Source organism: Candidatus Pelagibacter sp. PS_17, assembly GCF_059417945.1.
The window spans coordinates 519,043-634,385 of record NZ_CM182073.1 but is presented as its reverse complement, the minus strand read 5'-3'; the positions used below and the strand labels follow the sequence as shown (position 1 = coordinate 634,385).

Annotated in this window: 93 protein-coding genes and 6 tRNA genes (2 of these 99 only partly in view); 23 read left to right on the top strand and 76 right to left on the bottom strand. The window is 30.8% G+C overall.

The genetic code is table 11. The features are described 5' to 3' along the window. The 5 genes from recJ to AC5SML_RS03280 all read right to left on the bottom strand — a co-directional run. Nucleotides 1-1,618: the 5' portion of a single-stranded-DNA-specific exonuclease RecJ gene (gene recJ / locus AC5SML_RS03300; protein ID WP_494617614.1), read on the bottom strand. 77 nt of this gene lie to the left of the window's left edge; the window shows 1,618 of its 1,695 coding nt (coding positions 1-1,618); it begins with the start codon at nucleotides 1,616-1,618; its stop codon lies beyond the left edge, outside the window. After that, complete coding sequence (glpX, locus tag AC5SML_RS03295) at nucleotides 1,615-2,562, bottom strand: class II fructose-bisphosphatase (RefSeq protein ID WP_494617612.1); 948 nt, start codon at nucleotides 2,560-2,562, stop codon at nucleotides 1,615-1,617. The genes recJ and glpX overlap by 4 nt, the downstream gene beginning before the upstream one ends. Further along, on the bottom strand, nucleotides 2,562-3,554 hold the full coding sequence (locus AC5SML_RS03290; protein ID WP_494617611.1) for a putative transporter: 993 nt from the start codon (nucleotides 3,552-3,554) through the stop codon (nucleotides 2,562-2,564). The genes glpX and AC5SML_RS03290 overlap by 1 nt, the downstream gene beginning before the upstream one ends. Nucleotides 3,555-3,556: 2 nt before the next feature. Then, entirely contained in the window at nucleotides 3,557-3,838 is a 282-nt protein-coding gene (locus tag AC5SML_RS03285; RefSeq protein WP_271626373.1) for an ETC complex I subunit, read from the bottom strand. 4 nt (nucleotides 3,839-3,842) lie between these two features. After that, nucleotides 3,843-3,919, bottom strand: a tRNA-Pro gene (locus tag AC5SML_RS03280). 93 nt (nucleotides 3,920-4,012) lie between these two features. On the opposite strand from AC5SML_RS03280, the gene AC5SML_RS03275 reads away from it, so the two are divergent. From AC5SML_RS03275 to AC5SML_RS03265, 3 genes are read left to right on the top strand one after another with little or no spacing between them, the layout of a single operon-like run. Further along, nucleotides 4,013-4,525 (top strand): zinc-ribbon domain-containing protein, encoded by a 513-nt coding sequence (locus AC5SML_RS03275; protein ID WP_494617610.1) that lies wholly within the window; start codon nucleotides 4,013-4,015, stop codon nucleotides 4,523-4,525. 4 nt (nucleotides 4,526-4,529) lie between these two features. Next, nucleotides 4,530-5,702, top strand: coding sequence for a Na+/H+ antiporter NhaA (gene nhaA, locus AC5SML_RS03270; protein ID WP_494617608.1), 1,173 nt, complete (start codon nucleotides 4,530-4,532; stop codon nucleotides 5,700-5,702). A 45-nt stretch (nucleotides 5,703-5,747) separates the two neighbouring features. Continuing rightward, nucleotides 5,748-6,260, top strand: a complete 513-nt coding sequence (locus AC5SML_RS03265) for a glutathione peroxidase (RefSeq protein ID WP_006996916.1) — start codon at nucleotides 5,748-5,750, stop codon at nucleotides 6,258-6,260. On the opposite strand, the gene AC5SML_RS03260 is transcribed toward AC5SML_RS03265, so the two are convergent. Genes AC5SML_RS03260 through rarD form a run of 9 tightly spaced genes read right to left on the bottom strand, consistent with a single transcriptional unit; the run spans nucleotide 6,249 to nucleotide 14,629 of the window. Continuing rightward, nucleotides 6,249-7,028 (bottom strand): MBL fold metallo-hydrolase, encoded by a 780-nt coding sequence (locus AC5SML_RS03260; protein ID WP_494617606.1) that lies wholly within the window; start codon nucleotides 7,026-7,028, stop codon nucleotides 6,249-6,251. The two genes, AC5SML_RS03265 and AC5SML_RS03260, sit on opposite strands and share 12 nt — an antisense overlap. Beyond that, nucleotides 7,028-7,792 (bottom strand): TatD family hydrolase, encoded by a 765-nt coding sequence (locus tag AC5SML_RS03255; RefSeq protein ID WP_494617604.1) that lies wholly within the window; start codon nucleotides 7,790-7,792, stop codon nucleotides 7,028-7,030. The genes AC5SML_RS03260 and AC5SML_RS03255 overlap by 1 nt, the downstream gene beginning before the upstream one ends. Continuing rightward, nucleotides 7,785-9,326 carry a methionine--tRNA ligase gene (metG, locus tag AC5SML_RS03250; protein ID WP_494617602.1) on the bottom strand — a complete coding sequence of 514 codons (1,542 nt, stop codon included), beginning with the start codon at nucleotides 9,324-9,326 and terminating at the stop codon, nucleotides 7,785-7,787. Before metG ends, AC5SML_RS03255 begins: the two co-directional genes overlap by 8 nt. Continuing rightward, nucleotides 9,327-10,259, bottom strand: coding sequence for a DNA polymerase III delta subunit-related protein (locus AC5SML_RS03245; protein WP_494617601.1), 933 nt, complete (start codon nucleotides 10,257-10,259; stop codon nucleotides 9,327-9,329). It lies immediately after the preceding gene. Between the two features lie 4 nt (nucleotides 10,260-10,263). Then, nucleotides 10,264-10,875, bottom strand: a complete 612-nt coding sequence (tmk, locus tag AC5SML_RS03240; RefSeq protein ID WP_018414120.1) for a dTMP kinase — start codon at nucleotides 10,873-10,875, stop codon at nucleotides 10,264-10,266. Then, complete coding sequence (locus tag AC5SML_RS03235) at nucleotides 10,868-12,019, bottom strand: D-alanyl-D-alanine carboxypeptidase family protein (protein ID WP_494617599.1); 1,152 nt, start codon at nucleotides 12,017-12,019, stop codon at nucleotides 10,868-10,870. The genes tmk and AC5SML_RS03235 overlap by 8 nt, the downstream gene beginning before the upstream one ends. Beyond that, nucleotides 12,012-12,770 carry a hypothetical protein gene (locus tag AC5SML_RS03230; protein WP_271565029.1) on the bottom strand — a complete coding sequence of 253 codons (759 nt, stop codon included), beginning with the start codon at nucleotides 12,768-12,770 and terminating at the stop codon, nucleotides 12,012-12,014. The genes AC5SML_RS03235 and AC5SML_RS03230 overlap by 8 nt, the downstream gene beginning before the upstream one ends. Then, a complete protein-coding gene (locus tag AC5SML_RS03225) occupies nucleotides 12,760-13,761 on the bottom strand; it encodes a lytic murein transglycosylase (RefSeq protein ID WP_020169415.1) in 1,002 nt (333 codons plus the stop codon). Before AC5SML_RS03225 ends, AC5SML_RS03230 begins: the two co-directional genes overlap by 11 nt. Then, the gene (gene rarD, locus AC5SML_RS03220) at nucleotides 13,748-14,629 is read right to left on the bottom strand and encodes an EamA family transporter RarD (RefSeq protein WP_011282093.1); all 882 of its coding nucleotides are present in this window, start codon (nucleotides 14,627-14,629) and stop codon (nucleotides 13,748-13,750) included. The genes AC5SML_RS03225 and rarD overlap by 14 nt, the downstream gene beginning before the upstream one ends. Before the next feature lie 92 nt (nucleotides 14,630-14,721). Here rarD and AC5SML_RS03215 point away from each other — a divergent pair. After that, a tRNA-Ser gene (locus AC5SML_RS03215) sits at nucleotides 14,722-14,811 on the top strand. Here AC5SML_RS03215 and AC5SML_RS03210 read toward each other — a convergent pair. Next, nucleotides 14,812-15,078, bottom strand: coding sequence for a succinate dehydrogenase assembly factor 2 (locus AC5SML_RS03210; RefSeq protein WP_271481469.1), 267 nt, complete (start codon nucleotides 15,076-15,078; stop codon nucleotides 14,812-14,814). A 24-nt stretch (nucleotides 15,079-15,102) separates the two neighbouring features. On the opposite strand from AC5SML_RS03210, the gene AC5SML_RS03205 reads away from it, so the two are divergent. Then, nucleotides 15,103-17,154, top strand: a complete 2,052-nt coding sequence (locus AC5SML_RS03205) for an ATP-dependent DNA helicase RecG (protein WP_494617597.1) — start codon at nucleotides 15,103-15,105, stop codon at nucleotides 17,152-17,154. Here the strand turns inward: AC5SML_RS03205 and AC5SML_RS03200 are convergent. Next, nucleotides 17,151-17,765: a DUF502 domain-containing protein gene (locus AC5SML_RS03200; RefSeq protein ID WP_494617595.1), complete on the bottom strand. Its 615-nt coding sequence runs from the start codon at nucleotides 17,763-17,765 to the stop codon at nucleotides 17,151-17,153. The genes AC5SML_RS03205 and AC5SML_RS03200 overlap by 4 nt on opposite strands. Before the next feature lie 123 nt (nucleotides 17,766-17,888). Between AC5SML_RS03200 and AC5SML_RS03195 the strand changes: the two genes are divergently transcribed. Then, on the top strand, nucleotides 17,889-18,716 hold the full coding sequence (locus tag AC5SML_RS03195) for a M48 family metallopeptidase (RefSeq protein ID WP_271615816.1): 828 nt from the start codon (nucleotides 17,889-17,891) through the stop codon (nucleotides 18,714-18,716). A gap of 20 nt (nucleotides 18,717-18,736) precedes the next feature. Here the strand turns inward: AC5SML_RS03195 and AC5SML_RS03190 are convergent. From AC5SML_RS03190 to ssb, 6 genes are all read right to left on the bottom strand, one after another. Then, nucleotides 18,737-18,812, bottom strand: a tRNA-Lys gene (locus AC5SML_RS03190). Between the two features lie 200 nt (nucleotides 18,813-19,012). Beyond that, nucleotides 19,013-20,125, bottom strand: a complete 1,113-nt coding sequence (tgt, locus tag AC5SML_RS03185; protein ID WP_006996930.1) for a tRNA guanosine(34) transglycosylase Tgt — start codon at nucleotides 20,123-20,125, stop codon at nucleotides 19,013-19,015. Between the two features lie 18 nt (nucleotides 20,126-20,143). Further along, nucleotides 20,144-20,698 carry a peptidylprolyl isomerase gene (locus AC5SML_RS03180; RefSeq protein WP_011282086.1) on the bottom strand — a complete coding sequence of 185 codons (555 nt, stop codon included), beginning with the start codon at nucleotides 20,696-20,698 and terminating at the stop codon, nucleotides 20,144-20,146. Continuing rightward, nucleotides 20,691-21,185: a pantetheine-phosphate adenylyltransferase gene (gene coaD, locus AC5SML_RS03175; RefSeq protein ID WP_011282085.1), complete on the bottom strand. Its 495-nt coding sequence runs from the start codon at nucleotides 21,183-21,185 to the stop codon at nucleotides 20,691-20,693. Before coaD ends, AC5SML_RS03180 begins: the two co-directional genes overlap by 8 nt. Next, a complete protein-coding gene (gene gyrA, locus AC5SML_RS03170) occupies nucleotides 21,185-23,734 on the bottom strand; it encodes a DNA gyrase subunit A (RefSeq protein ID WP_011282084.1) in 2,550 nt (849 codons plus the stop codon). The genes coaD and gyrA overlap by 1 nt, the downstream gene beginning before the upstream one ends. Nucleotides 23,735-23,739: 5 nt before the next feature. Next, complete coding sequence (gene ssb / locus AC5SML_RS03165; RefSeq protein ID WP_006996934.1) at nucleotides 23,740-24,198, bottom strand: single-stranded DNA-binding protein; 459 nt, start codon at nucleotides 24,196-24,198, stop codon at nucleotides 23,740-23,742. An 89-nt stretch (nucleotides 24,199-24,287) separates the two neighbouring features. On the opposite strand from ssb, the gene uvrA reads away from it, so the two are divergent. Both uvrA and AC5SML_RS03155 read left to right on the top strand, forming a co-directional pair. Beyond that, a complete protein-coding gene (uvrA, locus tag AC5SML_RS03160) occupies nucleotides 24,288-27,167 on the top strand; it encodes an excinuclease ABC subunit UvrA (RefSeq protein ID WP_011282082.1) in 2,880 nt (959 codons plus the stop codon). Nucleotides 27,168-27,194: 27 nt separating this feature from the next. Further along, the gene (locus tag AC5SML_RS03155; protein WP_006996936.1) at nucleotides 27,195-27,788 is read left to right on the top strand and encodes a urate hydroxylase PuuD; all 594 of its coding nucleotides are present in this window, start codon (nucleotides 27,195-27,197) and stop codon (nucleotides 27,786-27,788) included. Nucleotides 27,789-27,790: 2 nt separating this feature from the next. Here the strand turns inward: AC5SML_RS03155 and secF are convergent, their stop codons facing one another. Genes secF through AC5SML_RS03090 form a run of 13 tightly spaced genes read right to left on the bottom strand, consistent with a single transcriptional unit; the run spans nucleotide 27,791 to nucleotide 38,553 of the window. Further along, nucleotides 27,791-28,678, bottom strand: a complete 888-nt coding sequence (gene secF / locus AC5SML_RS03150; protein WP_006996937.1) for a protein translocase subunit SecF — start codon at nucleotides 28,676-28,678, stop codon at nucleotides 27,791-27,793. Then, nucleotides 28,678-30,231, bottom strand: a complete 1,554-nt coding sequence (secD, locus tag AC5SML_RS03145) for a protein translocase subunit SecD (RefSeq protein ID WP_494617592.1) — start codon at nucleotides 30,229-30,231, stop codon at nucleotides 28,678-28,680. The genes secF and secD overlap by 1 nt, the downstream gene beginning before the upstream one ends. Nucleotides 30,232-30,243: 12 nt before the next feature. Further along, entirely contained in the window at nucleotides 30,244-30,531 is a 288-nt protein-coding gene (gene yajC / locus AC5SML_RS03140) for a preprotein translocase subunit YajC (protein ID WP_420887231.1), read from the bottom strand. A gap of 50 nt (nucleotides 30,532-30,581) precedes the next feature. Further along, entirely contained in the window at nucleotides 30,582-31,841 is a 1,260-nt protein-coding gene (gene serS / locus AC5SML_RS03135; RefSeq protein ID WP_271564865.1) for a serine--tRNA ligase, read from the bottom strand. Further along, nucleotides 31,834-32,598, bottom strand: coding sequence for a twin-arginine translocase subunit TatC (tatC, locus tag AC5SML_RS03130; RefSeq protein WP_006996941.1), 765 nt, complete (start codon nucleotides 32,596-32,598; stop codon nucleotides 31,834-31,836). Before tatC ends, serS begins: the two co-directional genes overlap by 8 nt. Then, nucleotides 32,585-32,806 (bottom strand): Sec-independent protein translocase protein TatB, encoded by a 222-nt coding sequence (gene tatB / locus AC5SML_RS03125; RefSeq protein ID WP_020169402.1) that lies wholly within the window; start codon nucleotides 32,804-32,806, stop codon nucleotides 32,585-32,587. The genes tatC and tatB overlap by 14 nt, the downstream gene beginning before the upstream one ends. A gap of 5 nt (nucleotides 32,807-32,811) precedes the next feature. After that, nucleotides 32,812-33,012, bottom strand: coding sequence for a twin-arginine translocase TatA/TatE family subunit (gene tatA / locus AC5SML_RS03120; RefSeq protein WP_006996943.1), 201 nt, complete (start codon nucleotides 33,010-33,012; stop codon nucleotides 32,812-32,814). A 42-nt stretch (nucleotides 33,013-33,054) separates the two neighbouring features. Beyond that, nucleotides 33,055-33,756 carry an SMC-Scp complex subunit ScpB gene (gene scpB, locus AC5SML_RS03115; RefSeq protein WP_006996944.1) on the bottom strand — a complete coding sequence of 234 codons (702 nt, stop codon included), beginning with the start codon at nucleotides 33,754-33,756 and terminating at the stop codon, nucleotides 33,055-33,057. Then, nucleotides 33,753-34,493: a segregation and condensation protein A gene (locus AC5SML_RS03110; protein ID WP_494617590.1), complete on the bottom strand. Its 741-nt coding sequence runs from the start codon at nucleotides 34,491-34,493 to the stop codon at nucleotides 33,753-33,755. The genes scpB and AC5SML_RS03110 overlap by 4 nt, the downstream gene beginning before the upstream one ends. A gap of 8 nt (nucleotides 34,494-34,501) precedes the next feature. Further along, entirely contained in the window at nucleotides 34,502-35,449 is a 948-nt protein-coding gene (locus AC5SML_RS03105; protein WP_494617588.1) for a glycoside hydrolase family 3 N-terminal domain-containing protein, read from the bottom strand. Next, nucleotides 35,442-35,705, bottom strand: coding sequence for a hypothetical protein (locus tag AC5SML_RS03100; RefSeq protein WP_494617587.1), 264 nt, complete (start codon nucleotides 35,703-35,705; stop codon nucleotides 35,442-35,444). Before AC5SML_RS03100 ends, AC5SML_RS03105 begins: the two co-directional genes overlap by 8 nt. Continuing rightward, entirely contained in the window at nucleotides 35,705-37,438 is a 1,734-nt protein-coding gene (gene argS, locus AC5SML_RS03095) for an arginine--tRNA ligase (RefSeq protein ID WP_494617585.1), read from the bottom strand. Before argS ends, AC5SML_RS03100 begins: the two co-directional genes overlap by 1 nt. After that, nucleotides 37,438-38,553 (bottom strand): deoxyguanosinetriphosphate triphosphohydrolase, encoded by a 1,116-nt coding sequence (locus AC5SML_RS03090; protein ID WP_494617584.1) that lies wholly within the window; start codon nucleotides 38,551-38,553, stop codon nucleotides 37,438-37,440. The genes argS and AC5SML_RS03090 overlap by 1 nt, the downstream gene beginning before the upstream one ends. Before the next feature lie 50 nt (nucleotides 38,554-38,603). Here AC5SML_RS03090 and AC5SML_RS03085 point away from each other — a divergent pair, with 50 nt between their 5' ends. Continuing rightward, nucleotides 38,604-38,921: a HesB/IscA family protein gene (locus AC5SML_RS03085; protein ID WP_006996950.1), complete on the top strand. Its 318-nt coding sequence runs from the start codon at nucleotides 38,604-38,606 to the stop codon at nucleotides 38,919-38,921. Beyond that, a complete protein-coding gene (gene xth / locus AC5SML_RS03080; protein ID WP_271615829.1) occupies nucleotides 38,921-39,697 on the top strand; it encodes an exodeoxyribonuclease III in 777 nt (258 codons plus the stop codon). Before AC5SML_RS03085 ends, xth begins: the two co-directional genes overlap by 1 nt. Here the strand turns inward: xth and AC5SML_RS03075 are convergent. From AC5SML_RS03075 to AC5SML_RS03065, 3 genes are read right to left on the bottom strand one after another with little or no spacing between them, the layout of a single operon-like run. Further along, nucleotides 39,689-40,687: an Ldh family oxidoreductase gene (locus AC5SML_RS03075; protein WP_494617582.1), complete on the bottom strand. Its 999-nt coding sequence runs from the start codon at nucleotides 40,685-40,687 to the stop codon at nucleotides 39,689-39,691. The two genes, xth and AC5SML_RS03075, sit on opposite strands and share 9 nt — an antisense overlap. Before the next feature lie 14 nt (nucleotides 40,688-40,701). Next, nucleotides 40,702-41,100 (bottom strand): hypothetical protein, encoded by a 399-nt coding sequence (locus AC5SML_RS03070; RefSeq protein WP_006996953.1) that lies wholly within the window; start codon nucleotides 41,098-41,100, stop codon nucleotides 40,702-40,704. Further along, nucleotides 41,100-41,462, bottom strand: a complete 363-nt coding sequence (locus AC5SML_RS03065) for a Fur family transcriptional regulator (RefSeq protein ID WP_271481199.1) — start codon at nucleotides 41,460-41,462, stop codon at nucleotides 41,100-41,102. Before AC5SML_RS03065 ends, AC5SML_RS03070 begins: the two co-directional genes overlap by 1 nt. A 112-nt stretch (nucleotides 41,463-41,574) precedes the next feature. Here AC5SML_RS03065 and AC5SML_RS03060 point away from each other — a divergent pair, with 112 nt between their 5' ends. Beyond that, nucleotides 41,575-41,796 (top strand): DUF6552 family protein, encoded by a 222-nt coding sequence (locus AC5SML_RS03060; RefSeq protein ID WP_271615832.1) that lies wholly within the window; start codon nucleotides 41,575-41,577, stop codon nucleotides 41,794-41,796. A gap of 54 nt (nucleotides 41,797-41,850) precedes the next feature. Here AC5SML_RS03060 and AC5SML_RS03055 read toward each other — a convergent pair whose 3' ends face one another. Genes AC5SML_RS03055 through AC5SML_RS03045 form a run of 3 tightly spaced genes read right to left on the bottom strand, consistent with a single transcriptional unit; the run spans nucleotide 41,851 to nucleotide 47,401 of the window. Next, the gene (locus AC5SML_RS03055) at nucleotides 41,851-43,056 is read right to left on the bottom strand and encodes a sugar phosphate nucleotidyltransferase (RefSeq protein ID WP_494617580.1); all 1,206 of its coding nucleotides are present in this window, start codon (nucleotides 43,054-43,056) and stop codon (nucleotides 41,851-41,853) included. Then, nucleotides 43,056-44,774, bottom strand: a complete 1,719-nt coding sequence (gene ilvD / locus AC5SML_RS03050) for a dihydroxy-acid dehydratase (protein ID WP_494617579.1) — start codon at nucleotides 44,772-44,774, stop codon at nucleotides 43,056-43,058. The genes AC5SML_RS03055 and ilvD overlap by 1 nt, the downstream gene beginning before the upstream one ends. After that, the gene (locus AC5SML_RS03045) at nucleotides 44,774-47,401 is read right to left on the bottom strand and encodes a valine--tRNA ligase (protein WP_011282067.1); all 2,628 of its coding nucleotides are present in this window, start codon (nucleotides 47,399-47,401) and stop codon (nucleotides 44,774-44,776) included. Before AC5SML_RS03045 ends, ilvD begins: the two co-directional genes overlap by 1 nt. Nucleotides 47,402-47,529: 128 nt before the next feature. Here AC5SML_RS03045 and AC5SML_RS03040 point away from each other — a divergent pair. Further along, nucleotides 47,530-47,603, top strand: a tRNA-Cys gene (locus AC5SML_RS03040). Between the two features lie 51 nt (nucleotides 47,604-47,654). Further along, nucleotides 47,655-47,730, top strand: a tRNA-Asn gene (locus AC5SML_RS03035). A 19-nt stretch (nucleotides 47,731-47,749) separates the two neighbouring features. On the opposite strand, the gene AC5SML_RS03030 is transcribed toward AC5SML_RS03035, so the two are convergent. From AC5SML_RS03030 to AC5SML_RS02975, 12 genes are all read right to left on the bottom strand, one after another. Next, on the bottom strand, nucleotides 47,750-48,361 hold the full coding sequence (locus AC5SML_RS03030) for a hypothetical protein (RefSeq protein WP_494617577.1): 612 nt from the start codon (nucleotides 48,359-48,361) through the stop codon (nucleotides 47,750-47,752). Between the two features lie 50 nt (nucleotides 48,362-48,411). Continuing rightward, nucleotides 48,412-48,951, bottom strand: coding sequence for a hypothetical protein (locus tag AC5SML_RS03025; RefSeq protein WP_494617576.1), 540 nt, complete (start codon nucleotides 48,949-48,951; stop codon nucleotides 48,412-48,414). A gap of 30 nt (nucleotides 48,952-48,981) precedes the next feature. After that, entirely contained in the window at nucleotides 48,982-49,353 is a 372-nt protein-coding gene (locus AC5SML_RS03020) for a helix-turn-helix domain-containing protein (protein ID WP_006996960.1), read from the bottom strand. A gap of 174 nt (nucleotides 49,354-49,527) precedes the next feature. Next, nucleotides 49,528-50,262 (bottom strand): amino acid ABC transporter ATP-binding protein, encoded by a 735-nt coding sequence (locus AC5SML_RS03015; RefSeq protein ID WP_494574323.1) that lies wholly within the window; start codon nucleotides 50,260-50,262, stop codon nucleotides 49,528-49,530. A 3-nt stretch (nucleotides 50,263-50,265) separates the two neighbouring features. Then, the gene (locus AC5SML_RS03010; protein ID WP_027306937.1) at nucleotides 50,266-51,546 is read right to left on the bottom strand and encodes an amino acid ABC transporter permease; all 1,281 of its coding nucleotides are present in this window, start codon (nucleotides 51,544-51,546) and stop codon (nucleotides 50,266-50,268) included. After that, nucleotides 51,546-52,691, bottom strand: a complete 1,146-nt coding sequence (locus AC5SML_RS03005) for an amino acid ABC transporter permease (RefSeq protein WP_006996964.1) — start codon at nucleotides 52,689-52,691, stop codon at nucleotides 51,546-51,548. The genes AC5SML_RS03010 and AC5SML_RS03005 overlap by 1 nt, the downstream gene beginning before the upstream one ends. A gap of 65 nt (nucleotides 52,692-52,756) precedes the next feature. Continuing rightward, nucleotides 52,757-53,797 carry an amino acid ABC transporter substrate-binding protein gene (locus AC5SML_RS03000; protein ID WP_011282064.1) on the bottom strand — a complete coding sequence of 347 codons (1,041 nt, stop codon included), beginning with the start codon at nucleotides 53,795-53,797 and terminating at the stop codon, nucleotides 52,757-52,759. 170 nt (nucleotides 53,798-53,967) lie between these two features. Next, nucleotides 53,968-54,044: transfer RNA gene (locus AC5SML_RS02995), tRNA-Arg, on the bottom strand. Between the two features lie 31 nt (nucleotides 54,045-54,075). After that, nucleotides 54,076-55,485, bottom strand: a complete 1,410-nt coding sequence (locus AC5SML_RS02990) for a TrkH family potassium uptake protein (RefSeq protein ID WP_027306936.1) — start codon at nucleotides 55,483-55,485, stop codon at nucleotides 54,076-54,078. 4 nt (nucleotides 55,486-55,489) lie between these two features. Continuing rightward, entirely contained in the window at nucleotides 55,490-56,881 is a 1,392-nt protein-coding gene (gene trkA, locus AC5SML_RS02985) for a Trk system potassium transporter TrkA (RefSeq protein ID WP_011282062.1), read from the bottom strand. Then, nucleotides 56,882-58,237, bottom strand: a complete 1,356-nt coding sequence (locus AC5SML_RS02980) for a sigma-54-dependent transcriptional regulator (RefSeq protein WP_494617574.1) — start codon at nucleotides 58,235-58,237, stop codon at nucleotides 56,882-56,884. Then, complete coding sequence (locus AC5SML_RS02975) at nucleotides 58,237-60,018, bottom strand: sensor histidine kinase (RefSeq protein WP_494617572.1); 1,782 nt, start codon at nucleotides 60,016-60,018, stop codon at nucleotides 58,237-58,239. Before AC5SML_RS02975 ends, AC5SML_RS02980 begins: the two co-directional genes overlap by 1 nt. Nucleotides 60,019-60,051: 33 nt before the next feature. Here AC5SML_RS02975 and ispD point away from each other — a divergent pair, with 33 nt between their 5' ends. From ispD to AC5SML_RS02960, 3 genes are read left to right on the top strand one after another with little or no spacing between them, the layout of a single operon-like run. After that, complete coding sequence (gene ispD, locus AC5SML_RS02970; protein ID WP_006996970.1) at nucleotides 60,052-61,167, top strand: 2-C-methyl-D-erythritol 4-phosphate cytidylyltransferase; 1,116 nt, start codon at nucleotides 60,052-60,054, stop codon at nucleotides 61,165-61,167. Continuing rightward, complete coding sequence (locus AC5SML_RS02965; protein WP_020169384.1) at nucleotides 61,160-61,663, top strand: phosphatidylglycerophosphatase A family protein; 504 nt, start codon at nucleotides 61,160-61,162, stop codon at nucleotides 61,661-61,663. Before ispD ends, AC5SML_RS02965 begins: the two co-directional genes overlap by 8 nt. Then, complete coding sequence (locus AC5SML_RS02960; RefSeq protein WP_494617570.1) at nucleotides 61,630-62,121, top strand: CinA family protein; 492 nt, start codon at nucleotides 61,630-61,632, stop codon at nucleotides 62,119-62,121. Before AC5SML_RS02965 ends, AC5SML_RS02960 begins: the two co-directional genes overlap by 34 nt. 17 nt (nucleotides 62,122-62,138) lie before the next feature. On the opposite strand, the gene AC5SML_RS02955 is transcribed toward AC5SML_RS02960, so the two are convergent. The 16 genes from AC5SML_RS02955 to AC5SML_RS02880 all read right to left on the bottom strand — a co-directional run bounded on the left by AC5SML_RS02955 (nucleotide 62,139) and on the right by AC5SML_RS02880 (nucleotide 102,036). Further along, nucleotides 62,139-62,576 carry a type II toxin-antitoxin system RatA family toxin gene (locus AC5SML_RS02955; RefSeq protein ID WP_006996973.1) on the bottom strand — a complete coding sequence of 146 codons (438 nt, stop codon included), beginning with the start codon at nucleotides 62,574-62,576 and terminating at the stop codon, nucleotides 62,139-62,141. Then, complete coding sequence (lipA, locus tag AC5SML_RS02950) at nucleotides 62,576-63,502, bottom strand: lipoyl synthase (protein WP_018414093.1); 927 nt, start codon at nucleotides 63,500-63,502, stop codon at nucleotides 62,576-62,578. Before lipA ends, AC5SML_RS02955 begins: the two co-directional genes overlap by 1 nt. Then, nucleotides 63,492-63,794, bottom strand: a complete 303-nt coding sequence (locus AC5SML_RS02945) for an FtsB family cell division protein (protein WP_006996975.1) — start codon at nucleotides 63,792-63,794, stop codon at nucleotides 63,492-63,494. The genes lipA and AC5SML_RS02945 overlap by 11 nt, the downstream gene beginning before the upstream one ends. Then, nucleotides 63,794-65,050, bottom strand: coding sequence for a phosphopyruvate hydratase (gene eno, locus AC5SML_RS02940; protein ID WP_027306928.1), 1,257 nt, complete (start codon nucleotides 65,048-65,050; stop codon nucleotides 63,794-63,796). Before eno ends, AC5SML_RS02945 begins: the two co-directional genes overlap by 1 nt. After that, a complete protein-coding gene (gene kdsA / locus AC5SML_RS02935) occupies nucleotides 65,051-65,875 on the bottom strand; it encodes a 3-deoxy-8-phosphooctulonate synthase (protein ID WP_011282054.1) in 825 nt (274 codons plus the stop codon). Next, nucleotides 65,872-67,488, bottom strand: coding sequence for a CTP synthase (pyrG, locus tag AC5SML_RS02930; RefSeq protein WP_011282053.1), 1,617 nt, complete (start codon nucleotides 67,486-67,488; stop codon nucleotides 65,872-65,874). The genes kdsA and pyrG overlap by 4 nt, the downstream gene beginning before the upstream one ends. A gap of 87 nt (nucleotides 67,489-67,575) precedes the next feature. After that, on the bottom strand, nucleotides 67,576-68,196 hold the full coding sequence (locus AC5SML_RS02925; protein WP_494617568.1) for a type IV pilin protein: 621 nt from the start codon (nucleotides 68,194-68,196) through the stop codon (nucleotides 67,576-67,578). 78 nt (nucleotides 68,197-68,274) lie between these two features. Continuing rightward, entirely contained in the window at nucleotides 68,275-70,377 is a 2,103-nt protein-coding gene (locus tag AC5SML_RS02920) for a site-2 protease family protein (protein WP_494574314.1), read from the bottom strand. Further along, on the bottom strand, nucleotides 70,374-71,708 hold the full coding sequence (locus AC5SML_RS02915) for an efflux RND transporter periplasmic adaptor subunit (protein ID WP_006996984.1): 1,335 nt from the start codon (nucleotides 71,706-71,708) through the stop codon (nucleotides 70,374-70,376). Before AC5SML_RS02915 ends, AC5SML_RS02920 begins: the two co-directional genes overlap by 4 nt. Continuing rightward, nucleotides 71,705-72,418: an efflux RND transporter periplasmic adaptor subunit gene (locus AC5SML_RS02910; RefSeq protein ID WP_494617566.1), complete on the bottom strand. Its 714-nt coding sequence runs from the start codon at nucleotides 72,416-72,418 to the stop codon at nucleotides 71,705-71,707. Before AC5SML_RS02910 ends, AC5SML_RS02915 begins: the two co-directional genes overlap by 4 nt. 14 nt (nucleotides 72,419-72,432) lie before the next feature. Further along, nucleotides 72,433-89,826, bottom strand: coding sequence for a cadherin-like domain-containing protein (locus tag AC5SML_RS02905; RefSeq protein ID WP_494617564.1), 17,394 nt, complete (start codon nucleotides 89,824-89,826; stop codon nucleotides 72,433-72,435). A gap of 29 nt (nucleotides 89,827-89,855) precedes the next feature. Then, complete coding sequence (locus AC5SML_RS02900) at nucleotides 89,856-98,690, bottom strand: cadherin-like domain-containing protein (protein WP_494617562.1); 8,835 nt, start codon at nucleotides 98,688-98,690, stop codon at nucleotides 89,856-89,858. Nucleotides 98,691-98,746: 56 nt separating this feature from the next. After that, a complete protein-coding gene (locus AC5SML_RS02895) occupies nucleotides 98,747-98,974 on the bottom strand; it encodes a hypothetical protein (RefSeq protein ID WP_011282048.1) in 228 nt (75 codons plus the stop codon). Between the two features lie 14 nt (nucleotides 98,975-98,988). Continuing rightward, nucleotides 98,989-100,812, bottom strand: coding sequence for a TolC family protein (locus tag AC5SML_RS02890; RefSeq protein ID WP_494617560.1), 1,824 nt, complete (start codon nucleotides 100,810-100,812; stop codon nucleotides 98,989-98,991). Nucleotides 100,813-100,990: 178 nt separating this feature from the next. Then, entirely contained in the window at nucleotides 100,991-101,290 is a 300-nt protein-coding gene (gene secG, locus AC5SML_RS02885) for a preprotein translocase subunit SecG (RefSeq protein WP_006996993.1), read from the bottom strand. Between the two features lie 5 nt (nucleotides 101,291-101,295). Continuing rightward, on the bottom strand, nucleotides 101,296-102,036 hold the full coding sequence (locus AC5SML_RS02880) for a triose-phosphate isomerase (protein ID WP_006996994.1): 741 nt from the start codon (nucleotides 102,034-102,036) through the stop codon (nucleotides 101,296-101,298). A 56-nt stretch (nucleotides 102,037-102,092) separates the two neighbouring features. Between AC5SML_RS02880 and AC5SML_RS02875 the strand changes: the two genes are divergently transcribed. From AC5SML_RS02875 to gltX, 7 genes are all read left to right on the top strand, one after another. After that, nucleotides 102,093-103,514 carry a SurA N-terminal domain-containing protein gene (locus AC5SML_RS02875; RefSeq protein ID WP_006996995.1) on the top strand — a complete coding sequence of 474 codons (1,422 nt, stop codon included), beginning with the start codon at nucleotides 102,093-102,095 and terminating at the stop codon, nucleotides 103,512-103,514. Continuing rightward, nucleotides 103,514-104,968, top strand: a complete 1,455-nt coding sequence (gene trpE, locus AC5SML_RS02870; protein WP_494617559.1) for an anthranilate synthase component I — start codon at nucleotides 103,514-103,516, stop codon at nucleotides 104,966-104,968. Before AC5SML_RS02875 ends, trpE begins: the two co-directional genes overlap by 1 nt. Next, the gene (locus AC5SML_RS02865; RefSeq protein ID WP_018414084.1) at nucleotides 104,968-105,543 is read left to right on the top strand and encodes an aminodeoxychorismate/anthranilate synthase component II; all 576 of its coding nucleotides are present in this window, start codon (nucleotides 104,968-104,970) and stop codon (nucleotides 105,541-105,543) included. Before trpE ends, AC5SML_RS02865 begins: the two co-directional genes overlap by 1 nt. Continuing rightward, the gene (gene trpD, locus AC5SML_RS02860) at nucleotides 105,540-106,532 is read left to right on the top strand and encodes an anthranilate phosphoribosyltransferase (protein WP_494617557.1); all 993 of its coding nucleotides are present in this window, start codon (nucleotides 105,540-105,542) and stop codon (nucleotides 106,530-106,532) included. Before AC5SML_RS02865 ends, trpD begins: the two co-directional genes overlap by 4 nt. Further along, nucleotides 106,525-107,316: an indole-3-glycerol phosphate synthase TrpC gene (locus AC5SML_RS02855; protein WP_494617556.1), complete on the top strand. Its 792-nt coding sequence runs from the start codon at nucleotides 106,525-106,527 to the stop codon at nucleotides 107,314-107,316. Before trpD ends, AC5SML_RS02855 begins: the two co-directional genes overlap by 8 nt. Before the next feature lie 88 nt (nucleotides 107,317-107,404). Beyond that, complete coding sequence (lexA, locus tag AC5SML_RS02850) at nucleotides 107,405-108,082, top strand: transcriptional repressor LexA (protein ID WP_006997000.1); 678 nt, start codon at nucleotides 107,405-107,407, stop codon at nucleotides 108,080-108,082. A 22-nt stretch (nucleotides 108,083-108,104) separates the two neighbouring features. Continuing rightward, nucleotides 108,105-109,505 (top strand): glutamate--tRNA ligase, encoded by a 1,401-nt coding sequence (gene gltX / locus AC5SML_RS02845; RefSeq protein ID WP_494617555.1) that lies wholly within the window; start codon nucleotides 108,105-108,107, stop codon nucleotides 109,503-109,505. On the opposite strand, the gene lpxB is transcribed toward gltX, so the two are convergent. The 7 genes in view from lpxB to bamA are tightly spaced (at most 52 nt apart) and all read right to left on the bottom strand, a layout consistent with a single transcriptional unit that may run on beyond the window. Then, nucleotides 109,482-110,618 carry a lipid-A-disaccharide synthase gene (gene lpxB / locus AC5SML_RS02840; RefSeq protein WP_494617553.1) on the bottom strand — a complete coding sequence of 379 codons (1,137 nt, stop codon included), beginning with the start codon at nucleotides 110,616-110,618 and terminating at the stop codon, nucleotides 109,482-109,484. The genes gltX and lpxB overlap by 24 nt on opposite strands. Then, nucleotides 110,615-111,400 carry a UDP-2,3-diacylglucosamine diphosphatase LpxI domain-containing protein gene (lpxI, locus tag AC5SML_RS02835; RefSeq protein ID WP_494599052.1) on the bottom strand — a complete coding sequence of 262 codons (786 nt, stop codon included), beginning with the start codon at nucleotides 111,398-111,400 and terminating at the stop codon, nucleotides 110,615-110,617. Before lpxI ends, lpxB begins: the two co-directional genes overlap by 4 nt. Before the next feature lies 1 nt (nucleotide 111,401). After that, nucleotides 111,402-112,184: an acyl-ACP--UDP-N-acetylglucosamine O-acyltransferase gene (lpxA, locus tag AC5SML_RS02830; protein ID WP_271616120.1), complete on the bottom strand. Its 783-nt coding sequence runs from the start codon at nucleotides 112,182-112,184 to the stop codon at nucleotides 111,402-111,404. Further along, nucleotides 112,181-113,161: a UDP-3-O-(3-hydroxymyristoyl)glucosamine N-acyltransferase gene (gene lpxD, locus AC5SML_RS02825; protein ID WP_494617551.1), complete on the bottom strand. Its 981-nt coding sequence runs from the start codon at nucleotides 113,159-113,161 to the stop codon at nucleotides 112,181-112,183. Before lpxD ends, lpxA begins: the two co-directional genes overlap by 4 nt. Before the next feature lie 52 nt (nucleotides 113,162-113,213). After that, nucleotides 113,214-113,654, bottom strand: coding sequence for a 3-hydroxyacyl-ACP dehydratase FabZ (gene fabZ / locus AC5SML_RS02820; protein ID WP_018414078.1), 441 nt, complete (start codon nucleotides 113,652-113,654; stop codon nucleotides 113,214-113,216). A 6-nt stretch (nucleotides 113,655-113,660) separates the two neighbouring features. After that, on the bottom strand, nucleotides 113,661-114,185 hold the full coding sequence (locus AC5SML_RS02815) for an OmpH family outer membrane protein (RefSeq protein ID WP_494617550.1): 525 nt from the start codon (nucleotides 114,183-114,185) through the stop codon (nucleotides 113,661-113,663). Then, nucleotides 114,185-115,343: the 3' portion of an outer membrane protein assembly factor BamA gene (gene bamA, locus AC5SML_RS02810; RefSeq protein ID WP_494617549.1), read on the bottom strand. Its footprint extends 1,079 nt past the window's final position; the window shows 1,159 of its 2,238 coding nt (coding positions 1,080-2,238); its start codon lies beyond the right edge, outside the window; the stop codon is at nucleotides 114,185-114,187. Before bamA ends, AC5SML_RS02815 begins: the two co-directional genes overlap by 1 nt.

The following is a 115,343-nucleotide window of genomic DNA, read 5'->3' as shown; positions in this document are numbered from 1 at the left end:
CATTGGTACTATTTTTATAACTCATTAAATGTTCACCAAGCTTAGTATTTATAGAATTAAACGATATTGACTTAATTGAAAATCCAGTTTGTGATTTTAGAATTAAGGAAATGTGCTTTTTATTTAATACCATGGGCTTAATTATTTTTAAACCTCTTAATAAAAAAGTTGGCACTGGGTTTCCAGTACCGAAGGGTTCTAATTTCTTAATATTATCATAAAAATCTTCATTAAATGCTAATGATGAAATTTCAGATTCATATGAAAATATATTATTAGTCACAGTATTTGATTTTACAAAATCTTCTAAAATGTAATTTTCAAAAGCCTTTATGCTGTCTTTATTCAATGTAAATCCTGCTGCCATATTATGACCACCACCATTTAAAATTAACTTTTGGTCTAGTGAATTCTTAATTACTCGTCCAATATTGTAGTTATAAACTGATCTTGCAGATCCTTTTAATAATCCATTAGAAGCAGTAATAACAATAGAAGGTTTGTTAAAGTAATCTTTTAATCTTGCTGCTATAATTCCAATTAAACCCTCATTTATATTTGGATTAAAATAAAAAATTATACCTTTATTTTCATTTTCAAATTTTTGAAAATTAATTTCATTTAATATCAAGGTTTCGATTTCTTTTCTTTTATTATTTAATTTAATTAAATTTGTAGATCTTTCTTTAATTACTTTATCGTTATTAGAAGATAATAATTCTGTAGCATATTGTGACTTACCCAACCTACCACCAGCGTTTAATATAGGGCCAATTAAATAGCCTAAATCATTAATATTAATTTTATTTTTTTTTTCATTTAAGTCAAACAAAGTACTTAGTGGTAAATTTTTTGTTATATCAAAATTTTTAAGGGCATTTAATGCAATTAATCTATTAAGTTTTCTTAAAGGCATAACATCACATACTGTAGCCAACAAAACATATATCAAATAATCAGATATATTTATTTTAGTTTTGATTTTTTTAATCAATAAATCTAAAAAAAAATATGTAAGTGTAGTTGCACACAAATAGTCATATTCTTTATAACTATTATCTTTTTTTGGGTTTATAATTGAATTTGCATTTGGAAAAGGCTTATTAATTTCGTGATGATCAATGATTAAAGATTTTATTTCATTCTCATTTAAAAAATCTATTGCTTCATTAGATGTTGAGCCACAATCCACCATAATAATTAATTTAGGCTTTTCTAAGATCAGTTTTTGGAATAGTTTTTTGGTAGCTCCATAACCATCTTTTTCTCTATCAGGTATATAGTAAAAAAATGGATGATTTATATCTTCAAAAAATTTAACAAATAAAGATGTAGCTGCAGAGCCATCAACGTCATAATCACCTAAAATGCATATTTTTTCATTATTATTGATGGAATTTACAACAAGGTTAATAGATTGACTGAAATCTTTATTATTTAAAAAAACATTGTTTAAATCTAAATCTGTATTGATTGTTGCTATTTCATCATTATCAAATTTTCTTGAAATAATTAATCTAGATAAAATTTCACTAAAATCATGTTCTTGTTTTAATTTATCAACAATATTCTGATTAATTTTTTTTTGTTCCCACTTCTTACCTGAAACAGAAATCATTCTTCGATAAGATTTGTTCTTTTTACCGTTTCTTTAAATTTTAAACTTTTGTGTGTAACCAATGTTTCGGTTGTATATTTGTTATTATCAACTTTTACACCAGCTAACATCTCACTTGTAGTAATTCCTGTTGAACAAAATATAGAGTCTCCTTTTATAATTTCAATTAATTCGTATTTTTTATTTAAATCAGTTATTCCCATTTTGTTTGCATCTTTAATATCCTTGTCGTTATCAAATATAAATCTCCCTTGAAAATGGCAGTCAAAAGCATCAAGGGCTGATGCTGCCAACACTCCTTCTGGACCACCGCCAATACCCAAAAATATATCAATATTATATTTTGGATTTGTCACATACAATGCACCAAGAACATCACCATCAGTAATTAATTTAATATTTATATTTAGTTGCTTTAATTCATCAATTATTTTTTTGTGTCTTGGTCTATTCATTACACAAGCTGTCAGTGATGAAATATCTTTGTTTAGAAAGTCCGCAAGATTTGTTACATTTTTCTTCAATGGAAAATCTAGATCGACTAATCCTTTTTCAATTGGTCCGGTTGCAATTTTATCCATATAAGTTTCTGGTGCATTAAAAAGATTTCCCTTTTCAGCAATAGCAATAACAGAAGTTGCTCCAGGTAAATTATTTGCTGCAAAATTTGTACCCTCTAAAGGGTCCACAGCAATATCAAAATAGGGTCCGTTTTTATTTCCAAGTTTTTCACCTGTGTAAAGCATTGGTGCCTCATCAAGTGAACCTTCACCAATAACAACTTCACCATTCATATCAATTTTATTTAATTCTGATCGCATTGCGTCAACAGCTGCTTGATCTGCTGCAATCTTGTCTTTTTTTCCAACCAAATAAGAAGATGCTAGTGCTGCTTTTTCAGAAACTTTTAAAATTTGATCAACATATTTTTTATCAATAGACATTAATCTTTTTGAGCAATTGATTCAGTGGTATTAATTTTAGATTCAAATTCTTTTAATCTTTTATAAACACTGGCTAATTCTATAATTGTAGGCCATGATCTAAAAATATATTGCATAGATCCTTCTACTCTTCCAAAAGCTCTTATAATTTGTTGCATTACCCCTAATGTCACAATGCCAGCAACTATTGCTGGAGCCAAAAAAACATAAGCTGACAGAACATTTGCTTGTAAATAAGTTATACGACCCAGATTAAAGTAAAAATATCTTAAGTAGGATTTATAATGAATTTTTCTTACATCATTAAATAATTCATCAAGGTTCTTTGGTCTTATTGTTATATCATCCTCAGCTATAACTAGTAATTTTCTATAAGAAGCCTCATTCTTTTGAAGATCATACTCAACACCAACTAATCTTAAAATTGAACCTAATACAATTAAGAAAAGAGTTCCACCTACAGTCCATATAAATGCACCTGTAACTAAACCATAATTCCAATCCCCAAAAAATAAAATAGGTATTCCAATACTTAAACCAAATAAAATAGGAGTGAATTCAACAAGCATCATTATTGCTTCTATAAAACTTGTACCAAGTCCTTCCATAATTCTTGAAAATTTTATTGTGTCTTCCTGAACCCTTTGTGAAGCCCCTTCAATAGTTCGGGCCTTATCATAGACACTGTGATACCAGTCGATCATTGCAGTTCTCCATCTAAACAAATAATGTGAGGTAAAGAAAGCAACAACCGTAGCCAAAGCCACATAAATACCTGCTAACGTAATAAATGATAACAAGCTTGCCCAGTACTCTCCAATTGTGATTGAGTTGGGTGCTGCTAAGGCTTTTTGTATCATGTCATAGAACTGACCAAACCATTCATTTATTTTAACATCAATCTGTACCTGAACCCAAAGTGATGAAAGAATAATAAATGAACCAACCCATGACCATAATCGCCATTCTCTTTGAGTGAAAAATTTAAACATTATTATTTTAAAAAATTATCTGCATAAGATTTTTTAACAGTTTTTCTTTTTTGAGGTTCAATGATTTCAAAGTCAATTTTATTTTTTTTTGCGTATTCTATTGCTAATTCTTTAGAAGAAAATTCTAAATTTAATTCTGAAAGAGTATTAGAGTTAGTTTCCCAACCCATTAAAGGATTAATTCCTGTATCTTCAGTTTCAAATTTAATTAACCATTTGTCTGATTTACCTAAACCAGACTGCATTGAATTTTTAGTGGGTATATAAATCTTTGCTTTTTTCATAAAATGGTCGGGGCGGCAGGATTTGAACCTGCGACCCTCTGGTCCCAAACCAGATGCGCTACCAGGCTGCGCTACGCCCCGATTGAGGTACTAATACATTAGATATTGATAATTTCAAAGAATAAAGAGCATCAAAATTAAGGCTTTTTTACAAGAATCAGATATACATCAATTATGATCATCGCTTGCAATAATTGTAATAAAAAATTCGATGTAGACTCAAGTTTAATTCCTGACCTGGGTCGTTTATTACAGTGTGCTAGCTGTGATCATAAATGGTTTTTTAAAAAAGTAGTTCCTGAAAACCCAGTAAGTTCAATTGATGAAGATATTGGTAATGATAATGTTAATATTTTTGAACAAAATAATTCATCGATCAATGATGTAGAAAATGTATCAGATGCGTCTAATGACGAAGTAGAAGTTAACTTAGAAGAAAAAACTAAAGAAAAAATTGAGATAAATAAAGGTGAAAGCACACAAGTAAATACACACCAAAAAAAACAAAAAAATTTTAAAATATTAAATATTTTTGCTGTATCAATTATTTCATTCGTAGCTTTTATAATTATTGTGGACACGTTTAAATATCCTATTGGGAAAATTGTCCCAAATGTCGAATTTATACTTTATAATTTGTATGAAAGTATTAAAGATATCTCATTATTTATTAGAGATTTAATATAAGATTATGATCAAAAATATTTCAAAACCTTTTAAATGGTTTTTTCAATTAGAATCGGCAAGTGGTCTTGTGTTATTAATTGCAGCAATTATTGCTCTGGTAATAAGCAATTCTAGTTTAAGTAATTTATATTTTGATACATTAAATCAATATCTATTTATAGGTATTAATGATTTCGGTTTAAAACTTTCCGTACATCACTGGATTAATGACTTGTTAATGGCAATTTTCTTTTTCTTTGTAACACTAGAAATAAAACGAGAGTTCATTCAAGGTGAGCTTTCTAATTTAAAAAAAGCATTGCTGCCAATTATAGGTGCTGTTGGAGGAATGGTGGTCCCTGCTCTAGTCTATGTTTTTATAAACCTTGGTAATTCTGAAACATTGAATGGTTGGGCAATTCCATCTGCTACAGACATAGCGTTTTCATTGGGAATTTTATCCTTACTTGGTTCAAGAGTTCCAATTTCTTTAAAAGTTTTTTTAACGGCTCTTGCTATAATCGATGATCTTGGTGCAATATTAATCATCGCTTTTTTCTACTCAGGTGACTTAAGCATAAGTTATTTAAGTTTAATCTTAATTTCATATATTTTATTACTTACTTTAAATAAATTTAATGTTAAAAAGTTTATTCCCTATTTAATAATTGGTGCCTTCATGTGGTTCTTCACATATAAGTCTGGAATTCACGCAACAATAGCAGGTGTTCTTTTAGCTTCAACCATACCTCACAGAATTAAAGAAAAAGATTTCTCTTTATTAATTAAATTAGAACATGCAATCAGTCCTTACGTTGCTTTTATGATAATGCCTATATTTGCATTTGCTAATGCTGGCGTGTCTTTGGAGGGACTATCATTAACTTCATTATTAGAACCTGTTCCATTAGGTATTCTTTTAGGGTTATTTGTGGGTAAACAAGTTGGGGTTATGGTTGTTTCTTTCATTGCTGTTAAATTTGGTGTGGCTCAAATGCCAGATAAATCTAGCTGGCTAAGCTTATATGGAGTTTCAATTTTAACAGGGGTTGGTTTTACTATGAGTTTATTTGTTGGAAACTTAGCCTTTGCCGAAAATATTCAGTATATTGATGGAGTAAAAATTGGTGTTCTTGCTGGATCCTTACTGTCTACTGTATTTGGATATTTTATATTATTGTATGCTTCTAAAAAATAAGTAATGGTTTATAAAAATAATTTATTAATTCTATTAATCCTATCTATGTTTACATTTTTTGAAAAAGTTGATGCTAAATACGAAAAGCTATTTTTTGATCATTCGATAAAAAATATAAATAATGAAACTATTGATTTAAATCAATACAAAGGAAAAACTATACTTTTGGTAAATGTTGCTAGTAAGTGTGGATTTACCAAGCAATATACAGGCCTGCAAGAACTTTATGAAAAGTATAAAGACAGAGGCTTCTATGTAATTGGCGTTCCATCAAATCAATTTGGTGGTCAAGAACCAGGCACTAATTCAGAAATTAAAGATTTTTGTGAAACTAATTTTAATATTACTTTTCCAATAACAGACAAAACTGATGTTAAAGGTAATAATGCCCATGACTTATATAAATGGGCAAAAAAAAATTATGGTAATTCAACTGTTCCTAAGTGGAATTTTCATAAAATATTGATTAATAAAGAAGGAAAAATACAGGACACGTTCAATTCTTTTATTACACCAATGTCAGATAAGATAACAAAACAAATAGATTTAATTCTTTAAACTAACAGTCAAACCATCAAAACCAGGAATAATATTTTTGGGTAATTTTTTCTTAAGTTTTACATAATCTAAATCGCTATGCATATTTGTTAATATAGTTTTTTTAGGAGTAAGGATTTTAACTATTTCTAAAACCTGATTTAAATTGAAATGAGCTGAATGATTACGGTACCACAGACAATCAATAATTAGATATTCTAAATTTTTTAATTTTTTGTAATCTTTTTTAAAGAATAGACTAATATCACTTGCATAGGCTAATTTATTGTTAATTAAATAGCAAATACTTTTAATCTTACCATGTTGAACAGGTATTGATTCAATTCTAATTTTTTTATCTTTAATTATAAATTCATGTTTTTTTTTAAGGGTATTAATATTTAAAGTTGATGGATAACCAAAAGATGATTTAAAACAATATTTAAAAGTTGAAAACAAATATTTCTTAGTATTAGGGTCTGCATAGACTGGAATTTGTTTCTTGTTTATCAAAAAAAATGGTCGAAGGTCATTAATACCATGTGTCTGGTCAGCATGAAGATGGGTATAAAAAACTTTACTAATAGATTTAATTTCATTTTTTAGAAGTTGTGATCTCAAATCTGGCGATGTATCTATTAAAATATTTTGATCATTAAATTTAATTAGAGCAGAACACCTTGTTCTAAAATTCTTTTTATTATTTAAATCACAATCTCCAGAATATCCATCTGCTCTAGGTACACCCATTGAGCTACCACTACCTAAAATAACAAATTTAAGAGACATTATAGGTTAAAAAGTTTATTAAAATTTTGAGTAGTTAAATCTGACATTTCTTGATCAGTTTTTTCTTTTAAAATAGATAATTTTTCTAAAGTATATTTAATAAAACTTGGTTCATTTTTTTTCCCTCTCATTGGTATGGGCGCTAAAAAAGGACTATCTGTTTCAACAAGCAGTTTATCTAAGGGAATATTTTTAAAAGTTTCCTGAAGTTCTAAACTATTTTTAAAAGTAATTATTCCGCTTGCTGAAAAAAAGGCATTTAATTCTATTAATTTATTTGCAAAATTTAACGAACCAGTAAAACAGTGCATCAAAATTTTAAGTTTTTCTGATTTATATGATTTTAAAATTTCATAAGTTTCATCCTCTGCATTTCTAGAATGTATGATTATAGGCTTATTAAGCTCAATAGAAGCCTCTATATGAGCTTTAAAGCTATCAATTTGTCTTTCTTTATTACTATGATTATAAAAAAAATCTAAGCCTGTTTCACCAATACCAATAATTCGCACATTTTGATTTACTTGACTTGTTATATAATTTTTATCAATTAAATGACTTTTCTCAGTCTCGTGAGGGTGAATACCAAAAGTTCCGAAAATCATTGGGTCGGTTATAATAATTTTTTTGATCCTATCAAAACTTTCAGGTGTAGTGCATATGGTTAATAATTTTGAGATTCCGACTTCTTTAGATCTTTTTATAACTTCATTTAAATTTTCAAGTAAAGGTTCATGATCTAAATGACAATGAGAATCAATCATTTTTCTTTTCAATTTTTTTAAACATAATATCTATTTTGTTGATTGGTTTTCCAGATATTAGATAGTCATGGTTTGCGATAGATTCAAAATTAATTGCATCAATATTTAAATCAAAAATCTTTAAGGCTTTTTCTATTGAGCTTGGAATTATTGGATAAAGCATAAATGAAATTTTTCTAATCATTTCTAAAGATGTATAGACAATGGTATTTAATCTATCTTTATCATCTTTTTTTTTCCAAGGTTCTTGATCGTTAAAATACTTATTTGCTTCAAATAAAGCACTAACAATGAAATTAATATAATAATTAATATTTTGATTATCAATTTCAGTTCGTATTAGATTTAAATTATCAGTAAATTTATTTAGCATCACTAAATCTTCATCATTAAATTTTATATTATCTGGTACTAATGAAGAGCAATTCTTCTCAGCAAATGCAGTCACTCTTTGACATAAATTACCATAATTATTAGCCAAATCACTATTGATACAATCCTCTAATCTATCTTGTGAAATATTGCCATCATTTCCAAATGAAACTTCTTTAATCAAATAATATCTTAATGGGTCAAGTCCATAAATTTCAATAATATCTAATGGATCAAGAATATTTCCTTTTGATTTTGACATCTTTTCATCACCAGATAAAATCCAGCCATGACCATATACTTTTTTAGGTAAAGGTATTTTTGCAGCCATTAAAAATGCTGGCCAATATACTGAATGAAATCTTAATATATCCTTACCTATTAAATGAACAGATGCAGGCCAAAATTTTTTAAACAGCTCATCATTTGTGTCTGGGTAGTTTAAAGCACTTATATAATTGGTTAGAGCATCAAGCCAAACATAAATTACATGATCTTGACTATTAGGAACTTTGATGCCCCAAGAGAATGCTTTACGACTTATGGATAAGTCTTTTAACCCACCTTTTACAAAACTAATTACTTCATTTTTTCTGGATTTTGGTGAAATAAAGTCTGGATTTTTTTCATAATATTTTAGTAGTTCATCTTGCCACTTAGATAATCTAAAAAAATAAGACTCTTCCTCTATCCATTCAACCGAAGAACCAGATGAAATGGCTATTTTAACGTTTTCTTTCTCAATAATTTCTTCATCACTGTAATAAGCTTCATCAGAAACAGAATACCAACCAGAATATTTTGATAAATAAATATCGTCATTTTTTTCAAGTTCATTCCACAGATGTTGAACTGTTTTTTTGTGTCTTTCTTCAGTAGTTCTAATGAAATCAGTATTAGATAAATTTAATGTTTTTGAAAGATCTCTAAACGTTTGACTAATTTCATCACAAAAAGTTTGAGGATCAATTTTTTTTCTCTCTGCTGCTCGTTGTATTTTTAAACCATGCTCATCCGTACCTGTTAAAAAATGAACATTGAACCCATCTATACGTTTAAATCTTGCAAAAAAATCAGCAACAATACTTGAGTATGCATGACCCATATGGGGTGTCGCTGAAGGATAATAAATTGGTGTAGTTATATAGTAATTTTTATCCATTTATAACAATTTTGATTTAAATTCTAAAAATAAACTTTCTTCGTCTAGATTAAATTTTTCTGTATTATAAATTTTTTTTATAAATTTTTGATAAAAATTAATTAATGTAACCTTTGAATTTGTTATCAGATATTTTTTCAAAAAGAATAGCTCGATTAAATTTATTAATAAAATTTTGACAGGTTTATTTTTCTTATAGTAATTATTTTCTATTATCGAACTTATAAAACTTGAAATAGTGTGATCCTTTAAATTAATAGATTTTTCTTCTGCAAAATTGAACAAACTAATGATTTCACCAGGTGAATTATAAAAACTTAGTAAGTCATAATTAATAAAATCAAGTACATTTTTACCCAGTATTAAACTTGAAATACTTAAGGACTCATTAAATGTAAAATTAATCTTGAAAGTTAAACATCTTGATTTTAGTGTGGGTAGTATATTTTTTTCACTATTATTTATTAAGATAAAAAAAACATTTTCATTTGGTTCTTCAATAATTTTAAGTAATGCGTTGACAGAATTCTTATTTAGATTTTCAACATTATCTATTAAAATAAATCTTGCCATATTATTAAATGTTGATTTATTTGTGTAACTAATCATTTCACGTATTTGACCTACATCAATGCTTTTTTTTTCTGTTAATAAATCTATTAAATAGAAATTTGGATGGGAGTTATTTTGCAAAAGTTTATAAGATTTATTGTCCTTATGGATGCAAAAATTTTCTAAATTATATTTATAATCCTCATTTTCGGATAAAATATAGTTGATTAAATGATAGGCTAATGTTGATTTTCCTAATCCTTTTTTTCCAGACAGTAAAATTTTATTAGGCAATTTTTTGAGCTTATATAGTCCACTTAATTCATGAAAAAAATTTTCCATACCATAAATTTTAGTGTTTTCAGATGGTTTTAAATTCATAAATCTAAATTAAGTCTTTAATTTTATTTAATATTATATTTTCATTAAGATCTATATCTAGATTTGAATTTATTCTAATATATTTTTTAGGATTTTTTTTTAATATCTTTATAAAACCATTTTGTACTTTTTCATAAAATTTACTGTTAAATTTATCATATCTGTTAAGCTTTTTTCTTAGTTTAAGCCTTTTTTTCATATTTGATAAATTTACTGTATTTAAAAAAGTAAAATCAATTTTAATATTTTTTAAAAGATGATTGTTAATATTTTGTATAAACTTGAGGTTTACACCCATACCATAATGTTGGTAGGCAATAGTTGAATCTGAAAATCTATCTATTAATATTATTTTTTTACCAACATTTTTTCTTATAATTTCCATATTTTCACTTCTTGCCGAAAGATAAAGCAGTAAATCAGTTTCTTTATTAAATGTAGATTTATTATTAAGAATAAGATTTCTTATTTTTTCTGAATTTGCACTGCCACCAGGTTCTCTAATTTGAATAAATTTAATTTTTTTACGTGTTAAGTAGTTAGCAACATTTTTAATATGATGAGATTTGCCTGTCCCCTCTATACCTTCAAATACAATTATTGGTTTTTTAGACATCACCCCAAATTAAAAAATTAATTGATTTCATTAACCGTGAAAAAACATTTAATTTCTTAACATCTTCATAAGCAAGTAGATCATATTCTTCGATAAGTTCACCATCAAAGATTAGCTTTAATTTTCCTAAGATATCATCTTTTTTAATAGGTGCTTGAATTGGACCATTATAATTCAATGATACCTTCAATAGTCTTTTTTTTGCTTTAGGAATAGTTTTGTAGATATCATTTTTTATATAAGTTTTAACAGTATCTTTTTTACCCAACCAAACATCAATGTCTTCTATTGGTGTGTTTCCTTTTGTAATTTCAACCAGGTCAAAATTAGTTAAACCCCATGTTAAAAGTTTGGCACTTTCACGAGATCTATCATTTTTAGTATTAAAGCCACTACCTACAGCTATTAGTCGTCTTCCATTTCTTTCAACAGATGATGCTAGTGAGTATTTTTCAACTGCTAAATAACCAGTTTTAATTCCATCTGCCCCAAGGCTTTTATATAATAACGGATTTCTATTACCTTGAGTAATGGGGTCACCCCCTGTTCTATTCCAAGTAAATTCTTTTTCTGCAAAATACTTATATTCTTCAGGAAACTCTTTAATAAGATAATTAGACATAAGCATAATATCTCTTACAGTTGATAGGTTTTCAGTATCATTAATGCCTGATGAATTAGCAAAATTAGTATTATTCATTCCTATTTCTTTAGCTTTAGCCGTCATCATCACTGCAAATTCATCTTCTGTTCCAGCAATACCTTCAGCTAACGCAACACAAGCATCATTACCAGATGCAATAATTATTCCCTTAAGTAAATTTTCCACACTAACTTCATCACCAACCATTATAAACATTGAAGAATAGCCAGCTGATGAAAGTCTCCAGGCATTCTCTGATACTAAAAATTTTTCATCTAAACTTAGATCACCACTTCTAATTAAATCAAACGCAATAATGGCTGTCATAATTTTTGTCATTGATGCAGGATAAATTGATTTATCGGCATCTTTTTCAAATAATATTTCACCAGAAAGATAATCTTGTAATATTGCTGTTCTAGCCTTTACATCAAATGCTGCATTAGCATTAGTTGTTAGTAAGAGGGTCAATAAAATCGTTATAAGTCTTGATTTAATCATTTTTTATAATCTCAATATTTTCAAATTCAAGTATGCTTATATCATTAAATGATTTTTGTAGAGAGTTAATGTTATTAAAAGGACCTGCATATACTCTATATTTTTTTTCATTAATTTTTTTGATTTTGACATTTTTAATCATGGTTTCTTTTACGATTCTATCAACTAGCAATGATGCTGTATCATTGAAATAAAAATCAGCTATTTTTATTTCATAAGAAAATTTTTTACTTAGTTCATTTTTAGTGTTTTTTTGTTTAGTATTAAGATCACTAATATTAATATTGTTAACTGGTGCTTTGTTTGCAACTTTTTTTTCTTCTTCAAACGTCTTTGCTCTTTTTGCAACAAATATTGCATCTTCAAGGACTTCTAAAATCTCTACATAAGGTTCATTTTCATTCAAACCAATTTCATCTGCTATTCTCAATGATAATACTGCATTATTAAATAAAGGATAATCAGCATTACTACCGACAGTGCCTATAATTGATTTGTTATTTAAAATATTAGTAATTTTAACAATTGTATTTTTTTTTAAATTTTTTTGAAAAATAATTAAGCTTCGTTCATCAATTTTTTTGGAAATAACCTTATCATAATAAAACGTATCATTATAAATAAGGCTAAATCCTTTATTTATAAATGGATTTTCCAATGAATTAAGATTTTTATTTTTGGTTGAGGTAATTGGTGTACAGTTATTTAATAAAATTAAACAGCATAGAATTAATAGTTTTTTATAAAGCATTTTCAAACTTTTCTTTTAATGTGCATACTGCAAGACTGAATCTTAAAGATCTATTCCATTGTAGTATTTTTTCATAATTATCAAAAACTATGTAGGCCGGATCTAAGTTTTGTGCATCTGGTATTATATCTTTGTCTGGCGTTATTATTGATGCAATCAAATTTTCATTAATAGAATTAAAACTATCTTCATTAATTATATATTTCTTTAAAAGCTTAAATTTAGTTTTATTGTGAATTTTTTTTGCAGATGTATTTAATATATTGCTAGGTATATTTTCTTTTAATTTTACTTTAATGAAACAAGGTTGGTTTTTTTTCCATCCTATTTTATTTATGTAGTTAGCTGCAGATGCAAATGAATCTTTAGTTGATTTAAGCTCAATAATGTTATTTTTATCATAGTCTATTGCATAGTTGTCTATTGTAGATGGCATAAATTGAAAAAAACCAAAGGCACCTGCCCATGACCCATATAAAATGTTATGGTTTATTTTCCCCTCATCTATTAATTGAAGAATAGTAATTAATTCTTTGGTAAAGAAATCAGATCTACGTTGATCATAACTTAAAGTTGCAAGTGATGATAATATATCCATTTTTCCAACATAAGTTCCAAAATTAGTCTCTATTCCCATTAATGCTAAAAGCAACTCTTTCTCAACAGAAAATTTATTGTCGACAGAATTTATGAAATCTTTATTTAATTCATAAAGTTTAATGCCCGCACTTACTTTTTGTTTAGAAGTTCTTTTGGATATGTAAGTTTTGGTATCTTCATAAAACTCAGGCTGAAAACGGTCATATTTTATTACATCAGGTAAAAACACAACATCAGACATTGCTAAATTGAATGTCTTTTCTGAGATTTTTTTTTCTAAAGCATAAGCTTTGAAATTAACCAACCACTCCTTAAATTCTTTTTCATTGGCATATAGTGTTCCGTGAATAAATGTGAAAAATATAATTATAAAATATTTAATTATGTTCATATAAATCTTTTAAATAAATAATTACAGCAATCCATATTAAAATGAAACTTAATGATTTATCAAAAGAAAAAGCCTCATCATAATAAAAAAAGCCCAATAAAAATTGAAATGTTGGGGTTATGTAGAAAATCATTCCAGTGGGTCCAAGGCCACACAACTCAACACCTCTTACATATAGAAATAGAGGTATAACAGTCATTGGTCCAGCTAACATTAGTATAAACATCAATGAAGGCTCGTTAATACTAAAAAGATTTAAATTATTTTTAAAAAGTAAAAAAAAAGCAAATAACGCAAATGGTAATATAAAAAGACTTTCTATTAAAAGTCCAACATCGGTATCAACATTTACTTTTTTTCTAAGAAGATTATAAAAACCCCAACTTAGAGCTACAATTATTCCAACCCATGGTATTGAATGAAAACTTTTAAATAAAAGAAATGATATAGACAGCAAAACAAGAAGTATGGAAAGACATCTTCTTTTATTAATTTTTTCACCATAAAAGATATATCCCAGGAATACGCTTAAGATTGGCATAATAAAATAACCAAAGCTTGCATCGATAATTTTTTCAGTACCCACTGCATAAATCCAGGTTGCCCAATTTATAAAAATTAGTAAGCTTGAAAAAAATAAATAAATTATATTTCTTTTATTTTTTATAATTTCAAAAAAAATATCCCATTTAGAAAAATAAAAAGTAGTTATTATTAAAGCTACAGATGTCCACACACAACGATGGATCACTACCTCTATAGAGCCTGCAAATGAAATATATTTGAAGTAAATAACACCAATAACACCCCACCAAAAAGAACCTAGTGCAGTTAATCCTATACCTGTATTGAATTTTTGCTTTTCCACAGTAATAAATTTATACCTATTAAATGATTATCTGTTTAATTTATCAATTTTATTGTTGAATTAAAAATTTATAATAATAAAACGTTGCTAACGGAGAGATGGCAGAGCGGTTGAATGCACCGGTCTTGAAAACCGGCAAAGGGGCAACTCTTTCCTGAGTTCGAATCTCAGTCTCTCCGCCACTATTCACTTGCATAATTATAGTTTTGAAACATCTCTGTAACTTTGTTTAATTCAATTTGAATCGTTGGATTTTGACCTTGATTAAATTTATAAAGATTCTCATCATCTAAGTCTAACAAATCACACAAAAGGGTTAGCTCTTGTTCATTAAACTGATCAATATATTTTTTAGTAAATGAACCTAACAATTTATCCATTTCTTTGGTGCCTCTATAGTTAGCTCTATAAGTTATTTTATTTTTTAAATCCTTTATATTAATGGTCATAATATTTAATATATTACAACTAATATGAAAAATAAGAATAATTATGATTATTTATTAGCTGATCTAACCAAATTAAATGGTGTGGGTAAAAAAACCATGGAAATTTTGAAGAAAAAAAAAGTAAATAATATTTTTGACTTGCTGTGGAAACTGCCTAAATCTTATACAGATAGAACACTTGTTAGTAAAATTTGCGATCTTCAAATAGGAGTAATCCAAACTATCAGAATTGTTCCATTAAAATATCAATTTCCAAGAGTTAGAAACTTACCCAATAGAGTTAATTGTATTGATGAAACTGGAAAGATTGATTGTATATTCTTTAATAGTCATGAAGGATATGTAAGAAAAATTTTACCACTAAATGAAGAAGTGACAATTAGTGGGAAGATAGGCAATTATAAAGGCCGATATCAAATAACGAATCCCACATATATTTCACAAGACAGTTCATTAATTGAAAATATTGATAATAAATACTCATTAACAGAAGGTATTACTGAAAAAACCTATAATAAAATTATTAATCAAATTTTAAAAAACTTACCTATTTTACCAGAGTGGCACGATAAAGATATTCTAAAAATTTTTAATAATGAAAGTTGGAATGAATCTATAATAAAATTACATGATCCAAAAAATATTGAAAATTATAAATCTGATTTTTATAAAAGACTTGCTTATGATGAAATATTAGCATCTTTTTTAGTTAATTCGGAAATTCGAAAAAAAATTAAGAAAATTAAAAAAATTTCTAAAAACTTCAGCGAAAAAGCTCATAAAAATATAGTTAATAAATTAAACTTTACACTTACCAATGATCAAAAAATTTCATTGGGTGATATTAATAAGGATCTAAATTCTAAAAGTAAAATGTTTAGACTTTTGCAAGGTGACGTTGGGAGTGGTAAAACTATTGTTGCATTGATTTCTTCGTTGAATGTCATTAATTCAGGGTTCCAAGTTGCATTAATGGCTCCTACTGAAATATTGGCAAGACAGCATTATACTTTAGCAAAAAAACTATTTCCTAAAGATATCAAAATTGAATTACTTTCTAGTAAGAGTGAAAATAGTGAAAAAAAGAGAATTATAAAAAACCTGGAAAACAATGAAATTCAAATGGTATTTGGCACACATGCAATTTTTCAAAAAAAAATTATTTTTGCAAACCTTGGTTATATTATAATTGATGAACAGCACAAATTCGGTGTTAGACAAAGAAAACTTTTATCAGATAAAGGGGGTGATAATTGTGATGTTCTTTTAATGTCAGCGACACCAATTCCGAGAACTCTAACTATGTCAGTTTATGGTGATATGGATGTTTCTATTATTAAAGAAAAACCAAGTAATAGAAAAGAAGTTAAAACTTATAGCAAATTAGAAAGTAAAATAGACGATGTTATCAACTTTGTAAAAAAAGAAATAAAGGAAGGAAACCAAATCTTCTGGGTGTGTCCTTTGATAGAGGAATCAAAAAAATTAGATCACCAATCATCTGTTATGAAATATAAATTTCTTAATGAAATTTTTCCAAATAAAGTTGCACTACTACATGGAAAAATTGAAAATGAAGAGAAGGAAGAAATATTAAATAAATTTCTTAATAAAAAATATTCAATTTTAGTTTCGACAACAATTATAGAAGTCGGTATTGACTTTCCTAATGCTAATGTAATCATAATAGAAAATGCTAACAAATTTGGATTATCTCAGCTACATCAGTTAAGAGGAAGAGTTGGACGTGGAACAAAACAGGCAAGCTGTATATTGATGTTTAAGTCGAATTTAAGTGTGAATGCTAAAAAAAGAATTAATATTTTAAAAAACTCTAATGATGGTTTTGAAATTTCAGAAGAAGATATGAAGTTAAGAGGTTTTGGTGATTTACTTGGTTTTAAACAAAGTGGAATTAAAAATTTTAGGTTAGCAGACCCCATTCAAAATGAAGATTTATTTTTAATGGCAGAGAAACAAATTAAAAAGATAGAATTAGAAAATACCGATATTAAGAAATATAAAGCTTTACTCAAGTTATATGATCAAGCAGATATAATTAATGATATGGTTTAGCTTTTAGGCTTAGAGGTTCCAGCAGAGACTATAAATTTTGATGCTTCTTCAAATGTCATATCTAAATAGATCAAATCGTCTTTTGGTATCATTAATAAAAAACCACTTGTTGGGTTAGGAGTTGTTGGAACAAAAACATTAACTAAATCAATATTTGTTTTGGCTTTAATTTCACCTGAATTTTCTTTCGTAGCAAAACCTACTGCCCAAGATCCTTTTCTTGGATACTCAACTAGTACAACACTTTTTTTATTGCCTTCTTGCTCACGAAACGAATCTGTCATTTGTCCAATGGCAGAGTAGATTGTTCTTAATATTGGCATTCTTTTAAACAAATCATCAATTATTTGTAAAAATTTTTTACCTATAAAGGTTAAAGAAAGACCACCAACAACTGTAATAAAAATAATTGTTAAAATTATTTCAATACCTGGTATCGCATAAGGAAGATAAGTATTAGGATTTAGACCTGATGGTACTAATTTAGTAGAAAAATTAATTAAAAATTTGCTTAAATAAAGGGTAAAACCAATTGGAATTAAAACAATTACACCTGTAAAAAAATAGTTTCTTAATCTTAAAGCAAATGATTTTTTCTTCTTAATAGACATAAAAATTTAATGATAGCTAGAATAAATTACAAAAGATACAGCTATAACAAAAAGCACAACCAAGATTTTATTGTTTAAATTCATAAAAGTATATATTTATATGATTATCAAAATTTTAATAAAATGAATAGAAGAAAATTTTTAAATTATATTGGATGTGGATGTTCGGGCTTAATGCTTGGTGCTTGTTCTACGGCCCCAATAACAGACAGAAGACAATTGAAAATTATACCTGAATCAAAATTAAATGCTCAGGCAGCTCAAATTTTTGAAAAAGTTAAAGAAAAAGAAAAAATGAGTGATGACGCTAAAACACTCAATGAAATTAAAGATATTGGAAAAAGAATGGAAGACGCTATATCTGAGTATTTTTATAGAGCAGGTCAAAATGATCCAACTGTTAATTTTGATTGGGAGTATATTTTAATAGATAATAAAAAAGTAAAAAATGCTTGGTGCATGCCAGGTGGTAAAATAGCTGTGTACACAGGAATACTTGATGTTACAAAAAATACAAACGGTCTTGCCTCAGTAATGGGTCATGAGATTGCACATGCTGTTGCTAAACATTCGGTTGAAAGAGCCAGTAGAAGTGCACTTTTACAAACTGGAACTTCTTTGATCGATATTTTTTCAGGTGGAAAGTTAGGGCAAATCAATCAAGCTACAGGCATGAACACCGTAGGTTTATTATCACAAATAGGAATAATGAATCCTTTCTCAAGGACTCAAGAAAGTGAAGCTGATTACCTGGGAATGATTTTTGCATCTTTATCTGGCTTTGATATAAGGGAAACTAAAAAGTTATGGGAAAGGATGAAGGCAGAAAATAAAGGCAAAGAACCACCTCAATTTATGAGCACCCACCCATCATCCTCAAAAAGAATAAAAGATTTATCAGAATGGGAAAATAGTGTCATTTTAGACTATCCACCGATTACAATTAGCTAATATTTAAAAGATTATTTTAGTGGTGAGCCCTGATGGACTCGAACCATCGACCCATTCCTTAAAAGGGAATTGCTCTACCAACTGAGCTAAGGGCCCACATATAAATTATTAAAGTTGAGATAAATGTTTTTTTTTATTTAATTTTAAAAAAAAACTATTGGTGAAGTCTTCTTTAAAATTTTTAAATTTCTTTACACTTAAAAATTTAAACAATAAAAAAATATCTAACTTAAATAATTTTTATTACCAAAAAACAATTATTTATTCCATAACATCGGAAATTGCAAATATTTAAATTACAACTTATCAATGTATTCATCATGAAATTTATCAAATGTACCTTTTTTAATATTTTCTCTAATAGAAGACATTAATTCTTGATAAAAGTTGATGTTATGTAAGGTTAAAAGTGTAGAACCTAAGATTTCGTTTGTATTGAAGAGATGATTTATATAGTTTTTTGAATACTTGTTAAGATTTAAATTTGAACAATTTGGATCAAGAGGTTCATTATCATTTTTATATTTATTATTTTTGATATTCACACGACCATTCCAAGTAAAAGCTAAACCAGTTCTTCCAGATCTCGTAGGCATTACACAGTCAAACATATCAACACCTCTCTTAACAGCTCCAAGAATATCGGCTGGCGTCCCCACACCCATTAAATATCTTGGTTTATCATCAGGCATAATATTTTTTAAATCATCTAAAACACTAAACATTTCATTTTGACTTTCTCCTACAGCAAGTCCACCAATAGCATATCCATCGAAGCCAATTTTAATTAAGTTATTAAGAGATTTTGTTCTTAGATCTTTGAATAGACCACCCTGGACTATTCCAAATAAAGCTTTATGTGGATTTAATCCAAAAGCTATTTTAGATCTTTCGGCCCAATATATGGATAGTTCCATGGATTTATTAATTACTTTATAGTCAGTAGTTTTCTTAGGACACTCATCCATAATCATAACAATATCAGAGTCTAAACCCTTTTGAACTCTTATGCTTTCTTCTGGACTTAATATAAATTTTTTACCATCTACATGAGAGTTAAATATTGCACCCTTTTCTCTGTCTACTTTGTTTAATTTAGAAAGAGACATAACTTGAAACCCACCAGAATCTGTAAGTATGGGAAGTTTGCAATTCATAAATTTATGTAGACCACCAGCAGAAATAATTCTATCAACACCTGGTCTGATCATTAAGTGATAGGTATTTGATAAAATTATTTCAGATCCTGTTTTAATAACATCGTCAATAAGACAAGCTTTTACAGTTGCCTGTGTTCCAACAGGCATAAAAGCAGGTGTTTGAATATTGCCTCTATGAGTTTCGATTACTCCAACTCTAGCAAATTTATCACTTTCTATGACATTAAATTTGAAATTCTTTAACGCCATGAAATTTGTGAACTAAAATTATTTAAAGCTAATGATTTTATCTGGGTTAGAAACAGAACCGTTATTGTTTTGATCTCCTCTTTTGATTTTATCAACAAGATCCATGCCTTCAATAACTTTACCAAATACCGTATATTGTCTATCTAGAAAAGACGCTTCTTTAAAACATATAAAAAATTGGCTGTTTGCACTATTTGGATCTTGTGATCTAGCCATAGATAGCGTTCCTCTTTCATGAGGTAAATCACTAAATTCCTCTTTAAGATCAGGTAAATCAGAGCCACCCATTCCAGCTCTTCTTAAATCAAATTGATCATTAGAAGAGTTACCAAACTGAACATCACCAGTTTGCGCCATAAAGCCATCAATCACTCTGTGAAATACAACACCATCGTATTTACCATCTTTTGCTAATTGCTTAATTCTTTTGACATGATTAGGTGCCACATCTTCAAAAAGTTCTATTTTAACGTCTCCATCTTTAAGCTTTAAAATCATAATATTCTCCTCTGCGATTGTGTTGTTGGTTAGTATAAAAAATAAAATTAAAAATTTTGTTATAAGTTTATTCATATTTTTCTTTTAAAGATTTTATTGTGCTTTTTGTAGTAAATTTTTTGATATCGCCTTTTAGTCTAACTATTTCTTTAACAAATCTTGATGAAATGATTTGATTTTCAACATCAGACATTAAAAAAATTGTTTCTATATTATTGTTCAATTTTCTATTCATTCCAGCTAGTTGAAATTCATATTCGAAATCAGATACTGCTCTTAAACCTCTTAAAATAATATTAGATTTATATTTTTTGCATAAATCAGTTGTTAATGATGTAAATGAAATAACTTCAATCTTCTTTTTATCGAACTTTAAATCAACAAATAAGGCTTTTTTAATTAATTGTACTCTTTCAAGTGAATTGAAAAGATAATTTTTATTAGCACCATCAGAAGCAGCAATAATAACTTTATCAAATAATTTTAAAGCTTTATTTATAACATCAATATGACCAAAGGTAATTGGGTCAAATGTTCCAGGATATACGGCAACTTTTTTCATTACTCCAAGTTATCATCAATTTTTATTGCTGAAACAACTTTTTCATCACCAGATAATTTGATAATTCTTACACCTTGAGTATTTCTTCCCGCTGTTCTGATTTCTTTAACGGCAACTCTAATCACTCTACCTTTATTTGTTGAAATCATCACATCATCTCCCTCTATAACAGGAAATGACGAACATATACTGCCATTTCTAGGTGAGTTAACAATTCCAATTATGCCCTTACCACCTCTATTGGTAACTCTATATTCATTGTTTAAAGTTTTTTTGCCGTATCCATTTTCTGTAATTGATAAAACAAATCTTCCATCAGATTTAGTATCTTTTTTGATTTTTTCTTTATTTGTTATTGAAAGAGAAACAATCTCATCATTAGGAGATAGTTCTATACCCTTTATACCTTTGGAGGATCTACCCTTAAATATTCTTAGTTTCTTTGATTCAAATCTAATGCATTTACCATTTTTTGTACTTAGCATTACATCTTGATCATCTTTACAAATTTCAACTCCTACGATTTTATCATTGGGATCTAATTTTATTGCAATTTTTCCAGCTGAATTAATGGAAGAAAAGTCTTCTAGACTGTTTTTTCTAACCTTGCCCTTTGCAGTTGCAAAAACAATTTGAAGATTTTTCGTATCACTTTCTTCATCAGGGAATGGCATAATTGAACTGATTGATTGATGATTTTTTAAAGGCAAGATATTAAATAGAGATTTACCTTTTGATGTAGTTGATCCCTCAGGTATCTTCCAAGCTTTAATTTTGTAGACAAGTCCTTCTGTCGAAAAGAAAAGAACAGAAGTGTGTGTGTTAACTGATAAAGTTTGTACTACAGAATCTTCATCTCTCGTTGTGATCCCAGATTTACCCTTGCCACCTCTTTTTTGTTGTTTAACGCTGCTTAATGCTCCTCTTTTAATATATCCCTGAAGTGTAACTGTAATTATAACAGACTCTTTTTGAATAGTTTCTTCAATATCATAGTTTAAAATAGCATCTATAATTTTAGTTCTTCGTGGTACAGCAAATTTTTCTTTAATAGTTTTAAGCTCTTCACTTATCACGTTTAAAAGTTCTTTTTTGGAATTAATTATTTTCTTATATCCCTTAATTAAATCAGCTAATTTTTTAATTTCGACTTCTATTTCATTAATACCAAGGGCTGTAAGTTTTTGAAGTCTAAGTTCTAAAATAGCAATTACTTGTGGGTCAGATAATGAGTATAAATTTTTCTCCTTCTTATCTTCGACAAGTGAAATTAACTTTAAAGATTTATTAATTTTCCACTTAGTGTTTAATAATGATTTTTTAGCATCATCAGGAGTTTTTGAAGACCGTATAATTTTTATAATCTTATCTAAATTCTCAACAGATACAGATAACCCAATCAAAATATGAGCTCTGTCCTCTGCTTTTTTTAAGTCAAATTTAGTTTTCTTAATAACAACATCTTCACGAAACGTTAAAAAATTTGTTAAAAACTCTTTTAAATTACATATTTTAGGTTTGCCATCAACGATTGCTAAAGTATTAAAACCAAAAGAACTCTCTATCGAAGTATTTTTATAAAGTAATCGCTTAATAGTTTCTGGCTCAACACCATTTCTTAAATCAATTGCTACTCTAATCCCCTCTCTATTAGACTCATCCCTAATATCTTTTATTCCTTCAATTTTTTTCTCTCTAACCAGTTGGGCAATTCTTTCATTTAAAACTGATTTATTTACTTGATAAGGTACAGAAGTAATAACTAGTCTTTCTCTACCATTTTTTTGTGCTTCAACACTTATTTCACCTCTAATTTTAAATGATCCACGACCAACATTATATCCTGCTTTAATAATTTCTTTACCAATGATGACACCACCTGTAGGAAAATCAGGACCTGGAATGTGTTTCATTAATTCTTTAATCTTAATATCTTTATTCTCAATTAAGGCTAATGTTCCATCAATGATTTCACCTAAATTATGTGGAGGTATGCTTGTTGCCATTCCAACTGCTATACCACCGGCTCCATTAACCAATAAATTAGGATATTGAGCGGGTAAAACTGATGGTTCTTTTTCTGTTTCATCGTAGTTACTCTTGTATTCGATGGTATCTTTTTCAATATCGTCTATTAAGTATTGTGAAACTTTAGCCAATCTAGTCTCAGTATATCTCATAGCCGCAGCTGGATCTCCATCAATAGATCCAAAGTTACCTTGGCCCTGAACAAGAGGTAAACTCATAGAAAAATCCTGAACCATTCTAACTAGAGCATCATAAACAGACTGATCTCCATGTGGGTGATATTTACCAATAACATCTCCAACTATTCTTGCAGATTTTCTAAATTGTTTTGACCAATCGTAACCACCTTTATACATGGCAAATAATATTCTTCTATGAACTGGTTTAAGTCCGTCCCTAACATCAGGAAGAGCCCTACTCACAATTACACTCATCGCATATGACAAATACGATGAACTCATCTCATCATGCATGGAGATAAGTTTAATATTTTTATCTTTAGGTATTTCTGTGTCTTTCATAGAAACTAAAATGGAATTTCGTCATCCATATCATTTGAAGTTTGTGGACTATCTTCAAAATTATTAGCAGGTGCTTGTGTGTTATCATTTTGGATTCCACCACCTGTATTTCCTCCACCTAACATTGTTAGTGAAGAGTTATATCCTTGAATTACAATTTCTGTAGAATATTTGTCTTGTCCAGATTGTTCATCTTTCCATTTTCTAGTAGCTATTTGTCCTTCAACATAAATTTGAGCTCCTTTTTTTAAATATTGCTGAACAACATTTACTAACCCATCATTGAATACAACTATTCGGTGCCACTCAGTCTTTTCTTTTTTTTCACCTGTTGTCTTGTCTTTCCATGATTGACTAGTTGCTAAACTCAATCTTGCAACGCTTTTGCCGTTTACCATTTGTTTAATTTCAGGGTCTGCGCCTAAACGCCCAATTAATAATACTTTATTTAAACTTCCAGCCATAATATTTTATAAGTGTTTATTTATTTATTTAGTTTTATATCACAATATAAACTCAATATTAATTTTATTAATTTAAAGCAACTAAAATTATGATCAAAAAGATAGTTATCAAGGGTGCAAAGGAGCATAATTTAAAGAATGTTTCTGTAGAAATACCCAAAGATCAATTTGTTGTTATTACTGGACTTTCCGGTTCTGGAAAATCTTCATTAGCATTTGACACTATCTATGCAGAAGGACAAAGAAGATATGTTGAAAGTTTATCTGCTTATGCTCGTCAGTTTTTAGATAAAATGAAAAAACCTAACGTTGACCTTATTGAAGGATTGAGTCCAGCAATAGCTATTGAACAAAAAAATACATCAAAGAACCCAAGATCAACTGTTGCTACAGTTACAGAAATTTATGATTATATGCGAGTGCTCTATGCGAGAGCTGGTGTGCCCTATTCACCCTTTACTGGAAAACCAATAACATCACAAACAATTACACAGATTGTCGATTTAATAAAAAAACTTCCCAAAAAATCTACAATTTATATATATGCGCCAGTGGTCCGTGGCCGTAAAGGTGAATATAGAAAAGATATTTTAAGCTATAAAAGAAGAGGCTTTAGAAAAATTAAAATTGATGAGGTTCTTTATGACATAGATAAAGCACCTGAATTAGATAAAAAACTTAAGCATGATATATCTGTTTTAATTGATAGAATTGTTTTGAACTCAAATCTAGGAAATCGTTTAGCTGAAAGTATTGAAACAGCTGTAAATTTATCAAATGGTCTTGTATTTGTTGAGTACGAAGACGAAACTTTACCTCAAAAATTTAGAAAAATTGAAAAATTAATTTACTCAACAAAATTTGCATGTCCAGAAAGTGGTTTTACAATCGAAGAAATTGAACCAAGACTTTTTTCTTTTAATAGTCCATATGGGGCGTGTGCTGAATGTGAAGGTATTGGTATTAAATTAAATGTAGATCCAAATTTAGTAGTTCCTGATGAAAAAAAAAGTATAGCTGATGGTGCTATAGAACCGTGGGCTAAATCAACCACACTATATTATGCTCAAACATTAGCCTCTATTGCTAAGCACTATGGATTTTCTTTAGATGAAAAATGGAAAAAATTACCCAAAAAATTTAAAGATGTGATTTTATTTGGATCAGACGAAGAAGAAATAAAATTTGTCTATGATGATGGATATGAAAAATATTCTCATAAAAAAACTTTTGAAGGTGTCATAAACAATCTTGAAAGAAGATTTCTTGAATCTGACAGCGAGTGGAAGAGAGAAGCTATAGCAGAATATCAATCGGATTCTGCATGTGAAGGCTGTAATGGTAATAGACTAAAAGAAGAAGCTTTATGTGTTAAAATTGATAATCAAAATATAAGTGATGTTACAAAAAAATCTATTTTAGATGCTGCTAACTGGTTTAAAGGGTTGGAACAAAATCTTGATAAAAGACAATTTAAAATAGCAGAACATATTCTAAAAGAAATTAATGAAAGGTTAACGTTTCTTTTAAATGTTGGACTTGAGTATTTAACTTTATCAAGAGAGTCCGGGACTCTTTCCGGTGGAGAAGCACAAAGAATTAGGCTTGCTTCGCAAATTGGTTCAGGATTGACAGGAGTATTATATGTTCTTGACGAACCTTCTATAGGTTTGCACCAAAAAGATAATGTTAAACTAATTAATGCATTGAAAAGACTAAGAGATCTTGGAAACACAGTAATCGTTGTTGAGCATGACACTGAAACTATGGAAAATGCTGACCACATAATAGATTTAGGACCAGAAGCTGGTACTAACGGTGGTGAGATCATTGCACAAGGAACTTATAACGAGATACTTAAAAATAAGAATAGTATCACTGGTCAATACCTATCTCATAAAAAATATATAGAAATTCCAAGAACTAGAAGACTTGCTAAGAATGGTAGATTTGTAGAAATTAATGGAGCTAGTGGAAATAATTTGAATAACGTTAATCTTAAAATTCCAACAGGAAGCTTTACTTGCGTTACTGGAGTTTCTGGCAGTGGTAAATCTACATTGATATTGCAAACATTATATCATGCATTAAATTTAACCTTAAATAACAAAGCTAGAAAAGTTCCAAAAGCATTTAAAGGTTATAAGGGTGTTGAACTTATAGATAAAATAATTGATATAGATCAATCACCAATTGGGAGAACACCAAGATCAAATCCAGCAACCTATACCGGAGCCTTTGGGCCTATTAGAGATTGGTTTACGGCACTACCTGAGTCAAAAACAAGAGGATATAAACCTGGAAGATTTTCATTTAATGTTAAAGGTGGAAGGTGTGAAGCTTGTGAAGGCGATGGCGTAATTACATACGAGATGCATTTTTTACCTGATGTTTATATACAATGTGATGAATGTAAGGGAACTAGGTATAATAGAGAAACTCTTGAAATAAAGTTTAAGGATAAAAGTATAGCCGATGTATTAAATATGTCTGTGGATGAAGGATGTGAATACTTTGAAAATATTTCAAATATAAAAACAAAACTATTAACATTAAAAAAAGTTGGGCTTGGTTATATAAAGATTGGACAACAGGCTACAACATTATCTGGTGGAGAAGCTCAGCGTATTAAGTTAGCCAAGGAACTATCGAAAAGATCTACAGGAAGAACTATGTATATTTTAGATGAACCAACTACTGGACTTCACCAGCATGATATTAAAAAATTATTAGAAATACTACATACGTTTGTAGCACTAGGAAATACCGTTGTTGTTATTGAGCATAATTTAGATGTAATTAAAACAGCTGATTATATTGTTGATATGGGTCCTGAGGGTGGTGTCAAAGGAGGAAATATTATCGCAGAAGGCAAACCTGAGGATATTATAAAAATAAAAGGTAGCTATACTGGGGAATTCTTAAAACCTATGCTGGAAGAAAAATTTAAAAAGAAGTTAAAGATTTAAAAAATTAGTGTATAAGTGATTCTAATTATGGGTAATTTACTATCATCTCTTCCAAAGACAATTCATGCATCATTAGCTTTAGCTATTATCCTTTTTCTAGGATTATTTTATGGTAATGGTGGTTTTGATTTTGATACAATTTTTTGGAGCTGGTTAACAAGATTTATTCACGTAACGGTCGCTATTATGTGGATTGGACTTCTTTGGTATTTTAACTTTGTTCAAATTCCAAACATGCCTAAAATTCCTGACGAACAAAAACCTGCTATAGGTAAAGTTATTGCGCCAGCAGCTTTGTTTTATTTCAGATGGGCAGCTTTACTAACAGTATTGTCTGGATTAATTTTAGCTTATTTAAATGGTTATTTACATGATGCTATGACTTTAGGTGGTGGTGGAAAAAGTACAGCTATTGGTATTGGAATGTGGCTTGGCTTATACATGGCTTTTAATGTTTGGTTTATAATTTGGCCAAATCAAAAAAGAGCACTAGGTATTGTTGAGTGCGAACCTGATCTTAAAGCAAAATCAGCAAGGACAGCAATGTTGTTTTCAAGAACAAATACTCTTTTATCGTTACCAATGTTACTTTCAATGGTAGCAGCTCAAAATCTTTATTAAATCTATTCCGTTTCTTCTTTTAGGATTGTTTTTTGGGACACTCTAAGTTTCACAAGTATAGGATTAGCTATATAAATTGAAGAATAAGTTCCAAATACTACACCCATTATCATAGCTAGAGAAAAACCTTTTAATATTTCTCCACCAAATAAATAAATAGAAACTAAAGCAAGCAATGTTGTAGCTGATGTAATTATAGTTCTAGAAAGTGTTTCATTGATTGAGATATTTGTAAGTTCATAAATCTTTATATCAGAAAACTTTCTTAAATTTTCTCTAACTCTGTCATAAATGACAACAGTATCGTTCATTGAATAACCAACTATAGTTAAAACGGCGGCAACTATTGATAGATTTATTTCCAAACTAAATAATGAAAAAAGACCAAGTGTTATAATGACATCATGAAATAGGGCTAAAATAGCACCTAAGCTAAATTGCCATTCAAATCTTATCCATATGTAAAATAACATTGCAGCCAGAGATAGAGCGATTGCAATAATACCAGACTTTAATAATTCAGAACTAACTTTTGGACCTACATTTTCAACTCTTCTGAAATTAAAAGAACTCCCCAATGAAGATGTTAAATCTTTTTTAATAACTTCTATAGCATTTGCACTTGTATCTTTTTTCTCTATTTTGATTAAAAAATCGTTTTCATTACCAAATTTTTTAATATTAAAATCTCCTAAATTCATTTTATTAAAAGATTGTCTTAAAGAAGTAACGTTAATATTTTTATCATTAGACCTTAGTTCTATTAAAGTTCCACCTTTAAAATCTACGCCAAAATTAAGTCCTTTAAAAAATAATAATAGAACAGATGCAATAACTAAACTTAAAGAAATTAGATTAAATAGTTTATAAAATTTATTAAAATTAATCATTATATTAGTTTAGTCTTTTCTTTATTTCTAACGACATAAAGGCCAGTAAGCATTCTTGCAATAAAATAAACTGAAAACAGTGTTGTAAAAATTCCTACAGCTAAAGTCACAGAGAAACCTTTAACTGGTCCAGAGCCCATAAAGAATAAGATTACAGCTGCAATTAATGTAGTTATATTTGAGTCTATAATTGCAGTTTTTGATTTCACATAACCTGTATCAAAAGCTATAATATTATTTTTTTCTTTCTTGCATTCTTCTTTAATTCTTTCAAAAATTAATACGTTAGCGTCAACTGCCATACCAACCGTTAAAATGATACCTGCTATTCCAGGAAGTGTTAATGTTGCTTCAAATAAAGTTAAAATACCGACTAAAAAAAATAAGTTAATTAATAGTGTTATGTTAGCAATTAGACCAAAAATTCTATATTTAACAAACATAAAAATTATCACCAATAAGAAACCAATCATAAGGGCGATAACTCCTGCATTAATTGAATCTTGACCAAGGTCAGGTCCAACTGTTCTTTCTTCAATAATGTTAAGTGGCGCTGGTAATGCTCCTGATCTTAGAAGTAATGCCAAGTCTGTTGCAGATTGAAATGTAAAATTTCCACTGATCTGACCATTTCCACTTGCTATAGTATCCCTTATTACTGGAGCACTAACAATTTTACCATCTAGAACAATGGCTAATTGTTTGCCAATTCCTGTACTGGTTGCTTTACCAAATCTTTTTGCCCCCACTCTATCAAGTGTAAATGATACTACTGTTTCGTTGGTTTGATTATTCATTTGTGGTTGAGCATCCAATAAATTCTCACCATTTAAGATTATTCTTTTGCTAACCATTGCTTCGCTAGTTCCATCTTCAAATTGAAGCACTTCAGTACCAAAAGTGTCATTATTATTTTGAGTGACAAATCTAAATGTTAAATTTGCAGTTTTTCCTAAAAGTGACTTGATACGCATGGGATCATCAAGGCCAGGAAGCTCAACTAGAATTCTATTATTACCTCTTTTCAGTATATTGGGTTCATTTGTACCAACTTCATCAACTCTTCTTCTAACTATTTCTATAGCTTGATCTTGTGAAGATGTTTTAATTTCAATAAGTCCATATTTTGATAGAGTTAGCGTAAATTCATTATCTTGAAAATTTACATCAAACTGATGTGATTTATATTGAAAATAATAAGGGTTAATATCAATTTCTTTATCAAGAAAAAAAGATTGAACCAACTCAATATTATCATTGGGTATACTGAATATTATTTTTTTATCTTCAATTCTTAGATCATTAAAAGTTATTTTCTTATCTTTTAAAAAATTTCTAATAACAGTTGTTGTATTTTGTAATTTTTGAATTTCAACGGGTTCATTATCAATTTCTAGCAAAAGATATGATCCGCCTTGTAAATCTAAACCTAGATTTATCTTTTTAGAAATAAAACTGTCTTCAGGGTTTTGAAAATTTGATGCAGCAATAAAAATAAAAAAAATTGATACTAAAGAAACTAAGGTAATTCTTAATTTAGAAAAGTATAACACTTTAGTAAAATGTTATTTTTTTACTTCAGGGGAGTTAAGTAATCCTTGAATACCTGTAGATTTGATAATTTCTACTTTAACATTGTCAGCAATTTGCACTTCAACTTTTTCATTATCAATAATTCTTTCAACTGTCCCAATAATACCAGCAGAAGTTACAACCTTGTCTCCTCTTGATAAGTTTTCTACCATGGCTTTATGCTCTTTAACTTTCTTTTGTTGAGGTCTTATTAAAAAAAAGTAAAAAATAACAAAAATTAAAATTAGTGGTATAAATTGGCCTATTCCTTGATCCATAATTCTCCTTAATTAAAATGAATTCTTACAACATCTATCTAATTAAAACAACTTTAAATCTTAACAATTTTTTCAATATTATTCATGTAAGGCTTTAAAGCTTCTGGCACTAGAATAGACCCGTCTTCTTGTTGATAATTTTCTAATATAGCAACTAATGTTCTACCAACTGCTAAACCACTGCCGTTTAAGGTGCCAACAAGCACAGTTTCTTTTTTTTCGTTTTTATATCTGGCTTTCATTCTTCTAGCTTGAAATGATCCACATGAAGAGCAACTTGAGATTTCTCTGTATTTATCTTCTGATGGAAGCCACACCTCAATATCAAAAGTTTTTTCAGCACTAAAACCCATATCACCAGTACATAAAACAATTTTTCGATATGGAAGTTTTAGTAAATCTAAAATTTTAGTTGCACAATCAGTCATTCTATCAAGTTCTGGTAAGCACTTATCAATTTCAACAATACTCACCATTTCAACTTTGTAAAATTGGTGCTGTCTAATCATTCCCTTAGTATCTTTACCATAACTTCCTGCTTCTTTTCTAAAACAGGGTGTTGAGGCAACCATTCGCATTGGAAGTTTTTTTTTATCAATAATTTGGTCTTTTACAATATTGGTTAAAATAACTTCAGCAGTTGGAATTAAAAATTTTCTGTCACTAGAGTCGTCTAATTTAAGTTCAAACTGGTCATTATCAAATTTAGGTAATTGTCCCGTACCATACATAGTAGCATCTGTAGCAATTAGTGGCGGAGATATTTCTTCATAACCATTAGTATTCACATGTGTATCAAGCATAAAATTTGATAAAGCTCTCTCTAGCATGGCCAATTTATCTTTTACAAAAACAAATCTTGAACCAGTAGTTTTCGTTGCTAGATCAAAATCAAGCATGTTTAAGTCTTCACCTAATTCATAATGTGATTTAGGTTTAAATTTAAAATTTGGTATTGTTCCTGATTTAGAAATTTCTACATTTGAGTTTTCATCTTTACCTGTAGGAACGTCTGGATGAGGTATATTTGGTATTGATGACAAAATTGTTTCCAATTCATTTTTAACACTAGCTTGTAATTTACTAATATTATCTATTTCAACAGTTATCTTTTTTGATTTTTCAAAAAGTGATTGATCTTTAGACTTTGAGATATCTTTTTTTTCTTTTTCAAGTAATTCTCTTTGTTGGATGTACTCTCTATTATTCTCATCCAACGATAAAATCTTATCTACATCTATTTCTATAAATCTTTTATTCAAAGCTTTTTTAAAAGCCTCAACATCATTTCTAATTTCTTTAATATTATGCATTTTTTTTATTTTTCTTATCAATAATGTTTACAGAAAATATAGATAATTCATATAAAATCAATAATGGTATTGCTAGTCCAATTTGAGTTATGGGATCAGGTGGTGTTAATAGTGCAGCTGCAGCAAAAATCATTACAACGACATATTTTCTTTTTTTTCTAAGAAATTCAGCATCAACAATACCTACTCTAGCTAATAAGCTAAGGACAACAGGTAACTGAAAACTTATACCGAATGCAAAAATTAATTTCATAACCAGAGAAAGATATTCGCTAACTTTAGCTTCCAATTGAATGGGTAATCCTGTTGAAGCTCCTGTACTCTCAAAAGAGAGAAAAAACTTAATAGCTAGTGGCATTATTAAATAATAAACAAGCATGCCTCCTAGAAAAAATAATATAGGCGTTAAAACTAGATAAGGAACAATTGCAATTTTTTCATGCTTATAGAGTCCTGGTGCAATAAATTTCCATATTTGTACCAATATATAGGGACATGTAACAAAGAATGCTGCAAAAAAAGATACCTTTAAGTATGTTAAAAATGTTTCCTGCAAAGCTGTAAAAATTAACCTTCTATCAGTTCCACTTTCATTTACTGCTTTAGCAAAAGGCTCAACTAAAAAACCATATAAATGTTCTGAAAAAAAATAACATCCAATAAAAAAAATGAATAAAAAAATAAAAGAATGAATTAATCTTTTTCTAAGTTCAGTTAGATGGCTTACAAAACCGCCTTCATTTTCAGATTTTGTCATTATCTTTTTTTTCTTCTATAGGTTTTTCTATTTCATTAGAATTGATATCAAGGTCAGCTACCTCATTTTGTATATTGCTAATATATCTTTTTGTGGTTCCAATCCACGAACCAACTTTTTTTAACATATAGGGGAAGTCCTTGGGTCCAATAACAATGATTGCAACAGCAACTACTATTAAAATCTCAAACCAGCCAATAGTGGGCATTTAATCTATTCTTTGTCTTTGCTATCTTGATTATTTTCTGAAACATTTTTAGGCTCAGGTTCGTCTGTAATGTCTGTAGCCATACCTTTTTTAAAACTTTTTATACCTTTGGCTACATCGCCCATTAAGCTAGATATCTTGCCTCTACCAAATAAAAGTACAACAAGAATAACTACGATTGCTATTTGCCAAATTCCAATGCTCATAATATTTTATACCTCTTTTAAATTTATTTTTAAAGTAACTTTTTACTTTTCTTCATCTGGACTTAGTGTTCCTCCTAACATCTCATCGATATTTTCATAAATATCCTCTTTTTTTTCTACTTGTTTCTCTTTGTAAAATTTACCAGTACCAAATATTGCATTATCAATATTTGAGCTATCAATAAGGCCGGCAGATCCCAATTCGTCAACTGTAGGTAAATCAGACAATTTTTGAAGACTAAAATGACTTAAGAAATCATCAGTTGTTCCATACTGAATTGGTTTACCGGGTACATCTTTGCGGCCTTGTGGTTTTACCCAATTTAACTCCATTAAAATCTCAAGTGTGTTTGTTCCAAAAGCAACACCTCTTATTTCTTCTATTTCAGCTCTAGTAACAGGTTGGTGATAAACAATTATTGCTAATGTTTCAACTGCAGCTCTTGACAATTTTTTTTCTACAGTTTTTTCCTGAGACATAAGGTTCGATAAATTTTCAGAAGTTCTAAAAGACCATTTATTAGAAATACAAACTAAATTAATTCCTCTTGATGAATATTCTTTTTGTAATTTCTGTAATGATTTTAAAACATCAATTTTTTTTGAAATTTTAGATTCGATAGTGTCAATATCTAATGGTTCAGCAGCAGCAAAAATTATTGCCTCAACTTCTCTTTCACCATCATTCATTTTTGATGGGAAAGTAACTATATTGTTATTTGTTTCTTTTTTTATTTTTGTCATTTTAATTCTTTAATATAAATATCATCAAATAAGTTTTCTTGCTTTATAGTCAGATTGCCCTCTTTAACCAGCTCTAAGGAACCAGCAAAAATTCCTGCTTTACCAGTTGTTTTATATTTTGAGCCACTTTTAAATGAAGAAGGTATTAGTTCATTAATATTTCTCCAATCAATTAACTTACCAAAGAATTCTTTTATTCTTTTAATGCCATCTTCAGTGGTAAAAACTGGAAGTTTAGGAATATTCATCCTTTGAAAATCTTTGGTCATAATAATTGAGGAATAAGATTTTAAAAGTTCGTAAAGATTTAGTTTATATTCAGTACTATATATAGATCGTATATTTCCTTTAATTCCTCTAGTTCTTATTTCTCTACCAAGTCTTTTTCTTTGTAACATTTGGTCAGAAAGTAATCTAATCAATTCTAATTTTTTTAATTGTAATTTTAATTTTTCAGCAACTTCTAAAACTTTAAATTCTTCTTCTGGATTTCCTGGCAATAAAAGTTTTGATTTAAGATAAGTTAACCATGTAGCCATCAACAAGTATTCTGATGCAGATTCTAGATTTAGATTTTTTTCATTAGTAATATAATTGTGAAATTGATCAGCCAGTAAAGTTATAGAAATATTCTCAAGGTTAACTTTTTGAGCTTTTGCCAAATCTAATAACACATCAAGTGGGCCGTTATAATTGTCAAGATCTACATTAAAGTTTTTAGAATCAGTATCAGACATGTCAAATATTAGCTTATAATCTTATAAAATTGTGATGTTTTTTTTATAATAAACTTACTTATAACTGGTGAATATAGGGCTACATCATTCATTTCTTTTAAATCTCCATTACAATGAAGAACTAAATCACAACCTGCAGCAAAAGATTTCTTTGTATTAATTGCTATAGAGCCCTTTAAACTTTTCATTGATATATCGTCAGACATCAAAATATTTCTAAATTTAATTTTATTTCTTATTAATTTTATAATTTTCTTTGAATGTGTTGCGGTATTAGCTTTGTCAATTTTTTTATAAATAAGATGTGCTGTCATTGCAAATAAACTGTTTTTATTTTTGAATGCCATAAAGTCATGATTATTCAAATATCTTAATTCCTTATTGATTGTAGGAGTTTTTTTATGACTATCGACCTTTGCTAAGCCATGTCCTGGTATATGCTTTATCACAGTGGCAATTTTATTATTATGAAACTCTTTAATACAAATATCTCCAATTTCTGAAACAATCTTTGCATTGTCTGAAAAGGCTCTGTCACCAATTATTGCACTTGATCCTTTGGATCTAACATCAAGGACTGGTAAAGTATTTATGTTAATTCCTACATTTTTTAATAATAAGACAGTTTTATTGATAAACTTTTTATATTCTATATAAAATTTTTTTTTATCTTTAAGATAAAGATTACCAAAAAATTCTCCAGTAAACGTATCTGCTTTAAAAAATTTTTTTAATCTATTAACTCTACCACCCTCTTGATCAATTAAAATAGGATATTTTTTATCATTGAATATTTTTCTAATTTGACCTGTTAATTTTTTTACTTGTGTAATATTTTTAATATTTCTTGAAAAAAGTATTATTCCCCAAGGTTTATGTTTAATTAGAAATTTTTTTTCACTAGTCAATAATTTAGTAGATTTTAAACCAACTATGAAACTTTTACGATTATCCATCATTATTAATTAGTTCCCAAAACTTGTAATTCTTTTTATTTTTATCTATGGTTTTTTCAATATATTCAACAATATCAACAGTATCACTTTTAAGTATAATAAGATTACGAGAATAATTTTCAGTTTTATCCTCAATATTTTTCAAAGATCGGTATGAATTTTTTTTATTTTCATTTGAAAAATAATATTTGAAAGATAGAAAAAAAAATAAAATTATAACAATCAAAAATAAAAGATATTTAAGTTCTTTTAACATTACATTTTTTGAGGAGTGTCTACTCCAACAATATCCATTCCAGATTTGATAACATTAGATATAACTTTTAAAAAAACTAATTTATCATTTGAAATTTTCTTTTGTTCGTTAATAAACCTTTTTGATTGATCCTCTTTGCCCATATTCCAATAAGAATGAAATTCTGATGATAGTTCGTAAAGATAAACTGGTATTCTGTGGGGTTCAAGTCTTAGACTTGCAGCTTCAATACACTTAGGCCATTCTGCTATTTTTTTTAATATCTTTATTTCATCACCCGTATATGCAAATTCGTAATCTTTTATATTCAAATCATTTTCTATATTAAGATTTACGTGTCTAAAGACAGATGATATTCTAGCATAACAGTATTGGACATAATAAAGTGGGTTATCTTTAGATTTTTCTTTAACTTTTGTAAAATCAAAATCTAACTCTACATCGCTACTTCTATTAAGCATAATAAATCTCGTGGCATCTTTACCAACTTCGGCTATCAAGTCTTCAACTGTTATATAGTCACCTTTTCTTTTTGACATTTTAAAAGGTTTTCCATCTTTAATTAATTTGACGAGTTGACTTACTTTACAAATCAATTTTTTTTTATCTCCTGATAGAGCTTCAACGACAGAAGTTATTCTTTTAATATAGCCAGCATGGTCAGCCCCTAATATATTAATAAGTGTATCGTAATTTCTATTTAATTTATTATCATGATAGGCAACATCACTAGCAAAGTAAGTCCACGATTTATCAGACTTTTGAAGTGCTCTATCTTTATCGTCACCAAAATCTGTTGATTTAAATAAAAGTTGCTCCCTTTCTACCCAGTTTTCATCATCTTCACCTTTGGGAGCCTTAATTTTTCCACTATAAACTAGCTTTTTTTCCTTTAATTTATCAATTGCTTTCTGAACTTCATTATTTAAGACAATATCAGTTTCACTTGTAAATCTATCGTGCACTATTCCAAGATTTGATAAATTATTTTTAATCAATTTTAAAGATTCTGAAACCGATAATAAAGTTAGTTCTTTTGAAACATTTTCAAATTTATCAAATTTTAAAACTTTATTAGATTTTATAATATTTTTAGCAATACCAACTAAGTAATCACCAGGATATAAATCTGAGTTTTCAATAGGGAATTTTTCGTTAAAAAGTATTTCTCTAATTCTAAAAAAAACAGATTTTGTAAAATTTAAGATCTGATTACCATAATCGTTAACATAATATTCTTTTGAAACATCATGCTTGTTAAAAATTAATATATTTGAAATAACATCTCCCAATATTGCTCCTCTACAATGTCCAACATGAAGAGGGCCAGTGGGATTAGCTGAAACAAATTCTATAAGATATTTTTGTTTTTTTTCTTTATTATTGACACCGTAATCCTTGTGATTTTGATTAATACTTTTAATAAAATTATTCCAATATATTGTCTTAAATTTAATATTAATAAATCCTGGTTTTGCTACAGAAATAGATTCAATTTTTTCATCTTCATTTTTAATAAATTCAATTAAAATATTTGCGATATCAATTGGAGATTTTTTATTAGCCTTAGAGAGAACCATGGCTACATTAGTTGATATATCGCAGTCAAAATTTGATGGTGGTATGTCTACATTAACTCCATTTAAAGATTCGGGTAATTCTAAAGAACCATCTTTATTAAGCTTTTTAATCAAGATTATTATTTTATCCAAGTAGAGATCAAAAATGTTCATTAAATACCTTTATTTAAATTGATTGCGTATCTATCTGTCATACCTGAAATAAAATCAGCTATTGCTCTATTTGTGTCATTCTTTAATTGATCATCGTTTAAAAATTTTTTGGGCTTATTCTTAATTTTATAAAAGAGTTTATTAATAATCTTTTTTCCATGATTATTTTTTAATAATACTTTTTTATTGTTATACATTTTGCTTCTTAGGAAAAACCTAACTTCTTTTTCAATTTTAAGAAATTTACTTGAAAAACACACTATAGGATCATCTAAGTTATAAACATCTTTTAAAGATTTGACTTTATTATTTTTTAAATTATTTTTAGTATTCTTAATTAAATCTCTAACCATTAAATCAATTGAATCTCGTATTATTTGATATATCAAAATATCTTTATTGTTGTTTTTAATATTATTTTTGTGTGATTTATAAATGTCTTTAAAAAAATTAATTTCAATCAAGTCGTTTAAATTAAACATTTTGGCTCTAATTCCATCTTGTATGTCATGATTATTATAAGCAATGTCATCCGAGATTGCTGATATTTGAGCTTCCAATGAACCAGAGTTATTAAAGTTTATTTTATTCTTAAAACTTTTTAACCCAATCAACCTATTAACAGTAGATAGATCATCAATTTGGCCATTGTGCTTTAATAATCCATCTAAAGTTTCTAATGTTAAGTTCAGGCCTTTAAATTTAAGGTATTTATGCTCAAGAAACATAACTATTCTTAAGGTTTGAAGATTGTGGTCAAAGCCTCCAAAGTTAACCATACATTCATTAAGAGCATCTTCTCCAGCATGTCCGAACGGTGTATGCCCTAAGTCGTGAGCCAAACTTAAGGTTTCAGCTAGATCATCATTTAAACCTAAATGTTTAGCTATTGATCTTGCAATTTGCGCAACCTCAATTGAATGGGTAATTCTAGTTCTAAAATGATCCCCTTCTGTGTTAACAAAAACTTGTGTTTTATGTTTTAACCTTCTGAATGAGGCACTGTGAATAATTCTATCTCTGTCTCTTTGAAATGGAGTTCTGTAAAGTGAATTAGCTTCTTTAAAAATACGACCTTTGCTTTTAGATAAAGCTAAATTTGAGTAATTATTCATACTTTAAATTTAATAAATTGATATTATATTAGTATTATCAGTGTTGTTATATGATTAAAGAAATTAAATTTACAGATAAAGCTATAAAACAGATTAATAATTTGTTGTCTCAAAAAGATCCAGGGTCATTTTTTAGAATCGCTATTAAAGGCGGTGGTTGCTCAGGTTTTCAATATGAGTTTACTTTTGACAAAAAATTAGAAGCAGACGACTTAAAACATGAAAATATTCTTATAGATAAAACTTCAGCAGACTTATTAAAAGGTTCAGAAGTGGACTTTGTTTCGGAACTAATTGGCGATCAATTCAAGATCACTAACCCACAAAGCAAATCTTCTTGCGGTTGTGGTGTTTCTTTCTCTATATAATGATTATTACATCTTGGAATGTTAATTCTGTTAGAGCAAGAATTGAAAATATTAAAGAATACCTTCAAAAATTTTCTCCTGATGTTGTTATGATGCAGGAAATTAAAACACAAGATGAGACCTTTCCCTATGATGATTTTTCAGCATTAGATTATGAGAGTCATGTATTTGGACAAAAAAGTTATAATGGTGTTGCTATTATATCCAAACATAAACTAGAAAATGTTAGAATAGATTTGATTAAAGATAAATTGAAACAATCTAGAATTATTTCAGCAGAACTAAAACATAAGAAAAAAAATGTTCAACTGATTAATATTTATACTCCAAATGGTAATCCTGTAGATACTGATAAATACACTTATAAAAAAGACTGGTTAGATAAATTAATTAAACAATTAAAAACTCTTTCAAAGAAAAATGAAAATATTATCTTAGCTGGTGATTTTAATATTCTTCCTTCAGCTGAAGATGCTTATAATATTAAAGGGTTTGAAGATGATGCTTTATACAGACTTGAGATACGAAAAAAATTTAGAGAAATGATTAATCTGGGTTTTCATGATGCCTACCGTCACATTCATGGTGAAAAGGAAGGCTATACTTATTGGGATTATATGAGAGGTGCTTGGCAGAAAAATAATGGATTAAGAATTGACCACTTCTTAGTATCAAATTCTTTATTAAATATAGTAAAGAATGTTAATATTAATAAAGACCCGAGAGGAAAAGAAAAACCTTCTGATCACACACCTATTGAAATTGAATTAGCTTAAAGATTTAATTTTATTAACGAGTTCTTCATTAATATTTCTTGGTCCTTTATTTAATCTATTTTTATGTCTTCTTTCTCCTGGAAGCCTAACACCCTCCATAGCTGACATTTTACTAAAAAATTCATCTGCGTGTTTATCCCAACCTTTACTAGAAATTTTATCTGGTGAGATTGCCATGATAAATTCACCACCACTTGGAGGGCCACCATCGTTATTATCTTTAGCAGCAGTTTCAAAACTAAAATTTTCACCTATTAATGCTCCAGCTAATAATTCAACCATCATTGCAATACTAGATCCTTTATAGCCTCCAAAAGGAAGTATAACTCCACCATCAGCTATTTCTCCAGGATCGGTTGTTTCTTTACCCTCTTTAGTTAAACCCGTTCCAAGGGGAACTTTGTGCCCTTCTCTTTTTGCAATTTGAACTTCACCCATTGCCATTGAAGCAGTTGCCATATCATAGACAACAGGAGTTTTACCAGGTCTAGGCCAAGCAAAAGAAATTGGATTTGTCCCATATAAAGGTTTCATAGCACCCGCTGGTGCAACAGCTGGTTTATAAGATGTGCAAGCAATACCAACAAGTCCTGCTTCAGCAATAGCTTCAGTTTCAGGCCAAAGGGCTGCCATATGATGTGAATTTTTTATAGCAAGAATTGCTACACCATTTTTTTTTGCTAAATCAATAACTGCAGGTAATCCTAAACTTAAAACCATAGGAGCAACTGCATTGTTGCCTAGTACTTTAATAATACTTGGAGCAACATTTTCTAATTCGGGTCTTGCCTTACCATTAATCTTTTTACTTTTTAAGCCTGCTACATAAGCTGGTAATCTAAACAAACCATGAGAAACAGAACCATCTCTTTCAGCTCTCATAATAGTATCCGCTAGAATACTAGCATTTTCCTCATCACAACCATTAGCTAATAGTGTTTTTTTGGCTAGTTCTAAAATTTCTTTTAATGTTAAGGGAACTGTACTCATCCCAATATTAAATATTATTTATGCTTGCTTTTCAAATCTTTTTTTAGATCTTCATGATCACCAACAACATTATGGTATTGGCTTTTCGTTACATATTTTTCTAAAAAAGGTACCGCTAATAAAGGTAAGAAGCCACCAAGAACAATTCCAAAGGCAGCACTTTTTAAATTTGGATCAAGTAAGGCTGCTATAAAGTCTGCTATAATATGAGCTAAAACTATTCCAATTATTCCAGCAATTGCACCATTAGAAACTAATTTCAAAAAACGGTTTATGCTCCAACCTGAATAAAAACCAATTAATGGTATTAAAGTATGAACAAAACCAAATACAAATCCTCTTAATATTCCATATTCTTCTATAAGTTCTTCTAAAAAATGAAGAAATTCTGGTAATTCATGTGCATGTTCCATTAGTTACATCTCCTACATATCGTTGAGACTTCAAGCTGAAAATCGCTGAAGTCATATTTTTTGATTGGGTTTTTTTTAAATATTGTTTCAAATAATTCTGATTTAAGCTCTTCTGTGTCTCCACAATCTCTACAAATAGCTATAGATGGATTATGCTTAACATGCTCATGACTACACAATACATAGGTCTTATTTTGATTAGATTTATGTATCTTATCTTCTTCAATTAGTTTTTTTAAAGATCTGTAAACGGCCATTGGCTGTATCTTTTTAAATTTTTGAAATTTATCTAATATTTCATAAGCAGTTAAATGCTTTTTAGATTTCTTAATTATATCAAAAACTATGTCGTTATTATTCACTATGTGATGTTATAACATAACACTTTATCATGTCAATACCTTAATAATAAAGATTTTTGTTTGTTCTATAATTGTAATAAATTCGAGAAAAAACTTATATATAAAGAGAAATATGTTTATAAAAAAATATCTTAAATGGGTCAGCACTGGTTTAGTATTAACTGGAATATTATTAACTAATTTAAATATCTACCCTATTAACATCTACTTCCATGGACTTGGAGTTATTGGTTGGACAATAGCTGGTTTTATATCAAAAGATAAAGCTATATTAACAAACTTTGGGTTACAGATACCATTATTTTTAATTGGAATTTATAAAATTATTTTTTAGGATCAATTGAACTGAACAAGCTGCATCTTATATCTTTACGTAGCTGTATTAATTTTATTTAGCACGACCATACACATCTTGAAACCTGACAATATCACCTTCTTTTAATATCGATCCAACTTGTGCTTCAATAATTTTAACAGGTTTGGTGCCTTTATTTTCAATTCTATGAATTGCTTCTAATGGAATGAATATATGATCATTTTTTTTTCTAAAAAAACTATCTTTATTAAGTGTAATTTTAGGTGTTCCTTGAGTTACAAACCAATGTTCTGATCGATGATGATGTTTTTGTAAACTTAAAATACCTTTAGGTTTAACAAATAGTTCTTTGATTAAAAAACCTTTACCTTCGAATAAATTAACGTACCTACCCCAAGGCCGGTAATAAACATTTTTTTTCTTAAAATGTTTGTTCTTATTTTTATCATACATTTTTAAGATCTCTTTCCAACTGCCAAGATCTGACCAAGGAATGTCTAATTTAATAGCATTAATTTGTTTGGTTTTTTCTAAAATTGCATAATCAAAAGATTTTGCTGTAGCTTTTTCAAAAGAAGCTTTATTTAAGTAATAAGTATTATCTTTAAGTTTAGCTTTTGAAACAGCATTAAGACAATTTTTATATATTGTAGGTTGGTATTTTTTAAAGTTATTTATTATTGAATCTTTTCTCAAAAAAAACATACCAGAATTCCAATAACCTTTTTGTTTAATGACTTGTTTAGCTTTAGCTTCTATTGGTTTTTCAATAAATTTTGTTACTTTATTAATATTTCCTTTAATTTTTTTTGTTAAAAAATAACCATATTCACTTGATGGAGATGTTGGTTTAATCCCAAAAATGAAAATATTTTGATCTGTTAATTTGGTTTTATTCTTATTAATTGCTTTATTAAAAATACTACCTTTTTCAATTAAATGATCTGCTGCAAAAAACATTAAGGGTTGTTCATTTGGAATATCTTTAATTAATGCTGATGCAAGAATTGCTGGTGCTGTATTTCTTTTTGCGGGTTCTAAAACAATTTTATATTTACTTATCTTATGTTTCTTAAGATGTTTTTTTACCTCTTTTAAATATTTAAGATTTGTACTTATGATCGGTACATCAAAGGTCGAAGATTTAACTCTTTCAAGAGTTTTTCCTAATAAAGTCCAATTACCAAAATCAATAAATTGTTTTGCTTGATGATTTTTAGAATTAGGCCAAAGTCTAGTTCCTGCTCCGCCACATAATATAACGGGTCTAATTTTCATTAAATATCAGCGTAAACTTTTACTTCTTTTCTTTTACCGGGATGTGTTGGTGCACCTAAATAAGCGGGACCTACTGTTTGAGCATATTTCCAAATAGTACCCGATCCAAAGCTTGATTTTTTTGCTTTCCACTTCTTATGTCTTGTGGCTAATTGTGATTTAGTTAATCTAACGTTAATAGTCCCTTTTTTGGCATCTATATCAATTACATCTCCATTGCGTAAAAGAGCTAAAGGGCCGCCTAAGGCCGCCTCAGGGCCAACATGACCCACACAAAAACCTCTTGTAGCCCCAGAAAATCTACCATCTGTAATTAGAGCAACCTTCTCACCCATACCTTGACCATAAATAGCACCCGTTGTTGAAAGCATTTCTCTCATACCAGGTCCACCAACTGGTCCTTCGTAACGAATAATAATTACATCACCTGCTTTATATTTTTTATTTTGCACACAAGCCATTGCTGCTTCTTCATTATCAAAACATCTAGCTTTTCCAGTGAATTGTAATTTTTTTAAACCAGCAATTTTAACAATTCCACCATCAGGAGCTAAGTTACCTTTAAGACCTACAACACCGCCATCTGGTGATAAAGGATTATCATATGCTCTTAATACTTTTTGCTTAGGATTAAATTTAATATTTTTTAAATTTTGTTTCATTGTTTTTCCAGTAACAGTCATGCAATCACCATGTATAAAACCACCATCAAAAAGAGTTTTTAATAACATAGGTACTCCACCAGCTAACCACATATCTTTTGCAACATATTTTCCACCTGGTTTTAAATCTGCAAGATATGGAGTTTTTTTAAAAATTTTAGCTACATCCATTAAATCAAACTTAATTCCAATTTCATTAGCTATAGCTGGTAGGTGTAAAGCAGCATTTGTCGATCCACCAGTAGCCGCTACAATTGTTGCAGCATTTTCTAAAGATTTTTTTGTAACAATGTCTCTTGGACGAATATTTTTTTGTAATAAATTCATTACAGTCTTGCCACTTAATAATGCATACTTATCACGTTCTTCGTATGGAGCAGGTGTTCCAGCTGAATAAGGTAATGCTAAACCAATAGCTTCAGAAACGCAGGCCATAGTATTTGCAGTAAATTGACCTCCACATGCACCTGCACTTGGGCAAGCAACTAACTCTAATTTTCTTAATTCCTTTGCAGACATTTTTCCAGCTGAGTGTTTTCCAACTGCTTCAAAAACATCAACAACAGTTACATCTTTACCTTTATATTGACCTGGAAGTATTGAGCCACCATAAATAAATACACTTGGAACATTTAATCTAACCATTGCCATCATTAAGGCAGGTAAAGATTTATCACAACCAGCAATACCAACAAGCGCATCATAACAATGACCACGCACAGTAAGTTCAGTTGAATCAGCAATTACCTCGCGAGAGATTAAAGATGACTTCATTCCTTCGTGACCCATGGCAATACCATCAGTTACTGTTATCGTACAAAATTCTCTAGGGGTTCCACCTGAAGCTCTAACGCCTTTTTTGACAGATTGAGCTTGTCTCATTAAAGCAATATTACAAGGAGCAGCTTCATTCCAAGTTGACACAACACCAACAAATGGCTTTGCTACATCTTTTTCTGTTTCACCCATTGCATAGTAAAATGATCTATGTGGAGCTCTATCAGCACCTAATGAAGTATGTCTGCTTGGTAATTTTTTTTTATTAAATTTTGCCATTATAAACCCTTTATAGTTATCGATATTCTCTCAACATCATTTTTTAAATTATTATAATTAGTTTTTTCCTGATCAACAATATCTTTTGGTGCTCTATCAACAAAGCCTTTATTAGCTAATCTTTGTGATATTTTATTCATTTCTTCTTGGTATTTATTTTGCCTTGTAGTTAAGTTTTTTTTAATTAATTCTAAATCGACATCTTCATCAAAATACACTTTGAATAAATCTCCAGAAACCATCAATGTAGCAGTTGGTTTATCCAGATCTTTATTATATAAATTTTTGATACGACCAAGTTTTTTTAGAATAATTTCATTTTCAGTAAAAAATGATTGTTCTTTTTTACTAACTGTCTCTATTGAAATATCTATAAATGACCCAGGGCTTACACTTAATTCATTTTTAAATGATCTTAATTCAGAAACTATACTGATAATTTTTTCAACTTGATTAATGGATGTATCTCTTTCAAACTCTCCAGAAGGCCAATTAGCTAACATTAAAAAGTCTTTACCTGTGTTATCAAATTTATTATTTAGCCAAATTTCTTCAGTCACAAATGGAATAAATGGATGTAATAATATTAATATCTGTTTAAATACGTAAGCTGATACCTGTCTTACTTCATCTTTTGCCTTTTCATCTTCTGAAAATAGGATTGTTTTAGATAGCTCTAAATACCAATCACAATAAGAGTGCCAAGTAAATTGATAGGCATTTTTTGCAGCTTCATCAAACCTGTAATCTTTTAGATTTTTTTCAATTTTATTTTTAGTTTCTATAAGTTCAGCATAGATCCATTTGTTAATATTAATTGATAAAATTGGTTTTTCATCAATTTTAGAAAAATCACAATTATTGGTAATTAAAAAATTGTTTGCATTCCATAATTTATTTAAAAAATTTCTATAACCCTTAACTCTATCTTCAGAAAGTTTTACATCTGTTCCGGGTGACGCCATTGACAGTAGAGTAAACCTTAAAGCATCTGCACTATATTTTTCAATTAGGTCTAAGGGATTAATTACGTTTCCTTTAGATTTAGACATTTTTTGTCCCTTCTCGTCTTTAACAAGGGCGTGAACGTAAACATCTTTAAAAGGCTCTTTGTCTAGAAACTCCATTCCAAACATGATCATGCGTGCTACCCAAAAAAATATAATGTCAAACCCTGTAACCAGTACTGATGTCGGGTAAAATTTATCTACATATTCTTTATTGTCAGGCCAACCCAATGTAGCAAAAGGCCATAGACCTGATGAAAACCAAGTATCCAATACATCTGGGTCACGAATTAAATCTACATCTTTATTATAGAATTTTTTTGCATCCAATTTTGCTTCTTCTTCATTTATTGCAACGAAGATTTTTTTATCTGGTCCATACCAAGCAGGTATTTGATGTCCCCACCAAAGCTGTCTTGAGATACACCATGGCTCAATATTGTTCATCCATTGAAAATAAGTTTTTGACCAATTAGCAGGAAAAAAATTAGTTTTTTTAGAGTTAACTATATCTTTAGCTTTAATTGATAATTTTTTTGCATCGACAAACCATTGTTCTGTTAAAAAAGGCTCAATTATTGAATTAGACCTATCCCCATAAGGAACTTTATTCTTTATGTTCTCTTCCTTAACAAAAAACTCTTTTTCTTTAAGTTCTTTTATAATTCTTTTTCTAGCTTCAAATCTATCAAGTCCAATATATTCTTTAGGAGCGTTTTCGTTTACTTTGCCACCTTCAGTAAAAATATTTATGATTTCTAAATTATTTCTTTGTCCCACTTCATAGTCATTAAAATCATGTGCTGGTGTTATCTTTAAAGCACCCGTTCCCATCTCAGGATCAGCATATTCATCTTCAATAATTTTTATTTTTTTTCCAACAATTGGTACTGTTACAAACTTACCAACTAAATGTTTAAATCGATCATCCTTTGGATTTACAGCTATCGCTGTATCACCCAACATGGTTTCAGGTCTTGTTGTTGCTATAGTTATAAAATCACTAGAAGCTTCTATAGGATATTGAATATAGTAAATCTTAGAATTAACTTCTCTTTGATCCACTTCTAAATCAGATATTGCTGTTTTTAAAACCGTATCCCAGTTTACTAGTTTTTTATCTTTATAAATTAAACCTTTTTTGTGAAGCTCTACAAAAACTTTTAAAACTGATTTTGAAAGGTTTTCATCCATTGTAAAAGCATTTCTTGACCAATCACAAGAGCAACCTAGTTTTTTTAGTTGATTTAAAATGATATCACCATGTTCTTCCTTCCATTCCCAAACCTTTTCTATGAACTTTTCTCTTCCAATTTCATTTTTATCAATACCATCAGCGGTTAATTTTTTCTCAACTAAGGCCTGTGTGGCAATACCTGCATGATCTGTTCCAGGTTGCCATAAGGTTTCATAATTATTCATACGGTGGTATCTAACCAAAAGATCTTGAATTGAATTATTCAAAGCATGACCCATATGAAGGCTACCAGTTACATTGGGCGGAGGTATAACCACTGAAAATTGTTTCTTATTTTTAGTGGGTTTAAATAAATTGTTTTTTTCCCAATAAGAATAAATCTTATCTTCAACGTCTGTATGTATGTATTTATCGTTACTCATAGGTGATAATAAGTTTATAATTTAATAATATTAATTAACAATAATCATTTTGAAGGCTTATTTGGTAGACTAATTTTATATATTTAATATATAAAAGGCTCTCTATTTAATTTAAATTGAGAGGAGAGGGCATCGTGGCGGAATGGTTACGCAGAGGATTGCAAATCCTTGTATCCCAGTTCGATTCTGGGCGATGCCTCCAAAAAAAAATCTTGTTTTACTCTTAAAAAAAAGTAAGTTGTGTTTTTGATATTCCTCGGTAGCTCAGTTGGTAGAGCAGTTGACTGTTAATCAATTGGTCGCAGGTTCGAGTCCTGCCCGAGGAGCCAAAATCTTTATCTTTTAGATTTATCGAATTATACAATTGGGATTGAAACCAATTAGATCATCTATCCCATCAGGCGTATGCATTTTTCTTTTTCGTAAGTATATCGGATCATGTTCCAATTTTATACCTGTCACTATTTCCATAAGAGTGTCTATAGCTATAGCCATTTGATGTGTATGAGGTGTTGCTTTTTTTGGATCTGTAATTCTATTTCTCGCTAGACCATTAGGATTTTTTCTTTCTAAAAACTTTTCAGGATCAGTAATCGCTAAATTTACTACTTTTACTGAATTAAATAGTTTCTCATGTATATTTTTTGGAACATTAGCTCCCCATAATTCAGCAATATAAATATATCCTAGGGCAATATCAACTCCATATGAATGGTACCATTGCCCTCTGAGACCCCTGAAAGAGTTATCGTTAATGTATCCATCATCATAAAATAGTTTGTCTATTTGTTTTAATGTGTGATTAATTTCTTTAGCAGCAAGTTTTTTATCTTCTGTCCATGATGCATAAACTAATGTTGATAATCCTCCATTAGCCATTGCATAAAACCCTTTGTCATTTTTTTTAAATTGAATTGGTTTTAAGAACTTTTTGTACATTTTTTTAATGTAATTATTCACAATCTTAAACTCCTCTTTATTCAATTCAGATTTAAGCATTACTGCACTAATCATATAATTTCCAAACCATTGACCTGCAAATTCATATTCATGGTACCAACAAGGAGCTTTGGGGTTATTATCTTTCCAACACTTTCCTTTTTTTTTAATTCTTCATAACTTATGCTGTTATATAAAGTATTTGCCTTAGCTATTTCTAATAATAAACCTTTGGCTATATTGATGTTAGTTTGATTTTTATCACCAATAGCCATGTGGGTTCCTGCAATCATAACTTTTATAGGTTTCGTGATTGCTGCATGTTCTACCAAAATAGAATTACTATATTTCTCATGGTAAGCTGACCAATCAAAACCAACTACACTGTTAACGGTATCAATAGTTGATTTATTACTAAATGATTTATCCTTAGGAATTGCTGAACAAGTCTTAATTTCTTTAGTATAATATTTGCCTGGAAAATTAATGTCTTTAGATTTTACTTTTGCAAAAGCATTTCCACTTAATAATATAAATAATAAAAAAACTTTTAATAAACTTTTAATTACAAATATGAAATTATAAAAAATTTTTTTTAAAATGATTTTCAAAATTTATAGGGGTCATTAATTTAATAAAAATTAAACTGCTTTTGAAATCCCAATATTTGAAGACTGTAAAGATTTACTAAACTTTAACTTTTGATCGTTATTAAGTTCAGAATATAATTTAACTAAAAAATTATAATTTACATTCATGTGACCTTCTTGAGATCTTTCTAGATTTATTAAATATTCTGAAAAATCTTCAAAAAAATAATTTACTGGAACTTTTAAATAATTTGCTAATTGAAGAAGTCTTATTGAGCTAACTCCATTAGTTCCTTTTTCATATTTTTGAATTTGTTGAAATGTAACATTAATTGCTTTTGCTACTTTTGTTTGTGTGAGACCTAAAGCTAATCTTCTTAGCTTTAATTTGTTACCTAAATGTTTGTTGAAATTATCTTCCATTAAGACCCCTCTTAAAGTTTGTTTTTAAAAACATATTGAACTAATTTTTGACTGTTATCGCAACACAAAAATTTATTTATTTTATAAAGTTAAGTAGAAAATAACAAAATGTGTCAAGAACTTATAATATAAAATGAAAAAATAAAATTGTTGAACTATAAGCTTTAAAAAGACTTATAAAATTTGGCTTAAAAAAAGTTTAGTTCGATCATTTTTGGGATTAGCAAAAAAGTCTTTTGTTGTGGCCTTTTCAACTATCATACCCTCATCCATAAAAATCATTTGATCGGCTACCTCTTTAGCAAAGCCCATCTCATGAGTTACAACAATCATCGTCATACCTTGTTTTGCTAAATTAACCATAACATCTAGCACTTCTTTAATCATTTCAGGATCTAATGCTGATGTAGGCTCATCAAATAACATAATTTTAGGTTCCATACAAAGTGCTCTTGCAATGGCAACTCTTTGTTGCTGTCCGCCTGATAATTGACCTGGAAACTTTTGGGCTTGATCTAAAATTTGTACTTTTTCAAGGTGTTCTAATGCTAATTTTTCTGCTTCTTTTTTGGGCATTTTTTTTACCCAAATTGGAGCTAACGTACAATTATCTAAAATAGATAAATGAGGAAATAAATTAAATTGTTGAAAAACCATCCCAACTTCAGCTCTAACTTGTTCTATATTTTTTGTATCTTCTGAAATTTCAGTACCATCAACAATGATTGATCCTTTTTGATGCTCTTCTAGTCTATTAATACATCTAATTAGTGTAGATTTTCCAGATCCAGATGGTCCACACACAACGATTTTTTCTTTAGGTTTAACTTCAAGATTTATTTCTTTTAATACTTGAAAATCCCCAAACCACTTGTTTACATTTTGAATTTGAATAATTGAATCTGACATAATTTATCTATCTGTTTTATATTTTAATTCTAATTTCTGGCTATATTTACTCATACTATAACAAATAATCCAGAATATTATTCCAGCAAATACGTATCCTTCCATCGAAAATCCTAGCCATTCGGGATTAGTTTTAGCTAAATTTAACATACCAACTACCTCTAAAAGACCTACTACAAAAATTAGTGGTGTATCTTTTACAAGTGCTAAGAATGTATTCGCAATTCCTGGAATTACTAATTTTAAAGCTTGTGGAAGAATAACAAAGATATGAAGTTTCCAGTAACCCATCCCAAGTGACTTAGCTGCATCATATTGGCCTCTTGGAAGAGCTTGTAATCCTCCCCTTATAACTTCAGCTGTATAAGCTGCTTCAAATAAAGTAATTGCTACAACAACTCTAATTAGTTTATCTACATATGTTCCATCAGGTAAAAACATTGGAAACATTACAGCTGACATAAATAAAACTGTAATTAAAGGAACACCTCTCCAAAATTCAATGAATGAAAGAGATGAATATTTAACAACAGGTAAATCAGATCTTCTACCAAGAGCCAGCATCATGCCAATTGGAAAACAAAAAATTAATGAGAAAAAAGAAACTATAAAAGTTAAAGATAAGCCACCCCACGCACCTGTTTCAACCCACTCTAGTCCAAAAGAACCTCCTGAAATCAAATAGTAGATTAAGATAAAAGAAATAATTGGTAATATAAGGGTGTAATAAAGAGAAAGATAATTTCTAAATTTAGCAGGTACAAAAAATCCAGCTGCCATAAAGACTAATACAGTAATAAATGTAATATTAATTCTCCATTGTTCTGCATTAGGATACATTCCATACATAAATCTATTAAACCAAACTTTGATATAAACCCAACAAGCACCACCACCTGTACACGCTTCTTTAGTGTCACCAGAAATATTAGCATCAAAAATGAACCAATTTAATAATGGAGGAAGTGAAAATATTATAAGAAAAATAATACACAAACTTAAAGCTGCGTTAAAATTACTTGGGTTAATATTTTTATTAAGGCTATCTAAAATTTTAATACCTGAAAATTCAATTCTAATAAAATGAAGACCAATTACCCCAAAGATTAAGGGAGTAAAAAAGTTAATAAACCTAGGTAAGAAAGAGGTAATATTTGTACCAAAGAAATTATTTAAACAAAAATCAAAAATACCTAAGAAAAAAAATAAAATTCCAATAATAAGAGAAGTATTTCTATTTATTTGAATTTTAGCTTTTGGTAAATCAAGATTTTTTGAATTCATTATTTTTCCTTTATCGCTATTCTTTGGTTGTACCAATTCATTAGTAATGAAATTGCTATACTAATAGTTAAATATGTGGCCATTGTAATACCAACAATTTCAATTGCTTTTCCTGTTTGCATCATAGCAGTACCCGCAAAAACTAAAACTAGATCTGGATAAGCAATTGCTGCTGCTAAAGAAGAGTTTTTGGTTAAATTTAAATATTGATTAGTAGTAGGTGGTATAATTATTCTTAACGCTTGAGGCATAATTACTAATTTCAAAACTTGGCTTGGTGTTAAACCAATTGATGCAGCAGCTTCTTTTTGCCCTTTGCCAATACCTTGAATACCTGCTCTTACATTCTCTGCAATAAAAGTTGCCGTATAGAGAGTTAAGGCTAAAGTTAACGCAATTAGTTCAGGTGGTATACCCATACCCCCATCAAATGTGTAAGAAGATTGTGACATTTTTCTTAATTCTGGAAAGCTAAAAGATAAATCAACACCACCTACTAAAAATGTTAACAGTGGTAGACCTATAAAAATAGCTAATGAGACAATTAATACAGGCAACTGTTTTCCCTCTTGTTCTTGTTTCTTTTTTGCAAATTTGACAAAAAAGAAAATTAAAATCATTGCAGCAATTAACGTTGTAAAAAAAATATCGAAATTTGTCCAAATTGGAGCTGGTGTATAAAGTCCCTTTATGGTCATAAAAGATGAACCTAATAATAATGTAGCATCTTGAGGCATTGGCAGAGCTCTTAGGGCTGCAAAATACCAAAAGAAAATCTGTAATAATAATGGAACATTTCTAAAGAATTCTATGTAAAAAGAAGCAGTTTTTCTAATCAAATAATTTGGGGATAATCTTGCAACACCAACAATAAGACCCAATAATGTAGCTAAAATAATTCCAATGAAAGCTACTAAGAGTGTATTTAATAATCCAACAAGATATGCTCTTGCATAAGAGTGTGACCCATCATAATCAATTAAAGAAAATTGTATATCAAATGATGCCTCTTGGGTTAAAAAACCAAAACCAAACTGAATACCTCTTGTATCCATGTTCTCTTGAGCATTCATGGTAAAGAAACCAAATATTAAAACTATAAATAATAATGTTAATAGTTGAGGTAAGATTTTTTTTAATTTCATGTGATGAGTATTATAAAAAAAGGGCTAGATAAATCTAGCCCTTTTTATGTTTTGTTAGATAATAATTATCTTGCTGGTGGTACGTATAGTAGTCCACCTTTAGTCCAAATTTGGTTTGGACCTCTGTCAGGTAAAATACCAGTATCAGCGATATTTCTCTTGTAGCTTTCTCCATAATTACCAACTTGTTTGATAATTCTTAAGCTCCAATCGTTATCTAAACCAAATGCTGCACCTAATTCACCTTCAGAACCAACAAGTCTTTTGATTTGTGGGTTTTCAGAAGTTTTCATCATGTCAGCGTTTGCAGAGTTAATACCGTACTCTTCAGCTTCGATCATTACGTTTAGAGACCATCTTACGATGTCTTCCCAAACTGCATCACCTTGACGTACAACAGGTCCTAGAGGCTCTTTAGAAATAGTCTCTGGTAACACTACGTGATCATCAGGGTTAGTCATTTTTGTTCTTTGTGCTGCTAGACCAGATTTGTCAGTTGTGTAAGTATCACATCTACCTGAGTCATAAGCTGCAACAACTTCATCAGCTTTTTCGAAAGCTACTGGCTCATAAGAAATTCCTTTTGAATTAAAGAAGTCTCTCATGTTTAGTTCAGTTGTAGTACCAATGTTAGTACATGCTGAAATTCCATTTTTGAATTGGCTCGTAGAAGTAATTCCTGAGTCTTTTCTTACCATGAAACCTTGGCCATCGTAGAAGTTAACTCCAACGAATGTTAAACCAATGTCAGCATCTCTAGAAAGTGTCCAAGTTGTGTTTCTTGATAAGATATCAATCTCACCAGAAGTTAGAGCTGTGAATCTTTCTTTAGCACTTAGTGGAGTGAACTTAACTTTGTTCGCATCACCTAATACTGCAGCAGCAACCGCTCTACATACATCAACGTCAACACCAGTCCAATTTCCAGCAGCATCAGCATTTGAAAATCCAGGTAGACCTTGAGATACACCACATCTTACGAAACCTTTTTTCTGAGTGTTCTTAAGAGTTTTTGACTTCTTAGCGGCCATTGTTTCTGTTGTAAAAGTAAACAGAACTGCAACCATAGCAACTAGAGAAGTTAATTGTTTTACGTATTTAAACATATTTTATTCCTCTGTTTTATTTATTTATTTGTTAACAAATAATTCAAAATGATTTGAATTAAGTGAGATGTTTAACATTTTATAACTAGCATCAAAATAAAAATTTTGTTTTTAGAATTATTCTAACAATATGTGGTGCTACATTAAGAACAATGTGTCACATATAGTGATGGTGCGCTCTGGTGGACTCGAACCACCGACCCTCGGTTTAGAAAACCGATGCTCTATCCAGCTGAGCTAAGAGCGCAAATTAATATTAGTATATTTATAGTACGAATTTAATTTTTAAAAAGAAATTTTTTACAAATAATTAATAAAGTTAGAAGCTCTAGTCTACCAATAATCATAAATAAAATTAGATAATACTTAGTGATAAAATGTAGATCATAAAAACTAAAATCAGCCAACCCAAACATTGAGGAGTTTACTGTATTCATTATGGTTAATATTGAGAGTTTAAAAGAGCTTTCAAAATCAATTCCGCTTAAAGTTAATAAAAATGTTAAAATTAATAAAGAAATTATAAAAACTATTACAGATAAAAAATATTTATAAATTTCATCTAATTTGAATGTATCTTTTGAAAACAAGTGTTTATTTATGTAAATATTTTTAGGTCTACTGTAAGAAAGAATTTCGTTAATTGAATATTTAAATAAAGAATAGATTTTTAAAAACCTAATACCAGAACTTGTCGAAAAAAAAGATCCTCCAATAATAACAAGTATTAGAAAAACAAAAGATAAATTACTAGAAGAATTATTAAGAGAAAAACCTACATTAGAAATACTACTTGTTAAGGATAAAAATAACTCACTAAAATTATTTTCAAAATTTAAAAATACAAAAAAAATAATCAACAAAAATAAGAAATAAAACAACAGATGAATATCTTCATTAAAGAAATTAAGATTATGGTTTTTTGTAAAGATTAAATTGTAAATTAAAAAAATACTAAAAAAGGAAGATAGTAATAAAATTGATATAATTATAACTTGAGAATTATTGACCAATAAATTAGACAAATTATTAGATGGTAAAAAACCACCTGATGAAATTATGGTCATTGCTAAATTTAGAGAATTAAATAACCTAATATCAAATAAACTTAAAATTATAAAAATTGAAAGTGTAATTAATGAATAAAATAAAAAAATTTTGAATGCTTGTTTGAATGTTTCAGATTTATTAAAAGATAAAAAATTAGTTAAAGATTTTTTAAAACTATGATCAAAAATATCAATTAAAAGTATTATAGAAAATAAAAAATAAAGACCCCCTATCCATTGAGATGCAGATCTCCATAATATTAAGCTTTGATCAATATGATTAATATTATCAAAAATAGTAAAACCTGTTGAGGTGAATCCAGAAATTGACTCGAAGAAAGCGTTAACAAAAGTTAAATTATAAATACTAAAATAAAAAGGTATAGAAATAACTAGTGGTAATAAAAAATAACCAAGAAGTATTGTTAATATTTTATCATATATAGTTATTTTTTTTTCATCATTATTTTTTGAATAATAAAATAATATTGTTAAAAGAATAGATACTATAAATGTAAATATATAAGTATTTAGATTTAGATAGAGGTTTAGATAGTAAGAGTAAGTGATATTAAAAAAAGCTAAAATTGAAACTATTCCAAAAAAAACACTCAAGTAAATGAGTTTAAAGTATTTCATTAAATTAAATAGAGCTTATACGAAACATGTTTTCTACAACATGTAAGAAATCTTTATTAGCCAAAAGAACAACAATATCCTCTTTTTTAAATACAAAATTTGATCTAGGAATAATTACTTCTTCACCTCTTAAAACTGCACCTATTCTTATTTCATCTGGTAAGTTAGAATTTTTTAACTCTTTATTTACTAACTCTGAAGTTTCAATAATTTCAGCTTCAATAATCTCATATTCACCATTCAAAATACTATAAGCATTTTCAATAGTGCCTTTATGAATGTGTTTTAAGATACTTGATACAGTATTCATTCTAGGATCAATAAAATCATCAATTTTTAAAGAAGATTGTAAAAGAGAATAATTAGGCTTGTTAATTAAAGCCATAGTTCTTTTGTCACTTAATTCATCATTGTCTTTAGCAAATTTTTCAACCAATACACTTATCATTAAATTATCTTCGTCGTCATTTGTCAGAGCCAAAACAGTTTGAACCTCTTCTAAATTTGCCTCCAATAAAACTTCTTCATCTAAAGCATCTCCATTTATAACAATTGTGTTATTTAATTGACTTGCAATAAGTTCTGCTCTTTCCTTATCTTTTTCTATTATCTTAACTCTTGCTGAATCAAAACTTTCTTCTAAATTTTTTGCTAAGTTAAATCCTATATTTCCTCCTCCAATTATTAAAATTTTATTAGAAATTTTTTCTGTATGACCAAAGGCTGCTAAGGTTTCATTCATTTGTGAGGCATTAATTACAACATAAGCTTTATCTTCTTTAAGCATTACATCCGTTTTTTTTAATAAAACAAATTTTTCATCTCTAATTACTCCCATTATATTAGAATTAAGTTTTGGAAATTTTTTTGTAAGTTCATTAAGTTTGATATCTTTTATTGGACAATTTTCATCTATCAAAATCTCAAGCAATCTAATTTTATTATTAGCAAAAGGAACATTATCTAGTGAACCAGGGGCTTCTAGTTTTCTTTGAAGTGACTTTGCTATCTCAATCTCAGGTGAGATAATAACATCTATTGGTAAATTTTCTTTATTATAAACTTTTGTAAATTTTGGATTTAAATAATCTTGTGATCTGATCCTTGCTATTTTTTTTGGAACATTAAATATTGAAAATGCAATTTGACATATCAACATGTTAATTTCATCATTACGAGTTACTGCGATAATCATATCAGCTTCGGTTGCGTTTGCCTTTTCCAAGATTGATGGATAAGTAGCTTTGCCCACAATAGACTTTACATCTAGTGTGTCATCAATCTTTTGTATATCTTCACTGGATTGATCAATTATGGTTATTGAGTGTCCTTGCTCACTTAAAATTTTTGCTATAGTAAAGCCCACTCTACCAGCTCCACAAATTATAATATTCATTTAGTTTAATTCCTTGATCCCTAAACCTTTAAGCTTTCTATGTAAGGCAGATCTTTCCATTCCAATAAAATCAGCAGTTTTTGATATATTGCCATTAAATTTTTTTAATTGTGTAGTTAAATACTCTTTTTCAAAATTTTCTCTAGCTTCTTTTAATGGTATAGATAAAGAGTTTTCTGATGGTATATTTCTAATATCAGGTGTTTTTAGGGATTCTTTAATAATATTTGAAATTTTATCATTATTATCAGGCGAAAGTATTGCTATTCTCTCTATTAAGTTTCTTAATTCTCTAACATTTCCTGGCCAATCATAATTGAGTAAATATTTATTATTTGTATCAATACTTAGTTTTTTTAAATTATAATTTGTTGAAATTTTTTCAGAAAAATATTCAACTAACAAAGGTATATCTGAAACCCTGTCTTTTAAAGGGTCGATGTTAATTTCAAATACATTAAGTCGATGATATAAGTCCTCTCTAAAATTACCATTTTCTATTTCTTTTTTTATATCTTTACTTGACGAGCATATAATTCTTACATCAACGTTAATATCATGGCTGCCATTAATTCTTCTAAATTTTTGATCAATTAAAACTCTTAAAATTTTAGATTGAGTATCGAGTGGGATTTCAGAAATTTCATCTATTAAAAGTATACCCTTTGTTGATTTCTCTAAAGCGCCATAAGTTATTGAGCCATTATCTTTTTCTTCGCCAAATAATTCTAATTCATATTTTTTAATATCAAGTAATGCACCATTCAAAATAACAAAAGGACCCTTCTGTCTTTTGGATTCTTTATGTATTTTTCTTGCTATCAATTCTTTACCTGAGCCAGTAGGTCCATTGATAAAAATTCTACTTTCAGAAACTGATATTTTATCTATTTGATCTTTTATTTTTTTAATATTGTCACTAACACCAATTAGTTCATAAGAATAAAAAAGTTTACTTTCAAATTCTTTATTCTTATTTTTAAGATTTATGTTTTCAACAGCTCTATTAACAAAGTTTAATAATCTCTCTTGATTAAAGGGTTTTTCAATAAATTCAAAAGCACCAGCTTTTAAAGCTTTGATTGCCATTTCAACATTCGCATGCCCTGTAATTATTATAACTGGAATATTTTTATCCTTAGTTTTGATGTGTGATAACAGCTCTAAACCATCATTGTCACTTTTATCTAACTTAACATCTATTATTGCAACATCTGGGAGTTTTTTATCAATCTCATTTAATGCTTGATTATAGTTTGCAGCTAATCTTGTTTTGTAACCAGCTTCAATTATTAGGTCATTAATAATGTTTCTAATATCTGCATTATCATCAATAATTAATATTTCAGTACTCATTATTTTGTAAATGTAATTTCAATTTTTGCACCCATTTCAAGTGATATAAAATTTATTTTACCATTATGATCATTTATTATTTTATTAACAATAGATAAACCTAAGCCCGTACCTTTTTTTTTAGTTGTAAAATAAGGATTTAGAATGTCTTTTATATTGTTTTTAAATATTCCAAATCCTAATCCATTATCGATAATTATGAAGTTAATTATTTCCTCATTCTCATTTATAGAGATATCGATTTTTCCATTAAAATTAACATTATCAATTTTCTTATCCTGTATACTTTCAATAGAATTTTTAATTAAATTGAAGAAAACTCTGCTTAATTGTTCACTATCAGAGTTTAAAAGAATTTTAGATTTACTTGATTTAAAATCAATTATGATTTCATTATCTAATTCATTTATTAATTTAACATTATCTTTTATCAAAGAAACTAGGTTGTTATTTTTGAGAATTGGTTTTGGCATTCTTGCAAAATCTGAAAATTCATTAACTAAATTTTCAATTTGTTTAATTTGCTTTCCAATAATCAATAAACTTTTGGAAAAATCTTCTTTTTCATGATCTGCTATTTTTTCAGAATATTTATTTTTCAATTTATCGATAGTTAATTGAATAGGTGTGAGTGGATTTTTAATTTCATGAGCTAATTTTCTAGCTAAATTTTCCCAGGCTTCGTGTCTTTCTTTTGTTATAATTTTTTCTTGTTGTGATTTTAATTTATCTATCATTAAATTAAAATTTTGATTTAAAATCTCCATGTCTTTATCAGTTTTAATTTCTGGTACTTTAATATCTAGATTCCCTTTTCCAATATTAGAGGATGCAACAATTAAATTATTAATAGACCTAAAAAATCTTGATGAAAATCTTATAGCTATTGAAATGGATAAAAATAATAATAATGAAACTATAACAAGATAAATAAATACAAATGATATCTTAATTCCAGTTTGTTTATTTAAAACTGTGTAGTAAAAATTAAGAGCTTCTTGAGATTCTAATAAATATTGAGAAATTTTTTTATCTAAATACTTTACTATATATAAATACTTACCTTCAAAGTTTTCAAGCTTTATAATAGATGCTGTTTGATTTTTATAAGCATTAATAATCTTAAGTGGTCTTTTATCATTTTGGACCATTTCTAAAGCATCACTTAAAGGAGGTGTATATAAAGTAGTATCTTCTAAAGTTGATAAATATAAATTTCCATTACCTTCAATAATATGAACTTCATCCATACCTCTAATTAGTTTTTGAGTTTTAAGAAAACTTTTAAATTGATTAATATTTGTATTTAAAAAATTGATACTTTTGTTTAAATCAAATGCTATTAAAATTATTTCTGATTGTGTTTTTGTTCTAACTTCCTCAGTATAGCTTTTTGCAATTTCATAAGAATTATTAACAGCTGTTGTTATTTTTTTATCTAAATATTTATCAAGAGCAAATGAAAGGAGAAATAATGAAAATAAAGAAATTAAAATCGAAGGAATTAAAGTAAATAATGCAAAGAATGTTATGTATTTTCTATTGGCCTTAGAGCCACTTACATCAACATCTATCTTTAAAGAATTTCTTACTTCTGAAAATATCATAAAAAAAAGAAGTATTAACAATGCAATATTTCCAATTAATAATAGTTGGAGATTGTCATCAGATAATTTTAAAAAACTTTTATCAATAAACGTTAAAAAAGTTATAAAACCTATGAATAAAGTAATTAAAAATACTACAATGATGAATATATTTTTTTTAATAAAATCAATCATTTTGAACAATATAATGTGTTATATATTTTTATCATGAATAGTTGCTTTATAATACTTGCTGGAGGTGAAAGTAAAAGATTTAATTCAAATACTCCAAAACCCTACACAAATTATAAAGGTAAACCTTTATTATTGCATTCAATTGATAAAGCTAAAGTTTTTAATAAATTTAATAAAATTGTTCTGGTAGTAAATAAAAAACACAAAAATTTTATCAAGAAACTTAATATTAAAAACATCAAAATTATCACAGGTGGAAAAACAAGAGCAGAGTCTGCTTATAATGCCTTAAAAAGTATTAAAGAAAATAATTTTAAAAATGTAATAATTCATGATGCTGCAAGACCAAATTTTTCTTTAAAACTTTTAAATAAATTAATGAATGAATTAAAATCAAATGATTGTGTAATTCCTGCAATTCAAACTGCAGATACAGTTAAGCAGAAAATATCAAATAATGTTAAAAATTTAAAAAGAGAAAATATTTACTTAATCCAAACACCTCAAGCTTTTAACTATAAAAAACTTTATTCACTTCAAAATAACAAAAGTAAGGAAGTTACTGATGATGCTAACTTATTTGTAAGAGCTGGTAAAAAAATAAAGATTATAAAGGGCGAAACTACTAATAATAAAATTACAATAAATTCAGATATTAAATTTAATAATTTAATAAAATTTGGAATAGGTTTTGATGTTCATAGGTTGGTTCCTAATAAGAAGCTTTACATAGGTGGAATTAAGATACCCTCACCTATTGGTACATTAGGTCATTCAGATGGAGATCCTGTGTTACACGCTGTAACAGATGCTATACTTGGAGCTTGCTCTATGGGTGATATTGGTGAAAAATTCTCTGATAAGAATAAGAAATTTAAAAATATCAGATCTACAATTCTGTTAAGTGAAATAATCAAGCAAACTGTAAAAAAAGGTTATCTAATAAATAATCTTGATATTAATATCATTACTCAAAAACCTAAAATTCAAAAATATAAAAAACAAATATTAAACTGTATTGCAAAAATTTGTAATATCTCTCCCACTCAAATTAATATAAAAGGTAAAACAACTGAAAAGTTAGGTGTAATTGGTAAAGAAAAAGCTATAGCTTGTGAAGTTATAGCCTCAGTTATTAAAAATGATTAATTCCTTCAACTCATTATTAGTTACTATGTTTGGTCTTGGTAAAATTAAATATATGCCTGGAACATTTGGGTCACTGGCGACTGTAATTATTCTTTATTATCTATTTCACACTTTAAATATTTCACCAAATATAATTTTATTTGGATTGATAATAATATTTATTTACTCATTTTATGCTGTTTCAAGTTATATAGAAAATAGTGAAAATAAGGATCCTGGTGAAATAATAATTGATGAATTTTTAGGTCAATCAATTCCTATATATCTTTATGAGATATCACATGGAACAACAAAAGATGGTGGTGAAGCTATTGTTTATTATGCTCTATTTTTTATTCTTTTTAGATATTTTGATATCATGAAGCCATTTCCTGTAAACTTTTTTGATAAAAACTTTAAGAATAGTTTTGGTGTAATTATGGATGATATCTGTGCTGGTTTTTATGTGGTTCTAACCCTTGTATGTTTCATGATTTTAAAGAGCTACATTTTATAATGAAAAATATTGTAAAAAAATTAATCAAAAAAAAACTTAAAATATCTTTTGCCGAGTCATGCACGGGAGGGTTGTTAGCTGCATCTATTACTTCTATTAGTGGTGCATCTAAAGTATTCAACATAGGTCTTATTACCTATTCTAATCAAGCAAAAATCAATATTTTAAAAGTAAATAAAAATATTATTAAGAAATATGGTGCTGTTAGTGCTGAATGTTGTGAGGCTATGGTTAAAAATTTAACAAAGATTTCTAAAGCTCAAATAAATGTATCTGTCACTGGAATTGCAGGTCCTAATGGCGCAACTAAAAACAAACCCATCGGATTAGTCTATATAGGAGTAAAAAGATCCAATAAATTGTTGATAACAAAAAATATTTTTAAACAAAAAACAAGAAGCTCAATTCAAAAAGCTTCAGTTAAAAGGGCCTTGGATATTGTTAGCTCTTTAATTTGAGCAGTTTTTTAAATTTTTTATACAGTTTCAGCTCTTTTTTGAAAAGCATCAGCAATTTTATTTAAACCAAATTCAAAAGATTTTTCCATTAACAAATTTAAAAACTTATTTTTAATTTCAAAATCAACATCAAAATAAACCTCAGTGATGTTATTATTTTCTATAAATTTCCAATTATTTTGTAAATGTTTTAGTGGTCCATCTAAATTAGTAACATTAATCGTGTCATCTTTTTTATTAAATCTAACGTCACTTTTATAAGTATCGCTAAAAGGACCCTTTCCAATTGTTAAATCTGCTATGATTAAAATTTGATTATTTTCATCTTTTCTATCGTAGACTTTTGAGTCTAGGCAAAAAGGGATGAATTCTGGATATTTTTCGATATCCAAAACAAACTCAATAAGTTTATTTTTTTTTTTATTTATACTTCTTTTAACTGATGCCTTAGGCATTAATGATTATTAATTCTATTTTGTTGAAGTTTAGCGAAATCTTCATCTGCATGATATGAAGATCTAGTTAAAGGTGTCGATGAAACTAATAAAAATCCTTTTGATTTTGCAATAGTTTCTAACTCTTTAAATTCATCTGGATGGTAATAACGATCTAAAGGGTGATGTCTTACAGAGGGTTGCAAGTATTGACCAACAGTTAAAAAATCTACATCAGCTGCTTTTAGATCATCCATCACTTGAATGATCTCCTCTTTATTTTCACCTAATCCAACCATTAATCCTGATTTTGTGAAAACATTTTTATTAACTAATTTTGCATTCTTTAAGAGTTCTAATGATGAAAAATATCTAGAGCCTGGTCTTACTTTTAAATAAAGTCTAGGCACAGTTTCAATGTTATGATTAAAAACATCAGGATTAGCTTCTAGTACTTTTTTATAAGCATCTCCTTTTCTTAGAAAATCAGGTGTTAAAACTTCAATTGATGTATTAGGATTTTTTTTTCTTGTTTGATCAATTACCTCAAAAAAATGATTTGATCCTCCATCGTCGAGATCATCTCTATCAACGGAAGTGATTACGACATGTTTTAAATTTAATTTTTTTACGGCTTCAGCTATTTTAACGGGTTCTAATGAGTCTAGTTTTCCTGGCTTGCCTGTTTTTACATCACAAAAAGCACATGCTCTTGTGCAAGTATCACCCATTATCATAAATGTTGCATGTCTTTTGCTCCAACATTCTGTGATATTTGGACAGTTAGCTTCCTGACATACCGTTACTAAATTATTATTATTAACAATTGTTTTTGTTAGAAAAAACTCTTTACTATTAACAAGTTTAGATCTTATCCAATCAGGTTTTTTTTTGATTGGATTTAAAGGTTTGTTAACTTTTTCTGGATGTCTTGGCTTAGTTGTCATTCTTTTTAATTATATAAAGGGTCTCTCCTTCTTTGCCAAACATAAATTTTTCTCTAATTAAGGTTTCAACATAATCTAGGTCTAATTTAGTACTTAATAGAGAGTTTTTAAATTCAAGCTCTTTGATTTTATTAGATAAATTAGCTTCTTCAATTTTTAAATTAACTAAAATTTCTTTTTTTTTAAAATAAGAAAAAAGACCTCTTTCACCATCTAGAAGGTTAAAGAAAAAATAAAGTATTAAAAAAGTAGAGATTAATAAAAAATAATTTTTTTTTAATTTCCCCAGCATTAATGAATTTTACTCATTGATGCTTTTTTTCCAAGCTCTTCTTCTATACGTAATAATTGATTATATTTTGCAACACGTTCTGATCTAGCTAAAGATCCAGTTTTTATTTGATTTGAATTTGTACCTACAGCCAGGTCTGCTATAAAAGTGTCTTCGCTATCTCCAGATCTATGAGAAATTATTGTTTTATATCCAATAATTTGTGCAAACTTTATAACTTCAAGTGTTTCAGATACCGTACCAATTTGATTGAGTTTAATTAATATAGAGTTTGAAGAATTATTTAAAAAGCCTTTTTTAAGTCTTTCTAAATTAGTTACATACAAATCATCTCCAACTATTTGCACATTATTAGTATTTTTCATTAATTTACTCCATGCCATCCAATCATTTTCTCCAAATGGATCTTCAATAGATTTAATTTTGTATTTATTTATTATTTTCTTATATTCTTTAATAGATTGATCTACCGAAACAAATTTTTTTGAATGAATAGAATACTTATCTTTCTTCATTAATTCATTTGCCGCTACATCTAAGCAAATCGAAACATCTTTGCCATTTTTAAAACCAGACTTATTAATTGCAGCAACAACTAAATCTAAAGCTTTTTCATTATTACTAATCATTGGAGCAAAGCCCCCCTCATCTCCTACAGATGTTGACAACCCTTTCTTTATAATTAGCTTTTTTAAGTTATTAATTACAACAAAGCATATTCTCATAGCTTCTGAAAAACTCTTAGCTTTATCGGGTCTAATCATGAACTCTTGAATTCTTAATCCGTTATTAGCATGTGCTCCACCATTAATAATATTCATTAATGGATATGGTAATTTATAATTATTTTTTACTAAAAAAGTTTTATACAGTGGGACATTCTTAATCTTTGCTGAAAGCTTTTTAGCAGCCATTGATACAGCTAAAATTGCATTAGCACCTAAATTTGTTTTTTGCCTAGTACCATCAAGATTAATTAAGATTGTATCAATACGTGTTTGATCATGAATATTTGTACCTATTAATTTTTTTGAAATTTTCGTATTAACTAAATTGACTGTACCTAAAACACTTTTACCTAAATATTTTTTATTGTTATCGTCTCTTTTTTCAAATGCTTCATAAGTTCCGGTTGAAGCACCCGATGGACAAATGGCAGACGCACTTAATTTTTTTGAATAAACTTCAGCTTCAATTGTGGGGTTTCCTCTACTATCAAAAACTTGACGAGCTTTAATCTTTAAAATCTTACTCATTTATTTTTTAATCAGATTATCTATTTCAAATAATTGAGATAATAATTTTTCTAATTTATCTAATGGAACCATGTTAGGTCCATCAGATGGAGCATTATCTGGGTCTTGATGTGTTTCAATAAAAACACCCGCAACACCTACAGCAACCGCAGCTCTTGCTAAGTACTCAACAAACTCTCTTTGACCACCACTAGTCTCGCCTAGGCCTCCAGGTTGTTGAACTGAATGTGTGGCATCAAAAATAACAGGATAACCATTTTTTGCCATTATGGGTAGAGATCTCATGTCAGAGACAAGAGTATTATAACCAAAGCTTGCTCCTCTTTCTGTAACTAAAATGTTATTATTGCCCGAGTCTGAAATTTTTTTTGTAACATTAACCATATCCCATGGTGCTAGGAATTGACCTTTTTTAACATTTATAATTTTATTCGTTTTTGCAGCAGCGATTAACAGATCCGTTTGCCTACATAGAAATGCAGGTATTTGCAAAATATCAACATGATCTTTTAATAATGAACATTGTTCTGCGTTATGAATGTCGGTTAAAATTGGAACGTTGAGTTCTTTTTTAATTTTATCAAATACGGGAAGGGAAGCTTCTAAACCGGCCCCTCTTTGCCCTTTTAAACTGGTTCTATTCGCTTTATCAAATGAAGTTTTATAGATAAATCCAAGACCTAATTTTTTTGTAATTTCTTGAATTTTACCTGCCATGTCCATTGCATGTTGTTCAGTTTCAAGCTGACAAGGTCCAGCAATAATACAAATCTTATTATCGTTTGAAATTTCTATATTTCCGCAATTAACTTTTTTACTACTCATTTATGATTTTTAGCTGCCTTGATAAATGAAGAGAATAAAGGATGAGGAGCTAAAGGTCTAGATTTAAATTCAGGGTGAAACTGAACCCCTATAAACCATGGGTGATTTTTTAACTCTATAATCTCAGGTAACTTATTATCAGGCGATAACCCTGAAAAAATCATCCCTTTTTTTTCAAATTTATCTTTAAAAGCAATATTGACTTCATATCTATGTCTGTGTCTCTCTTTAATTAATTTGGATTTATAAATTTTACTGATTTTTGAATTATCTTTTAGTTTTGCATCATAAGAACCCAGTCTCATTGTGCCTCCTAAATCTTTATCGGTTCCTTTAATCTTTTTACCATCTTTGGTCCATTCATTGATTAATCCAATAATAGGTAATCCTTTTTTATCAAACTCACTTGAGGTAGCATTTTTTAAATTCAATTGATTTCTTGCAAATTCAATGATGGCCATTTGCATTCCATAACAAATTCCAAGGAATGGAATTTTATTTAGTCTGGCGTGTTTGATAGCTTCAATTTTTCCATCTGTGCCTCTTTTACCAAATCCACCGGGAATTAATATGCCTGAAATATTTTTAAGCTTCTTCTTAATTTCAGAAATTTTTAATTTTTCAGAATCTATTCTAACTAAATTGACTTTAACTTTATTATCAATTCCTCCATGGGTTAATGCTTCATCTAAAGATTTATAAGCATCTTTTAACTCCACGTATTTTCCAATGATTGCAATATTAACTTGTTTTTTATTATGTAAAATTATTTTAGTTATTTTTTTCCAAGGATTTAAGTTTGCAGGTTTTTTTGATTTTAATTTAAAATAATTTAAAACTTGCAAATCTAATTTTTCTTTAAAAAAGCTCATTGGAGCTTCATAAATAGTTCTTACATCTACTGTCTCAATAACATTTTTAATATCCACATTACAAAATAATGATATTTTTTTTCTATGATCTAATGGAATAGGTCTTTCCGATCTACAAATGATGATATCTGGTTGAATACCTATACTTCTTAATTCTTTAACTGAGTGTTGGGTTGGTTTTGTTTTTATTTCATCCGATGCTTTTAAGTAAGGAACTAAGGTTAAATGAATGAATAATGCATTTTTTTTACCCACATCATTTGCAAATTGTCTAATCGCCTCTACAAATGGCAGGCTTTCTATATCCCCTACTATTCCACCTATTTCACAAATAACAAAATCTTCTTTGGATGAATCGTGTTTGATAAATTGTTTTATACGATCAGTAATATGTGGAATAACTTGGACAGTTTTTCCTAAATATTCTCCTTTTCTTTCTTTTCTAAGAACATCGCTATAAATTTTTCCTGTTGTAATATTATCTGATTTTTTTGCAGACACTCCTGAAAATCTTTCATAGTGACCTAAATCTAAATCTGTTTCAGCTCCATCATCGGTTACAAAAACTTCTCCATGTTGAAATGGGCTCATAGTTCCTGGATCCACATTTAAATACGGATCTAGTTTTCTAATTCTAACTTTGTAACCTCTTGATTGTAATAGATAAGCTAATGATGCTGAAGAGAGACCTTTACCAAGGGAAGAAACCACACCGCCGGTGACAAAGATATATCGCGCCATGGTAGTATCTTATAGACATTAAATATGAAAATGGAAAGAAGTATTTTATGTTAATTATTTATCCATTTTAAGAAAACATATAAATTTTCAATAGATATCAAATTCGTATTCTATCACTTTATCACGACATTTAGTTATTAGATACAGTTGTCCCTCTGACTGCCAATTATTGCTTAATTCATTTCCACTACTATCTCTTTTTAGAAGAGATACACTACCTCTCATATCATATCTATCTCCATCATAAATTTCCCTCCTTGCAGTACCACCAGAAACAGCACCAGAACCAGTGTAGGGATTAGTCATCGTTTTAAGTGTTGTTCTTGAACCTATATTTGAGTCTGGTTTTCTATGACTATCTTGACTAGAAATATCTCTTACAGTAAGACTGACTAATTGTTCAGTTGTCGTGTACCCCCACTGAGAAGCAACTGACATGCCGTTATAGAACATAGTATCACAATCAAATTCCCAAGATTGTTCATTATTCCACAAAAAATTAATTGTTGGGTTAAGCTCACACCACATTATATTTTCATAAACAGATTTAACTATGGTTCTAAAATTACCTTTGCAAGCTGATTCTTTAGCCCCAGCTGTATACCCATTATAAGCAACAACCCCGACAGATGATAAAATACCAATGATGGCAACTACCACTAATAATTCAATTAAGGTAAAACCTTTTTTATTATTTATAACTTTCATTTTTAAAATTTATAATCGATTTGATGTATCTTTTTATATCAAAAGACGTCCATTTTAGGTTTAATAAACTAATGATATTTAAAAACCACTTTCTCTTACAAGAATAGCAATAATATTTTTAAACAATTTTGTAAAAGGGCTGTATCGACTCCCTTCAATATGAACATAACCAGGTAATTCGAATTGAATTTTACTACGTTTCGCAAGTTTGAAGTCTGCAATATAATGTGCTGTTTGTGGACGATATTGAAATTTTCCTCCTGTAAAATTTCTTATAGCAACTGGACCATTATGAATTGAGCTTAATGAAATGTAAGGAAGATTATTAACAGCAGATAAATCTAGTGATTTTGAAACTAAATAAACTTTATCATGAATTCCATCGTTTGGAATAAAGACAGCTGGGTTTTTTTCTAAAAATCGATCTATTTGTTCTTCTTTAATAAATCCTTTTACTTTTCCAGTACCGAATTGAACAATACCTAAAAGTTGATCTAAATTACTAACCCACATATCTTCAGATAAATTATAAAAATCTTTTATCTTTCCTTTAATGGGTGCTTTAATTAAAAGCTTATTTTGAACTTTTGTAAGACCAGATAATTCTGTTTGTAGAGCAATTAATCTTTGTTGTAACGTTAAGTATTGATCCATATTTCCTGCTGAATTACTTAATCGATTAATCTTTGTCTTGATTAGTTTTATATTTCTTCTTAATGAAATAATTTCATTCTCTAAATCAGGCGAATAAAGTTCAATTAGATTTTGTCCTTTTTCAACTTCATCATCTTTTTCAACTAATATTCTTTTAATCATTGAAGGATAAGGTGCGTAAATTTTTAAATACTGCTCAGAAATATATACTGCAGGTATTTTTAAAGATGACTTCCAGGGTAAGAATAAAACCATTAATAAAGCAGTAATAATGATTAAAGTTCTTTTGGTTTGTTTGTTAAATTTTATTTCAGATTTTAATTTGTACCAATTATTCACTTCACGAATTACCGGTAACATAATGAACCAATAAATTTCAACCGCAAACAGTATGATTCCTAAAAATTTAAATGCTAGGTGATAAACTAAAAGTGCAATACCTAAAAATAGAAAAAATCGATACAGCCATGTCGCCCAAGCATAAACGATAAAAGTCCATCTTCTTGAGGGGTTAATTTCTTCTGGAGGACTATGATTAAGACCAAATAAAGTTTCCCTTATTTTCCACCTTGCAAGAGCAAATGAACGAGGTTGTAAATTTTCAGCTTTTAACCAATCGGAAAAAACATAGTAGCCATCAAATCTCATGAAAGGACTTACATTAATTGTTAAGGATGAAATCCATGATGTTGTTGCAATGAAAAAGGCTGCACTTTTAAATCCACCCTCAGGTAAAATTCCCCAAATAAAAGTTGCAAATAACGCTAGATGTAATTCTGTAAGTATACCACCAAAGTTTATTAATAATCTTTCTTTGTGATTTCTAAGTCTCCAGGCATCAGTTGTATCGGTATATAAAAATGGAAAAAAAACTAAAAAAGCTATTCCAATCGCAGATACTCTGCAACCATAGTGTTTTGCAATATAAGCATGTCCTAACTCATGAAGACATTTTACAAAAACTAAAGTTAAGAAATAAAGCATTAACCCTTGAAAAGAAAAGAAATAAAGAAAAGTGCTTTTAAAGGTTTCAAATTGTTGAGCGACTAAAAATAAACCAACAAAACCAAAGAAGTAAGTAATATTTCTAAATCGTTTTGAACCAAAATATTTTACATATTTTAAAGTTTTAGAAAGCCAATTGTCTGGTTTAAATAATGGAATTTTAAAAAATAGATAACTGTGTATTAAATATAATAACCAGCTCTTCTTCATGCTATTTTTTTGTTGTAGTAAATAGCTAACGTTTTGACCGGAAGGTTGGACAATTAAATTATTTTGGTGAAGAAAACTAATAAAACTTTTTATTTCATCTTCACTGGTTTCAATTCCTGATGAATTAATTTTCTTTTCAAAGTTTTTAATATCTTCACCTCCACTCCAGTTTTTAATAAGTTTAAAAGCAGTTAAACCAAGTGTGAAGTATTTATTTCGAATTGCATCATACAAAAGCCATGCGGGCGAACCATCTTCACGGCTATTACCACGAAAAACTTCTAAATCTTGTCTTAGATAAGGAACGATCATATTCCTATTAATTGTCTTACAAAAGTAATTGGTTTTCTAAGAACATAATAGAATAGAAAAACTCTTGAACCATAAACTTTAGCCGTTCCTCTCAATCCTATTCTTGGAGGTTTTTTTCCCTCAAAACTAGCTCCTAATTTATAAGATAATATTTCTTCAGGAGACAAAGAAGGTTCGTAAGAAGATCTTAAAAGTTTTCCTTTTAACGAGCTAATTGGATTAATGTCTAAAAAGACTTTAACTTTAGAATTTTCTTTAATCACTAACGAGTCTTTAACCGGCAACCATATCAAAAACTCAACTTCATCAGGATTTGCAACAGTCATAATTTTTTCACCCACTGCAACGGGTCGTCCTTGCCAATCATTTTTTTGATCTACAATTGCAATTCCTTTTTGTTTTGCAAATAATTTTGTATTTTTTAGCTTTTCTTGTGCTGATGCTACTTCTACTTTTTTTAATTCAACTTGTGCCACTAATTCTGCTAATCGAGCTTTTTCCTCATTATTCGTAAAGGATGATTGTCTGCTTCGAAGAAGTTCTTTTTGAGCTACTTGAAGGGATTGGTTTGTAATATTTAAATTATTCTTAAGTTCGATATCTTCTAATAAAACCAATAAATCACCTTGCTTAATTTTATCGTTATTACTTGCTACAATATTTTTAACCACCCCATCAAATGGTGAAGTAACTAAGCTTGGATTTTTTGCTATAACCTCAACTGGAGCCGTACTGGTTATTCGAATAGGTAAAATTAAAATTATAAAAATAGCTGCATAAATTTTCCATGATTTTTTTCCAGTTAAATATTTTTTATAATGATTTTTAATTGAAAAATCTTTTAAGAACGAATTAAAAGCATGACCATAAGTTGAAGACAAATGTCCGGCAAGTTCAATTTCGTTTTCAGAAAATTTTTCACTTCTTACTAATAATAAATAACCTTGTAGGCCTTTTTGAGGTGAAATAATTGGAATAAATAAAATGTTTTCGGGTAAATTTTTTGGTTTCTCAGAATTAATATTTTTAGCAATTTTGTCTAATTCTAAATTTTGAATTTCTTTATCACTTAACGATTTATCGTTGTTCACAAAGTTTTCTATAAAAGTAAGTAAAGGTGACGTTCTATCAACTGTAGCTAAATCAGAGGTTGCTTTAATATTAAATTTATCCGCTGGTGTTTTTAATAATAAAAACGCACTGATATAATCGATAATTTGTCTTGTCTCATTTGCGATTACAAAATGTAGTTCGTCTTGAGATCTTGCTTCTCTTGCTTTTTTTTCTAAACCAAATAACCGAGCAACTTTTATGTTTTTATCTTCACTCAAAATTTAACGATCCCACTCATTCCAGGTATTAATGAATCGTATTTTTCATTAAACTGTGCTTTTAATTCTATTGTTTGACTAATTGCATCCACTGTAGCTCCTAAACTAATAACGGTTGCATCTAACGTTTCTCCAGTTTCATCAATAATGATTTTTACGTTATGTCCTTTTTTTAACCATTTAAGCCAATTACTTGGAGCAACAATTTCAGCTTCTAATAATCCATCGCCAACAATGTCCATTAAGGGTTCTCTTTGTTCTATACTGGTAAAAATAGTTGTATAAACATCCATCACTTTTCCATCATAAGGAGCAATGATTTCACATCGATCCACATTTAAAGTTGCAATACTCAATTCTGCTTTAGCCTTTTCATAATTTGAAACTGTTAATTGGTATTGAAGTTTACCAATTGATCTTAGTTCTAATAATTCTTTATCATTTTCTAATTGTATTCTTGCACTCTCATGTTCGGCTTTAATTACATCTTTTTGTGCTTTATAAATTTCACAATCAAAACTAATCAGCACATCCCCTTCTTTAAAGGCATCCCCTAATAAAAAATTAATACTTTGAACTCTTGCAGCAATTTCACTGGAAATGGAAACTTTCTCCGTTGCGCTCACTAAACCTCGAGCTTCCCTTTCTTCAGAATGAACAGGGTTTAAAAATGATAAATAAATGAATAATATAAATAGTAATTGTTTCATGAGGCTAAGTTATTTTATAGTCTATTAATAAGGTCATTACCATAATCTTCCCAATCATTAAATTCTTTATCTAATTGGTCGCTTAAAGTAACAAATTTATTATTTTCACCCCCATCAAAATTTTGGGATACATTTTGCTCTTGTAAATCAATTTCTAAATCTTTTACAATAATTTTTCCATCCTGCTCAATAATAAGTTTTAATTCTAATTGAGAAGCATCTTCAGGTGGATTTTCTGCAATAATTTGACCCGTTACAGGATCATACTCAAGCCAGTCAGGTACTTCGGTTCCATCTTTAAGAACAAGTTTAGTATTATTAAAATTACCTTTTAGCTCATTGGGCAAATCTATAATTAAATCATTTCCAATATTTAAAGGTTTAAGTTGAAAAATTGTTTCTGGTTTAAACGTTTCAATAATTTCATTGATATCTGCTTGATTGTTAAAATTTAATGTTTTGTTAAATAATCTTTCAACTAATCCATCTTCATTTTGTTTTACAATATTAACCGTACCGTCTTCATTAACGGTAATTGAAGAATTTGTTCTTTTTGCTTGTTTGATAATTTTTCTATCTTGTTTTATTTTTTCAGGATCAATCTCAACTGCAATTTCTCGAGTTTCATTGTTTTTATCCGTTGCAATAATCATAATTTCAACTTTATCTACACCTTCTGGAATATTTGTGGTTGTTTGACCTGTTTTAGGATTAATTTTAATCCACTCAGGTAATGCAGAACCATCACTCATTTTTCCATCAAATTTAACAATCTCATTGTCGGCTTCATTCATGACACCAAATTTCAATTTTAAACCTTCTTGTTTGTCTTTAACTTTAAGGTTTGAAAGTTCTCCTTCAGAAATTTGAAGAGAGTCTGTTTCGGCAACTAAATCAACTAATTTGAGACCTTGGGAATAATCTGTTTTTTTTGCAGTTTGTTCAAATTCAAAATTATTTAAATCAAATTCTGTTGATTGATTTAGTTCTGTGAAAGTATTTTCAACTTGAACTCTTGCTTCCATTCTAGCTTGATTTATAATAATTCTTTCAGCTTTCTTTTCTCTAATTTCTTTAACAACACCACCACCATTTTGTAATTTTAATACAATTGAACTTGTATCCGTAACACCGCTGCCATCTCTAACTGTATAATTAAAATATTCATAAACTATTTCACCTGGATCCAATGTATCTTTTAAACCTTCATTAACTATATATGTGTAGCTACCATTTGAGTTCATTATCAAAGAACCATAAGTTCCAATTAATGCCTCCCCTAATGTTCCAGCAGTACCTGAGCCTTCAGTTGATCCTGTTCTTATCTCGGTTACTATTGATGTATCATTTGAATCTGGATCAGTATCGTTAGTTAACACATCTTTTTCAGAGTCATTTGTGACTGTTAAAGTTGAAGTTGCTGCTATATCAATTGTATTACTATCATTAACACCAACTGGGGCATCATTAGCACCTGTAACCGTTATAGAAAGTTGTCCTGTATCTGTTCCACCATTACCGTCTGAGACTGTATATGTAAAATAATCTATTCCAGTTTCTCCACTACCTAAAACATCATTAGGCGTATAACTATATGTTCCATCTGAATTAATTGTTAAAGATCCATAAGTACCAGTTAAAGGTGTAGCTATTGCTCCAAATGTTCCAGAGCCAGACTCTGTTCCTGTTCTTATGCCTGATATTTCTAATGTATCTCCCTCTGTATCTGTGTCGCCATAGAGAATATCTGAAGTCCCGTCTGTGACTGTTGTAGTAGTACCTTCTGTTGCGGTATTCTCTTCATTATCTGCAACCGGATTATCATTTATAGCGGTTACGTTAATTGTCATAGTGTAACTTGTAGCGCTATCTACATCACCATCATTAACGGAAAACTCAAAAGTTGTATAAGGTGAACCGCTTTCATTTGCAGTAGGGTTTAATCTTAAATATCCACTTGTAATATCAGATACTGTAATAACTTGGTTTAAAGTTACATCTATCCAAGCTGAACCATTGTAATATTGTAATGCACCAGCATCTTCTAAGTTAGTTATCTTAATACTTTCTAAAGTATCACCTTCATCTGTGTCGGTATACCCAAAGTCAGATGTTGAAAATACATAAGGCGTATCTTCATCTATAGAAACTGTATTATTTGATGCTGTTGGCGCATCGTTAACAGTTGTAACACTTGGATCATGTGTGGCTGTGGCCGTTGAACTATCGCCGTCGGTGACTGTGACGGTGTACGCTGGTAACTCATTACCGGCATTAACTCTCGCCGCGCCCGCATCTGTTAAGGTTACAGTCGCTGTACCCGAGTTATCATAAGATATGGCATAGTTTGTTGTATCAGAAACAGTAACAGTTAAACTGCCGTCTGCCGTTTCTTCATCATCAACATCAAATACGCCTACCGTGGCCCCAGATGATGTACTGTCTTCAGTAAAGTTATTCGCTGTTGTTTGTGAAATGGTTGGCGCATCGTTTTGTAATGAAATCGTTGGGGTTTGAGTTGCGGTTGCCGTATTACTCGCTTCATCAGTAACAGTTAATGTATAGGCTGGTAAACTATTTCCCGCATTTAAATAAGTAACCCCGGCTGCCGTTAAAGTAACGGTCGCTGTGCCGTCATCATTATTCGCTACCGCATAATAAGTTGTATTTGAAAGAGTTAACGTTAACGTATCGTCTGCTGTTTCTTCATCGGCAATATTAAAGGTATGAACGGTATCGCCTGTAGATACAGACCCCTCTGTTAATGTAGAAGTGGCACTTACTGCAATTGTTGGATCATCGTTAACAGTTGTAACACTTGGATCATGTGTGGCTGTGGCCGTTGAACTATCGCCGTCGGTGACTGTGACGGTGTACGCTGGTAACTCATTACCGGCATTAACTCTCGCCGCGCCCGCATCTGTTAAGGTTACAGTCGCTGTACCCGAGTTATCATAAGATATGGCATAGTTTGTTGTATCAGAAACAGTAACAGTTAAACTGCCGTCTGCCGTTTCTTCATCATCAACATCAAATACGCCTACCGTGGCCCCAGATGATGTACTGTCTTCAGTAAAGTTATTCGCTGTTGTTTGTGAAATGGTTGGCGCATCGTTTTGTAATGAAATCGTTGGGGTTTGAGTTGCGGTTGCCGTATTACTCGCTTCATCAGTAACAGTTAATGTATAGGCTGGTAAACTATTTCCCCCATTTAAATAAGTAACCCCGGCTGCCGTTAAAGTAACGGTCGCTGTGCCGTCATCATTATTCGCTACCGCATAATAAGTTGTATTTGAAAGAGTTAACGTTAACGTATCGTCTGCTGTTTCTTCATCGGCAATATTAAAGGTATGAACGGTATCGCCTGTAGATACAGACCCCTCTGTTAATGTAGAAGTGGCACTTACTGCAATTGTTGGATCATCGTTAACAGTTGTAACACTTGGATCATGTGTGGCTGTGGCCGTTGAACTATCGCCGTCGGTGACTGTGACAGTGTACGCTGGTAACTCATTACCGGCATTAACTCTCGCCGCGCCCGCATCTGTTAAGGTTACAGTCGCTGTACCCGAGTTATCATAAGATATGGCATAGTTTGTTGTATCAGAAACAGTAACAGTTAAACTGCCGTCTGCCGTTTCTTCATCATCAACATCAAATACGCCTACCGTGGCCCCAGATGATGTACTGTCTTCAGTAAAGTTATTCGCTGTTGTTTGTGAAATGGTTGGCGCATCGTTTTGTAATGAAATCGTTGGGGTTTGAGTTGCGGTTGCCGTATTACTCGCTTCATCAGTAACAGTTAATGTATAGGCTGGTAAACTATTTCCCGCATTTAAATAAGTAACCCCGGCTGCCGTTAAAGTAACGGTCGCTGTGCCGTCATCATTATTCGCTACCGCATAATAAGTTGTATTTGAAAGAGTTAACGTTAACGTATCGTCTGCTGTTTCTTCATCGGCAATATTAAAGGTATGAACGGTATCGCCTGTAGATACAGACCCCTCTGTTAATGTAGAAGTGGCACTTACTGCAATTGTTGGATCATCGTTAACAGTTGTAACACTTGGATCATGTGTGGCTGTGGCCGTTGAACTATCGCCGTCGGTGACTGTGACAGTGTACGCTGGTAACTCATTACCGGCATTAACTCTCGCCGCGCCCGCATCTGTTAAGGTTACAGTCGCTGTACCCGAGTTATCATAAGATATGGCATAGTTTGTTGTATCAGAAACAGTAACAGTTAAACTGCCGTCTGCCGTTTCTTCATCATCAACATCAAATACGCCTACCGTGGCCCCAGATGATGTACTGTCTTCAGTAAAGTTATTCGCTGTTGTTTGTGAAATGGTTGGATCATCGTTAACAGTTGTAACACTTGGATCATGTGTGGCTGTGGCCGTTGAACTATCGCCGTCGGTGACTGTGACGGTGTACGCTGGTAACTCATTACCGGCATTAACTCTCGCCGCGCCCGCATCTGTTAAGGTTACAGTCGCTGTACCCGAGTTATCATAAGATATGGCATAGTTTGTTGTATCAGAAACAGTAACAGTTAAACTGCCGTCTGCCGTTTCTTCATCATCAACATCAAATACGCCTACCGTGGCCCCAGATGATGTACTGTCTTCAGTAAAGTTATTCGCTGTTGTTTGTGAAATGGTTGGCGCATCGTTTTGTAATGAAATCGTTGGGGTTTGAGTTGCGGTTGCCGTATTACTCGCTTCATCAGTAACAGTTAATGTATAGGCTGGTAAACTATTTCCCGCATTTAAATAAGTAACCCCGGCTGCCGTTAAAGTAACGGTCGCTGTGCCGTCATCATTATTCGCTACCGCATAATAAGTTGTATTTGAAAGAGTTAACGTTAACGTATCGTCTGCTGTTTCTTCATCGGCAATATTAAAGGTATGAACGGTATCGCCTGTAGATACAGACCCCTCTGTTAATGTAGAAGTGGCACTTACTGCAATTGTTGGATCATCGTTAACAGTTGTAACACTTGGATCATGTGTGGCTGTGGCCGTTGAACTATCGCCGTCGGTGACTGTGACAGTGTACGCTGGTAACTCATTACCGGCATTAACTCTCGCCGCGCCCGCATCTGTTAAGGTTACAGTCGCTGTACCCGAGTTATCATAAGATATGGCATAGTTTGTTGTATCAGAAACAGTAACAGTTAAACTGCCGTCTGCCGTTTCTTCATCATCAACATCAAATACGCCTACCGTGGCCCCAGATGATGTACTGTCTTCAGTAAAGTTATTCGCTGTTGTTTGTGAAATGGTTGGATCATCGTTAACAGTTGTAACACTTGGATCATGTGTGGCTGTGGCCGTTGAACTATCGCCGTCGGTGACTGTGACGGTGTACGCTGGTAACTCATTACCGGCATTAACTCTCGCCGCGCCCGCATCTGTTAAGGTTACAGTCGCTGTACCCGAGTTATCATAAGATATGGCATAGTTTGTTGTATCAGAAACAGTAACAGTTAAACTGCCGTCTGCCGTTTCTTCATCATCAACATCAAATACGCCTACCGTGGCCCCAGATGATGTACTGTCTTCAGTAAAGTTATTCGCTGTTGTTTGTGAAATGGTTGGCGCATCGTTTTGTAATGAAATCGTTGGGGTTTGAGTTGCGGTTGCCGTATTACTCGCTTCATCAGTAACAGTTAATGTATAGGCTGGTAAACTATTTCCCGCATTTAAATAAGTAACCCCGGCTGCCGTTAAAGTAACGGTCGCTGTGCCGTCATCATTATTCGCTACCGCATAATAAGTTGTATTTGAAAGAGTTAACGTTAACGTATCGTCTGCTGTTTCTTCATCGGCAATATTAAAGGTATGAACGGTATCGCCTGTAGATACAGACCCCTCTGTTAATGTAGAAGTGGCACTTACTGCAATTGTTGGATCATCGTTAACAGTTGTAACACTTGGATCATGTGTGGCTGTGGCCGTTGAACTATCGCCGTCGGTGACTGTGACAGTGTACGCTGGTAACTCATTACCGGCATTAACTCTCGCCGCGCCCGCATCTGTTAAGGTTACAGTCGCTGTACCCGAGTTATCATAAGATATGGCATAGTTTGTTGTATCAGAAACAGTAACAGTTAAACTGCCGTCTGCCGTTTCTTCATCATCAACATCAAATACGCCTACCGTGGCCCCAGATGATGTACTGTCTTCAGTAAAGTTATTCGCTGTTGTTTGTGAAATGGTTGGCGCATCGTTTTGTAATGAAATCGTTGGGGTTTGAGTTGCGGTTGCCGTATTACTCGCTTCATCAGTAACAGTTAATGTATAGGCTGGTAAACTATTTCCCGCATTTAAATAAGTAACCCCGGCTGCCGTTAAAGTAACGGTCGCTGTGCCGTCATCATTATTCGCTACCGCATAATAAGTTGTATTTGAAAGAGTTAACGTTAACGTATCGTCTGCTGTTTCTTCATCGGCAATATTAAAGGTATGAACGGTATCGCCTGTAGATACAGACCCCTCTGTTAATGTAGAAGTGGCACTTACTGCAATTGTTGGATCATCGTTAACAGTTGTAACACTTGGATCATGTGTGGCTGTGGCCGTTGAACTATCGCCGTCGGTGACTGTGACAGTGTACGCTGGTAACTCATTACCGGCATTAACTCTCGCCGCGCCCGCATCTGTTAAGGTTACAGTCGCTGTACCCGAGTTATCATAAGATATGGCATAGTTTGTTGTATCAGAAACAGTAACAGTTAAACTGCCGTCTGCCGTTTCTTCATCATCAACATCAAATACGCCTACCGTGGCCCCAGATGATGTACTGTCTTCAGTAAAGTTATTCGCTGTTGTTTGTGAAATGGTTGGCGCATCGTTTTGTAATGAAATCGTTGGGGTTTGAGTTGCGGTTGCCGTATTACTCGCTTCATCAGTAACAGTTAATGTATAGGCTGGTAAACTATTTCCCGCATTTAAATAAGTAACCCCGGCTGCCGTTAAAGTAACGGTCGCTGTGCCGTCATCATTATTCGCTACCGCATAATAAGTTGTATTTGAAAGAGTTAACGTTAACGTATCGTCTGCTGTTTCTTCATCGGCAATATTAAAGGTATGAACGGTATCGCCTGTAGATACAGACCCCTCTGTTAATGTAGAAGTGGCACTTACTGCAATTGTTGGATCATCGTTAACAGTTGTAACACTTGGATCATGTGTGGCTGTGGCCGTTGAACTATCGCCGTCGGTGACTGTGACAGTGTACGCTGGTAACTCATTACCGGCATTAACTCTCGCCGCGCCCGCATCTGTTAAGGTTACAGTCGCTGTACCCGAGTTATCATAAGATATGGCATAGTTTGTTGTATCAGAAACAGTAACAGTTAAACTGCCGTCTGCCGTTTCTTCATCATCAACATCAAATACGCCTACCGTGGCCCCAGATGATGTACTGTCTTCAGTAAAGTTATTCGCTGTTGTTTGTGAAATGGTTGGATCATCGTTAACAGTTGTAACACTTGGATCATGTGTGGCTGTGGCCGTTGAACTATCGCCGTCGGTGACTGTGACGGTGTACGCTGGTAACTCATTACCGGCATTAACTCTCGCCGCGCCCGCATCTGTTAAGGTTACAGTCGCTGTACCCGAGTTATCATAAGATATGGCATAGTTTGTTGTATCAGAAACAGTAACAGTTAAACTGCCGTCTGCCGTTTCTTCATCATCAACATCAAATACGCCTACCGTGGCCCCAGATGATGTACTGTCTTCAGTAAAGTTATTCGCTGTTGTTTGTGAAATGGTTGGCGCATCGTTTTGTAATGAAATCGTTGGGGTTTGAGTTGCGGTTGCCGTATTACTCGCTTCATCAGTAACAGTTAATGTATAGGCTGGTAAACTATTTCCCCCATTTAAATAAGTAACCCCGGCTGCCGTTAAAGTAACGGTCGCTGTGCCGTCATCATTATTCGCTACCGCATAATAAGTTGTATTTGAAAGAGTTAACGTTAACGTATCGTCTGCTGTTTCTTCATCGGCAATATTAAAGGTATGAACGGTATCGCCTGTAGATACAGACCCCTCTGTTAATGTAGAAGTGGCACTTACTGCAATTGTTGGATCATCGTTAACAGTTGTAACACTTGGATCATGTGTGGCTGTGGCCGTTGAACTATCGCCGTCGGTGACTGTGACAGTGTACGCTGGTAACTCATTACCGGCATTAACTCTCGCCGCGCCCGCATCTGTTAAGGTTACAGTCGCTGTACCCGAGTTATCATAAGATATGGCATAGTTTGTTGTATCAGAAACAGTAACAGTTAAACTGCCGTCTGCCGTTTCTTCATCATCAACATCAAATACGCCTACCGTGGCCCCAGATGATGTACTGTCTTCAGTAAAGTTATTCGCTGTTGTTTGTGAAATGGTTGGATCATCGTTAACAGTTGTAACACTTGGATCATGTGTGGCTGTGGCCGTTGAACTATCGCCGTCGGTGACTGTGACAGTGTACGCTGGTAACTCATTACCGGCATTAACTCTCGCCGCGCCCGCATCTGTTAAGGTTACAGTCGCTGTACCCGAGTTATCATAAGATATGGCATAGTTTGTTGTATCAGAAACAGTAACAGTTAAACTGCCGTCTGCCGTTTCTTCATCATCAACATCAAATACGCCTACCGTGGCCCCAGATGATGTACTGTCTTCAGTAAAGTTATTCGCTGTTGTTTGTGAAATGGTTGGCGCATCGTTTTGTAATGAAATCGTTGGGGTTTGAGTTGCGGTTGCCGTATTACTCGCTTCATCAGTAACAGTTAATGTATAGGCTGGTAAACTATTTCCCGCATTTAAATAAGTAACCCCGGCTGCCGTTAAAGTAACGGTCGCTGTGCCGTCATCATTATTCGCTACCGCATAATAAGTTGTATTTGAAAGAGTTAACGTTAACGTATCGTCTGCTGTTTCTTCATCGGCAATATTAAAGGTATGAACGGTATCGCCTGTAGATACAGACCCCTCTGTTAATGTAGAAGTGGCACTTACTGCAATTGTTGGATCATCGTTAACAGTTGTAACACTTGGATCATGTGTGGCTGTGGCCGTTGAACTATCGCCGTCGGTGACTGTGACGGTGTACGCTGGTAACTCATTACCGGCATTAACTCTCGCCGCGCCCGCATCTGTTAAGGTTACAGTCGCTGTACCCGAGTTATCATAAGATATGGCATAGTTTGTTGTATCAGAAACAGTAACAGTTAAACTGCCGTCTGCCGTTTCTTCATCATCAACATCAAATACGCCTACCGTGGCCCCAGATGATGTACTGTCTTCAGTAAAGTTATTCGCTGTTGTTTGTGAAATGGTTGGCGCATCGTTTTGTAATGAAATCGTTGGGGTTTGAGTTGCGGTTGCCGTATTACTCGCTTCATCAGTAACAGTTAATGTATAGGCTGGTAAACTATTTCCCGCATTTAAATAAGTAACCCCGGCTGCCGTTAAAGTAACGGTCGCTGTGCCGTCATCATTATTCGCTACCGCATAATAAGTTGTATTTGAAAGAGTTAACGTTAACGTATCGTCTGCTGTTTCTTCATCGGCAATATTAAAGGTATGAACGGTATCGCCTGTAGATACAGACCCCTCTGTTAATGTAGAAGTGGCACTTACTGCAATTGTTGGATCATCGTTAACAGTTGTAACACTTGGATCATGTGTGGCTGTGGCCGTTGAACTATCGCCGTCGGTGACTGTGACGGTGTACGCTGGTAACTCATTACCGGCATTAACTCTCGCCGCGCCCGCATCTGTTAAGGTTACAGTCGCTGTACCCGAGTTATCATAAGATATGGCATAGTTTGTTGTATCAGAAACAGTAACAGTTAAACTGCCGTCTGCCGTTTCTTCATCATCAACATCAAATACGCCTACCGTGGCCCCAGATGATGTACTGTCTTCAGTAAAGTTATTCGCTGTTGTTTGTGAAATGGTTGGATCATCGTTAACAGTTGTAACACTTGGATCATGTGTGGCTGTGGCCGTTGAACTATCGCCGTCGGTGACTGTGACGGTGTACGCTGGTAACTCATTACCGGCATTAACTCTCGCCGCGCCCGCATCTGTTAAGGTTACAGTCGCTGTACCCGAGTTATCATAAGATATGGCATAGTTTGTTGTATCAGAAACAGTAACAGTTAAACTGCCGTCTGCCGTTTCTTCATCATCAACATCAAATACGCCTACCGTGGCCCCAGATGATGTACTGTCTTCAGTAAAGTTATTCGCTGTTGTTTGTGAAATGGTTGGCGCATCGTTTTGTAATGAAATCGTTGGGGTTTGAGTTGCGGTTGCCGTATTACTCGCTTCATCAGTAACAGTTAATGTATAGGCTGGTAAACTATTTCCCGCATTTAAATAAGTAACCCCGGCTGCCGTTAAAGTAACGGTCGCTGTGCCGTCATCATTATTCGCTACCGCATAATAAGTTGTATTTGAAAGAGTTAACGTTAACGTATCGTCTGCTGTTTCTTCATCGGCAATATTAAAGGTATGAACGGTATCGCCTGTAGATACAGACCCCTCTGTTAATGTAGAAGTGGCACTTACTGCAATTGTTGGATCATCGTTAACAGTTGTAACACTTGGATCATGTGTGGCTGTGGCCGTTGAACTATCGCCGTCGGTGACTGTGACAGTGTACGCTGGTAACTCATTACCGGCATTAACTCTCGCCGCGCCCGCATCTGTTAAGGTTACAGTCGCTGTACCCGAGTTATCATAAGATATGGCATAGTTTGTTGTATCAGAAACAGTAACAGTTAAACTGCCGTCTGCCGTTTCTTCATCATCAACATCAAATACGCCTACCGTGGCCCCAGATGATGTACTGTCTTCAGTAAAGTTATTCGCTGTTGTTTGTGAAATGGTTGGCGCATCGTTTTGTAATGAAATCGTTGGGGTTTGAGTTGCGGTTGCCGTATTACTCGCTTCATCAGTAACAGTTAATGTATAGGCTGGTAAACTATTTCCCGCATTTAAATAAGTAACCCCGGCTGCCGTTAAAGTAACGGTCGCTGTGCCGTCATCATTATTCGCTACCGCATAATAAGTTGTATTTGAAAGAGTTAACGTTAACGTATCGTCTGCTGTTTCTTCATCGGCAATATTAAAGGTATGAACGGTATCGCCTGTAGATACAGACCCCTCTGTTAATGTAGAAGTGGCACTTACTGCAATTGTTGGATCATCGTTAACAGTTGTAACACTTGGATCATGTGTGGCTGTGGCCGTTGAACTATCGCCGTCGGTGACTGTGACGGTGTACGCTGGTAACTCATTACCGGCATTAACTCTCGCCGCGCCCGCATCTGTTAAGGTTACAGTCGCTGTACCCGAGTTATCATAAGATATGGCATAGTTTGTTGTATCAGAAACAGTAACAGTTAAACTGCCGTCTGCCGTTTCTTCATCATCAACATCAAATACGCCTACCGTGGCCCCAGATGATGTACTGTCTTCAGTAAAGTTATTCGCTGTTGTTTGTGAAATGGTTGGATCATCGTTAACAGTTGTAACACTTGGATCATGTGTGGCTGTGGCCGTTGAACTATCGCCGTCGGTGACTGTGACAGTGTACGCTGGTAACTCATTACCGGCATTAACTCTCGCCGCGCCCGCATCTGTTAAGGTTACAGTCGCTGTACCCGAGTTATCATAAGATATGGCATAGTTTGTTGTATCAGAAACAGTAACAGTTAAACTGCCGTCTGCCGTTTCTTCATCATCAACATCAAATACGCCTACCGTGGCCCCAGATGATGTACTGTCTTCAGTAAAGTTATTCGCTGTTGTTTGTGAAATGGTTGGCGCATCGTTTTGTAATGAAATCGTTGGGGTTTGAGTTGCGGTTGCCGTATTACTCGCTTCATCAGTAACAGTTAATGTATAGGCTGGTAAACTATTTCCCGCATTTAAATAAGTAACCCCGGCTGCCGTTAAAGTAACGGTCGCTGTGCCGTCATCATTATTCGCTACCGCATAATAAGTTGTATTTGAAAGAGTTAACGTTAACGTATCGTCTGCTGTTTCTTCATCGGCAATATTAAAGGTATGAACGGTATCGCCTGTAGATACAGACCCCTCTGTTAATGTAGAAGTGGCACTTACTGCAATTGTTGGATCATCGTTAACAGTTGTAACACTTGGATCATGTGTGGCTGTGGCCGTTGAACTATCGCCGTCGGTGACTGTGACGGTGTACGCTGGTAACTCATTACCGGCATTAACTCTCGCCGCGCCCGCATCTGTTAAGGTTACAGTCGCTGTACCCGAGTTATCATAAGATATGGCATAGTTTGTTGTATCAGAAACAGTAACAGTTAAACTGCCGTCTGCCGTTTCTTCATCATCAACATCAAATACGCCTACCGTGGCCCCAGATGATGTACTGTCTTCAGTAAAGTTATTCGCTGTTGTTTGTGAAATGGTTGGCGCATCGTTTTGACCTGTAATAGTAAATACTAATGTTGCAGTACTTGCATTAACATCGCCGTCATCTTTAATTTCATAATAAAAAGTATCTGTAACAGATGCATCTTGTGCAAGCGCTTGTGCAGTTGCATTATCCGGTGTGTAAGAATATTGACCTGTTTTATAAATTGTTAATGTTCCATAAGTTCCATCAATTGTATCTGCGTTGTCATCATCATCAACGGTTGTTGCAGTTGAAAAATTATCTGTTGAAACTCTAGTCACTCTTAAACTTTCAGTATCATAAGATGCATTACCATCATCATTTCCAAGAACACCTGTTCCCGTCACTGATGCTGTTCCTTCAACGGTTGCATCCTCATTAACATTTGCTGCATCATTTGCTGCTAGTGGACCAATTCCTGTAACAGCTATTGTTAAGGTTGTTGTTGCACCTGCTGCTTTATAATAAAAAACATCATTTGCTGCTACCCCTGCGGTTAATGCATCAGCTGCTGATTGATCTGCAACATAAGAGTATGCTCCTGTTGCATACATGGTTAAAGTTCCATAAGTACCTGTTATCGCTTGAGACGTTGAAATTGAAGTTAAACTATTCGATGCTGTTCCAATATGAGAAACGGTTGTTGCACTTGTATCATCCTCTAAAACATCTTCTGCATCTCCATCCGCAACAGTAACGGTTGCATCTTCGTTAACGGTATCTGTATCTGCATCTAATGAAACTGAAGAAGCAACAGTAAAAATTAGTTCACCTACATCATAAGCATGCGAACCTGCATTTCCACTTGAACCTTCATCATCACGGGTTGTAAATGTAAATGTGTCTGTTGCAGTTGCATCGTACGCGATATTATTTGTTGAACTTGCTGTATAAGTATATGTTCCATCTGCACCCATAACTAATGTTCCATAAGTACCAGTAACAGATAATCCATTAGAAGAAGTTGTTCCAGCTGTAACTAAATTATCATCATGTCCTAAATTAATTACTGTTGAATAACTTCCACCTTCTGAAGCAGCTTTTGCAGCTGTTACCACTAGAACACTGTCAGCATCATCACTGTCAGTAACAATAGTACCGTTATGAACATCCCCTGAACTTGCGGCACCTGCAGCAACTGTTGATCCAACGGTTGTATCTGTAACATCAGGTGCAGCGTTAACCGATATAGTCATTGTGTAAGCTGATGAACTATAATCTGTTCCATCATGAACTTTGAAACTAAAATATGGATTACTTTCTGAATTTGCAGCCGGGGTAAATCTTAATTTATCATTGGTAATATCTGACGCTGTAATTTCTTGGTCTTCAGTTACATCAACCCAAGATGATCCATTATCGTATTCTAAAGCACCCGCACTTTCTAATGTAGTAATTTTAACTTTTGATAAACTGCCTCCATCTGTATCTGCAAAACTAAAATCACTTGCTGCAAAAACTTTTGTAATATTGGATGGTGTTCTATCCCCTGCTGTAGATTCTTGGTTATTTTCATTAATGTATACTGTTGAATTAGATGCGGTAGGTGCAGAGTTATTAATTGTAATTGTTAATGTAGCTGTGGTTGTTGCTGTTCCATCACTTAAAGTATAAGTAAAGACATCATCTCCTGATGTTGCGTCAGAGTTTGCGGCATAAGAATAAGTACCATCTGAACCAAATGTTAAGGTACCTTTAGAACCAACAATGGTTGCTGCATTCGATGATTTTGTTGAGCTATACGTTACCTCTGAGCTGTTTCCGTTAGTGTGAGTAATTTTTGTTACATATAAACTAGAACTTGCATCAGCATCGGTATCACCTGAAACTAAGGTTCCAGCGCTATTAGTGGCATCAGTTACAGTACCAGCTGCCGTAACAGTATCTGTATCATTATCTGCTGTTGGCGCATCATTTATTCCAGTAATTGTTATGGTTATAGTTGCAATATCTGTTTCGCCTTGTCCATCAGATACAGTGTAATTAAAGATATCCGTTACAATATCGCCTGCATCAAGGGCATTCGTTGTACTATTGTCTGCAACAACATAAGTATAAGACCCATTTGCTGCAATTGTTAAATTACCATAGGTACCTGTTAAGGCTGAACCAACGGATCCTGCTGTACCATTACCTTCATCTGAACCGGTTCTAATTGCAGTAACAGTTAGTGTGTCGCTATCAGGATCTGTATCATAATTATTAGTTGAACTTGTGTTAATGACATCACCTGAATGTTCACCAGAGACATCCACTAGGCTGAAAGGAGTTGTTAAAGAATGTTCATTAACTCTATCGTTACTAGCACCTGTGGTAAAAAGTTTTGTTCCATCATTATTAAAAGAAAAACCAGTTGGATACGAGTCTGAAGAAGTAAGACTGTAACTACCTTTATGGGTAACAGTAGATGATATATCAAAGGCAGATGATAACGTATACTCGTTAATATCTCGACCACTTGTACCTGTGATATACATTTTTGTTCCATCGTGATTAAATCTTATGTCTGTTGGGTATATTTCTTGAGATTGAATACTAACACTATCAGTATATGAAATTGTTGAAATATCGAAGGCTGTACTTAGGGCGTATTCATATACTTTATCGTTTGATGCACCAACGGTGAACATCTTAGTTCCATCGTTATTAAAGGTTACCCCCATCATATTTGCGTCTTGGGAACTAAGAGTACTGGTTGTAGTTGCGCTTACGTTACTAGCAGTTGTATCAAATCCTGTTGAAACACTGTATTCTCTTATTTGGGTTGTATTTAGTATAAACCATTTTGTTCCATCATTATTAAATGCCATGGATTGTACGCCTTGACCACTCGCATAGGCATTAAGGTAAGATGCACTACTTACATCAAAGGCAGTTGAGAGATTGTAGTGGTATATATAACCAGTACTAGAATCTGATACATACATTTTTGTTCCATCATCATTAAAAATTACATCAGAAGAATTACTTGGGTATTGTGAACTGTATGAATTTGAGGAACTGAATGTAGCTGTATCCACACTTGTTGCATTAGAACTATTTGAAACGGTTAAAGTTCCACCTTCATTAATATTACCGGTATCATTACGTGCGGTTAGATCTTGGCTTGGAATAACATATATAGTTAATGTTTTTGTAGTGGCTACACCTCCAATACTCTGGGTGTAAGTAAATGTATCGGTTACGTTTGAACCGCCTGCATTAACACCTGATATATTAGAGTTTGCAACATAGTTATAACTACCATCTGAACCAATGGTTAAGGTTCCATAAGTACCCTCAACAGAAGTTGCTGAACCATGAGAGTAAGTAACATTTGTTACAGCAGTTGTAGAACTTCCACTAGGTTGGATATGTGTTACAGTATATGTATCGCTAGTATCATTAAAGACAATGTCTCCTGTATTACTTCCAGTACTTGTACCAGAAACAAGTGAGGCCGTATTTGCAACCGTTAATGTTTTACCTTCTTGGATATAACCAAAATGATTAACTACAACATTGATTGTAAGTGTTGCAGTTGTTGTAGAGGTTCCATCAGTTACGGTGTAAGTAAAAATATCCGGTCCTGTTGTGACATTTAAATTTGCAGTATAAGAATAACTACCATCTGAACCAAATGTTAAGGTACCTTTAGAACCAACAATGGTTGCTGCATTCGATGATTTTGTTGAGCTATACGTTACCTCTGAGCTGTTTCCGTTAGTGTGAGTAATTTTTGTTACATATAAACTAGAACTTGCATCAGCATCGGTATCACCTGAAACTAAGGTTCCAGCGCTATTAGTGGCATCAGTTACAGTACCAGCTGCCGTAACAGTATCTGTATCATTATCTGCTGTTGGCGCATCATTTATTCCAGTAATTGTTATGGTTATAGTTGCAATATCTGTTTCGCCTTGTCCATCAGATACAGTGTAATTAAAGATATCCGTTACAATATCGCCTGCATCAAGGGCATTCGTTGTACTATTGTCTGCAACAACATAAGTATAAGACCCATTTGCTGCAATTGTTAAATTACCATAGGTACCTGTTAAGGCTGAACCAACGGATCCTGCTGTACCATTACCTTCATCTGAACCGGTTCTAATTGCAGTAACAGTTAGTGTGTCGCTATCAGGATCTGTATCATAATTATTAGTTGAACTTGTGTTAATGACATCACCTGAATGTTCACCAGAGACATCCACTAGGCTGAAAGGAGTTGTTAAAGAATGTTCATTAACTCTATCGTTACTAGCACCTGTGGTAAAAAGTTTTGTTCCATCATTATTAAAAGAAAAACCAGTTGGATACGAGTCTGAAGAAGTAAGACTGTAACTACCTTTATGGGTAACAGTAGATGATATATCAAAGGCAGATGATAACGTATACTCGTTAATATCTCGACCACTTGTACCTGTGATATACATTTTTGTTCCATCGTGATTAAATCTTATGTCTGTTGGGTATATTTCTTGAGATTGAATACTAACACTATCAGTATATGAAATTGTTGAAATATCGAAGGCTGTACTTAGGGCGTATTCATATACTTTATCGTTTGATGCACCAACGGTGAACATCTTAGTTCCATCGTTATTAAAGGTTACCCCCATCATATTTGCGTCTTGGGAACTAAGAGTACTGGTTGTAGTTGCGCTTACGTTACTAGCAGTTGTATCAAATCCTGTTGAAACACTGTATTCTCTTATTTGGGTTGTATTTAGTATAAACCATTTTGTTCCATCATTATTAAATGCCATGGATTGTACGCCTTGACCACTCGCATAGGCATTAAGGTAAGATGCACTACTTACATCAAAGGCAGTTGAGAGATTGTAGTGGTATATATAACCAGTACTAGAATCTGATACATACATTTTTGTTCCATCATCATTAAAAATTACATCAGAAGAATTACTTGGGTATTGTGAACTGTATGAATTTGAGGAACTGAATGTAGCTGTATCCACACTTGTTGCATTAGAACTATTTGAAACGGTTAAAGTTCCACCTTCATTAATATTACCGGTATCATTACGTCGGTTAGATCTTGGCTTGGAATAACATATATAGTTAATGTTTTTGTAGTGGCTACACCTCCAATACTCTGGGTGTAAGTAAATGTATCGGTTACGTTTGAACCGCCTGCATTAACACCTGATATATTAGAGTTTGCAACATAGTTATAACTACCATCTGAACCAATGGTTAAGGTTCCATAAGTACCCTCAACAGAAGTTGCTGAACCATGAGAGTAAGTAACATTTGTTACAGCAGTTGTAGAACTTCCACTAGGTTGGATATGTGTTACAGTATATGTATCGCTAGTATCATTAAAGACAATGTCTCCTGTATTACTTCCAGTACTTGTACCAGAAACAAGTGAGGCCGTATTTGCAACCGTTAATGTTTTACCTTCTTGGATATAACCAAAATGATTAACTACAACATTGATTGTAAGTGTTGCAGTTGTTGTAGAGGTTCCATCAGTTACGGTGTAAGTAAAAATATCCGGTCCTGTTGTGACATTTAAATTTGCAGTATAAGAATAACTACCATCTGAACCAAATGTTAAGGTACCTTTAGAACCAACAATGGTTGCTGCATTCGATGATTTTGTTGAGCTATACGTTACCTCTGAGCTGTTTCCGTTAGTGTGAGTAATTTTTGTTACATATAAACTAGAACTTGCATCAGCATCGGTATCACCTGAAACTAAGGTTCCAGCGCTATTAGTGGCATCAGTTACAGTACCAGCTGCCGTAACAGTATCTGTATCATTATCTGCTGTTGGCGCATCATTTATTCCAGTAATTGTTATGGTTATAGTTGCAATATCTGTTTCGCCTTGTCCATCAGATACAGTGTAATTAAAGATATCCGTTACAATATCGCCTGCATCAAGGGCATTCGTTGTACTATTGTCTGCAACAACATAAGTATAAGACCCATTTGCTGCAATTGTTAAATTACCATAGGTACCTGTTAAGGCTGAACCAACGGATCCTGCTGTACCATTACCTTCATCTGAACCGGTTCTAATTGCAGTAACAGTTAGTGTGTCGCTATCAGGATCTGTATCATAATTATTAGTTGAACTTGTGTTAATGACATCACCTGAATGTTCACCAGAGACATCCACTAGGCTGAAAGGAGTTGTTAAAGAATGTTCATTAACTCTATCGTTACTAGCACCTGTGGTAAAAAGTTTTGTTCCATCATTATTAAAAGAAAAACCAGTTGGATACGAGTCTGAAGAAGTAAGACTGTAACTACCTTTATGGGTAACAGTAGATGATATATCAAAGGCAGATGATAACGTATACTCGTTAATATCTCGACCACTTGTACCTGTGATATACATTTTTGTTCCATCGTGATTAAATCTTATGTCTGTTGGGTATATTTCTTGAGATTGAATACTAACACTATCAGTATATGAAATTGTTGAAATATCGAAGGCTGTACTTAGGGCGTATTCATATACTTTATCGTTTGATGCACCAACGGTGAACATCTTAGTTCCATCGTTATTAAAGGTTACCCCCATCATATTTGCGTCTTGGGAACTAAGAGTACTGGTTGTAGTTGCGCTTACGTTACTAGCAGTTGTATCAAATCCTGTTGAAACACTGTATTCTCTTATTTGGGTTGTATTTAGTATAAACCATTTTGTTCCATCATTATTAAATGCCATGGATTGTACGCCTTGACCACTCGCATAGGCATTAAGGTAAGATGCACTACTTACATCAAAGGCAGTTGAGAGATTGTAGTGGTATATATAACCAGTACTAGAATCTGATACATACATTTTTGTTCCATCATCATTAAAAATTACATCAGAAGAATTACTTGGGTATTGTGAACTGTATGAATTTGAGGAACTGAATGTAGCTGTATCCACACTTGTTGCATTAGAACTATTTGAAACGGTTAAAGTTCCACCTTCATTAATATTACCGGTATCATTACGTGCGGTTAGATCTTGGCTTGGAATAACATATATAGTTAATGTTTTTGTAGTGGCTACACCTCCAATACTCTGGGTGTAAGTAAATGTATCGGTTACGTTTGAACCGCCTGCATTAACACCTGATATATTAGAGTTTGCAACATAGTTATAACTACCATCTGAACCAATGGTTAAGGTTCCATAAGTACCACTAGCAGAAGTTGCTGAACCATGAGAGTAAGTAACATCTGTTACAGCAGTTGTAGAACTTCCACTATGTTGGATATGTGTTACAGTATATGTATCGCTAGTATCATTAAAGACAATGTCTCCTGTATTACTTCCAGTACTTGTACCAGAAACAAGTGAGGCCGTATTTGCAACCGTTAATGTTTTACCTTCTTGGATATAACCAAAATGATTAACTACAACATTGATTGTAAGTGTTGCAGTTGTTGTAGAGGTTCCATCAGTTACGGTGTAAGTAAAAATATCCGGTCCTGTTGTGACATTTAAATTTGCAGTATAAGAATAACTACCATCTGAACCAAATGTTAAGGTACCTTTAGAACCAACAATGGTTGCTGCATTCGATGATTTTGTTGAGTTATACGTTACCTCTGAGCTGTTTCCGTTAGTGTGAGTAATTTTTGTTACATATAAACTAGAACTTGCATCAGCATCGGTATCACCTGAAACTAAGGTTCCAGCGCTATTAGTGGCATCAGTTACAGTACCAGCTGCCGTAACAGTATCTGTATCATTATCTGCTGTTGGCGCATCATTTATTCCAGTAATTGTAATTGTAATAGTTGCTGTATCTGTTCCACCATTTCCATCTGAAACAGTATAAGTAAATACATCGGTTACAATATCGCCTGCATCAAGGGCATTCGTTGTACTGTTATCTGCAACAACATAAGTATAACTTCCATCTGCACCAATAGTTATTGTTCCGTAGGTACCCGCAATACTTCCAGGTTGTCCTCCACTGTCAGAATAAGTAGAACCAGAGTCAACTGTATCTGTATTAGTGTTAGAATGTGATATGTTTGTAACTGTTAAAGTATCACCATCAGGATCTGTATCATAATTATTAGTTGAACTTGTGTTAATGACATCACCTGAATGTTCACCAGAGACATCCACTAGGCTGAAAGGAGTTGTTAAAGAATGTTCATTAACTCTATCGTTACTAGCACCTGTGGTAAAAAGTTTTGTTCCATCATTATTAAAAGAAAAACCAGTTGGATACGAGTCTGAAGAAGTAAGACTGTAACTACCTTTATGGGTAACAGTAGATGATATATCAAAGGCAGATGATAACGTATACTCGTTAATATCTCGACCACTTGTACCTGTGATATACATTTTTGTTCCATCGTGATTAAATCTTATGTCTGTTGGGTATATTTCTTGAGATTGAATACTAACACTATCAGTATATGAAATTGTTGAAATATCGAAGGCTGTACTTAGGGCGTATTCATATACTTTATCGTTTGATGCACCAACGGTGAACATCTTAGTTCCATCGTTATTAAAGGTTACCCCCATCATATTTGCGTCTTGGGAACTAAGAGTACTGGTTGTAGTTGCGCTTACGTTACTAGCAGTTGTATCAAATCCTGTTGAAACACTGTATTCTCTTATTTGGGTTGTATTTAGTATAAACCATTTTGTTCCATCATTATTAAATGCCATGGATTGTACGCCTTGACCACTCGCATAGGCATTAAGGTAAGATGCACTACTTACATCAAAGGCAGTTGAGAGATTGTAGTGGTATATATAACCAGTACTAGAATCTGATACATACATTTTTGTTCCATCATCATTAAAAATTACATCAGAAGAATTACTTGGGTATTGTGAACTGTATGAATTTGAGGAACTGAATGTAGCTGTATCCACACTTGTTGCATTAGAACTATTTGAAACGGTTAAAGTTCCACCTTCATTAATATTACCGGTATCATTACGTGCAACCGGTAAGGCATTAACTGTAATAGTTAAAGTAGCAGTATCTGTAGCTGTTCCATCTGATAATGTGTAAGTGAAAACATCCGTTCCTGCACTTGAACCTGCAATATATTGATAAGTACCATCTGCACCAATTCTTAAAGTACCATAACTTCCAGTAACTGATGTGTAACCTGAATTATAAGCAGTTCCTGAATTTACAGCTGTAGCACTTCCGCTTGCTGTGGTTGCAACAATACTAGATATACTTAATGAAGCACTTGTATCAGGATCCGTGTCTCCATCTAAAAGATCTGAAGATCCATCTGTAACTGTTAAAGTTTGGCTGATATTAACAGACCCAGTTTCATTATCTGCAACTGGTGCATCATTAACACCAATTACTGTAATTGTAATAGTTGCAGTATCCGTTTCACCCTGTCCATCAGATACAATATATGTAAAGACATCTGTTACCACATCCCCTGCATCTAGTGCATCCGTTGCATCTAAAGTTGCTGCATATTGATATGAACCATTAGAATTAATCGTTAAAATACCATAAGAACCTGTAACCGCTTCAGTATTACTTGAGAAAGTTGTTTGAGCATTTCCACCAGCTGCTGCAATACTTGTAATAGTTAACGTATCGCTGTCAGGGTCTGTATCATAATTAGCAGTTGAACTTGTATTAATGACATCTCCTGAATGTTCACCTGAAATATCTATTAAATTATAAGGACTAGCTAAATTATATTCATGAACTTTATCTGAATCATAACCCAACATAAACATTTTAGATCCATCGTTATTAAACCTTAAACTAAAAGTGTCTATGTCTTGTGATGACGTATCGTATTCGCCATGATATGTTGCTGTAGAAACATCAAAAGCAGTAGATAATTCATATTCCGTAATATCATCACCCGTACCTCCGGTAATAAATAATCTTGTTCCATCGCTATTAAATTCAATGTCTCTAGGTTTAGTTTCATAAGACGATGTATTTAACCTTTCACTATCACCTGCATACGTAGCTGAAGATGAAGATATATCAAATGCTGTTGATAGAGAATATTCTTCAATTCGTTGACTATCAAATCCAGTTACGAATAATTTTGTTCCATCATTATTAAAACGAATTCCACAAGGTCTATTGTCTACAACAGATAAACTAACGTTATCGTATGTTCCTGATGAAATATCGTAAGCTGTACCTAAACTATATTGAAAAACTGCATCAGCTGTGTTAGCACCGGTGAAATACAACTTAGTTCCATCATTGTTAAAAGTTATACCAAAAATTTGGGTGTCTCTTGCTGAGACATCTAAAGAATCTACGTAAGAAGCTGACGATACATCAAATGCCGATGTTAAAGTGTATTCATGAATATCATCATTATCATTTCCTGCATGAAACATTTTTAAACCATCTTTGCTAAAAGCAAGTCCAGCAGCATTAGTTTCTTGATCACTAATACTCTTAGCATCATCTACACTATATAAGGTTGCAGCAGTTGTAATACTGTTAGCATCATCACCATCTACAACAGTTAACGTTGCATCTTCATTTACAGTACCCGTATCATTACGTGCTGTTACATCTCCTGAAGCTTCTATGGTAATTGTAATAGTTGCAGTATCTGTTCCACCATTGCCATCTGAAACAGTATAAGTGAAAACATCAGTGAATGTTTCATCATCTACATCTAAATTAGTAATGTTTGAGCTTGCTGTATAAGTATAAGAACCATCATCTTCTAAGTCTAATGTACCATAGGTACCTGCAACACTATCCGTTCCAGCTGTACCATTTGCAGGAGATCCTGGTGTTGTATTTGCTCCACCTTGTCCTGTAGAACTTGTATGTGTGTAAGTTGTAATGGTTAAACTATCTTCATCTGCATCAGTATCATTTCCAAGAACATCGCCTGTATGATCACCTGTTGCATCATTATTGTTTGAACTACTATCAGCATCATTAGCAGATGCTCCATTTGCTACAGTTAATGTTTTACCTTCTTGGATATAACCCGTATCTACTGTTGCGCTTGGGGCAGTGTTTGTTGAATTAACAGTTATTGTAAGTGTTGCAATATCTGTTGCACCAAATTCATCGGTTACAGTGTAGTTAAAACTATCAGTTCCAGCGCTTGAACTTGCAACATAAGTATAGGTACCATCAGAGTTCATTGTTAAAGCACCATAACTTCCATTTAAAGCTGAACCAATTGTACCTGCAGTACCTGAACCTTCTGATGAACCTGTTCTGATTGCAGAAACAGTTAAAGATGCATCTGTATCAGCATCAGTATCACCTGCTAAAACATCTGAAGACCCGTCTGTAACAGTTAATGTTGTACTAACATCTGTTGAATTAGTTTCATTGTCAGCGCTTGGTGTATCATTGATACCTATAACGGTAATAGTTAAATCTGTATCTCCATTAATAGTAAAATCATCATACACAATATCCCCTGGATCTAGTGCATCAGTTACACTTTGGTTTGCAACATAACTATATGAACCATTGGATTGAATAGTTAACTGACCGTAAGTTCCGGTTAAAGCAGTATTAGTTGATCCTGATGTTCCACTTCCTGCAGCAACTGTTCCTGTTCTAATTGATGAAACAGTTGAGATACTTTCGGCAGATTTAGTTTGATCCACATTTGCAAGTGAAAATGGTGTTGAAACAGTATACTCAGTAATATCCTCAGCTAAATCATCTATTGCAAAAAGTTTTGTTCCATCTTTATTCCAAGTAACTTTTCCAAAATTATTACTTGCTATTTCTGTTCCTAATTGAAAACTTCCTTCATTGGTAACCGTTGAAGATAAATCCCAAGCAGTTGCAATTGAAAACTCATGAATTGTGTTATTATATTCATTGATGAACATTTTTTTTCCATTTGGACTAAAGCTAATTGAGTTGGCATATGTGTCGGTTAGGATTGATGAAAGATCTTTTTCAACATCTGGAGTTTGATAAGATGATAGATCCCATGCTGTTCCTAAACTAATTTGATGAACTGTTTTATCAGACCCTAAAATAAATAATTTGGTTCCATCCTCGCTAAATGTAATGTCTCTATTATAAAGGCTATTACTAGCTGTAACACCAAAAAGAGAAACTGTATTTAAATCATCTGAAGAACTTCTTTGATTTGTGGACACATCCCAGGGGGTAGTCAAAGTCGATTGATAAACATATCCTGTATCAAGATCTGATGTAAACATTTTAGTTCCATCATTGCTAAAAGCTATTCCATAAGCCCTGGAACTGGAATGAGGGTTTGAGGCTAAAGTGGTACCTACTACATATGAAGTTGCGGATGTAAGATCGTAAGCAGTTCCAAGATTAGCTGTAGTTATTGTATCGTTAGTATGCTCTAGAACAAATAATTTAGTCCCATCATCGCTAAAAACCATTCTTCTTGGGGTTCCATTTGATACCGTCATTGTAGATCCTGAGTCGACTGTAATTGGATCAGGACTTGAAGCGCTTCCTCCATTGCTAACTGATACAGAACCATCTTCTTCAACAGTTGCTGAACCATCTGATGAGTTTGGTACAACGAGAATTCTTATATAATCTCCAGCGGAAACATTCGCATTCTGCGCTCCAAATTGTAAAAGATTATTTGTTCCACTTCCATGATTTGAAACAGAAACCCAATCAGAACCGCTACTACCATTTGCAATAGCTGCAGATGAACTATGAGATTGAGTAGTATTAAAGAAGTTTGTCATACCAGTATGACTTTTTTTACCCTCTGCCATTCTACCACCGTCATTATCTGAAGAGTTGCTACTTCCTCCGCTACCACTCATTGCATAAATTAAATTGCCAGAATGATATGTGTTACCATCAACACTTGCTGCTCGAGTTTTTGCTTGATCAAAAAATATTCCAACTATTTCACCGTCAAAAACAACTTCTCCAGCTGAACCACTGGCTCTTTTGTTTATATTCTCTACTAGAAACATTAGATATGAATTTACCGTAATATTGCTTGAAGCATTTTGATTAGCTCCATTTTGTAATTCAGCATCTCCAGTATCATTATCGTCATCGAAAATATAAGTTGAATCAACATCAAGATTCGAAATTAATTCTCCACTAGAAACAGAAACATTTTGTTGTTCTACAGCTAAACCAAAATCAGAACCAACTGTTGCAAAAGCTCCTGAGCTTCCAAGTCCAACATTACCAGAATTCATCATTGTAACATTGCTATCAATATGAGTAACACCTGAGTTAGATAGAACACCTGAAGAAGATAATGATCCAAGAGCATGTTTGTAATTTTTAACTTTAAGTTCTTCTTCACCAATTAAACCTTCTTTTTTTTCTAATACCCAGTCTCCACCTTTACCAGTCAAGTCATCTGAGGCTGCAATATCTGCTTTGGTGATTTCTGAGATTTTTTTAATTAAAATTTCACCTTGTTCAGTGGAAGCTACATTACAACCATAAAATAAAATATCTCCACTTGTGGTTAACGATTGACCAATGGATGCTAAAGTTGATTGGTAATTAGTAATGGTATCGTTATTTAAAAAGGCATTACCAAATAAAATTTGTCCAGCACTACCGTGACCGATGATGTGTAAACCATCAATATCTTTTCGATCATTTAAAATTTCACTAATTCTTTTAAATCCATCTTCATTGGAGTTGATTAAATAAAACTCAGTGTTTTCTTTAAATGAATTAATAATGGTTTCATAATCAGAGACAGCACTATCAATAAAGACTACATTTTTTTTGTTTTGGTCTCTTGCAGTGTTTGCAAAAGGAACTTCATTGTTGTCTTTAGTGGTATCGATTATTTTAGAGTTTTTTTTTATATCTTCTTGATTACGTTCATCAATTAAATCTAAAAAGGTTGAGGCCCCTGCTCCGTCGAGCATTATCCTCTGCTCAAGGGCTTCTATAAATATTTTCTGTTTCTTTTTAGGTTTTTGGGTCAATTGGTTCTTCGTCTAATTTTACCAGTTATTGTTTGTCCTGGTTTTGCAATTGATTTATTGGGTGTCTTTCTAATACCTCCAATTTTACCTGTTATAGTTTGTCCTGCTCTTGCTTTAACCACACGAGGTAATTTATGTGTTTTAGGTGCATTCAATATGTTTCCTGAAACTTTTTTTTTATTCGAGGCAACTTTAACCTTAATATTCTTTGTAATTTTCTTCATTAGATCTCCTTAATTTATTGGATTTCTGAAGCTTTAACTATTTCAGCTTTTTCTTTTAATGTGGTACCTATTATTTTTGCTAAATCTTTTTGGCTCTTTAAAATTGGATCCACTATCAAAGTAAATTGATCATCAACTGTAGAATTGATATTTTTTGCATTAACAATAAGATCTATTTCATGAATGTCACCTTTTAGTACCGAGTCTATTAAAAACGCTCTTTGCGTTGGTAAAAAATCTATCCAACTAGGTAATGGTTGATCATTTGCTAATCTTGCTGAATATTGAACAGAACCTTGACCTTCAAGTTTGAACGTTTTATCTGAAAATTCAAATTTTTTATAATTTTCATCAAATTGTTTAGCAACTGGATTTTGTTTTTGAATAGGTTCTGTTACTTTTGCAATGTATTTTTTACCTAAACCACTAAATTTATTCTTAATTTCATATGCAAATAATTCCGTTCCCCCTACTATGGTGTCTCTTGTGGTAATATCAATTCCAACTGAGGTATAAACTTGTGCAATTGAATGTTGCATTTTAGAGAATGAAATGTCTCTTCTTAGTTCAGCAACAAGAGTACCCGCTTCTTCTCTAATTAATTCTAACTCACCAAATCTTGCAATTTTTTGTGCGTTTCGAACTTGGTTGGCAATTTTTGTTGAAACTTTTAAATAACGTTCAGCCGTATCATATTCTTCCATGCTCATTTGAAAATCAATATTTGCTAAATGAACTTGTGATAAGATAGCCATAGATAAAGCAAGACGTTGTTCTTTAATAATTTCTGTATTTGCCTCATTCATTTTCTTAATCGATGGTGCTCTAAAGACATTTAATAAGTTTGCGCCAACTGAAGAACCAAATTCAAAATTTGATTTATTTTGTAGATAATCATTTGAAGAACTTGTGAAAGCTGCGTTAATATTAAAATTAGGTAACAAAGATCTTAATCCAACTTTAGTTTCAGCAACGGATATTCTTTCTTGATATCGATTTTCTAATAACTCTGCTCTACTAACTAAAGCATGTTTTTCCATGTTTTTTAAATCCATGTCTAAAATATTGATAGGTTGATTGGTTGCTACTAATTTATAGCTTTGGTTGGGCAACAATCCCATTAAGGTTCCTAATTCAATTTTAGAATTAATTAAAGTTTGTCTTTGTGTAATAAGAGCTCTCTTTATATCTAGCAATTCTTTTTGATACAAAAGTGCATCCATTGGTTTTTGTAGCAACATCTCTTCTATTTTTTGAGAGTCGCTTAAAGCTATTTTTACTTTTTTAATTAAAGGATCGTATTTTTGAATTAACTTATCTGCAGAAAGAGCATTCCAATAAGATCGAATAACTTCTTTTGCAATATTGTTAGCTGATTTTTTTTCTATCTCTTTTGCAATTAAAAATCGATCGCTTGTTTGCCCTGCTCTGATATAAGACAAACCAAAATCAAGTGCGTTCCAAGCAAAACCTATATCTTGATCAACAACATCTCTATTTCGTGATGTAGAGTATGTAGACCCTTTGGATGCTGCTATATCATTATTTCCAACAGTTGCACTTGTGGATGATTGATAATTGTCACTTCCAGAATAACCTGCATTAGCTGACATGGTTGGTAACATGTCAAACTTTACGTCTTTCAATTGACGGTCCGCTAATGCGGTTTCGAATAATTTTACTTTTAAATCTTTGTTATTTTCGATTGCAAGGGCGATCGCTGTATATAAATCAATGTCTAAGTTTTTTTGTAATATTTCATTTTGCTTTCTAATTTTTGAAATTTTTTCAATATCTTCATCAGCAGATTTCTTTAAAAAATCAAAAGAAAATGGCAATGGGCCTCTATTGGCGCACGAAGCCAACAAGCTAAGGCTTAAGATTAATACAATTTTTATAATTTTTTGGTACACGAACTCTTTATAAATCATTAGAAATATTCTAATAAAGGTTGAGTGACCAGTTTGGGTTTTTAAAGGTAAAAGTATTTATTTCTTAAACTTTTTTTTTAATTTTTTAATTATTTTCAGGAATTGAAGGTGTATCACTAGACTTTTCTTCAATGATATCCAAAACTGATTCAGTAGGTGTTAACTCACCTCTAGATATAATTGTTAAAGCTAAGCTACAAATTATAAATAAAGTTGCAACTACTGCAGTAGCCTTCCCCATAAAATTACCTGCAGATCTGGAAAGCATAAAATTATCCTGAGAGACACCTATGCCAAGAGCACCACCTTCTGATTTTTGTACAAGTATCAAAAGTACAAGTATTGTTGCTAGTACTAAGTTGACTACTAATAAAATATTTTCCATGTGGCTTAACTATACGTTTTTTTGACTATATCAATAAATTTTTTAGCACTTTGAGATGCACCACCAATCAAAAAACCATCAATATTATTAATTTTTTTTAAGTTTGTAATATTTTCAGGGTTGACTGAACCTCCATATAAAACTTTTGGCAATTTATCTCTAAATTTACTTTTAATAAATTCTATAGTTTTAAAAAGATCATATGATTTTGGTATAATGCCACTGCCAATAGCCCAAACAGGCTCATAAGCAATAAAAATATTAGATTTATTTTTAATATTTTTTAGACCAATTTTAATTTGTTTAGATAAAATTGAACGTGTCTTTTTTTTTCTTTTTTCACTTAAAGTTTCACCAATACAAAAAATAACTTTTAATTTAGCTTCGAGAGCACTTTTTATTTTTAGATTAATTAGTTTATCACTCTCACCTTGTTTTCTATTTTCAGAATGACCAATAATTACAAAATGCGCACCAATGTTTTTTAACATACGGGAATTAACATGGCCAGTGTGAGCACCATAATCTTTGCTTTCATGACAATTTTGTCCACCAATACCAATTTGACAATTATTAAATTTTTTAGCAAAAGAACTTATTAAAGTATTTGGAGGGCAGTAAATTAATCTACCTCCCTTTATTTCTTTAGATTTTGAAAATCTAATAACTTTATCCAATGTATTTAAAGAAGATAAATTCCCATACATTTTCCAATTAGCTACAAAATACATATATTTATTTGTCATAATGAAAAATTTAATCTATAGCTTGGTATTTTAAAGATCAATAAATTAATGAAGTAATGATAAATCCTTTTAAAAATTTTTCTAAAAAGAAAATTGGTGGTCTACTACTAATTTTTGTAATTATAGTAGCTTTTGGTTTTGGTGGTTTTGGTGGAGGATTTAGCACTGGCAATCAAAACAACATAGCTAAGATAAATAATACTAATATTTCTACACAAGATTTTATGGATTATTTAAATGAATCAGGATTAAGCCAACAGGTAATTAAAGAAAATATCGATAAAAATATTATAGAAGAACTTTTATCTACATTAGTATCCACGACTCTTCTTGATCTTGAAATAGAAGAACTTAATCTTTCAATCACAGAAGACGTATTGATTAGAAAAATTAAAAATAATAAAAATTTCCATGATGAAAATGGATTATTTCAAAGAACATTATATGAAAAATTTTTATTAACAAATAATTCTTCTGCAGCCATGTTTGAAATACGCTTGAAAAATAATGAACTTCAAAAACAATTATTTACCTACATAAGTGGTGGAACAAAATCACCAGAATTTTTAATTAATAAATTTTATAAAGAAAATAACAAAAAATTAGATATCGAATATATCGATCTAAGTACCTTTTATAAAAAAAAGGAAATGTTTACAGATAACGATATTAAGTTTTTCGTTGAAGAAAATGCAGAAAAATTAAAACAAGATTATATTGATTTCTCTTTTGTTGAAATTAGCCCAAAAAACTTACTAGGTATTGATGATTTTAATCAAGCATTTTTTGATAAAATTGACGATATAGAAAACCAAATATCAAAAAATATTGACTTTAAAACTATAGTTAAAAATTTGGATATTTCCCCTACCGAAGTTAACTCATACATAAATCTTGATAATAAAAAAATAATAGAAAATATGATCTATAATTCAAGAGAAGATAAAATTGAAATTCTTGAAAATAATGGTGCTTATATTTTTTACAATATAAATAATTCAATCTCTAAATTGCCAGATCTTGAAAATCCTATATTTAAAGAACAAATTACAAATCTTCTATTTCAAAAAGAAAAGTTTGAATTTAATAAAAATATTTTAGAAAAAATTAATAAAAAAACATTCAATCAAGTGTCATTTGATGAGTTTGGTAAAAACAATATAAAAGAAATTAAGCTAGATTCTATAAATGATACTAAAAAATTTGAGACAAACTCAATTCAAATACTCTATTCTCTTCCTATTAATTCTTTTACATTAATTGCAAACAATGAAAATGATGTGTTTATTGCAAAGACTATAAAATACGAAGAAAAAAACATTAACAAAAATTCTGCTAATTTTGGAAAAATATCTTCTGAAGAGGGAGCTCAAAGTAAAAATAATATTTTAAAATCATATGATTTATTTTTAAATAACAGATACCAAGTTGTTGTGAATGAAAAAACACTTGAGCGAGTTAAAAATTATTTTAAATAATGTTAAACAGAAACTTTAATGATTTTAAGTTTCAACATAAAAGAAACAAAAATCAAATCCTCTACACCACTAGGAAAATAAGAAATGATGACGAAATCCTAAATCTAATAGATAATTTTCTTATAGAAAAAAATAGTTTTGTTTTTGAATCCGTAGAAAAGGGAAAAATAAGAGGTAGATACACTATTTTTGGTAAAAACCCTGATAAAATTTGGGAGTTCAATAATAATAATTCATATTTAGTTACAAACAAAACTAAAAAAAGAATTAAAGGAAAACCTGAAAAAATTATAGAAAAGATAATTGAAGAATTTAAATTTAAGATACCATCAGGGCTTCCTCCTATTAGTTCATTAATTTCTGGTTATTTTTCTTATGATTCAATTAGATACATAGAAAAAATTCCAAACAAATGTAGAGATGATTTAAAACTACCTGATGTAAGGCTTTTAAGACCAAGGGTGTTAGTTGTCCACGATAACTTGAAAAAAAAGATTTTTTATATTGTTAATATCTTTAAGGATGAAAAAATTACAAACTATAAGAATAAATACCTTGAAATTGAAAAACAAATAAATGAATTATTAATTCAAGCTTCTCTCCAAAAAAAAGATTTTAATAAAGCCATTATCAAAAATATAAAAATTAAATCTAATACAACCAAAAATAAGTTTTTAAAGATGGTAAACAAAGCTAAAAAATACATAAAAATTGGAGATATTTTTCAAGTCGTCTTAAGTCAAAGGTTTGAAGCTAAATTGTCTAAAAGACCATTAGAAATTTATAAAAAACTTAGAATTACTAACCCATCTCCATTTATGTATTTTTTTAATTTTGATGATTTTCAAATTATAGGCGCTAGTCCAGAAATTTTAGTAAGACTAAGAGATAACAAGATTACTGTTAGACCAATTGCTGGAACTAGACCTAGGGGTAAAGATTTAAAAGAGGATAACTTTTTTGCAAAAGATTTGCTTAAAGATAAAAAAGAACTTTCTGAACATTTGATGCTACTTGACTTGGGCAGAAATGATGCTGGTAAAGTTTCTAAAATAGGAACTGTTAAAGTTACAGATAGTTTTATGATCGAGAAATACTCTCATGTAATGCATATAGTTTCCAATGTGATGGGTGCTTATAATAATAAAATTTCAAAATTTAAATCACTACTTGCTGGATTTCCTGCAGGGACTGTTTCTGGTGCACCTAAAATTAGAGCTATGGAAATTATTGATGAGCTAGAAACCACTAAAAGAAAAGTATATGCTGGGGGTATAGGTTATTTTTCTGCGAATGGTGAGTTTGACACATGCATTGCATTAAGAACTGCTGTTGTAAAAAATAAAAAATTTTATGTCCAAGCTGGTGCAGGAATAGTAGCTGACAGTAATCCAATTAAAGAATACGAAGAAACTGTTAATAAAGCCAAAGCTTTAATGAATGCATTAAAATAATGAAAATTTTATTAATAGATAACTATGATAGTTTTACATTTAACTTATATCACTATGTATCATCACTAGGCGTTAAAGTTGATGTGGTTAGAAATGATAAAATCACCCATACACAAATACTAAAAATTAAATATGACAAAATTATTATATCACCAGGACCAGGTAATCCAAATCAATCAGGAAATTGTATTAAAATAGTAAAAGCACTTTATAGAAAAATACCAATTCTTGGAGTATGTTTAGGTCATCAAATTATTGGCCAAGTTTTCGGTTCAAAAATTATTCAAGCAAAAAAGTTAATGCATGGGAAAACTAGTTTTATAAAATCAAAAAAAATAGGTATACTTAAAAATCTTCCCTCTAAATTTGAAGCTACAAGGTATCACAGTCTTATAGTTGATAAAAAAACGTTATCTGATCATCTTGAAATTACTGCAGAAACTGAAGATGGAATTATCATGGGCATAATGCATAAAAAATATAATATTCACGGTGTTCAATTTCACCCTGAAAGTATAAAAACTACCATTGGAATTAAAATATTAAAAAATTTTATTAATTACAAAAGTAAATGAAAGTTTTCATAGATAAATTAAAAAATAAACAAGATTTATCATTTGCTGAAAGCAAAAATGCTTTTGAAATCCTAATGAATGGCAAAGCTTCAGATGATGAGATTTTTGATTTTTTAACTCTACTTTCATCTAAAGGTGAGAGCTCAGATGAAATTGCTGGAGGGGTTTTTGTTTTAAGAGATAAATCTAAAAGAGTTAACGTTAATGACTGTATTGATACATGTGGAACGGGTGGAGACGGTATGAACACACTTAATATTTCAACCGCTTCAGCACTACTTCTATCTAGTATGGGGATAAAAGTTGCAAAACATGGCAATAAAGCTGTTTCCTCTAAATGTGGTTCAGGAGATGTTTTGGAAGCTTTAAATATAAAGATAGATTTAGAGCCTAAAGATATTGAGGAACAAATTGAAAAAAATAACTTTGGTTTTATGTTTGCACCTAACTATCACAGTGCAATGAGATTTGTTGGTCCTACTCGAAAAAAAATAGGAAAAAGAACAATTTTTAATATGATTGGTCCCTTAAGTAGTCCTGCACTAGTTAACAGGCAAGTAATTGGTGTTTTTGATAAAAAACTATTAAAAATTTTTGCTAATGCTTTGAATAATTTAGATATTAAATTTGCCTGGATTGTAAGTAGTGAAGATGGATTAGATGAAATATCACCCTATTCAAAAACTAATGTTGTTCAATTAAAAGATGGTAAAATTTCTGAAATATTAATTGATCCTATAAAACTAAATATAGGTGCAAATAAATTTGAAGATTTACTTGGTGATGATGCAAAATTTAACGCAAATAAAATGCTAGATATATTTAAAGGTGAAGATAACGATTTTTCAAAAGCTGTTTGTTTAAATGCTGCAGCAGGTCTTATCGTTTCAGAAAAATATACAATTTTTATTGAAGCTTATAACGAAGCAAGAACACATATATTGTCAGGAAAAACATACAATGACTTAAAGGAAATTCAAAATGTCTAAAGATGTACTAGAGGAAATTATTAAAAAAAAAATTGAAAAAGTTGATTTATTAAAAAAATCAATTTCATTAAATTTTTTAAATGAACAAATAGATCAAAATAAATCATTTATTAACTTTAAAGATAAAATTCAAAACAACATTGATAATAATAAAATCTCTCTAATTGCAGAAATAAAAAAGGCAAGCCCATCTGCTGGTATTATAATTGATGATTATAACCCTATAGAAATAGCAAAAATCTACAATAACAATAAAGCAACATGTTTATCAATTCTTACTGAAGGAGATTTCTTTTTGGGCAGCCTAAGTGACATTAGTAAAGTGAAAGAAAAAATAAATTTACCTGTTTTATGTAAAGATTTTTTTATTGATAAGTTTCAAGTACCTCTTGCAAAAAGTTATGGTGCGGATGCAATATTAATTATATTAGCTGGTGTCTCTGACGACCTTGCTAATGAATTATATGAAGAAGCAATGAGACTTAATATGTCAATAATTGTTGAGGTCCATACAATTGGAGAAGCCGAAAAAGCTCTTAACTTTAAAGAAGCATTAATTGGAATAAATAATAGAAATCTTAAAACTTTAAAAACAGATCTTAATACAACTTATGATATCTATAACGTCTTAAGTAATCACTCCTCCCCTTTAATTTCTGAAAGCGGCATTAAAACAAAGGAAGAACTTCTTTCTTTAGAGAACAAAACAGAAATAAAAACTTTTTTAATTGGTGAATCACTTTTAAAAAATTTAAATAAAAATTCTATTTTTTCCGTTCTCTAGTAAAATAAGCCCCTATTTTAAACATTTTTTAGCTATTGCAGAATTAAAAGAACACTTGTAGAACAGATTTTGTACTTTATTTGTTCTTATGCTAACTAAAAAACAAAAAAACCTGCTTTTATTCATCAACAAAAAATTGAGAGCCTCAGGTGTATCTCCTTCATACGAAGAAATGAAAGACTCTTTAAATTTAAAGTCTAAGTCAGGAATACACAGATTAATAAGTGCCTTAGAAGAAAGAGGTTTTATTAGAAGGTTAGCTCATAAAGCTAGAGCTTTAGAGGTTATAAAACTTCCTGAAACAGCTTCTGCTAATGATATTTACAATAGCTTTTCACCTAGTGTTATCAAGGGTGGTCTAGATACAGAAAATACTAACTTAAATGAAATGGAAATACCTGTATTAGGTAGTATAGCGGCAGGAACACCTGTGGAGGCAATACAAAATGAAGTTTCTCGTATACCTCTTCCAAGCAATCTTGAAAAAAACGGTCAATATTTTGGTCTAAAAGTTCAAGGTGATTCAATGATTGAAGCTGGCATTAATGAAGGTGATACTGTTATCATAAAAAGATCTGACACTGCTGATAACGGTAAAATTGTAGTAGCTTTAATAGATGAACACGAGGCAATGTTGAAAAGAATTAGAAGAAAAGGAAAAACTGTAGCGCTTGAAAGTGCTAATAGAAACTATGAAACCAAAATATTTGGTCCAGATAGAGTAAAAGTTCAAGGTGTTCTTGTATCTTTATATAGAAACTTCTAAGAAAATAGTCTAAAAATCATTGATGTCAAAAGTAGCAACAAGATTTGCTCCCTCTCCTACTGGAGCTCTTCATATTGGTGGTGTAAGAACTGCCTTATTCAATTGGCTATATTCTAAAAATAAAAACGGGACCTTTCATTTAAGAATTGAAGATACAGACAAGGAAAGATCTAAAGATGAACACAAAATTCAAATTATCAAGTCTTTAAAATGGATTGGCATTGATCATGATGGTGATGAATACATTCAATCAACTAAAATTAATGATCATGTAAATGTAGCTAATGAACTGCTTAAAAATGGACATGCTTATAAATGTTATTGTTCAAGTGATGAAATAGAAGAGCAAAAAAAAAGAGCAAGACAAAAAAAACTTCCTTATGTTTACAATAGAAAATGTAGAGATCTTCAAGAGACTAATGCACCTACAATTATCAAACCAGTAATTAGATTTAAAAGTAAAATTGAAGGAACTTCAGTACTAAAAGATTTGGTGCAAGGAGATGTTGAAATAGAGAATACTACATTAGAGGATTTTATAATATTAAGAAATGATGGAACGCCGACATACAACCTTTCAGCTACTGTGGATGATCATCAAATGAAAATGACACATATAATTAGAGGTGATGATCATAAAATTAATACATTCAAACAAATACAAATATATTTAGCAATGAGTTGGGATCTTCCTAATTTTGCACATATTCCATTAATCCATACTATTGAAGGAAAAAAACTATCAAAAAGAGATAATGCATCAACATTGGACGATTACTCTAAAATAGGAATAATGCCCGATGCTTTAAGAAATTACTTATTAAGATTAGGCTGGTCTTATCAGGATAAAGAAATATTTACACTAAAAGAAAGCATTGAACTCTTTAATTTAGAAGGAATTGGTAAGTCTCCATCAAAACTAGATATGAGCAGAATATTATCAATGAATGAACATTATATTAAAACTATTAATGAAAATGAACTTTACGATCATCTTGTAAAATATTGTGAAATTTATAAGGATAAAATTAAACCTGAAAAAGAAAAAAAAATTAAACCTTCATTAATCTTTCTTAAAAATAAAGCAAAAACATTAGAAGATATATTTAATAATGCTAGATATATAATTTTTGATGATGTGAAATTTGAAGATAAAGATTTAGAATTAATTGATGATAAAGCAAAAAGTATCATAAAAGAGTTTAAGGAAAAATTAATTTCAATAAATACATTAAATAAAGAAACACTTGAACCCATAATTAACGATTTAATAAAAAGATATGAAACTAATTTTAAAGGTGTGGGTCAGCCCTTAAGAATTGCTTTAACGGGATCAAAATTTGGTCCTGGCTTGTATGATATAATTATTTCTTTGGGGAAAGAAGAAGTGGAACGAAGATTAGGAAACAAGATAATTAGTTAAGATTAAAGCTGCTTCACTTGATGAAGAAGATTTTGACTTAATTCCCTCTAAAGTTTTTTTACAATCAACTAATTGTTTTTCAATTAACTCTGGGTTTTTAACAAAATATGTAACAGTTTTATATATCTCTTCAGCATTACATTCTTTTTGTAATAATTCAGGTATTACCTCCTTGTCATTAATAATATTAATGATGTTTGCAAATCTAACATTAACTAACAATTTAAATATCATAAAATTTATAAAACCTAATTTATAAATGATTATTGAAGGAATATTAGCACTAGAAATTTGAAGTGAAATTGTACCTGATTTAGAGACAGCAAAGATTGAATTAGATAAAACCTGATCTTTAATATCTTCATCTGAAATTATATCTATATTATCTAAATTAGTTTTTTTTACTTTATTGACTATAAATTCTTTATTTTCGTCTGTTGCATGAAAAACGAATAAATGATCAAGGTTTTGTTTGTTCATCAATTTAATAAAATTTAATAGAATTGGCAAAAGAACACTCGTTTCCGATTTTCTACTGCCTGGAAATAAAGATATAATTTTTTTATCTTTAGAAATTAAATTATTTAATGATGTAACTACATTATCTTTTTTTTCAATTAAGGGATGCCCAACAAAAGTGTTTTTAATATTTTCTTCATCAAAATATTTTTTTTCGAAGTTAAATAATAAAAGTATATGATCAATAAACTTTTTAATTTTTTTAACTCTATTTTTTCTCCAAACCCATACCTGTGGAGCAACATAATGGATTGTCTTTATGTTGTTATTGATATTTTTTACTTTTTCAGCAACTCTTAATGTGAAATCAGGACTATCAACACTAAATAAGATATCAGGATTAAATTTTATAATCTCCTCAACAGTTTTGTTAATTTTTTTTTTAATTTTAAAGATATTAAACAGCACACTAGTAAAACCAAGATATGTAATCTCTTTCAGATCAAATATAGATTTAATTCCTAATTTTTTAATATGCGTTCCTCCTACTGACAAATATTCAATATTTGGATTATTTTTTTTGAGTTTAGAAATAACTGTTGAGGCTAATTTATCACCAGAGGGTTCACCCGTTAAAATAAAAATTTTTTTCATATAATCTTAACAAAGATCTTATTTTTATTAGCAAATGCTATACATTTGGCCTTATCTAAAAATATATTTTTTTTAGATCTTAATACTATTCCTTTTAGGCCATATTTTTTACAATCTTTCAGAGTTTGAAGGCCAATAGTTGGTAAATCCATTCTTAAATCCTGTTTTTTTTTAGGTAGCTTAATCAATATTCCTTCAGATTTTTTCTTTAATTTTGATAACATTTTCTTTGTTCCCTGCTGGTCTTCAATAGCTAGAATAGTATTATTTTTAACAATGATTGCTTGAACATGGTCTAGACTTTTTAGTTTATTAAAGTAAGTAATTCCCATTTTAATAGAGTTGATGTCCTTCCTATTAGCTTTCCATTTAGTATAATTTCCTCTTTTAACCGTTAATTCAGGATTAAAAAAGACAGAACTAATAACTTTTATTTTTTCATTATCTAAAATTTTTATTATAGCTTTAATAATTGCTGCATCACCTAACTTTGCTGCTTTTAAGATATTAGGCATATAGTAAATACCTTTAAGGTCCAATCTTAATGTTGAAAATTTTGGTTTTGCAATTTTACCTGCAAATAAAACTTTTTTTGATTTTTTTTCTTTAATTAAATTTATTATTTTACCAAACTTACCAATGCTTATTCGATTAGAGTTTATATCGTTTTTAAATTTATTATTTTTTGAAAAATCAATAATAAAATATCTTTTATTTAATTTTTTTATATTTTTAAGAACAGCTTCTGAAAAATCTGTATCTCCTAAAAATAGTCCAATCATTTTATTTTGAAAATGGTGTACAAATAGGTCTTTTTTTATCTTTCTCTAAAAAATTCACTACCTCTAATACAAGCTCATTCTTTTTAAAATCTTGATCTAGTTTGATCAAATTTTGAGTTAAATTCTCATCCTTAAAAATTTCTTTATAGGCATCACTTAAATTTAAAATTTGTTTATTTGGAATATTTTTTCTTCTTAAACCTATTAAATTTAATCCTTGTAATACACTTCGATTACCATGAGCTATTCCGTACGGTATGACATCTCTTACAACACCACACATTCCACCTATCATTGCTGACCTTCCAACTCTAGTAAACTGCTGTACAGCTGAATTACCTCCTATTATGACATTACTTTCTATATGAGCATGTCCTCCTAAAGGAACGTTGTTAGCTAAAATAACGTTATCTTCGACTAAACAATCATGTGCTATATGTGAAGAAACCATAAATAAACAGTTATTTCCTACTTTAGTTATTCCACCACCGCCTGCAGTTCCAGGGTTAATGGTTACATATTCCCTAATTTTATTGTTGTCACCAATTTCAAGCTTCGTTTCTTCACCTGCAAATTTTAAATCTTGAGGATCATTTCCAATTGATGCAAATGAATAGATCTTATTATTAATTCCAATTTTGGTATGTCCAACAATACTTACATGTGATTGTATTATTGAATTTTCTCCTATTTCAACATTGGGACCTATTAAAGTGTAAGCACCAATACTAACATTAGTACTAATTTTCGCTTTTGGATCAATAATTGCTGTTTTATGTATCATTTATTATCTTTTAAAAAATCTCTAATATTTTTTGCAGGATATCCCATTACTTTTGAATTATCTTTAATATCTTTTATCACTCCACTGCCACCTGCTATTTCAACATTATTGCCAATAGTTAAATGACCAGAAATCCCAGCTTGTCCACCAATTCGAACGTTATTGCCAATAATAGAGCTACCAGCAATTCCTACTTGACCTGCTATAATTGAATTGTCTCCAATTTTAACATTATGAGCAATGTGAATTTGATTATCTAAAAATGAATTTTTTCCAATAACAGTGTTAGACATAGAGCCTCTATCAATAGTGCAACCACAACCGATTTCAGAATTTTCACCAATTATTACAATTCCAATATGGGGATATCTTAAATTTTTTTTACTAACAGGAAAAAAACCAAACCCATGCTTACCAATAACGCAATTATCTAAAACTGTAACGTTATTATCAATTAATGTGTTTCTTATAATAACATTTGATCCTATTGAGCAATTATCACCAATTGAAACATTTTGTTCAATAATAGTATTATGTCCAATTAAACAATTAGATCCAAGGGTAACATTGTCACCAATTAAAACATTTTTTCCACATTTTACTTTATCTTTAAATTTTGTTTCAGCTATATCTCTTGCTGTATAATCAAAGTTATCATTAATTGAAGAAGGATAAAACTTTGATGTAACTTTAGAAGTTGAAACCAAAACATTCTCAACAATTAATGGTGTGCAGCTCTTTGGTAATTCGTCTTTTAAAATCTCAGTTGTTAAACAAAAAGAGGCTTTGGTATTTTTTGCAAAATTTTTATATTTTTTAGAATGAAAAAAAGTAATGTCATTTTTTTTTGATGTAAGTAGATCTTTAATATCATTAATTTCTTGATCATTATCAATATTAAGGTCATCAAGATTTATTAATTGTAAAATATCAGATATATTAAGGGGACCATTATTTTTAAAAAAAGGATTAATCACAAATCCTTTTTACCAAAGCTAATTAAGCTGTGTTATCAAGATTTGTTGCTGATTATTTCTTATCAACGATAGTAGCTGACCATTGAGCATCAGCCATTTTTTTTCCATCAACAAAGGCATCACCTTTATATTTCCAAACCCTACCATGAGTTCTGATTGCTTGAATTTTTAATTCTAGTTTACAATCAGGTATTACAGGATTTCTAAATCTTGCTTTTTCTATACCCATTAAAAAAACTAGCTTATTATCATATGTTTCTTTATCTAAACCATGAGCCGTTAATGCTGCAGCAGCCTGACCGAATGCTTCTACAATTAAAACGCCTGGCATAACAGGATTATCAGGGAAATGACCTTGAACGAAAAAGCTATCTTTTTTAACATAAACAATAGCTGTGGCAGAAGATAGTTTTTCAATATCGTGCAACTCATCAATTAGTAACATTGGCTCCCTATGAGGTAGCAAATTAGCAATTTGTTTTTTATCTAGCATCTCTATTTATTTGTTAATCTTAAATTCTTTAACTTCTGAATTAACAATTTTAATAACTTCGTCTGTAATGTCTAGTTGTGTTTTAGCAACAACTAAATCCTTTTTTTGTAAAATAATAGCTATTTCTTTGTCATTTGAAAATTTAACTAAAATCGGATTAATCAATTTTAAAAGATTATTGGTATTATCTATTTTTAATTTATTAAAATCAGATAACATCTTATTTCTATTTTGATTGTAGTTATTAATCTCAGATTTCAGTTCATTAACCTTATTTTTAAAATCATTTTCAGATATAATATTTTTTTGAGAAATCAACTTTGTTTCTTTTTCTTTGAGTTTTTTTTCTTCCTCATTTAAAAATTTCAAATTTTTTTTATTAAGATCTGTTAATTGTTTTAAAATTGAAGAGCCTGCTTTAGATGTTGAAATAACTTTATCCATATCTATGAATGCTATTTTTTGTTCAGAAAAAACTATATTTGTAAAAAACAAAAAAAAAACTAAAAATAATGAGAGTAGTTTTTTCATTAAAAAGTGGTACCTAAATTAAACCTGAAAGATTCAGTTATATCATTTTTACCTTTAGTAATAGGTTCAGATAAAGAAAAGCTTAGAGGACCAATTGGTGAGAAGAAATCTAAAGCTATTCCTATTGATGATCTAATTTTACTTTCATCACTTAATGATGAACTATAATCTATACCCCAGACATTTCCTGCATCAAAAAAAACAGAAAAATTAGTATTTTGTGAATTTGGTAATATTTGAGATAGACTTGTTGCTATATTTATTGAGGTTGCATAATTACCACCAATAAAATCAGCCCCATCTTTTGGACCAACTTTTCCAGACTCAAACCCTCTTAGTTTGCTTGACGGTAAAAACAATCTATCAGAAAGTTTAATATCTTTACCCGCTAAAGAATTTGCAGTTTTACCAAAAAAACCAATCGAAAAAACATTTTCATCTATCCATTCTTTATAGATTTTATAATCATAAGTGTTGGTCAGGGTATAACTTTCACTTATTAAAGGAATATTTTGCGTGAACCTACTAATATAACCATCAGAGGTTTTGTATCTTTGGTCTCTCTTATCATAACTAAAAGTTTGATTAAAAAAAGTATCAAAATATGACCCTTCTTGTTTTTTCATACTAGCAGAGGCTGTGCTATCGGTTTCTAGTTTTTCAACATACGAAGAAACACCTGTATTCCAATAAAGGTCATCATAAAACTCGAAACCACTTCCAACAGAAAAACCAGTTTTATTTGACTTATAACCAAAATTTTTAAGTCTATCTGTGATCGTACTTTCCAATGAGGTGTTTAATGATCTGTTAGAGCCCTTATAGTTAGGATTATTCATTGAAATAATTCCTTTAAGACTTTCAGTGCTGACTGAAATATCAGATGCAAACTCTATACCTCTACCAAGAAAATTATTTTCTGATACGCCAAAAGCAAAAGTTCCACCACCAGTACCAACACCAGCTCCAGCCATAATTTCCCCTGTAGGTTTTTCTTCAACTGTAATATTAATTATTTTTTTATTTTCATTATCGATATCTAAAATTTCAGACTCAACTTTACTAAAAAAATTAAGTCCTCTTAAGTTATTTAATGTTCTGGTTTGAAGTAACTCATTAAAAGCATCTCCTTCATCAACCAGAAGATTATTTCGAATT

Coding starts and splice junctions, on each gene's coding strand:
- glpX (WP_494617612.1), bottom strand. CDS start 2,562: ATGTCTATTGATAAAAAATATGTTGATCAAATTTTAAAAGTTTCTGAA.
- AC5SML_RS03290 (WP_494617611.1), bottom strand. CDS start 3,554: ATGTTTAAATTTTTCACTCAAAGAGAATGGCGATTATGGTCATGGGTT.
- AC5SML_RS03285 (WP_271626373.1), bottom strand. CDS start 3,838: ATGAAAAAAGCAAAGATTTATATACCCACTAAAAATTCAATGCAGTCT.
- AC5SML_RS03275 (WP_494617610.1), top strand. CDS start 4,013: ATGATCATCGCTTGCAATAATTGTAATAAAAAATTCGATGTAGACTCA.
- nhaA (WP_494617608.1), top strand. CDS start 4,530: ATGATCAAAAATATTTCAAAACCTTTTAAATGGTTTTTTCAATTAGAA.
- AC5SML_RS03265 (WP_006996916.1), top strand. CDS start 5,748: ATGTTTACATTTTTTGAAAAAGTTGATGCTAAATACGAAAAGCTATTT.
- AC5SML_RS03260 (WP_494617606.1), bottom strand. CDS start 7,028: ATGTCTCTTAAATTTGTTATTTTAGGTAGTGGTAGCTCAATGGGTGTA.
- AC5SML_RS03255 (WP_494617604.1), bottom strand. CDS start 7,792: ATGATTGATTCTCATTGTCATTTAGATCATGAACCTTTACTTGAAAAT.
- metG (WP_494617602.1), bottom strand. CDS start 9,326: ATGGATAAAAATTACTATATAACTACACCAATTTATTATCCTTCAGCG.
- AC5SML_RS03245 (WP_494617601.1), bottom strand. CDS start 10,259: ATGAATTTAAAACCATCTGAAAACACTAAAATTTATGGTATGGAAAAT.
- tmk (WP_018414120.1), bottom strand. CDS start 10,875: ATGTCTAAAAAACCAATAATTGTATTTGAAGGTATAGAGGGGACAGGC.
- AC5SML_RS03235 (WP_494617599.1), bottom strand. CDS start 12,019: ATGATTAAATCAAGACTTATAACGATTTTATTGACCCTCTTACTAACA.
- AC5SML_RS03230 (WP_271565029.1), bottom strand. CDS start 12,770: ATGCTTTATAAAAAACTATTAATTCTATGCTGTTTAATTTTATTAAAT.
- AC5SML_RS03225 (WP_020169415.1), bottom strand. CDS start 13,761: ATGAACATAATTAAATATTTTATAATTATATTTTTCACATTTATTCAC.
- AC5SML_RS03210 (WP_271481469.1), bottom strand. CDS start 15,078: ATGACCATTAATATAAAGGATTTAAAAAATAAAATAACTTATAGAGCT.
- AC5SML_RS03205 (WP_494617597.1), top strand. CDS start 15,103: ATGAAAAATAAGAATAATTATGATTATTTATTAGCTGATCTAACCAAA.
- AC5SML_RS03200 (WP_494617595.1), bottom strand. CDS start 17,765: ATGTCTATTAAGAAGAAAAAATCATTTGCTTTAAGATTAAGAAACTAT.
- AC5SML_RS03195 (WP_271615816.1), top strand. CDS start 17,889: ATGAATAGAAGAAAATTTTTAAATTATATTGGATGTGGATGTTCGGGC.
- tgt (WP_006996930.1), bottom strand. CDS start 20,125: ATGGCGTTAAAGAATTTCAAATTTAATGTCATAGAAAGTGATAAATTT.
- AC5SML_RS03180 (WP_011282086.1), bottom strand. CDS start 20,698: ATGAATAAACTTATAACAAAATTTTTAATTTTATTTTTTATACTAACC.
- coaD (WP_011282085.1), bottom strand. CDS start 21,185: ATGAAAAAAGTTGCCGTATATCCTGGAACATTTGACCCAATTACCTTT.
- gyrA (WP_011282084.1), bottom strand. CDS start 23,734: ATGAAAGACACAGAAATACCTAAAGATAAAAATATTAAACTTATCTCC.
- ssb (WP_006996934.1), bottom strand. CDS start 24,198: ATGGCTGGAAGTTTAAATAAAGTATTATTAATTGGGCGTTTAGGCGCA.
- uvrA (WP_011282082.1), top strand. CDS start 24,288: ATGATCAAAAAGATAGTTATCAAGGGTGCAAAGGAGCATAATTTAAAG.
- AC5SML_RS03155 (WP_006996936.1), top strand. CDS start 27,195: ATGGGTAATTTACTATCATCTCTTCCAAAGACAATTCATGCATCATTA.
- secF (WP_006996937.1), bottom strand. CDS start 28,678: ATGATTAATTTTAATAAATTTTATAAACTATTTAATCTAATTTCTTTA.
- serS (WP_271564865.1), bottom strand. CDS start 31,841: ATGCATAATATTAAAGAAATTAGAAATGATGTTGAGGCTTTTAAAAAA.
- tatC (WP_006996941.1), bottom strand. CDS start 32,598: ATGACAAAATCTGAAAATGAAGGCGGTTTTGTAAGCCATCTAACTGAA.
- tatB (WP_020169402.1), bottom strand. CDS start 32,806: ATGCCCACTATTGGCTGGTTTGAGATTTTAATAGTAGTTGCTGTTGCA.
- tatA (WP_006996943.1), bottom strand. CDS start 33,012: ATGAGCATTGGAATTTGGCAAATAGCAATCGTAGTTATTCTTGTTGTA.
- scpB (WP_006996944.1), bottom strand. CDS start 33,756: ATGACAAAAATAAAAAAAGAAACAAATAACAATATAGTTACTTTCCCA.
- AC5SML_RS03110 (WP_494617590.1), bottom strand. CDS start 34,493: ATGTCTGATACTGATTCTAAAAACTTTAATGTAGATCTTGACAATTAT.
- AC5SML_RS03105 (WP_494617588.1), bottom strand. CDS start 35,449: ATGGATAATCGTAAAAGTTTCATAGTTGGTTTAAAATCTACTAAATTA.
- AC5SML_RS03100 (WP_494617587.1), bottom strand. CDS start 35,705: ATGTTAAAAGAACTTAAATATCTTTTATTTTTGATTGTTATAATTTTA.
- argS (WP_494617585.1), bottom strand. CDS start 37,438: ATGAACATTTTTGATCTCTACTTGGATAAAATAATAATCTTGATTAAA.
- AC5SML_RS03090 (WP_494617584.1), bottom strand. CDS start 38,553: ATGAATAATTACTCAAATTTAGCTTTATCTAAAAGCAAAGGTCGTATT.
- AC5SML_RS03085 (WP_006996950.1), top strand. CDS start 38,604: ATGATTAAAGAAATTAAATTTACAGATAAAGCTATAAAACAGATTAAT.
- xth (WP_271615829.1), top strand. CDS start 38,921: ATGATTATTACATCTTGGAATGTTAATTCTGTTAGAGCAAGAATTGAA.
- AC5SML_RS03075 (WP_494617582.1), bottom strand. CDS start 40,687: ATGAGTACAGTTCCCTTAACATTAAAAGAAATTTTAGAACTAGCCAAA.
- AC5SML_RS03070 (WP_006996953.1), bottom strand. CDS start 41,100: ATGGAACATGCACATGAATTACCAGAATTTCTTCATTTTTTAGAAGAA.
- AC5SML_RS03060 (WP_271615832.1), top strand. CDS start 41,575: ATGTTTATAAAAAAATATCTTAAATGGGTCAGCACTGGTTTAGTATTA.
- AC5SML_RS03055 (WP_494617580.1), bottom strand. CDS start 43,056: ATGAAAATTAGACCCGTTATATTATGTGGCGGAGCAGGAACTAGACTT.
- ilvD (WP_494617579.1), bottom strand. CDS start 44,774: ATGGCAAAATTTAATAAAAAAAAATTACCAAGCAGACATACTTCATTA.
- AC5SML_RS03045 (WP_011282067.1), bottom strand. CDS start 47,401: ATGAGTAACGATAAATACATACATACAGACGTTGAAGATAAGATTTAT.
- AC5SML_RS03020 (WP_006996960.1), bottom strand. CDS start 49,353: ATGGAAGATAATTTCAACAAACATTTAGGTAACAAATTAAAGCTAAGA.
- AC5SML_RS03015 (WP_494574323.1), bottom strand. CDS start 50,262: ATGTCAGATTCAATTATTCAAATTCAAAATGTAAACAAGTGGTTTGGG.
- AC5SML_RS03010 (WP_027306937.1), bottom strand. CDS start 51,546: ATGAATTCAAAAAATCTTGATTTACCAAAAGCTAAAATTCAAATAAAT.
- AC5SML_RS03005 (WP_006996964.1), bottom strand. CDS start 52,691: ATGAAATTAAAAAAAATCTTACCTCAACTATTAACATTATTATTTATA.
- AC5SML_RS03000 (WP_011282064.1), bottom strand. CDS start 53,797: ATGTTTAAATACGTAAAACAATTAACTTCTCTAGTTGCTATGGTTGCA.
- AC5SML_RS02990 (WP_027306936.1), bottom strand. CDS start 55,485: ATGAAATACTTTAAACTCATTTACTTGAGTGTTTTTTTTGGAATAGTT.
- trkA (WP_011282062.1), bottom strand. CDS start 56,881: ATGAATATTATAATTTGTGGAGCTGGTAGAGTGGGCTTTACTATAGCA.
- AC5SML_RS02980 (WP_494617574.1), bottom strand. CDS start 58,237: ATGAGTACTGAAATATTAATTATTGATGATAATGCAGATATTAGAAAC.
- AC5SML_RS02975 (WP_494617572.1), bottom strand. CDS start 60,018: ATGATTGATTTTATTAAAAAAAATATATTCATCATTGTAGTATTTTTA.
- ispD (WP_006996970.1), top strand. CDS start 60,052: ATGAATAGTTGCTTTATAATACTTGCTGGAGGTGAAAGTAAAAGATTT.
- AC5SML_RS02965 (WP_020169384.1), top strand. CDS start 61,160: ATGATTAATTCCTTCAACTCATTATTAGTTACTATGTTTGGTCTTGGT.
- AC5SML_RS02960 (WP_494617570.1), top strand. CDS start 61,630: ATGTTTCATGATTTTAAAGAGCTACATTTTATAATGAAAAATATTGTA.
- AC5SML_RS02955 (WP_006996973.1), bottom strand. CDS start 62,576: ATGCCTAAGGCATCAGTTAAAAGAAGTATAAATAAAAAAAAAAATAAA.
- lipA (WP_018414093.1), bottom strand. CDS start 63,502: ATGACAACTAAGCCAAGACATCCAGAAAAAGTTAACAAACCTTTAAAT.
- AC5SML_RS02945 (WP_006996975.1), bottom strand. CDS start 63,794: ATGCTGGGGAAATTAAAAAAAAATTATTTTTTATTAATCTCTACTTTT.
- eno (WP_027306928.1), bottom strand. CDS start 65,050: ATGAGTAAGATTTTAAAGATTAAAGCTCGTCAAGTTTTTGATAGTAGA.
- kdsA (WP_011282054.1), bottom strand. CDS start 65,875: ATGAGTAGTAAAAAAGTTAATTGCGGAAATATAGAAATTTCAAACGAT.
- pyrG (WP_011282053.1), bottom strand. CDS start 67,488: ATGGCGCGATATATCTTTGTCACCGGCGGTGTGGTTTCTTCCCTTGGT.
- AC5SML_RS02925 (WP_494617568.1), bottom strand. CDS start 68,196: ATGAAAGTTATAAATAATAAAAAAGGTTTTACCTTAATTGAATTATTA.
- AC5SML_RS02920 (WP_494574314.1), bottom strand. CDS start 70,377: ATGATCGTTCCTTATCTAAGACAAGATTTAGAAGTTTTTCGTGGTAAT.
- AC5SML_RS02910 (WP_494617566.1), bottom strand. CDS start 72,418: ATGAAACAATTACTATTTATATTATTCATTTATTTATCATTTTTAAAC.
- AC5SML_RS02900 (WP_494617562.1), bottom strand. CDS start 98,690: ATGCTCGACGGAGCAGGGGCCTCAACCTTTTTAGATTTAATTGATGAA.
- AC5SML_RS02895 (WP_011282048.1), bottom strand. CDS start 98,974: ATGAAGAAAATTACAAAGAATATTAAGGTTAAAGTTGCCTCGAATAAA.
- secG (WP_006996993.1), bottom strand. CDS start 101,290: ATGGAAAATATTTTATTAGTAGTCAACTTAGTACTAGCAACAATACTT.
- AC5SML_RS02880 (WP_006996994.1), bottom strand. CDS start 102,036: ATGACAAATAAATATATGTATTTTGTAGCTAATTGGAAAATGTATGGG.
- AC5SML_RS02875 (WP_006996995.1), top strand. CDS start 102,093: ATGATAAATCCTTTTAAAAATTTTTCTAAAAAGAAAATTGGTGGTCTA.
- trpE (WP_494617559.1), top strand. CDS start 103,514: ATGTTAAACAGAAACTTTAATGATTTTAAGTTTCAACATAAAAGAAAC.
- AC5SML_RS02865 (WP_018414084.1), top strand. CDS start 104,968: ATGAAAATTTTATTAATAGATAACTATGATAGTTTTACATTTAACTTA.
- trpD (WP_494617557.1), top strand. CDS start 105,540: ATGAAAGTTTTCATAGATAAATTAAAAAATAAACAAGATTTATCATTT.
- AC5SML_RS02855 (WP_494617556.1), top strand. CDS start 106,525: ATGTCTAAAGATGTACTAGAGGAAATTATTAAAAAAAAAATTGAAAAA.
- lexA (WP_006997000.1), top strand. CDS start 107,405: ATGCTAACTAAAAAACAAAAAAACCTGCTTTTATTCATCAACAAAAAA.
- gltX (WP_494617555.1), top strand. CDS start 108,105: ATGTCAAAAGTAGCAACAAGATTTGCTCCCTCTCCTACTGGAGCTCTT.
- lpxB (WP_494617553.1), bottom strand. CDS start 110,618: ATGAAAAAAATTTTTATTTTAACGGGTGAACCCTCTGGTGATAAATTA.
- lpxI (WP_494599052.1), bottom strand. CDS start 111,400: ATGATTGGACTATTTTTAGGAGATACAGATTTTTCAGAAGCTGTTCTT.
- lpxA (WP_271616120.1), bottom strand. CDS start 112,184: ATGATACATAAAACAGCAATTATTGATCCAAAAGCGAAAATTAGTACT.
- fabZ (WP_018414078.1), bottom strand. CDS start 113,654: ATGCTAGATAAAAAACAAATTGCTAATTTGCTACCTCATAGGGAGCCA.
- AC5SML_RS02815 (WP_494617550.1), bottom strand. CDS start 114,185: ATGAAAAAACTACTCTCATTATTTTTAGTTTTTTTTTTGTTTTTTACA.